Annotated in this window: 95 protein-coding genes and 13 pseudogenes (2 of these 108 running past the window's edge); 60 read left to right on the forward strand and 48 right to left on the reverse strand. The window is 63.3% G+C overall.

What is annotated here, in order from left to right:
- From KZO24_RS12825 to KZO24_RS12840, 4 genes are all read left to right on the forward strand, one after another.
- A protein-coding gene (locus tag KZO24_RS12825; RefSeq protein WP_271184175.1) for an outer membrane protein assembly factor BamB family protein crosses the window boundary here: on the forward strand, nt 1-2123 show its 3' portion. Its footprint begins 289 nt before the window's first position; only the last 2123 of its 2412 coding nucleotides appear in the window; its start codon lies off the left edge, out of view; its stop codon occupies nt 2121-2123.
- 112 nt (nt 2124-2235) lie between these two features.
- Entirely contained in the window at nt 2236-2538 is a 303-nt protein-coding gene (locus KZO24_RS12830) for a hypothetical protein (RefSeq protein ID WP_271184176.1), read from the forward strand.
- Nucleotides 2539-2589: 51 nt separating this feature from the next.
- A complete protein-coding gene (locus KZO24_RS12835) occupies nt 2590-3300 on the forward strand; it encodes a hypothetical protein (protein WP_486486313.1) in 711 nt (236 codons plus the stop codon).
- A 563-nt stretch (nt 3301-3863) separates the two neighbouring features.
- Nucleotides 3864-4595: a glycosyltransferase family 61 protein gene (locus tag KZO24_RS12840; RefSeq protein WP_486486314.1), complete on the forward strand. Its 732-nt coding sequence runs from the start codon at nt 3864-3866 to the stop codon at nt 4593-4595.
- Between the two features lie 72 nt (nt 4596-4667).
- Here KZO24_RS12840 and KZO24_RS12845 read toward each other — a convergent pair whose 3' ends face one another.
- Complete coding sequence (locus KZO24_RS12845; RefSeq protein WP_271184193.1) at nt 4668-6626, reverse strand: ribonucleoside-diphosphate reductase subunit alpha; 1959 nt, start codon at nt 6624-6626, stop codon at nt 4668-4670.
- 720 nt (nt 6627-7346) lie between these two features.
- Between KZO24_RS12845 and KZO24_RS12850 the strand changes: the two genes are divergently transcribed.
- Nucleotides 7347-7589, forward strand: coding sequence for a GlsB/YeaQ/YmgE family stress response membrane protein (locus KZO24_RS12850; RefSeq protein ID WP_036529465.1), 243 nt, complete (start codon nt 7347-7349; stop codon nt 7587-7589).
- A gap of 94 nt (nt 7590-7683) precedes the next feature.
- On the opposite strand, the gene nadB is transcribed toward KZO24_RS12850, so the two are convergent.
- Both nadB and KZO24_RS12860 read right to left on the reverse strand, forming a co-directional pair.
- Nucleotides 7684-9285, reverse strand: a complete 1602-nt coding sequence (gene nadB / locus KZO24_RS12855) for an L-aspartate oxidase (RefSeq protein WP_271184179.1) — start codon at nt 9283-9285, stop codon at nt 7684-7686.
- 593 nt (nt 9286-9878) lie between these two features.
- Nucleotides 9879-10829: an ABC transporter ATP-binding protein gene (locus tag KZO24_RS12860; RefSeq protein WP_271184180.1), complete on the reverse strand. Its 951-nt coding sequence runs from the start codon at nt 10827-10829 to the stop codon at nt 9879-9881.
- A 134-nt stretch (nt 10830-10963) separates the two neighbouring features.
- On the opposite strand from KZO24_RS12860, the gene KZO24_RS12865 reads away from it, so the two are divergent.
- Entirely contained in the window at nt 10964-12244 is a 1281-nt protein-coding gene (locus KZO24_RS12865; RefSeq protein WP_486486315.1) for a cytochrome P450, read from the forward strand.
- Nucleotides 12245-12328: 84 nt separating this feature from the next.
- Here the strand turns inward: KZO24_RS12865 and KZO24_RS12870 are convergent, their stop codons facing one another.
- Complete coding sequence (locus tag KZO24_RS12870) at nt 12329-12754, reverse strand: winged helix-turn-helix transcriptional regulator (RefSeq protein WP_486486316.1); 426 nt, start codon at nt 12752-12754, stop codon at nt 12329-12331.
- A gap of 91 nt (nt 12755-12845) precedes the next feature.
- Between KZO24_RS12870 and KZO24_RS12875 the strand changes: the two genes are divergently transcribed.
- The 4 genes and pseudogenes from KZO24_RS12875 to KZO24_RS12890 all read left to right on the forward strand — a co-directional run bounded on the left by KZO24_RS12875 (nt 12846) and on the right by KZO24_RS12890 (nt 15874).
- Entirely contained in the window at nt 12846-13415 is a 570-nt protein-coding gene (locus tag KZO24_RS12875; RefSeq protein ID WP_271184183.1) for an FMN-dependent NADH-azoreductase, read from the forward strand.
- 196 nt (nt 13416-13611) lie between these two features.
- Nucleotides 13612-13821, forward strand: a complete 210-nt coding sequence (locus KZO24_RS12880) for a zinc-finger domain-containing protein (RefSeq protein ID WP_008827765.1) — start codon at nt 13612-13614, stop codon at nt 13819-13821.
- A 54-nt stretch (nt 13822-13875) separates the two neighbouring features.
- Nucleotides 13876-15294, forward strand: a complete 1419-nt coding sequence (gene tldD, locus KZO24_RS12885) for a metalloprotease TldD (protein WP_008827764.1) — start codon at nt 13876-13878, stop codon at nt 15292-15294.
- Between the two features lie 173 nt (nt 15295-15467).
- Nucleotides 15468-15874, forward strand: a pseudogene (locus KZO24_RS12890) (hypothetical protein).
- Between the two features lie 128 nt (nt 15875-16002).
- On the opposite strand, the gene guaA reads toward KZO24_RS12890, so the two are convergent.
- Together guaA and KZO24_RS12900 are read right to left on the reverse strand one after the other, a co-directional pair.
- Nucleotides 16003-17562, reverse strand: coding sequence for a glutamine-hydrolyzing GMP synthase (guaA, locus tag KZO24_RS12895; RefSeq protein WP_486486317.1), 1560 nt, complete (start codon nt 17560-17562; stop codon nt 16003-16005).
- 655 nt (nt 17563-18217) lie between these two features.
- Nucleotides 18218-19216: an acyltransferase family protein gene (locus tag KZO24_RS12900; RefSeq protein WP_486486318.1), complete on the reverse strand. Its 999-nt coding sequence runs from the start codon at nt 19214-19216 to the stop codon at nt 18218-18220.
- 362 nt (nt 19217-19578) lie between these two features.
- Here KZO24_RS12900 and gyrB point away from each other — a divergent pair, with 362 nt between their 5' ends.
- Both gyrB and KZO24_RS12910 read left to right on the forward strand, forming a co-directional pair.
- Entirely contained in the window at nt 19579-22113 is a 2535-nt protein-coding gene (gene gyrB / locus KZO24_RS12905; RefSeq protein ID WP_486486319.1) for a DNA topoisomerase (ATP-hydrolyzing) subunit B, read from the forward strand.
- A 130-nt stretch (nt 22114-22243) separates the two neighbouring features.
- Nucleotides 22244-23425 (forward strand): pyridoxal phosphate-dependent aminotransferase, encoded by a 1182-nt coding sequence (locus KZO24_RS12910; RefSeq protein ID WP_486486320.1) that lies wholly within the window; start codon nt 22244-22246, stop codon nt 23423-23425.
- Between the two features lies 1 nt (nt 23426).
- Here the strand turns inward: KZO24_RS12910 and KZO24_RS12915 are convergent, their stop codons facing one another.
- From KZO24_RS12915 to KZO24_RS12930, 4 genes and pseudogenes are all read right to left on the reverse strand, one after another.
- Nucleotides 23427-23849, reverse strand: a complete 423-nt coding sequence (locus KZO24_RS12915; RefSeq protein ID WP_486487206.1) for a hypothetical protein — start codon at nt 23847-23849, stop codon at nt 23427-23429.
- A 56-nt stretch (nt 23850-23905) separates the two neighbouring features.
- Nucleotides 23906-24352, reverse strand: a pseudogene (locus KZO24_RS12920) (methyltransferase domain-containing protein); the annotation flags it as partial.
- 37 nt (nt 24353-24389) lie between these two features.
- Nucleotides 24390-25631: an FAD-dependent monooxygenase gene (locus KZO24_RS12925; RefSeq protein WP_271181301.1), complete on the reverse strand. Its 1242-nt coding sequence runs from the start codon at nt 25629-25631 to the stop codon at nt 24390-24392.
- Nucleotides 25628-27298: an alkaline phosphatase family protein gene (locus KZO24_RS12930; protein WP_271181300.1), complete on the reverse strand. Its 1671-nt coding sequence runs from the start codon at nt 27296-27298 to the stop codon at nt 25628-25630. The genes KZO24_RS12925 and KZO24_RS12930 overlap by 4 nt, the downstream gene beginning before the upstream one ends.
- Before the next feature lie 98 nt (nt 27299-27396).
- Between KZO24_RS12930 and KZO24_RS12935 the strand changes: the two are divergent.
- Nucleotides 27397-29432: pseudogene (locus tag KZO24_RS12935) on the forward strand (protein-disulfide reductase DsbD family protein).
- 135 nt (nt 29433-29567) lie between these two features.
- On the opposite strand, the gene KZO24_RS12940 reads toward KZO24_RS12935, so the two are convergent.
- From KZO24_RS12940 to lgt, 5 genes are all read right to left on the reverse strand, one after another.
- Nucleotides 29568-30953, reverse strand: coding sequence for a M16 family metallopeptidase (locus KZO24_RS12940; RefSeq protein WP_271181298.1), 1386 nt, complete (start codon nt 30951-30953; stop codon nt 29568-29570).
- A gap of 11 nt (nt 30954-30964) precedes the next feature.
- A complete protein-coding gene (locus KZO24_RS12945; RefSeq protein ID WP_271181297.1) occupies nt 30965-32389 on the reverse strand; it encodes a M16 family metallopeptidase in 1425 nt (474 codons plus the stop codon).
- A 311-nt stretch (nt 32390-32700) separates the two neighbouring features.
- On the reverse strand, nt 32701-33189 hold the full coding sequence (locus KZO24_RS12950; RefSeq protein ID WP_486486321.1) for a DUF2306 domain-containing protein: 489 nt from the start codon (nt 33187-33189) through the stop codon (nt 32701-32703).
- Entirely contained in the window at nt 33189-34250 is a 1062-nt protein-coding gene (locus tag KZO24_RS12955; protein WP_486486322.1) for a class I SAM-dependent methyltransferase, read from the reverse strand. Before KZO24_RS12955 ends, KZO24_RS12950 begins: the two co-directional genes overlap by 1 nt.
- The gene (gene lgt, locus KZO24_RS12960) at nt 34250-35143 is read right to left on the reverse strand and encodes a prolipoprotein diacylglyceryl transferase (protein WP_486486323.1); all 894 of its coding nucleotides are present in this window, start codon (nt 35141-35143) and stop codon (nt 34250-34252) included. The genes KZO24_RS12955 and lgt overlap by 1 nt, the downstream gene beginning before the upstream one ends.
- 265 nt (nt 35144-35408) lie before the next feature.
- On the opposite strand from lgt, the pseudogene KZO24_RS12965 reads away from it, so the two are divergent.
- The 4 genes and pseudogenes from KZO24_RS12965 (at nt 35409) to KZO24_RS12980 (ending at nt 40245) form a co-directional block, all read left to right on the forward strand.
- Nucleotides 35409-38161: pseudogene (locus tag KZO24_RS12965) on the forward strand ([protein-PII] uridylyltransferase).
- 139 nt (nt 38162-38300) lie between these two features.
- On the forward strand, nt 38301-38975 hold the full coding sequence (locus KZO24_RS12970) for a patatin-like phospholipase family protein (protein WP_486486324.1): 675 nt from the start codon (nt 38301-38303) through the stop codon (nt 38973-38975).
- Nucleotides 38882-39469, forward strand: coding sequence for a DUF3734 domain-containing protein (locus KZO24_RS12975; RefSeq protein ID WP_486486325.1), 588 nt, complete (start codon nt 38882-38884; stop codon nt 39467-39469). The genes KZO24_RS12970 and KZO24_RS12975 overlap by 94 nt, the downstream gene beginning before the upstream one ends.
- Complete coding sequence (locus tag KZO24_RS12980; RefSeq protein WP_036526924.1) at nt 39466-40245, forward strand: 3-hydroxybutyrate dehydrogenase; 780 nt, start codon at nt 39466-39468, stop codon at nt 40243-40245. The genes KZO24_RS12975 and KZO24_RS12980 overlap by 4 nt, the downstream gene beginning before the upstream one ends.
- A 144-nt stretch (nt 40246-40389) precedes the next feature.
- Here the strand turns inward: KZO24_RS12980 and KZO24_RS12985 are convergent, their stop codons facing one another.
- The 3 genes from KZO24_RS12985 to KZO24_RS12995 form a co-directional block, all read right to left on the reverse strand.
- Complete coding sequence (locus KZO24_RS12985) at nt 40390-41418, reverse strand: aspartate-semialdehyde dehydrogenase (protein WP_271181290.1); 1029 nt, start codon at nt 41416-41418, stop codon at nt 40390-40392.
- Nucleotides 41419-41749: 331 nt separating this feature from the next.
- Nucleotides 41750-43081 (reverse strand): glutamate--tRNA ligase, encoded by a 1332-nt coding sequence (gene gltX, locus KZO24_RS12990; RefSeq protein WP_486486326.1) that lies wholly within the window; start codon nt 43079-43081, stop codon nt 41750-41752.
- A gap of 33 nt (nt 43082-43114) precedes the next feature.
- Entirely contained in the window at nt 43115-44296 is a 1182-nt protein-coding gene (locus KZO24_RS12995) for a benzoate/H(+) symporter BenE family transporter (RefSeq protein WP_486486327.1), read from the reverse strand.
- 453 nt (nt 44297-44749) lie between these two features.
- Here KZO24_RS12995 and KZO24_RS13000 point away from each other — a divergent pair.
- The 3 genes and pseudogenes from KZO24_RS13000 to KZO24_RS13010 form a co-directional block, all read left to right on the forward strand.
- Nucleotides 44750-45508: pseudogene (locus KZO24_RS13000) on the forward strand (malate:quinone oxidoreductase); the annotation flags it as partial.
- A gap of 82 nt (nt 45509-45590) precedes the next feature.
- Nucleotides 45591-46277, forward strand: coding sequence for a malate:quinone oxidoreductase (locus KZO24_RS13005; protein ID WP_486486328.1), 687 nt, complete (start codon nt 45591-45593; stop codon nt 46275-46277).
- A 165-nt stretch (nt 46278-46442) separates the two neighbouring features.
- The gene (locus KZO24_RS13010; protein WP_486486329.1) at nt 46443-48596 is read left to right on the forward strand and encodes a TonB-dependent siderophore receptor; all 2154 of its coding nucleotides are present in this window, start codon (nt 46443-46445) and stop codon (nt 48594-48596) included.
- Between the two features lie 165 nt (nt 48597-48761).
- Here the strand turns inward: KZO24_RS13010 and KZO24_RS13015 are convergent.
- A pseudogene (locus KZO24_RS13015) lies at nt 48762-50416 on the reverse strand (NAD+ synthase).
- A gap of 278 nt (nt 50417-50694) precedes the next feature.
- Nucleotides 50695-50826, reverse strand: coding sequence for a hypothetical protein (locus KZO24_RS13020; protein ID WP_486486330.1), 132 nt, complete (start codon nt 50824-50826; stop codon nt 50695-50697).
- Nucleotides 50827-50994: 168 nt separating this feature from the next.
- Here KZO24_RS13020 and KZO24_RS13025 point away from each other — a divergent pair.
- From KZO24_RS13025 to recQ, 7 genes and pseudogenes are all read left to right on the forward strand, one after another.
- Nucleotides 50995-51979, forward strand: a pseudogene (locus tag KZO24_RS13025) (ArsR/SmtB family transcription factor).
- Nucleotides 51979-52887 carry a methylenetetrahydrofolate reductase [NAD(P)H] gene (gene metF / locus KZO24_RS13030; protein ID WP_486486331.1) on the forward strand — a complete coding sequence of 303 codons (909 nt, stop codon included), beginning with the start codon at nt 51979-51981 and terminating at the stop codon, nt 52885-52887. The pseudogene KZO24_RS13025 and the gene metF overlap by 1 nt, the downstream one beginning before the upstream one ends.
- Nucleotides 52884-53942 (forward strand): homocysteine S-methyltransferase family protein, encoded by a 1059-nt coding sequence (locus KZO24_RS13035; protein ID WP_271181282.1) that lies wholly within the window; start codon nt 52884-52886, stop codon nt 53940-53942. Before metF ends, KZO24_RS13035 begins: the two co-directional genes overlap by 4 nt.
- Nucleotides 53942-54460 (forward strand): GNAT family N-acetyltransferase, encoded by a 519-nt coding sequence (locus KZO24_RS13040; RefSeq protein ID WP_271181281.1) that lies wholly within the window; start codon nt 53942-53944, stop codon nt 54458-54460. The genes KZO24_RS13035 and KZO24_RS13040 overlap by 1 nt, the downstream gene beginning before the upstream one ends.
- 19 nt (nt 54461-54479) lie before the next feature.
- On the forward strand, nt 54480-57116 hold the full coding sequence (gene metH / locus KZO24_RS13045) for a methionine synthase (protein ID WP_486486332.1): 2637 nt from the start codon (nt 54480-54482) through the stop codon (nt 57114-57116).
- A 67-nt stretch (nt 57117-57183) separates the two neighbouring features.
- A complete protein-coding gene (locus KZO24_RS13050) occupies nt 57184-57759 on the forward strand; it encodes an NUDIX hydrolase (RefSeq protein WP_285021753.1) in 576 nt (191 codons plus the stop codon).
- A 61-nt stretch (nt 57760-57820) separates the two neighbouring features.
- On the forward strand, nt 57821-59701 hold the full coding sequence (gene recQ, locus KZO24_RS13055) for a DNA helicase RecQ (protein WP_486486333.1): 1881 nt from the start codon (nt 57821-57823) through the stop codon (nt 59699-59701).
- A 17-nt stretch (nt 59702-59718) separates the two neighbouring features.
- Here the strand turns inward: recQ and KZO24_RS13060 are convergent, their stop codons facing one another.
- Nucleotides 59719-60006: a hypothetical protein gene (locus KZO24_RS13060; protein ID WP_486486334.1), complete on the reverse strand. Its 288-nt coding sequence runs from the start codon at nt 60004-60006 to the stop codon at nt 59719-59721.
- A gap of 750 nt (nt 60007-60756) precedes the next feature.
- On the opposite strand from KZO24_RS13060, the gene KZO24_RS13065 reads away from it, so the two are divergent.
- Nucleotides 60757-61305 carry a hypothetical protein gene (locus tag KZO24_RS13065; protein WP_486486335.1) on the forward strand — a complete coding sequence of 183 codons (549 nt, stop codon included), beginning with the start codon at nt 60757-60759 and terminating at the stop codon, nt 61303-61305.
- A gap of 101 nt (nt 61306-61406) precedes the next feature.
- Here KZO24_RS13065 and KZO24_RS13070 read toward each other — a convergent pair whose 3' ends face one another.
- Nucleotides 61407-62765, reverse strand: a complete 1359-nt coding sequence (locus KZO24_RS13070) for a hypothetical protein (RefSeq protein WP_285021747.1) — start codon at nt 62763-62765, stop codon at nt 61407-61409.
- Between the two features lie 493 nt (nt 62766-63258).
- Here KZO24_RS13070 and KZO24_RS13075 point away from each other — a divergent pair, with 493 nt between their 5' ends.
- The 7 genes from KZO24_RS13075 to KZO24_RS13105 all read left to right on the forward strand — a co-directional run bounded on the left by KZO24_RS13075 (nt 63259) and on the right by KZO24_RS13105 (nt 70307).
- A complete protein-coding gene (locus KZO24_RS13075; protein ID WP_486486336.1) occupies nt 63259-64728 on the forward strand; it encodes a glycosyltransferase family 4 protein in 1470 nt (489 codons plus the stop codon).
- Nucleotides 64729-64744: 16 nt separating this feature from the next.
- Nucleotides 64745-66130 (forward strand): oligosaccharide flippase family protein, encoded by a 1386-nt coding sequence (locus KZO24_RS13080; protein WP_285021745.1) that lies wholly within the window; start codon nt 64745-64747, stop codon nt 66128-66130.
- Between the two features lie 188 nt (nt 66131-66318).
- Nucleotides 66319-67407 carry a glycosyltransferase gene (locus KZO24_RS13085; protein ID WP_285021743.1) on the forward strand — a complete coding sequence of 363 codons (1089 nt, stop codon included), beginning with the start codon at nt 66319-66321 and terminating at the stop codon, nt 67405-67407.
- Between the two features lie 2 nt (nt 67408-67409).
- Entirely contained in the window at nt 67410-67853 is a 444-nt protein-coding gene (locus KZO24_RS13090) for a hypothetical protein (RefSeq protein ID WP_486487207.1), read from the forward strand.
- Entirely contained in the window at nt 67832-68299 is a 468-nt protein-coding gene (locus tag KZO24_RS13095; RefSeq protein ID WP_486487174.1) for an NAD-dependent epimerase/dehydratase family protein, read from the forward strand. Before KZO24_RS13090 ends, KZO24_RS13095 begins: the two co-directional genes overlap by 22 nt.
- Nucleotides 68300-68310: 11 nt before the next feature.
- Nucleotides 68311-69885 carry a hypothetical protein gene (locus KZO24_RS13100; RefSeq protein ID WP_486486337.1) on the forward strand — a complete coding sequence of 525 codons (1575 nt, stop codon included), beginning with the start codon at nt 68311-68313 and terminating at the stop codon, nt 69883-69885.
- Nucleotides 69885-70307: a GtrA family protein gene (locus KZO24_RS13105; RefSeq protein ID WP_486486338.1), complete on the forward strand. Its 423-nt coding sequence runs from the start codon at nt 69885-69887 to the stop codon at nt 70305-70307. The genes KZO24_RS13100 and KZO24_RS13105 overlap by 1 nt, the downstream gene beginning before the upstream one ends.
- Here KZO24_RS13105 and KZO24_RS13110 read toward each other — a convergent pair.
- Together KZO24_RS13110 and KZO24_RS13115 are read right to left on the reverse strand one after the other, a co-directional pair.
- Nucleotides 70288-71469, reverse strand: coding sequence for a glycosyltransferase family 4 protein (locus tag KZO24_RS13110; RefSeq protein ID WP_486486339.1), 1182 nt, complete (start codon nt 71467-71469; stop codon nt 70288-70290). The genes KZO24_RS13105 and KZO24_RS13110 overlap by 20 nt on opposite strands.
- A 279-nt stretch (nt 71470-71748) precedes the next feature.
- Entirely contained in the window at nt 71749-73200 is a 1452-nt protein-coding gene (locus tag KZO24_RS13115; RefSeq protein ID WP_486486340.1) for a L,D-transpeptidase family protein, read from the reverse strand.
- Nucleotides 73201-73374: 174 nt separating this feature from the next.
- Between KZO24_RS13115 and KZO24_RS13120 the strand changes: the two genes are divergently transcribed.
- On the forward strand, nt 73375-74274 hold the full coding sequence (locus tag KZO24_RS13120; RefSeq protein WP_285021740.1) for a DMT family transporter: 900 nt from the start codon (nt 73375-73377) through the stop codon (nt 74272-74274).
- A 143-nt stretch (nt 74275-74417) separates the two neighbouring features.
- Nucleotides 74418-77093, forward strand: a complete 2676-nt coding sequence (gene acnA / locus KZO24_RS13125; RefSeq protein WP_285021738.1) for an aconitate hydratase AcnA — start codon at nt 74418-74420, stop codon at nt 77091-77093.
- An 82-nt stretch (nt 77094-77175) separates the two neighbouring features.
- On the opposite strand, the gene KZO24_RS13130 is transcribed toward acnA, so the two are convergent.
- From KZO24_RS13130 to KZO24_RS13150, 5 genes are all read right to left on the reverse strand, one after another.
- Nucleotides 77176-77628: a hypothetical protein gene (locus tag KZO24_RS13130; RefSeq protein WP_271181251.1), complete on the reverse strand. Its 453-nt coding sequence runs from the start codon at nt 77626-77628 to the stop codon at nt 77176-77178.
- Nucleotides 77629-77787: 159 nt separating this feature from the next.
- On the reverse strand, nt 77788-78741 hold the full coding sequence (locus KZO24_RS13135) for an FkbM family methyltransferase (protein ID WP_486486341.1): 954 nt from the start codon (nt 78739-78741) through the stop codon (nt 77788-77790).
- Between the two features lie 167 nt (nt 78742-78908).
- On the reverse strand, nt 78909-79379 hold the full coding sequence (locus tag KZO24_RS13140; RefSeq protein ID WP_271181249.1) for an NUDIX domain-containing protein: 471 nt from the start codon (nt 79377-79379) through the stop codon (nt 78909-78911).
- Nucleotides 79367-79984, reverse strand: coding sequence for a 6-phosphogluconolactonase (locus tag KZO24_RS13145; RefSeq protein ID WP_486486342.1), 618 nt, complete (start codon nt 79982-79984; stop codon nt 79367-79369). Before KZO24_RS13145 ends, KZO24_RS13140 begins: the two co-directional genes overlap by 13 nt.
- A gap of 10 nt (nt 79985-79994) precedes the next feature.
- A complete protein-coding gene (locus tag KZO24_RS13150; RefSeq protein WP_486486343.1) occupies nt 79995-80261 on the reverse strand; it encodes a hypothetical protein in 267 nt (88 codons plus the stop codon).
- A gap of 71 nt (nt 80262-80332) precedes the next feature.
- Between KZO24_RS13150 and KZO24_RS13155 the strand changes: the two genes are divergently transcribed.
- The 4 genes from KZO24_RS13155 (at nt 80333) to KZO24_RS13170 (ending at nt 84193) form a co-directional block, all read left to right on the forward strand.
- Nucleotides 80333-81223 (forward strand): M48 family metalloprotease, encoded by an 891-nt coding sequence (locus KZO24_RS13155; RefSeq protein WP_289357455.1) that lies wholly within the window; start codon nt 80333-80335, stop codon nt 81221-81223.
- Between the two features lie 370 nt (nt 81224-81593).
- Entirely contained in the window at nt 81594-81854 is a 261-nt protein-coding gene (locus tag KZO24_RS13160; RefSeq protein WP_211150513.1) for a DUF6429 family protein, read from the forward strand.
- Between the two features lie 17 nt (nt 81855-81871).
- Nucleotides 81872-82669: a hypothetical protein gene (locus KZO24_RS13165; RefSeq protein WP_211150514.1), complete on the forward strand. Its 798-nt coding sequence runs from the start codon at nt 81872-81874 to the stop codon at nt 82667-82669.
- A gap of 6 nt (nt 82670-82675) precedes the next feature.
- Nucleotides 82676-84193: a hypothetical protein gene (locus tag KZO24_RS13170; protein WP_486486344.1), complete on the forward strand. Its 1518-nt coding sequence runs from the start codon at nt 82676-82678 to the stop codon at nt 84191-84193.
- Nucleotides 84194-84564: 371 nt separating this feature from the next.
- On the opposite strand, the gene KZO24_RS13175 is transcribed toward KZO24_RS13170, so the two are convergent.
- Nucleotides 84565-85776, reverse strand: coding sequence for an IS256 family transposase (locus tag KZO24_RS13175; protein ID WP_059150834.1), 1212 nt, complete (start codon nt 85774-85776; stop codon nt 84565-84567).
- Nucleotides 85777-85970: 194 nt separating this feature from the next.
- Here KZO24_RS13175 and KZO24_RS13180 point away from each other — a divergent pair.
- The 8 genes and pseudogenes from KZO24_RS13180 to KZO24_RS13215 all read left to right on the forward strand — a co-directional run.
- A pseudogene (locus tag KZO24_RS13180) lies at nt 85971-86367 on the forward strand (IS110 family transposase); the annotation flags it as partial.
- A gap of 266 nt (nt 86368-86633) precedes the next feature.
- Nucleotides 86634-87875 carry a tyrosine-type recombinase/integrase gene (locus KZO24_RS13185; RefSeq protein ID WP_486486345.1) on the forward strand — a complete coding sequence of 414 codons (1242 nt, stop codon included), beginning with the start codon at nt 86634-86636 and terminating at the stop codon, nt 87873-87875.
- Nucleotides 87876-87910: 35 nt separating this feature from the next.
- Nucleotides 87911-88093 carry a hypothetical protein gene (locus tag KZO24_RS13190; RefSeq protein WP_486486346.1) on the forward strand — a complete coding sequence of 61 codons (183 nt, stop codon included), beginning with the start codon at nt 87911-87913 and terminating at the stop codon, nt 88091-88093.
- A 45-nt stretch (nt 88094-88138) separates the two neighbouring features.
- Nucleotides 88139-88569 (forward strand): annotated as a pseudogene (locus tag KZO24_RS13195) (transposase); the annotation flags it as partial.
- A gap of 641 nt (nt 88570-89210) precedes the next feature.
- Nucleotides 89211-90110: an ArdC family protein gene (locus KZO24_RS13200; protein ID WP_486486347.1), complete on the forward strand. Its 900-nt coding sequence runs from the start codon at nt 89211-89213 to the stop codon at nt 90108-90110.
- 805 nt (nt 90111-90915) lie between these two features.
- On the forward strand, nt 90916-91248 hold the full coding sequence (locus KZO24_RS13205; protein WP_486486348.1) for a CopG family transcriptional regulator: 333 nt from the start codon (nt 90916-90918) through the stop codon (nt 91246-91248).
- 76 nt (nt 91249-91324) lie between these two features.
- Nucleotides 91325-91519: a helix-turn-helix domain-containing protein gene (locus KZO24_RS13210; RefSeq protein ID WP_486486349.1), complete on the forward strand. Its 195-nt coding sequence runs from the start codon at nt 91325-91327 to the stop codon at nt 91517-91519.
- Nucleotides 91506-92402, forward strand: a complete 897-nt coding sequence (locus KZO24_RS13215) for a hypothetical protein (RefSeq protein WP_486487208.1) — start codon at nt 91506-91508, stop codon at nt 92400-92402. The genes KZO24_RS13210 and KZO24_RS13215 overlap by 14 nt, the downstream gene beginning before the upstream one ends.
- Before the next feature lie 187 nt (nt 92403-92589).
- Here KZO24_RS13215 and KZO24_RS13220 read toward each other — a convergent pair.
- Nucleotides 92590-92742 (reverse strand): annotated as a pseudogene (locus tag KZO24_RS13220) (sigma factor-like helix-turn-helix DNA-binding protein); the annotation flags it as partial.
- Nucleotides 92717-93643: a HEPN domain-containing protein gene (locus tag KZO24_RS13225; protein WP_486486350.1), complete on the reverse strand. Its 927-nt coding sequence runs from the start codon at nt 93641-93643 to the stop codon at nt 92717-92719. The gene KZO24_RS13225 and the pseudogene KZO24_RS13220, both read right to left, overlap by 26 nt.
- Before the next feature lie 912 nt (nt 93644-94555).
- On the opposite strand from KZO24_RS13225, the gene KZO24_RS13230 reads away from it, so the two are divergent.
- The 4 genes from KZO24_RS13230 to KZO24_RS13245 all read left to right on the forward strand — a co-directional run bounded on the left by KZO24_RS13230 (nt 94556) and on the right by KZO24_RS13245 (nt 97148).
- Nucleotides 94556-94864 (forward strand): hypothetical protein, encoded by a 309-nt coding sequence (locus KZO24_RS13230; RefSeq protein WP_486486351.1) that lies wholly within the window; start codon nt 94556-94558, stop codon nt 94862-94864.
- A gap of 90 nt (nt 94865-94954) precedes the next feature.
- Complete coding sequence (locus tag KZO24_RS13235; protein ID WP_486486352.1) at nt 94955-95194, forward strand: hypothetical protein; 240 nt, start codon at nt 94955-94957, stop codon at nt 95192-95194.
- A gap of 2 nt (nt 95195-95196) precedes the next feature.
- Entirely contained in the window at nt 95197-95490 is a 294-nt protein-coding gene (locus tag KZO24_RS13240; RefSeq protein ID WP_486486353.1) for a helix-turn-helix domain-containing protein, read from the forward strand.
- Nucleotides 95491-95813: 323 nt separating this feature from the next.
- Nucleotides 95814-97148 (forward strand): IS5 family transposase, encoded by a 1335-nt coding sequence (locus KZO24_RS13245; RefSeq protein ID WP_486486113.1) that lies wholly within the window; start codon nt 95814-95816, stop codon nt 97146-97148.
- Between the two features lie 273 nt (nt 97149-97421).
- On the opposite strand, the pseudogene KZO24_RS13250 reads toward KZO24_RS13245, so the two are convergent.
- The 7 genes and pseudogenes from KZO24_RS13250 to KZO24_RS13280 form a co-directional block, all read right to left on the reverse strand.
- Nucleotides 97422-97797 (reverse strand): annotated as a pseudogene (locus KZO24_RS13250) (transposase); the annotation flags it as partial.
- Between the two features lie 146 nt (nt 97798-97943).
- The gene (locus KZO24_RS13255; protein WP_036526832.1) at nt 97944-98204 is read right to left on the reverse strand and encodes a hypothetical protein; all 261 of its coding nucleotides are present in this window, start codon (nt 98202-98204) and stop codon (nt 97944-97946) included.
- Between the two features lie 363 nt (nt 98205-98567).
- On the reverse strand, nt 98568-98744 hold the full coding sequence (locus KZO24_RS13260) for a hypothetical protein (protein ID WP_486486354.1): 177 nt from the start codon (nt 98742-98744) through the stop codon (nt 98568-98570).
- Between the two features lie 55 nt (nt 98745-98799).
- The gene (locus KZO24_RS13265; RefSeq protein ID WP_008827646.1) at nt 98800-99258 is read right to left on the reverse strand and encodes a Dps family protein; all 459 of its coding nucleotides are present in this window, start codon (nt 99256-99258) and stop codon (nt 98800-98802) included.
- 88 nt (nt 99259-99346) lie between these two features.
- Complete coding sequence (locus KZO24_RS13270) at nt 99347-99904, reverse strand: hypothetical protein (protein WP_486486355.1); 558 nt, start codon at nt 99902-99904, stop codon at nt 99347-99349.
- Nucleotides 99905-99948: 44 nt separating this feature from the next.
- On the reverse strand, nt 99949-100701 hold the full coding sequence (locus KZO24_RS13275) for an HAD-IIB family hydrolase (protein ID WP_285021714.1): 753 nt from the start codon (nt 100699-100701) through the stop codon (nt 99949-99951).
- A 166-nt stretch (nt 100702-100867) separates the two neighbouring features.
- A pseudogene (locus KZO24_RS13280) lies at nt 100868-101913 on the reverse strand (mannose-1-phosphate guanylyltransferase).
- 227 nt (nt 101914-102140) lie between these two features.
- Here KZO24_RS13280 and otsB point away from each other — a divergent pair.
- The 3 genes and pseudogenes from otsB (at nt 102141) to otsA (ending at nt 106318) form a co-directional block, all read left to right on the forward strand.
- The gene (gene otsB, locus KZO24_RS13285; RefSeq protein WP_486486356.1) at nt 102141-102965 is read left to right on the forward strand and encodes a trehalose-phosphatase; all 825 of its coding nucleotides are present in this window, start codon (nt 102141-102143) and stop codon (nt 102963-102965) included.
- Nucleotides 102962-104775, forward strand: a pseudogene (locus KZO24_RS13290) (glycoside hydrolase family 15 protein). The gene otsB and the pseudogene KZO24_RS13290 overlap by 4 nt, the downstream one beginning before the upstream one ends.
- Before the next feature lie 103 nt (nt 104776-104878).
- Nucleotides 104879-106318, forward strand: a complete 1440-nt coding sequence (gene otsA / locus KZO24_RS13295; RefSeq protein WP_486486357.1) for an alpha,alpha-trehalose-phosphate synthase (UDP-forming) — start codon at nt 104879-104881, stop codon at nt 106316-106318.
- Nucleotides 106319-106445: 127 nt separating this feature from the next.
- On the opposite strand, the gene KZO24_RS13300 is transcribed toward otsA, so the two are convergent.
- The gene (locus tag KZO24_RS13300; RefSeq protein WP_486486358.1) at nt 106446-106586 is read right to left on the reverse strand and encodes a hypothetical protein; all 141 of its coding nucleotides are present in this window, start codon (nt 106584-106586) and stop codon (nt 106446-106448) included.
- The gene (locus KZO24_RS13305; protein WP_486486359.1) at nt 106586-107551 is read right to left on the reverse strand and encodes a hypothetical protein; all 966 of its coding nucleotides are present in this window, start codon (nt 107549-107551) and stop codon (nt 106586-106588) included. Before KZO24_RS13305 ends, KZO24_RS13300 begins: the two co-directional genes overlap by 1 nt.
- Nucleotides 107552-108081: 530 nt before the next feature.
- Between KZO24_RS13305 and KZO24_RS13310 the strand changes: the two genes are divergently transcribed.
- The 4 genes from KZO24_RS13310 (at nt 108082) to KZO24_RS13325 (ending at nt 110425) form a co-directional block, all read left to right on the forward strand.
- A complete protein-coding gene (locus tag KZO24_RS13310) occupies nt 108082-108570 on the forward strand; it encodes a hypothetical protein (protein WP_486486360.1) in 489 nt (162 codons plus the stop codon).
- A gap of 110 nt (nt 108571-108680) precedes the next feature.
- On the forward strand, nt 108681-109253 hold the full coding sequence (locus KZO24_RS13315) for a glycosyltransferase family 4 protein (protein WP_486486361.1): 573 nt from the start codon (nt 108681-108683) through the stop codon (nt 109251-109253).
- Nucleotides 109254-109256: 3 nt separating this feature from the next.
- Nucleotides 109257-109448 (forward strand): hypothetical protein, encoded by a 192-nt coding sequence (locus KZO24_RS13320; protein WP_486486362.1) that lies wholly within the window; start codon nt 109257-109259, stop codon nt 109446-109448.
- A complete protein-coding gene (locus KZO24_RS13325) occupies nt 109445-110425 on the forward strand; it encodes a polysaccharide pyruvyl transferase family protein (RefSeq protein ID WP_486486363.1) in 981 nt (326 codons plus the stop codon). Before KZO24_RS13320 ends, KZO24_RS13325 begins: the two co-directional genes overlap by 4 nt.
- Here the strand turns inward: KZO24_RS13325 and KZO24_RS13330 are convergent.
- The 7 genes from KZO24_RS13330 to KZO24_RS13360 form a co-directional block, all read right to left on the reverse strand.
- The gene (locus KZO24_RS13330; protein WP_486486364.1) at nt 110392-111417 is read right to left on the reverse strand and encodes an O-antigen ligase family protein; all 1026 of its coding nucleotides are present in this window, start codon (nt 111415-111417) and stop codon (nt 110392-110394) included. The two genes, KZO24_RS13325 and KZO24_RS13330, sit on opposite strands and share 34 nt — an antisense overlap.
- Nucleotides 111396-111761 (reverse strand): hypothetical protein, encoded by a 366-nt coding sequence (locus KZO24_RS13335; RefSeq protein WP_486486365.1) that lies wholly within the window; start codon nt 111759-111761, stop codon nt 111396-111398. Before KZO24_RS13335 ends, KZO24_RS13330 begins: the two co-directional genes overlap by 22 nt.
- Nucleotides 111762-111779: 18 nt before the next feature.
- Complete coding sequence (locus tag KZO24_RS13340; RefSeq protein WP_486486366.1) at nt 111780-112430, reverse strand: glycosyltransferase family protein; 651 nt, start codon at nt 112428-112430, stop codon at nt 111780-111782.
- Nucleotides 112431-112815: 385 nt separating this feature from the next.
- Entirely contained in the window at nt 112816-113469 is a 654-nt protein-coding gene (locus KZO24_RS13345) for a glycosyltransferase family protein (RefSeq protein ID WP_486486367.1), read from the reverse strand.
- Nucleotides 113463-113894 (reverse strand): hypothetical protein, encoded by a 432-nt coding sequence (locus KZO24_RS13350; protein WP_486486368.1) that lies wholly within the window; start codon nt 113892-113894, stop codon nt 113463-113465. Before KZO24_RS13350 ends, KZO24_RS13345 begins: the two co-directional genes overlap by 7 nt.
- Nucleotides 113891-115273 (reverse strand): Coenzyme F420 hydrogenase/dehydrogenase, beta subunit C-terminal domain, encoded by a 1383-nt coding sequence (locus KZO24_RS13355; RefSeq protein WP_486486369.1) that lies wholly within the window; start codon nt 115271-115273, stop codon nt 113891-113893. The genes KZO24_RS13350 and KZO24_RS13355 overlap by 4 nt, the downstream gene beginning before the upstream one ends.
- A 52-nt stretch (nt 115274-115325) precedes the next feature.
- On the reverse strand, nt 115326-115343 hold the 3' end of the coding sequence (locus tag KZO24_RS13360; RefSeq protein ID WP_486486370.1) for an LbetaH domain-containing protein. It continues 585 nt past the right edge of the window; 18 of the gene's 603 nt are visible here — the last part of the coding sequence; the start codon falls outside the window, past its right edge; it ends in the stop codon at nt 115326-115328.

The following is a 115343-nucleotide window of genomic DNA, read 5'->3' on the forward strand; positions in this document are numbered from 1 at the left end:
ACATCCGCGCGCTCGACGCGGCGACAGGCGGGCAGTTGTGGGAATACGATGCCGGCACCCGAGAACGGGCGAAGACAGCGCTGCAGATGTCATGGGGCAGCAAGGGCATCGCTTATGACGCCGGACATGTCTTCCTCGTCACCACGGATGGCTACGTAGTCTCTCTGGACGCCCGGACCGGCAAGGAAGCCTGGAAGACCCTGGAATTTCCGGACAATGCGCCGCGCAACGCGAACGGCCCACCTCGCGTCTTCGGAGGCAAAGTCATCACCGGCTTCGGTGGCGGCGACATCAGCCCGGCTCGGGGGTTCGTCAGCGCCTACGACGCCAGGACCGGCAAGCTGGCCTGGCGCTTCTACACCACGCCCGGCGACGAGGTAACGCCGGTAAACCGCAAGGCTGAAGAGGTCATGCGCAAGACGTGGCCAAGCGGCTGGAAGAACCCCGACGGCACCCGGCGTGGCGGCGGCGGTACGGCGTGGAATGCCTTCGCCTATGATGCCGAGCTGCGCCTCGTATACCTCGGCGTCGGCAACGGTTTTCCCTACAACCAAAAGCTGCGCAGCCCAGGCGGCGGCGACAACCTGTTCCTCGCCTCGGTAGTGGCGGTGAACGTCGATACCGGGGAATACAAATGGCACTACCAGTTGTGTCCCGGTGAGCAGTGGGACTGCACCGCCACCTCCGACATGACGCTGGCGACGCTCACGATCGATGGTAAGAACCGCAAGGTGCTGATGCAGGCACCCAAGAACGGGTTCTTCTATGTCCTCGACCGAGCGACGGGACAGTTCATCTCGGCTCAGAAGATCGCCAAGGTGACCTGGGCCGAGCGCATCGATCCGACGACCGGCCGCCCGGTCGAAAACCCTGGCATTCGCTACAATGGCAAGCCCGGCCTGTTCGAGATGTGGCCGGGTCCGACCGGCGCGCATTCCTGGCAGCCGCAGGCCTACAGCCCGCAGACCGGGCTGGTCTATGTGCCCGTGATGGACCTGCCCGCGCTCATCGGCGATGGCCAGAGGGGCGGCGGCGAGGTTGCGGCAGGCATGGGCGTCACGCTCATCCCCGAAGTCGAGTTGCCCGGCGGCCACAGGAGTTACCTCAAGGCATGGAACCCGGTCACCCAGACCGAGGCATGGCGCGTCGACCTTCCCGGCACCTGGCCCGGCGGTGTCATGGCGTCGGGCGGCGGGATCGTCTGGCAAGGTCAGATCGACGGCAAGTTCGTCGCGCGGGATGCCGGCACCGGCAAGGAACTTTGGGCTTTCAAGACCGAGAGCCCGATCGTCGGCGCTCCGATCTCCTACCGCGTGAACGGGCGACAGTACGTCACCGTGCTCACCGGGGCCGGCGGACAGGGAGCGGGCATGCAGACGCTGGGCAATGCCGCCTACCGCACCGATTACCGCCTGCCGCGCCGTGTGCTGACTTTCGCGCTCGACGGCAAGGACACTATCCCGCCGTTCGCGATGCCCGCTCTGGAACCGATCTCGGACCCCGGCTTCAAGCCCGACCTCGCCCGGGCGCAAGCCGGCGCGATGCTGTTCGGCACACGCTCCTGCATCGTGTGTCATGGCTGGAACGCGGTGGCCGGCGGCGCGGCACCGGACCTGCGCTATTCCCCGGCGATCACCGACGCAGCGACCTTCCGCACAATCGTCAAGGAGGGTGGGCTCAAGCTGAACGGCATGCCGCCCTTCCCGCAGTTCACCGATGCCGAGCTAGAAACCTTGCGCTTCTACCTCCGTGCCCGCGCCCAGGCAGCACCGGCCGAGCAAAAGGCGCTGCTCGACAAGGCAAAGGCCGCCAAGGCCAGCAATGCCAGGCCGCAGGACTTCGCGGGCCACTGGAACATTACCATCCAGTCCCCCGTCGGCCCCCAGAAGGCGGTCATGGACCTGACCGTCAAAGGCCATGTGGTGACCGGAAAAATCTCTGCGGAACAAGGCGCTGTGGAGGTCGCCGGGGGTATAAGGGACGGCCGCGCGAAGTTCGAGGGACGCGCCTCCATGCCTATGCCGATCACCGTGAAATACGACGTCACGGTGCGCGATGGAAAGCTGGTCGGCGAAAATTCCAACGGTCCTTTTGGAACTTTTCCTGTCTCGGGCGTTCGCTGAACTACGGATTTCCGCTCATCGGAGCGGAAGCACGACCGGCCAGAATCGCATTGTCGAACCCCGACCGCTGGGCTTGGACGATTCCGGTCTGTTGACCGTTAGGAGAAGAACAATGTCGCCCACCTTCAAGAAAATCGCTCCGGCCGTGGTCATTCTGGCCGGTTCCATGGGCCTCGGCGGCTGCGCCACCAAGGGTTTCGTGCGTGAGCAGGTCGCCGCCGTGAACCAGCGCGTCGATGCCCTCGACAGCCGTTTGCAGCAGACCGATGCGACCGCACAGGCCGCCCGTTCCGAAGCCCAAGCCGCATCCGGCCAGGCCCAGCAGAACAGCCAGCGCATCGACCAGCTCGGCGGCCGTGTCGACAGCGTCGAACAGCGAATGGCCGAAGCCCAGCGCAAGCGCGCCCGCAACTGATCCTTACGGCTACTCCGATAGTCCCGGCTTGATTCGAGTACTTTGACAGCGATGAACACGGTTTCCAGGGCGCTCGCCGGACTTCTGATGATCGGTGCGGCGTTGACAGGCTCCCCGCCTGCATGGGCGGCGAAAAACGCCCGGTCGGCAGGACCGAAGACATCGCAACCGCAAAGAATCGCGCCGGACAGCACGGCGATCCAGTCGCCAGACGCAACCCGCGTCGCCGACTGGATCGCCGCGTCGGGGGATAACAATGACCTGCCCTACGCCATCATCGACAAGAAGGCCGCAGCGCTGCTGTTGTTCGATGCAAAGGGCGAAAAACTGGGTCAGGTGCCGGTCCTCTTAGGCATAGCGCCGGGGGATGATGCGAGCCCGGGCATCGGCAGCAAGAATCTCTCCGAGATCGGCCCTGCCGAAAAGACCACGCCTGCCGGGCGCTTCCTTGCAAAGTTCGGCGTGGCTGCGGGCAACACCAGGGTGCTGTGGGTGGACTATGCGACCTCCGTGGCGCTGCACCCCATTCCTCGCCCGGGCAAGCCGAAGGAAAGGCGTCGAGAACGGATGCTTTCTCCTACCAGCGAAGACAACCGCATCACGTTCGGATGCATAAACGTGCCAATCGCGTTCTATACCAAGACCATCAGCCCGCTATTCCGGAAGAGGGGCGGCTACGTCTACGTAACTCCGGACATGAAGCCGCTTGAAGAGGTATTCCCGCGCATTCGCATGCAGTCTTTCGCGAATACCGGCAATTGACGCCTTGCCACGAGCATATCATCCGGTTGTTGAATTGAGGCGCAAACACTCTTCAGAAACATTGTGGAAATAATTCTTCCCTTTCCGTCGATCGTGTGCTAAAGACATTCTGGTCCCATTATTATGAATACTTATACCGTCTTCGGTGTGCTTGATTAGCATGCTCGAAGCCGGAGTACTTGTATGCAAGCATCGCCTGGTGCCGCCCGAGAAGGCGGGACATCCCCCAGCGCTTGACAGTCCCACCGCGAGCGCCACGTATTTCGTTTCGGCCTACCGCTTCCATCGTCAGCAAGCTCTTGCGGCGCCCTGTTGCCGAACTGATTTCGGCCGCAAGCGATTCCTGGCAGATCGCACCCGGGACCGAGGTCCGCGTGCGGCCGGCGATATGCCTGCCGGGCCAGCTCGACCGCATCCGTGGCTCTGAATTCGGGACCTTGGACGAAGTCGTCCGGGACTTCAGGGGAGACTTCGCATCGATGCAGGGGGCGACGATGGGCTATCGCCTCAAGGACGTGCTTCTCGCCGATGGCGCACTCTATGCAGGGGGCGCGATGCGACACTTGCGCGCCCACGCGATCTGGAAGCCTGCCGCGACACCTGCATGCGAGTTCGACACCGCCTCGATCTACGAAAGCTGGATGGGCAACAGGTGGTTCGGGCTCTGGCTGGCGAACGACTGCCCAACCTACAGACTGGCGCAAGAAACCGGGCATCCGTTCACGACCGGCATGCCGACAGGCCACAAGAAGGATTACGAGGATCGGCTGGGTATGGCGCCAGAGCGCGGGTTCAGCGCGTGGTTCCGGGAACTCCACGTCTTCGATGATGCCGCCAACAACCGACACAAGCGACAACGGGCGGATGCCATTCGGGATCGTCTGGCCCGTGATGCGATGCCACCGCATCCGGGCGTGTTCCTCCTGAGGGGCAGCACAGGCGATCCTCGGGTGTTGCGCAACGAATGGGCGATCGCCGAGCGGCTCGGACGGGCACGCGGCTTCCAAATTCTCGACCCCAGCCACGCCAGTGTCGATGAGATCGCTCACGTCTGCGCGAACGCCGGCGTCGTCGCAGGAGTCGAGGGCAGCCATCTCAATCACGGCTTCGCGGTGATGCCGCCGAATGCCTGCGCGCTGGCCATCTTCCCGCCGACGCGCGCGGTTTCCGTGATGAAGATGCTTACGGACAGGCAGGAGCAAGACTTCGCGGTCGTCATCGGCGAAGGGAATGACGAGATCTTTGCCGCCGACATCGACGATATTGAAAGGACGCTCGATCTCGTGAAGTCTTGATCTCACCCGCCGCTCAAACGAGAGCGGCCTCCCGTTTACCCGGAAGGCCGCTCTCGGTGAAACTTCAGCGCCTTACTGGCAGGCGAGACATTCATCGTAGTCGGTCGAGCCGCCGCTGGCCGCCAGTTCGAACTTGGGCAGTTCGCTGGTGTTGTCGGCTTCCACGCCGCCTGCAAAACCGGCACGCTGCACCGACTTGGAGCGCAGGTAGTAGAGCGACTTGATACCCTTTTCCCATGCCTGGAAGTGGAGCATCATCAGGTCCCACTTGTCGACGTCGGCGGGGATGAACAGGTTCAGCGACTGCGCTTGGTCAATGTAAGGCGTACGGTCAGCCGCGAATTCGAGCAGCCAGCGCTGGTCGATCTCGAAGCTGGTCTTGTAGACCGCCTTTTCCTCGGCCGAGAGGAAGTCGAGATGCTGGACCGACCCGTTCTGCTCGAGGATCGAATTCCACACGTTGTTGGAATCCTTGGACTTCGAGGCCAGCAGCTTCTGCAGGTAGGGGTTCTTCACCACGAAGCTGCCCGAGAGCGTCTTGTGGGTGTAGATGTTCGCCGGGATCGGCTCAATGCAGGCCGACGTGCCGCCGCAGATGATCGAGATCGACGCGGTCGGCGCGATCGCCATCTTGCAGCTGAAACGCTCCATCACGCCTTGGTCGGCGGCGTCGAGGCACGGTCCGCGCTCCTTGGCGAGCATCATCGAGGCCTCGTTGGCCTTGGCGTTGATGTGCTGGAACATCTGCAGGTTCAGCGCCTTGGCCATCGCGCTTTCGAAGCCGATGCCCTTCTTCTGCAGGTACGAGTGGAAGCCCATCACGCCCATGCCGACCGAACGCTCACGCTCCGCCGAGTAGCGGGCGCGGGCCATTTCGTCCGGCGCGCGGTCGATGTAGTCCTGCAGGACATTGTCGAGGAAGCGCAGCACGTCCTCGATGAAGGCACGATCGCCCTTCCACTCTTCCCAGGTTTCGATGTTGAGCGAGGAGAGGCAGCACACCGCCGTACGGTCGTTACCAAGGTGGTCGCGGCCGGTGGGGAGGGTGATTTCCGAGCACAGGTTCGAAGTCGAGACCTTGAGGCCGAGATCGCGGTGATGCTTGGGCATCATGCGGTTCACGGTGTCGGAGAAGACGAGGTAGGGCTCGCCGGTGGCGAGGCGCACTTCGACCAGCTTCTGGAACAGCGAGCGGGCATGGACCTTGCCGCGCACCGAGCCGTCCTTGGGGCTGCGCAGGGCGAAGTCGGTGCCGTCGCGCACGGCTTCCATGAACTCGTCGGTCAGCAGCACGCCGTGGTGCAGGTTGAGCGCCTTGCGGTTGAAGTCGCCCGAGGTCTTGCGGATTTCCAGGAACTCCTCGATCTCGGGGTGCGAGACGTCGAGGTAGCAGGCGGCCGAACCGCGGCGCAGCGAACCTTGGCTGATCGCGAGGGTAAGCGAATCCATCACGCGCACGAAGGGGATGATGCCGCTGGTCTTGCCGTTGAGGCCGACCGGCTCGCCGATGCCGCGCACGTTGCCCCAGTAAGTGCCGATGCCGCCGCCGCGCGAGGCGAGCCAAACGTTCTCGTTCCAGGTGGCGACGATGCCTTCGAGGCTGTCCTCGACCGAGTTGAGGTAGCAGGAGATCGGCAACCCGCGCCCGGTGCCGCCGTTCGACAGGACCGGGGTGGCAGGCATGAACCACAGCCGCGAGATGTAGTCGTACAGGCGCTGTGCGTGCTCTTGGTCGTCCGCATAGGCGTCGGCCACGCGGGCGAAGAGATCCTGGTACTTCTCGCCGGGGAGCAGGTAGCGGTCGTCGAGGGTTTCCTTGCCGAAGTCGGTCAGGAGCGCATCACGCGACGCATCGGTGACGATAGTGAAGCGGCGATCGTGGATCGTCTTGGAATCGACGACCTTCTTCTTCGTCTTCGGCGCCTCGACCACCAGATCGGCGGTCGAGGTATCGGTCTTGTCCATGGCCACGGCCGAGGCTTCCTTTTTCATCGCCGCTTCGGAGACATGCCCGGCAAGGAGCGACTCCATATCGACTTGCGCGGGATCCGCGTAGCTCACATCCGAATCAGACACGTGTCCGTCGCTTCCATTCCTGAAGTCCACTGGTGCGCCCCCAATGTATCGTCAAAACCTGTCATCGAACCGCCACGAGGGCGATCCAAACTGCTTTCGGCGGCCAAGCAGGCCGGCACCGAGTCGAAGGGCGCTCAAGAACGCCCCATCTATCAGAACCAGCACAAAAAGAGAACGACATTCCCTGCCAGACCACCGGCGCGCCTGTTCGAGAAGTCTGGTCCCAAGGTTCCTGACGGGTTCCGCACGGGCCTTTCGGCTTATGCGCTGTATCCCTAGGTATTGAGGCCCCTCGATCGGTGCGACACAACCTATAGTGCCCTTTCCAGCGAGAGGTTCAAGAGGGGGCCGGAATATGGCATTGGCCCATGCATTCGCCACAGGGCCGTCACCTGACTGCCGCGACGCGCCGAATTTCCGTTGTCTTGCAGAAGCGCAACCCTTTGAATCGGCCCTCGCCTTCTAAATTTTTCCACATAAATCACCGGTGAGACGAATCGGGCGTGCGACGAACGGAGGTGGTCAAGACCCGACGCAGCGACGTTCCCCAGCATTCCCATCGGCGTTCGTCGAGATGCATGCGTCCCTTGACGAGGACCTGCAACCCCCGGCCGCCTCGCCGCTTATCAGCGTGAATGCGACGGCGCTGCGGCGCGTAGGGGAGTTATTTTGCAAATGCTGAACATCATCGGTGCCATCATCAGCGGCCTCGTCATCGGCGCGCTGGCCCGGTTCTTCTATCCAGGTGCAGTGCCCATGGGCTGGATCGCGACGATCCTGCTGGGCGTCGGCGGCTCGCTGCTGGCGGGGCTGGTGACCAGCCGCGGGCGCGGCGATTTCAGCCGCGCCGGATGCCTCGCCTCGGTGATCGGCGCTATCGTGCTGATCTTCCTCGGTCGGGTGTTGCATATCGGGTGACCCCTCGATCCCGTCATTGCGAGCGAAGCGAAGCAACCCGGGAAGAGCAAAACTGCCCCGGGTTGCTTCGCTTCGCTCGCAATGACGCGGTGGCTCAGGGCACCAGCACCGTATCCAGCGGCTGCGCATCCGCCGCCGGATAATCCAGCGTATAATGCAGCCCCCGGCTCTCGTGCCGCTTCAACGCGGATTCGACGATCAGTTCCGCACTCTGCAGCAGGTTGCGCAATTCGATCAGGTCGGTCGAGACGCGGAAGTGGCGGTAGTATTCCTCAGTCTCGCCATTGAGCATCTGGATGCGGTGCATGGCGCGCTCCAGCCGCTTGGTGGTGCGCACGATGCCGACGTAGTTCCACATGAAGCGGCGGATTTCGGTCCAGTTCTGCTTGATGACGACTTCCTCGTCGGAATCGGTCACGCGGCTTTCGTCCCAGGCGCGCACTTGCGGCGGCGCCTCGAAACTGCCCCACTTCGCGAGAATATCCGCCGCTGCCGCCTCGCCGAAGACGAAGCATTCGAGCAAGGAGTTTGACGCCAGACGGTTCGCCCCGTGCAGCCCGCTCTCGGTGCACTCACCGGCGGCATAGAGCCCCGGCAGATCGGTGCGGCCGTCGAGGTCCACGAGGATGCCGCCGCAGGTGTAATGCTGCGCCGGCACGACCGGGATCGGCTCCTTCGTCATGTCGATGCCGAGGCCCATCAACTTCTCGTAGATGTTCGGGAAGTGCGCCTTCACGAAGTCTTCGGGCTGGTGGCTGACGTCGAGGTGGACGTAGTCCAGGCCGAAGCGCTTGATCTCGGAGTCGATGGCGCGCGCCACGACGTCGCGCGGGGCCAGTTCCAGCCGCTCGGGATCGTAGAAGGTCATGAAGCGCTTGCCGGTGCGCGGGTTAATCAGGTGCCCGCCCTCGCCGCGCACGGCCTCGGTGATAAGGAAGTTCTTGACGTCCAGATTGTAGAGGCAGGTCGGGTGGAACTGCATCATCTCCATGTTGGAGACGCGCGCGCCCGCACGCCAGGCCATGGCGATACCGTCGCCGGTGGCGCCGCGCGGGGCGGTGCTGAACTGGTAGACACGGCCCGCGCCGCCCGTCGCCAAAACCGTGGCGCGGGCGGTGAAGGCCTCGACCCGGCCGCTCTCCTCGTTCAGCGCATAGACGCCCCAGACGCGCCCCGAGCCCGAATAGCGCAGCTCATGCCGCCCGGTGATCAGGTCGATGCACGAATAGCCGGGAAGCAGGGTTATGTTGGGGTGCGCCTCGGCGGCCTGCAGCAGCGCCTGCTGTACCGCCCAGCCCGTGGCGTCGGCGACGTGGACGATGCGGCGGTGCGAATGGCCGCCCTCACGCGTGAGGTGAAGCGCCTCTCCGTCCGTGTTGAACGGCACGCCCAGTTCGACCAGCCGCTCGATGGCATGGGGTGCCCGCTCGATGACGAACTCGACCGTCTCGCGCCGATTGAGGCCAGCCCCTGCGACCATGGTGTCGCGGACATGCTCCTCGAAGGTATCCCCTGCGTCGAGCACGGCGGCGATGCCGCCTTGTGCCCATGCCGTCGAACCGCCGGTCAATGTGCCTTTGGCCAATACCGCGACCTTGACCTTGTCGGCTACCGCGAGCGCAGCCGTGAGCCCGGCCGCACCGGAACCGATCACAAGGACGTCGAATGCGCCGGCGGCGCTGGATGGCGTTTCCATGACGCCGCTCCTAGCGCCCGTTACGCATGGATCGCAATAGTTTGCTCACCGCTCCACTTCCATGTTGCGGTGCGATAGGGTTCTTATATAAGATAGACCAAGTCATTACAAAGACGGTTAACTTACGGCGATTTTGCTACTTGCCAACCCCGTTGATTAGTCTAGTCAGCTTCCGCTTCTCTTTGAGGAACCTATCTCGTGGCGATCTCGATTCCGCTTTGCTTTGCCAATAGGCATGAACCGGTTCGCAATGACGTGAAGTGGAATGGTCTCAATTATATCGGGACGTGTAAAAATTGCGGAAAGACTATTCGCAGACACAAACACAAGGTTTGGAAACTTGACGACAGTGAAGCAACCGACAAGTAAGTAAAAATCGTTAGCTTTAGGGCAAGCCTCTCATCCTCCCGAATATTCAGTGGGGAGAAGTGAGCACCAGCGCTTTTGCTTGACCCGGCCCGGCCTGTTGTAAAATTTTGTTAATCGCGCGCGATACCGCACCCCCGGGCACTACCCTGGAATTCCGAGACATCTGCACCGCAACATGAAACGGCGGCGAGCCGTTTTCCTCGTGCGCCGAGTCGTGACTGGGTTCAGGGGGCCAAATGTACCGCAGTGGTCAAGCGAACAAACACATCCTCAAGATCCGCTTCGCGAGTCGTCACGTCGACAATCGCGAATCCCTGCGCCTGCAACGCCGACATGATCTCACCCGCATTGGCACGATCCTTGTCGTAAGTGATCTCCAGAACCCGCTCGCCGGTCTTCACGCACTTCATAAAACCGGGGTGAGTGGGAAGTTCCGCCACATCGCGATCGAGGGTCAGGACGATGATCTTCTCGCGCGCCATGCCGACCAGTTCGCGGGTCGGCTTGTTGGCGATCAGTTCGCCGTGGTTGATGATGGCGATCCGGTCGCACAGTTCCTCGGCTTCCTCGAGGTAGTGCGTGGTCAGCACGATCGTCGCGCCTTCCTTGTTCAGTTCGGTGACCAGTTCCCAGAGCTGGCGGCGCAGTTCGACATCGACGCCGGCGGTCGGCTCGTCGAGCACCAACACTGGCGGGCGGTGCACCAGTGCCTTGGCGATCAGCAGGCGACGCTTCATGCCGCCCGATAGCGTGCGGGCATAGGCATCGCGCTTGTCGGCCAGGTGAACCGCGCGCAGCAGGTCTTCGGAACGACGCAGTGCCTTGGTGATGCCGTAGAGCCCGGCCTGGATTTCCAGCACCTCGAACGGGGTGAAGAACGGGTCGAACACGATCTCCTGCGGGACGATGCCGATCGCACGCTTGGCGTTGCGCTGGTCACGGTCGATGTCGAAGCCCCAGATGTCCACCGAGCCCGAGGTCTTCATGACCATGCCGGCCAGGATGTTGATGAGCGTCGACTTGCCCGCGCCGTTGGGGCCGAGCAGGCCGAAGATGCCGCCCTCCGGCACGTCGAACGAGACGCCCTTGAGCGCCAGCTTGCCCTCGCCGCTTCCGGCGGGAGCATAACGCTTGACGAGGTCACGGATGGCGATCGCGGGGGTAGAAGTGCTCATGGCCGTGCATGTGGGCCATGATCGCCACGGCGTAAAGACCGCAGGTGCTGCGTTGACGCTCTCGCGGCAGATGATATGATCCACACTATATCACTAAGCGTCGCCAATCAAGCGGCCGATATTGGAGAGCGCCCATGGCAACCGCAACGACGATCACCCCGACCCCCATCGAGAAGGATTACTTCACCGACCATTCGGTGCTGCTCGACCCTTACGACTATTTCGAGACGATCCGCGCCCACGGCCCGGTCTATCAGATGCAGAGCCGTGACGTGATCGTGGTGACCGGCTTTGCCGAGGCGCTCGAAGTGCTGCTGAACAAGCGCGACTTCTCGTCCTGGCTGAACCCCGATCCGCTGGCGCCGCTGCCCTTCGCGGTGGAGGGCGACGACATCTCCGCCCTGCTGGGGGCCACCCCGAACGGGCAGATGGAACTGATGGTCTCCTACGACGGCGACAAGCATCTTGCCGCCCGCTCGCTGCTCAACCCGCTGTTCGTGCCCTCGCGCCTCAAGGCCAACGAAGCGTTCATGCGCGCCTATGCCGACGACATGGTTCGCGAGGCCGTCGCGGCGGGCGGGTGCGAACTGGTGGGCTCCATCGCCACCCCTTCGTCACCATGGTCATCGCCGATCTGCTCGGCGTTCCCGCAGAGGATCGCGAGGCCTTCCGCAAGATCATCGACGATGCTCCCCGCCCGGCAACATGGACACGCCCGACGCGCAGAGCATCCACCCCTCATGGTCATGGCCGGCTACTTCGCGCGCTACATCGCCGAGCGCCGCGCCCGGCCGCAGGACGACGTCATGACCGAGATGGCGCTGGCCACGTATCCGGACGGCTCGACGCCCGACGCGATGGAGGTGGTGAAGTCGGCGATGTTCCTCTTCGCCGCCGGGCAGGACACCAGCGCCAAGCTGATCGGCAATGCCTTGCGCCGCCTGTGCGAGGATCAGGCGATGCAGCAGGCCCTGCGCGAGGACCGCACGCTGATCGGCCCGTTCCTGGAGGAAGTTCTGCGCGTCGAGGGCTCGACCAAGGCCACCTTCCGCATCGCCGCCCGGGCGACGAAGATCGGCGACATGGACATTCCCGCCGGCAAGCGCGTGGTCGTCTCGCTATCCGCCGCCAACCGCGACCCGCGCCGCTGGGACGAGCCGGGCGAATTCCGCATCGGGCGTCCGCGCATCAAAGAGCATCTGGCGTTCGGACGCGGCGCGCATACGTGCGCCGGGGCACCGCTGGCACGGGCGGAAGTGGCGGTCCTGCTCGACCGTCTGCTGGAACATACCGGTGCCATCACGCTCGACGAGGCGCATCACGGACCCGCGACCGCACGCGGGATCGACTACGAGCCGAGCTACATCATCCGGGGACTCGCGAACCTTCACTTGCGGTTCGAGAGTAAAAGCTGATCTGATATTATAAATAACCGTCATTGCTAGCGAAGCGAAGTAATGACGGAAGATGACTCAATCCGATCGCTTTATGCTCCAAGGTTACGACGCATCATGCTGTCGGTCGAACGCCGTCCGGCTGGCCTCGATCGCCGGACGCGCATCGACCGCCCAGGCGCCCAGCGCCTGCACCGGCCCTGCGAGCGAACGGCCGAGGTCGCTCAGTGCATATTCGACCCGCACCGGCACGCCGACGTGGACGGTACGTTCGACCAGCCCGTCCCGCTCCAGCGCGCGCAGGTTGCGCGAGAGCATCTGCTGCGACACGCCCCGGATCGCGCGCTTCAATTCGTTGAAGTGCAGCGGCGTCTCAAGCAGCGTCATGACCACCAGCATCGACCACTTGTCCCCGACCCGGGCGAGAATGTCGCCGACGAGGCGGCAGTCCTTGCCGTTGGGGTCGTGGACGATCGCTTCCTGCGGGGCGGCGGCAGGCCGGTCAGCTTCGTCGAACGTAGTCAGCTTCATGGTACCAGGTTCCGAAAATATGCGCTCTTGGCGCGATCATTCCAGCAACATAGCTAGACCTGGTCACATTTCCAGACTGAGGCACCCTCCCATGAAGCTCCTCCACCTCGATTCCAGCATTCTTGGCGACAATTCGGCCAGCCGCGCCATTTCCGCCGCCATCGTATCCTCGCTGACCACGGCCGATCCCTCGCTCGAAGTCACCTACCGCGACCTCGCTGCCGAGCCGCTGGCGCACCTGACCCTCGACGTCCTCGGCAACCCCGAGGGTACGCCCGAGCTGGCGCAGTTCCTCGACGCCGACGTGGTGGTGATCGGCGCGGGCTTCTACAACTTCTCGATCCCCAGCCAGCTCAAGGCCTGGATCGACCGCATCGCCATCGCCGGCAAGACCTTTCGCTACACCGCCGAAGGCCCCGTAGGCCTCGTCGGCGACAAGAAGATCTACGTCGCGCTCGCCCGCGGCGGCTACTACGGTGAGGGCCAGCCTGCCGCCGCCTTCGAGCACGCGGAGAGCTACCTGCGCGCGGTGCTCGGCTTCATCGGCGTGACCGAGCCGACTTTCGTGCTGGCCGAAGGCATCGCCATCGATGCCGACACCCGCGCGAAGTCCGTCGCTGCCGCGATCGAGGAAGCGGGTTCGCTAGCCGTCGCGGCCTGATCTGCACGCAATTCGACCATTCCCATTTACCCTCGTCATTCCCGCGAAGGCGGGGACCCAACTCCCGACCGTGCCTGTTGCATCGGCATCAGATGGGTCCCCGCCTTCGCGGGAATTACGGGTTTTGGTATCGACGTTGCGACTGTTGCCATTCCATCTGGAAATCGCCGCAAACCCTTGGTAATCCGGCGACACCATGACCAACGCGCCCGAAACCGTATTCACCGATTCCCACCGCGTCTCCTGCGACGGGGCCACCGATATTCCCGGCGGAGCCGCGCTCGGTCATCCCCGCGTCTGGCTCGAAATCGACGAGAAGGGCTATGTCGAATGCGGCTACTGCGACCGCCGCTTCGTGCTCAAGGGCGGGGTTGCCGACAACGGGGCAGACCAGCAGGCCGCCTGATCCCTTCGCGGTTCTTGTCTTTCGCGCGGGGATAATGCTGCCTATATCGGCGGCATGACCATGACCGACCCGCGCTCGCTGCTCTACACCCAGCTCTCGCCCGAAGAGGCACAGGCGCTCGCCGCCGAGACGCTCAAGTCCTGCGAGGATGGCGAACTGTTCATGCAGTTCGTCGCCAGCGAGGCGTTCGGCTTCGACGACGGCCGCCTCAAGACCGCCGACTATTCGCGCGACGCGGGCTTCGGCCTGCGCGGCGTCTCGGGCGAGATGACCGGCTTCGCCCATGCCAACGAGATTTCCGCCGCCGCCATCCGCCGCGCCGGCGAAACACTGCGCCTGCTAGATCCCGCCACCGGCATTCGTCCGGCCGCCCCGCAGCGCACCAACGCCAAGCTTTACACCGACGTCTCCCCGCTCGACCTCGTGCCCTTCGCCGAAAAGGTGCGCCTGCTGGAGATGATCGACGCCGCCGCCCGCGCCCGCGACCCGCGCGTGGCGCAAGTCAGCGCCAGCCTGTCCGGCTCGTGGTCGGTGGTCGAGATCGTCCGCCCGGACGGCTACATCGCCACCGACGTGCGCCCGCTGGTGCGCCTCAACGTCTCGATCGTGGCGGAAAGCAACGGGCGGCGCGAAACCGGCTCGTTCGGCATGGGCGGTCGCTTCCTCTACGACGACCTGTTCAAGCCCGAGAACTGGAATGAGGGCATCGATACCGCCCTCGCCACCGCGCTGGTGAACCTCGAAAGCATCGACGCCCCCGCCGGTGAGTTCCCCGTGCTGCTCGGCCCCGGCTGGCCGGGCGTGATCCTGCACGAGGCGATCGGCCACGGCCTCGAAGGCGACTTCAACCGCAAGGGCACTTCGGCCTTCTCCGGCCGCATCGGCGAGCGGGTGGCCGCACCCGGCGTGACCATCGTCGATGACGGCTCGATCCCGAACCGCCGCGGCTCGCTCACCATCGACGACGAGGGCACCCCCACGCGCGAGACGGTGCTGATCGAGGACGGCATCCTCAAGGGCTACATGCAGGACCGCCTCAACGCCCGCCTGATGGGCGTCGAGCCCACCGGCAACGGCCGCCGCGAGAACTACGCCCATGCCCCGCAGGTGCGCATGACCAACACCTTCATGAAGGCGGGGAACGACAACCCGGAAGAACTGCTCGCGGGCATGAAGAAGGGCATCTTCGCCAAGAACTTCGGCGGCGGGCAGGTCGATATCGTCTCCGGCAAGTTCGTGTTCTCGTGCACCGAGGCCTACATGGTCGAGAACGGGAAGCTGGGCGCTCCGATCAAGGGCGCGACGCTGATCGGCGACGGACCTTCGGTACTCACCAAGGTCAAGGGCATCGGCAACGACCTCGAACTCGATCGCGGCGTCGGCGTGTGCGGCAAGGGCGGCCAGAGCGTGCCCGCCGGTGTCGGCCAGCCCACCCTGCTTATCGAGGGGCTGACGGTGGGCGGCACCGCCTGAGCCGAAGTATGTCGCCGGGGCTTCGACAAGCTCAGCCTGAGCGGGTTTGAGAGGATTACCCTGCTCCCGCTCACCCTGAGCCTGTCGAAGGGCGCGAACAGTCAGCCCAAGTTCAGACGAGATCGTGCTACACACAAGATCAACGCGGGGTGCGTCAACTGAGGAAGAAGGCCATGAAGACGCTTGCGATCTGCGCGACACTCGCTGTCGCTTCGCTGCTCGCCATGCCTGCCGCAGAGGCCCGCACCAAGCTGACCGGTGAGCAACAGCTCGCCAAGATGCTGGACGGGCGCGAAGCCGGCAAGCCGGTGAGTTGCATCCCTATTCGCAGACCCAGAACACGACCGTGATCGACAAGACCGCGATCGTCTACCGGGTCGGCGGCACGCTCTACGTCAACCGTCCGACGAATGCCGACCGGCTGGACGATGATGATGTCATGGTGACCAAGCTGTATACGTCGCAGCTGTGTCGCCTCGACACCGTGCAACTGCATGACCGCAACGCCAATTTCATGTGGAACGGCTTCGTCGGCCTGCAGGATTTCGTCCCCTACAAGAAGGTCGCATCGGCCAACTGAGCCTGAGCGGTCGCACGAAGAAGGCGGTCGGGGACCTCCCCGGCCGCTTTCTTCGTTTCTGAACGCCTGAAACGAAAACGCCCGGACCGTGATGGCCCGGGCGTCGGATATTCAGTGCTGTAACGGGATCATTCCCACTCGATCGTGCCGGGCGGCTTCGAGGTGTAGTCGTAGACCACGCGGTTGATGCCCTTGACCTCGTTGATGATGCGGGTGGCGACGCGGCTGAGGAACGCGGCGTCGAAGGGGTAGATATCCGCAGTCATGCCGTCGGTCGACGTGACCGCACGCAGGCCGCAGACGCTGTCGTAAGTACGGCTGTCGCCCATGACGCCCACCGTCTTGACTGGCAGCAGCACCGCGAAGGCCTGCCAGATCGCGTCGTAGAGGCCCGCGTTGCGGATTTCCTCGAGATAGACCGCGTCCGCCTTGCGCAGGATGTCGCAGCGCTCGCGGCTGACTTCGCCGGGGATGCGGATGGCGAGGCCCGGTCCGGGGAACGGGTGACGGCCCACGAAGACATCAGGCAGGCCCAGTTCGCGGCCGAGTTCGCGCACTTCGTCCTTGAACAGTTCGCGCAGCGGCTCGACGAGCTTCATGTCCATGCGCTCGGGCAGGCCGCCGACGTTGTGGTGGCTCTTGATCGTCACCGAAGGACCGCCGGTGAACGACACCGACTCGATAACGTCAGGGTAAAGCGTGCCCTGCGCGAGGAATTCGGCGCCGCCGATCTTCTTCGCCTCGTCCTCAAACACGTCGATGAAGGTCTTGCCGATGAACTTGCGCTTGGCCTCGGGGTCGGTGACGCCTTCGAGGCCCTTGAGGAACAGCGTCGAGGCATCGACGTGGACCAGCGGGATGTTGTAGTGGCCGCGGAACAGGCTGACGACCTGGTCGGCCTCACCCATGCGCATCAGGCCGTGATCAACGAAGACGCAAGTGAGCTGGTCGCCGATCGCCTCGTGAATGAGGACGGCCGCCACAGCCGAATCGACGCCGCCTGAAAGACCACAGATTACGCGGCCCTCGCCGACCTGGGCGCGGATTTCCTCGATCTTGGTCTTGCGGAATTCCGCCATCGTCCAGTCGCCGGCGAGGCCGCAGACATGGCGCACGAAGTTCTTGAGCAGTTTGCCGCCGTCGGGCGTGTGCACGACCTCCGGATGGAACTGCATCGCGTAGATGCGCTTCTCGTCGTTGGCGATCACCGCGAAGGGCGCGCCTGCGCTCGATGCGACCGGGCGGAAGCCCGGAGCGAGGCTGGTCACCTTGTCGCCGTGGCTCATCCAGACCTGGTGCTTCTCGCCGACCTTCCACAGGCCGTTGAACAGCGCGCACTCGTCGCCGATCTCGATGAAGGCACGGCCGAACTCGCCGGCGTCGCCGCCGGTCACTTCGCCGCCCATCTGGTGCATCAACGACTGCTGGCCGTAGCAGATGCCGAGAATCGGGCGACCGCTTTCCAGGATCACGTCAGGAATGCGCGGGCCGTTCTCGTCCAGCACCGAGGCTGGCGAGCCGGACAGGATCACGCCCACCGGGTTCATGCGGTGGAAGGCTTCTTCGGCGGCGTTGAACGGGGCGATCTCGGAATAGACGCCGGCCTCGCGAACGCGCCGGGCAATCAGCTGCGTCACCTGGCTGCCGAAGTCGACGATCAGAACGGATTCGGTGGGCTGGATATTCATGGCGAGCCACTAGTCGCGCGCGCGTTTGCTGTCCAGCCCCGAAACGAGCCGGATGACGCATCATTACTGCGCCCGGCACGCCCTCGAGGCAGCTTTCCATTCGTGCGCCGAATGTCCCGCGATTTCGAGTTCGCATTGCAGCATTTACCGCGCCAGCGATAGCTGCCTAATTTTTAGGCAAATGCATTGTCGGAGCACGAATGCGATCGGCCGTCAGGGCGACCGGATCGGTAAAGCGATAATGCCATCAACGGAAAACCGGTCACTTTGGACGATGACTTGAGTATCACGCACGTCAAACCGAAGCTCGGTTGCAAGATGTGCAACATAACTTGCCCCTTTTGAATTTGCGCAAATTTTGTGCATCGCTATTTGCCGCATCGCAGCAAGAGGCGCCGGAACGCTTCATGCGGCACGCAAGGTGGAGCGCCGGAACGCTCCTCACATGCGATGAAACGATAAAAATGTTTGCAGGAGCTTTATTATGACCCTCGTCCACCGGACGTTCGGGTTCGCTGCCGCGCTGGGCACCAGCGCGCTGGCGTTTGCGCTCACCCTCGCCTGATTTCAGGCCTTGGTGGCGTTACCCTGAATTACCCATGAGAAGGGCGGCCCCAGGGCCGCCTTTTTCGTATGGGCGGCGTATTCTCTCCCGTCAGGCCGCCATCTTCAACGACACAGGGATACTGCGATCCTCGACCGCAAGCTGCCCCGGCATGCGCCATGTCGGAAGATCCAGCAGCCACTCGGCCGCGCGCGTGCGCACCAGCACGACATGCCCCGCGAGACACCCGGCCACGAGCAGCGGCACCGCTAGAAGCGGATAGGCCGCGCCGACCCAGATACTGCCGAGAAGCGGCGGCGCCCACCGTTCGATTGTGAAGGCAAGCGCCGGCATCAGCAGGAAGTGCATGAGATAGATCTGCAAAGTCCGCTTCGCCAGCCAGGACGCAGGGCGGATCAGCGCCGATCCGCGCCGCGCGATGAGCATGCAGAGCATCGCCCCGGCCGCGACCGCCAGGACATCCACCGGCAGGAGAAACGTATCAGACTTCAGCGCGACTGCCGCACCAACAAGGTATGCCGCCCCCAGCACGAGCACCCGCGATGCCGTCGCCCGTTCCACGAAGGCCAGCACCTCGCCTTTCATCCGCACGCCGGCGACGAAGAAGATCGCACACCGCAGCATCTTGGGCTCGTGCGCGGCAAGCTGCCCCTCGAACATAGTGCCCAGCACGGACAGAACCGCGCAGAGCAGCAATGTCGTCCAGACCGGCAGCGGCAGGGTGATCCGCGTCAGCAGGTAATACATGCCGAGCGCCACCAGATACCAAGACACCTGCGTCAACAGGAGCGCCGGCAGGAAGCGATTGGTCATGGCGACCTCGAACCACGAGCCCACGGGATCGATCGGCGCCAGGATCTGATAGATCATTGCCCAGACGAAATAGAGATAGAGCGGCTTCACCAACCGGCTGCGCTGCGTATCCGGCCGCGGCTCCATGATCGAATCCGATGCAAGTATCCCCGAGACGAGGAAGAACAACGGCATGCGCACCGGACGGATGAAACCGTTCACGACATGCCATGCCGCCGCCAGTTCAACCTGATCCGCCCACGGCATATGCGCGATCTGCTCGCCCAGATGCATCATAACCACCAGCAGGATGCACCCTGCCTTGGCAAGATTTGGCCAGACAAGTTCTCGCCGGGAAATTGCTGTCGTCACGTAATCTCACCCCTGGTTCGAGAGTGATGCTACGTCGTTTTACTTATGCGAGTGTTAACCTTCGTAAGTCGCACACGAACAGCAATCAATTGCATCGCCTTCGTTTTGAGAATTACAGATATTTAATTCTGATCAGGCACTTCATCACCCCAACCGGAGGCGCCCCAACCGACCACCCGCGTCGGTTCGCCGCAGCATGGTCGGATGGCTGTCGCACCCTTGTGGAAAACCACCGCGGCCAAGCCGGTTTCGCTTGGGTTTGCCCCCTCAGACCCTATATGCTCGCCATGGCCAGCAATCCCGAAAACAAGAACCAGAACTCCTACGGCGCCGATTCGATCAAGGTCCTCAAGGGCCTCGACGCGGTGCGCAAGCGCCCCGGCATGTACATCGGCGATACCGACGACGGCTCGGGCCTGCACCACATGGTGTTCGAGGTTTCGGACAATGCCATCGACGAGGCGCTCGCCGGGCACTGCGACCTGGTCCTGATCGAACTGAACCCCGACGGCTCCGTTTCGGTGGAAGACAACGGGCGCGGCATCCCCACCGGCATCCATGCCGAGGAAGGCGTGTCCGCCGCCGAAGTCATCATGACCCAGCTCCACGCGGGCGGTAAGTTCGAGAACACCTCGGACGACAACGCCTACAAGGTGTCGGGTGGTCTCCACGGCGTCGGCGTCTCGGTGGTGAACGCGCTGTCGGAATGGCTGGAACTCACCATCTGGCGCGACGGTCAGGAGCACTGGATGAAGTTCGCGCACGGCGATGCCGTGGCGCCGCTCATCGTCAAGGGCCCCGCCCCCAAGGCCGAGCAGAACCCGGACGACGACGGTTTCAAGAAGGGCACCCGCGTAACCTTCCTCGCCTCGACCGACACGTTCAAGAACGTCACCGAGTTCGACTTCGACAAGCTGGAGCACCGCTACCGTGAACTGGCGTTCCTCAATTCGGGCGTGCGCATCAAGCTGCGCGACAAGCGCCACGAGGAGATCAAGGAGCACGACCTGTTCTACGAAGGCGGCATCGCGGCCTTCGTGAAGTACCTCGACCGCAACAAGACCGCGCTGCTGGCAGAGCCCATCGCGATCTCGTCCGAGCGGGATGGCATCGGCATCGATGTCGCGCTGGAGTGGAACGATTCGTATTACGAGAACGTCCTGTGCTTCACCAACAACATCCCGCAGCGTGACGGCGGCACGCACCTCGCCGCGTTCCGCGCGGCGCTGACCCGCACGCTGAACAACTATTCCGAGAAGTCGGGCCTGCTCAAGAAAGAGAAGGTCTCGCTGACAGGCGACGACATGCGCGAGGGTCTGACCGCGATCGTCTCGGTCAAGCTGCCCGACCCCAAGTTCTCGTCGCAGACCAAGGACAAGCTGGTCTCTTCCGAAGTGCGCCAGCCCTTGGAAAGCCTGATGGCGGACCGCATGAACGATTGGCTGGAGGAGAACCCGGCTCACGCCAAGTCGATCGTCCAGAAGATCATCGACGCCGCCGCAGCCCGCGAAGCCGCCAAGCGCGCCCGCGAACTGACCCGCCGCAAGGGCGCGATGGACATCGCCAGCCTGCCCGGCAAGCTGGCCGACTGCCAGGAGCGCGATCCTTCGCTCTGCGAACTGTTCCTGGTCGAGGGCGATTCGGCAGGCGGCTCGGCCAAGCAGGGGCGTGACCGCAAGACGCAGGCGATCCTCCCGCTCAAGGGCAAGATCCTCAACGTCGAGCGCGCGCGGTTCGACCGCATCATCTCGTCCAAGGAAGTCGGCACGCTGATCCAAGCGATGGGCACCGGCATCCGCGACGACTTCACGCTCGACAAGCTGCGCTACCACAAGATCGTCATCATGACCGACGCAGACGTCGACGGTGCGCATATCCGTACCCTTCTGCTGACGTTCTTCCATCGCCAGATGCCCGACATCATCCGCGCCGGGCACCTCTTCATCGCCCAGCCGCCGCTCTACAAGGTGTCGAAGGGTCGCTCGGAGGTCTACCTCAAGGACGGTGCCCACCTCGACCGCTATCTGGTCGAGGCCGGCCTCAACGGCCGCGTGCTCGAAACCTCGGGCGGCGCGCGTCTTGGGCCTGACCTCGAAGCGCTGGTCGAGCACGCGATCCGCATGCGCAACCTGATGGCCTTCGTGCCCCGCCGCTACGACCCCGTCATTATCGAGGCACTGGGCCTCGCCGGCGTGTTCGAGCCCGACCTGTCGATCGAGGCCCGCAGCGCCGCCCTCACCCGCACCGCGGCATGGCTCGATCGCGGCGACACCGAGGCCCGCTGGTCGGCCCGCCTGTCCGAAGACGGCACCGTCGAGGTCGAACGCCTGTGGCGCGGCGTCACCGATCACCACAAGATCGAAGGCAGCTTCCTCTCCAGCGCCGAGGCCCGCAAGCTCGCCCGCCTCGCGGCCGAGAACGCCGAAGTCTACGCCGGCACTGCACGGCTGGTGCGCGCCAGCGCCGCAGAGGCGGAGCCGGAGGCGACCGTGGATGCAGACGGCGAGGAAGAACCCGTCGTCGCTGCCCGTCCGACCCAGGGCGCGGATATCATTACCCGCCCCAGCCAGCTCCTCGCACTCGTGCTGGCCGCCGGTCGCAAGGGCCTGTCGATCGCCCGCTACAAGGGTCTGGGCGAAATGAACGCGGAACAGCTCTGGGAAACCACGCTGGACCCGGAGAACCGCGTGCTGCTGCAGGTCAAGGTCGAGGACGCCGACGTGACGGACGAGATCTTCACCCGCCTGATGGGCGACATCGTCGAACCGCGCCGCGACTTCATCCAGGAAAACGCGCTCAACGTCGCCAACCTCGACGTCTGATCCGCGCGGCGGCTCTGATAATCTGCAAGGGCGGGAGCGCACTGGATGCACTCCCGCCCTTTTGCGTGGGCGCTCTTGTCTTGCGCGCTTGCTGAGGCATCATGCTGCAATCGCACAGCTGGAGCCGCCCATGCCCGACACGCCTCCTCTTTCCCTTGACGACGACCTGAAGCACGACCTCGTCACTCGCGGCTACGACCGGCGCAGCTTCGGACGGATCGCCGCGCTGCTGGGCGGCGGGATCGCGGCGGCACAGGCCATGCCAGGCTTTGGGCCTGCCTTCGCGCAAGTACCCAAGGCGGCTGCAGGAACCGTGCGCATCGGCGCCAACGAGTGCTGGACCGGCCCCTTCCCCGCCGGAGTTGAGGCGGCGATGAAGGCAGTCAGCCAAGGCAACCGCTACGAGCCCGACGGCGAGATCCAGAAACTGCGCGACACCGTCGCCATGGTCGAACGGGTGCCTGCAGATCGCGTCATCGCCTGGCCGGGATCGAGCGATCCGCTCGCCCGCATTGCCGTCACGTTTGCGTCCCCTACGCGCGGGATCGTCACCGCCGATCCGACTTTCGAGCCGATCTGGCAGGTCGGCGAATGGCTGGGGGCCAAGGTCTCGAAAGTGCCGCTGGCGCCGAGCAACGCCCACGACGTGCGCGCGATGCTGGCTGCCGATCCGAACGCCGGGCTCTATTACATCTGCACACCCAACAACCCCACCGGCACGCTGACGCCGCTTGCCGACATAGAGTGGCTGCTCGCGGCCAAGCCCAGGGACGCGGTGGTCCTGGTAGACGAAGCCTACCTCCACTTCGCCGGAGCGCCCAGCGCGATGCCGCTTGCCGCGACGCGCAGCGACGTGATCTTGATGCGCTCCTTCTCCAAGCTGTTTGGCATGGCGGGCATGCGCCTCGGCCTGACGGTGGCCGACCCCGCGCTGCACAGGCGGATGATGCGCTACGACGGCGATCTGGTGACGATGATGCTGCCGATCACGGCCGTCGCCTGCGGCACCGCCTCGCTGACGCAGACGGACGAGATCGCCGCACGGCGGAGCCAGATGGAAGCCGCGCGCGAGGAAACCCTGGCACATGTCGCGAAACGCGGCCTGAAAGTGCTGCCCGGCAGCCGCGCCAACATGTTCCTTCTCGGATGGAGCGACCGTTCGCCCAAACAGATGAGCGAGGCGTTTCTGGCGCAAGGCGTGCAGATCGGCCGCTCGTGGAGCGCCTATCCGCAGATGTCGCGGATCACCGTGGGTTCGGCCGAGGACATGGCGAAGTTCCGGCTGGCGCTCGACCGCATCCTGACGGCCTGACCTACCCCGGATTGCGGGCCGTGACGATCCACGCGGCGCCGTCGATCAGGACCGATCGCTCGCCCGGTCGCGCTGCGAAGGCGGCGCGCACGGCCTCGGCGCAGCGCGCCTTCACGCCCTCATCCTGATCAGCCAGCGCCCGGGACAACGGGCCGACCGCGAAGGCCATGTCCAGCGCATCGTCGTTCGCGGCCTCGCGGGTGACGCCCTCGCCGAAGGGTATCTGCGCATCGAACGGCGCAAGGGCGATGTCGGCGAAACCCGCCTCGACCAACAGGCGCTCCACCCGGAGCGGATCGCCGAACGAGAATGGCCCCGGCGCTTTTGGATCCGGGGCGCCCTGCGGCGGCAGGATACCCCGGATCGCCCCCATCGGCAGGCGCACCCAGTCGTTCTCGGCCGCCCCGCGCCAGCATACGAACACCAGCCGCCCACCGGGTTTGAGCGCCCCCGCATGTGCCCGAAGGCGGCGGCGGGATCGCCGAAGAACATTACCCCGAAGCGCGAAAACAGCAGGTCGTAGGCCTGCGCGGCAAGCTCGGCCGTGGCGGCGTCGGCCAGTGCGAAATCGACGGCGCCATGGCCCGGTTCGCGGGCGCGCTCGAGGAGCTGGGGCGATATGTCGAGACCGAGCACCCGGCCCTCGGCGCCCACCCGGTCGGCCAGCACGAAGCTGGACGCCCCGGCGCCGCAGCCGACGTCGAGTACATGCTCGCCCGGCTGCGGGTCGGCAGCGGCGATCGCGGCTTCACCGAAGGCCGCCAGCATCGCATCGAGGCGGCGCTGGTTGCTCACCCAGTTGTCGCCGCTTTTGCCGACCCAGTCGCTGACCTGATAGACCGCCGGTTTCGTCATGATCACTCCTAGTTGCGAATTATTATCAACTAGGAGCGCCCGGTGCGGAGTGCAACCCACCCGCCCCGTCATTGAGAGCGCAGCGAAGCAATGAGGAAATGGCAGGCGCTTACGCCTGCAGCAGTTCCGGCAGTTTGCCCGACATGCCCCGCGCCTCGTCCATGAAGAAGCGCTTGAGCAGCGGGGTGCGCTGCACCGCGCCCATGCCGAGGCGGCGCACGGCGCTGGCGGTACGGCCGGGAATGCCGAACAGGCGGGTGAGGCCATCCGTCGCCGCCATCACCATCAGGCTGTCGAGACTGCGCCACTTTTCATAGCGCGCCAGCAACTGCGCATCACCCGGCTCGAGGCCGAGGCGCATGCCCTCGACCAGCACTTCCACCAGCGCGCCGACATCGCGCAGGCCGAGGTTCAGGCCCTGCCCGGCGATCGGGTGCATGCCGTGAGCGGCATCGCCGATCACCGCAAGGCGTTCCTCGACCACGCGCCCGGCGTGGTGGAAGCGCAAGGGATAGCTCATGCGCGGGGCCGAGAGTTCGATCTTGCCGAAGATGCCGTGCATGCGCTCGAACACTTCGTTCACGAACATCGCATCGGGCATGGCGATGACGCCCGCCGCATCCTTTTCCGCCACGGTCCAGACCAGCGCGCTGCGGTGGCGGCCCTGTTCGTCGTCGAGCAGCGGCAGCAGCGCGAACGGCCCCGCCGGATAGAAGATTTCCCAGGCGGTGCCGTCATGCGGCTTTTCATGGAACAGCCCGGTCACGAAGGCGCGGTGGTGGTATTCCCACTTCGCCAGCGCGAAACCGGCCTCGTCGCGCGTCGGCGACTGGCGCCCTTCCGCCGCGACCAGCAGCGAGCCCCGGATCACCCGTCCGTCAGAGAGTTCCACCTCGACGCCGTGGGCGCCGCGATCCTTGCGCACGGCCTCGGTGCGTACGTGCCAGGCGATGTTCGGTTCGCCGCGCGCCGCATCGAACAGGGCGATGCGCAAGTCGCGGTTGGCGAACATGCGGCCCAGAGAACCTTCCTCGGCCTTGGGCGTGAAGTCGATGCGGCCGGGCTTCATGCCGTCGGTCACCGCGATCGAGGCGATCGGGCAGCCCAGCTTCTCCAGCGCCGGCGCGAGGCCGATGTTGGTGAACAGGTTCCAGCTCGCGGTCGAGATCGCCGAGGCGCGGCCGTCCGCGCCTTCGGCCACCAGATCCGCCGGGTCGGCGCGGTCCACCACATGGGCGGTGATGCCCGCCCGGGCGGCGGCAAGCGCCAGCGTCATGCCGACGAGACCGCCGCCCAGGATGATAAGATCGCGCCTTTCGGGCGCCGTGCCAGTCGTATTCGAGTCGCTCATCGCGAGCAGCTATCGGCCTCCCCGGCGTAGATGTCGAGGCACCTTCCGTCCCATGTGCCCGCCGGTTCGCTCAGGCCCACGAGCGCGGCGAGGGTCGGTGCGATGTCCACGGTCTCGACCGGCTGGGGCTGCTCCATCGAGGTCAGGCCCTTGCGCCAGAACAGCATCGGCACGCGGCGGTCGTAGTCCCACGGGCTGCCGTGCGTGGAGGCGCTGCCGGGACGCGGAGCCACGCCGGGAACGACCGCGCGCTTCGTCATCATCAGCACGTCGCCCGAGCGGCCCGGCACGAACGAGGCGGCGACGCGCTCGATCAGGGTCCAGTCCTGCGGGTGACCGGCGGGGACTTTCACCTTCGCCAGTTCGTCGGCGGTATAGGCGCCCGCGATCTGCGGATTGGCCTTGAGCTGCGTCATGAGCGTGGCGATGACCTTCTTGCGCTGCGCCGCCGTCAGGCCCGCATTCAGCCAGACGTCGCCCGAGCTGCCCGCGCCATAAAGCAGCGGCCCGTCCTTGGGGATGATGCCGGTCGCCTTGGAGACCGAGGCCGACAGGCCTTTCTCGGTCAGCGAGGGGTCGAGGCGGCTGGCCTCGGGCACGCCCTGCAACTTGAGGCGCTCGGGCGCGTCGATGCCCCCATGGTCGGCGCTGAGCACCACCGCATAGTCGATCTCGCGCGCGTCGAGCGCGGCGAGCAGGCGGCCGATGGTCGCGTCCAGAACGTTCTGCTGGATGCACATCTCGACGCCCTCGGTGCCGAAGGCGTGGCCGACCTTGTCGTTGGCCGAATAGCTGACCGAGAGCACGTCGGGCACGTCGTCCTTGCCCAGCGGCATCTCATCGAGCAGGCGGATCGCCATGTCGGTGGTCACGTCGTCTACGCGCGGGCCATTGAGGTAGGACTTGTAGTCGCCCGCCTTGTTGGCGAAGCGGAAGGTGCCGATCGAGAAGCTGCCGAGGTTGACCGCGTGGTCGTAAGGCGCGCACCAGCCCGGTACGGGAAGGTCGCCGTCGCCCGCCTCGACGGCTTTGGCGATGGCGGCGTTTTCGGCCACGGCGGCGGCGGAGGGCTTGCGGTCGTCATAGGTGACGAAGCCCTTGCCCTTGATCCAGTAGGCGGCGTCAGAGGTATGGCCGCTCATCATCACCACCGCACGGTCCTTGGCGGAGACGGCGACGTTGAGGGTGGCGGGGTTCTTCGCCTTGAGCAGGTCGCCCAGCGTCGGGGCCTTGAGGTGCATCGGGCTGATGACCGAATCCTGCGAATTGCTGGCGGGGTTGGTCTCGTCCTCCGAACAGTAGACCTCCTTGTCCTCGCGGCCGATGCCCGGGACGTACCAGCTGTTGGCAAGGATGCCGGTGCGATTGGGGTGCACGCCGGTCAGCAGGGTGGAGTGGCCGGGGCAGGTCTCGGTCGCGGCGTGCGACTGGAAGCCCGAGGGGAACACCGCGCCCTTAAGCAGTCTGTTGAGACCCTTGGAATAGCGCTCGCGATATTGCTGGAATAGGTCCGACGAATACTGGTCGACCGAGATCGCGACGATCAGCTTCGGGGGTGCCTGGGGAGCAGCCTTCGCCGCCGGGGCCGGAGCGGCCTCCTGCGCGAAGACGGGAGCGGAAGCGCCGAGCGCAAGAGCGACAACGAGCGAGGAGAGCGGGAGGCGCATCGGGGGAGGTTCCTTGAAAAGTCCGAGCGTTGGATGCAGATGCTGCGATGACGCGATCGTCGATCAGGCGCAAGACTCGCCTAACCTCACGGAGCACCATGCAAAAGCGCCGCTACCGACTGCCTGTGACAGTTCTGTGTCATCTCATGGTGCTGTTGAGTGCCGTTGTGTCCCTTTGTGTGCCCGCTCATGCAGCGTCCTCGCAAGCCCCCACGCATATCGCAGCGGAATTGCTCGCGGGGCCGGTGAAGGACGGCAAGACCACCCTCGCCATTCGCATGACGCCCGAAGCGGGATGGCATGGATACTGGCTCAATCCGGGCGATGCGGGTCTTGGGATGCAGTTGTCGTGGGACCTGCCTGAGGGCGTGAAAACGGGGCAGCCGCGCTATCCGGTGCCGCAGACGCTGGTGGTTCAGGGCCTGATGAACCACGTCTACGAAAGCGAGTACGCGGTGCTGGTGCCGGTCACCGTTCCTGCCGAAAAAGGGCGGATTCCGGTGCGCGTGAAGGCTCAGTGGCTGGCCTGCACCGAGCAGATCTGCGTCCCCGAACGCGCCGAACTCGCGGCCGAGATCGTGCCCGGTGCGCCGCATGATCCGCGCTTCGACACATGGACCCAGCGCCTGCCCGCGCCGCTCGATGCTCCGGCCACTTTTTCGTTGAATGACAAGACGTTGCGCCTTGCCATCCCGCTCCCGGCGTCGGTGCCGCTGCAGGCCCCACACCTCTTCGTCGGCCAGGACAAACTGATCGACTATGCTGCTCCGCAAGCTTTCGCACGCAAGGGCGACATGCTGCTGGTAACGATCCCCGCGCCCGCTTCGCCCCGCAGAATGCCGCAGGATTCGACGCCGTCCTGCGCCTCGACGCCGCAGGCAACGGCATCGCCCTCACCGCAAAACCCGGCCCGGTGCCGAGCGGCGGCACCATGCTGGTCGGAAGCGAAGCGCCCAAGCTCCCCGCCCTGCCTTGGTTGCTGCTGGCGGCTCTGGCGGGCGGACTGCTGCTCAACGTGATGCCCTGCGTCTTCCCGATCCTTTCGCTCAAAGCCCTCAGCCTCGCCCGCGCGGGCGAAAGCGAGGCCCATGCGCGGATCGAGGGACTGGCTTACGCGGCGGGCGTGATCCTCGCCTGCCTCGGCCTCGGCGCAGCGCTGCTGGCGCTGCGGGCTGGCGGCGAGCAGGTCGGCTGGGCCTTCCAGTTGCAGGAGCCGGTCGTCGTCGTCGCGCTCTTCGCGCTGGCGGTCGCGATCACCGCCAACCTGCTGGGTCTGTTCGAGTTTTCCGTTCCGGGCTTCGCCTCGGCAGGCTCTCCGCAGGGAGCCTTCGCGACCGGCCTGCTCGCCGCGTTCGTCGCGACGCCCTGCACCGGCCCGTTCATGGCGAGCGCCATGGGCGCGGCGCTGCTGCTGCCGGTCGTGCCCGCAATGGCGCTGTTCGCGACGCTCGGTCTCGGCATCGCGCTGCCGTTCCTCGCCGTCGCCTTCGTGCCCGCCCTGCGCGCACGCCTGCCCCGGCCGGGCCGATGGATGGTGACGTTCCGGCGGGTCATGGCCGTGCCGATGGGTTTGACTGCGCTGGCGCTGGCGTGGCTGATCTGGCGCCTCGGCGGCTCGGCCTCGCTCGCCTATGTCGCCGCGCTGGCCGCGCTGGTGCTGGCGCTGCTAGGCCTCGTCGGACGCGCGCAGCGAGGCGGAAAGCGCGCGCTCATGCCCGCTTTCGCGACGCTGGCGGTACTGGCGGTCGGCGTGCTGACGATGCCCGAGCCGCGCCCGCAGGCGCAAGAGGAAGCCTCGATCATCAAGGCCAGACCCTTCTCGCCCGAGGCGCTGGCGAGGGCACGCGCGAGCGGCAAGCCGGTCTTCGTGTGGATGACCGCCGACTGGTGCCTCACCTGCAAGGTCAACGAAGCCGCCGCGATCGAGCGCGAGGACACCCGCGCCGCCTTCGAAAAGGCCGGGGTCGTGGTGCTGCGCGGCGACTGGACCCGGCGCGATCCGGCGATCACCCGCTACCTCACCGAACAGGGCGCGGCGGGGGTTCCCCTTTACGTCTGGTATGGCCGCGACGGGCACGCCGAAACACTGCCTCAGGTGCTTACGCCCGCGCTGCTGGAGGAAAAGGCAAGATGACGTCGTCCCGGACTTGATCCGGGACCGCTGGCAGTGAACAGCCCACATAGCTTCAGGGCGCCCGGCGCGGCAGCGCCCACCTAAAGATAGCCACCGGTCCCGGATCAAGTCCGGGACGACGGTGTGCCATCACGCTTACTTCTTCGGCAGGTTCGCCGCGATCTCCGGCACTTTCTCAAGCTGTGTACGCACGCTCTCCAGCGGTCCGACAATCACAACGCTCAGCTTGTCCACCGGCAGCTCCCGCTTCGCGGCGGTCTGGAAATCCGCCGCCGTGAGCGCGCTCGCCCGGCCGACGTAGCCGTTGAGGTAGTCCACCCCCAGCCCCTGCACGTCGAGGTTCGCCAGCGATCCCGCCAGCCCATCGCGCGAGGACAGGCCCAGCACGAACGTCCCGTTCATGTAGTTGCGGATGCCCTGCACTTCGCCCGGCGTCGGCAGGGTGTCCTGCATGCGCCGGATCTCCTTGTAGATCTCGGTGATCGCAGGCCCGGTCGATTCGGCGGTGATGTCCGCATCCTCCACCCAGAACGCGCCCTGCACCCGCTGCGAGAGCGAGGCGCTTGGCGAATAGGTGTAACCCTTGTCCTCGCGGATGTTGCGGGTGATGCGCGAGGAGAAATAACCGCCCAGCAGCGTGTTGGTGGCGCGGAAATCCATGTCGTATCCGGGCTTGGCAACCCGCTTGCCGATCCACACGGTCGACTGCGGCGCGCCGGGGCGGTCGATCAGCACGACCCTGGGCGCGGGCTCGGCGGGCACGGGCAATGCAGTGGGCGCAGCGCCCGCCGCCCAGCCACCGAACGCCTTCTCGACCGCCGCGCGCACCGTCGCCGGATCGAAGCGGCCGACGATGTAGAGGTGCGTTCGCGCGGCGCCGAAGTTGGCGGCATGGAACGCCTTGATCTGCTCCAGCGTGTAGCCCGACAGCTGCTGCGGCGTCGGGAAGGTGCGGCCATAGGGATGCTCAGGGTACAGCGCCGCCGAAAAGGCCTCGGACGCGATCGAGCCGGGGGTGGACTTCGCGACCATCAGGTTGCGCAGCATGTCAGCGCGGACCTTCTCCAGCTCCTCGGCCTTGAAGTCGGGGCGCTGGAGCAGGTCGGCGACGAGGGCGACGGCTTCGGGAGTCGATTCGCCCAGCACGTCGATCATCGCCGAACTGGAATCGAGCCCGGTGGACAGCGCCAGCGAACCGCCCATCCCGGCAGCCGCTTCGGCCAGCTGCGAGGCGTCGCGGCCCCCTGCGCCCTTCTGCATCAGGGCGCCGGTGAGGTCGGCGAGCCAGACGTTCTGGCCGTCGTCGATGTTGCCGGTGCGTACGCTGGCGACGATCGTGACCTTGGGCACGTTGCCGTGCTGGGCCATCGTCACCTTCATGCCGTTGGCGAGCGTGAACTCGGTCAGCGGCGGCAGAGCGAAGGGTTTGGGCGCGGCCGGGGCGGGCGGCGCTTCCTTTGCCAAAGCAGGAGCGGCGGTCAGCGCCAGCGCGGCGGTGCAGAGGAGAAGATTCCGGATCATGATGCCCTCCCTCACTTCGCGGCCGCCGGAGCCGCGGCGACGGCGCCGGGCTTCAGGCTGATCACGGTACGGTTGGTCGAACGCAGGTATTCACGCGCGGTCTTGCGGATCAGTTCGGGCGTGACCTTCTCGATCTCCGCCTCCATCCGGTTGATCCGCCCCGGATCGTCGTCGAACAGCGCGAAGCTGGCGAGCAGGTTGACCAGCCCGAAGCGGTAGCCATCGCCCACGGTATCGTAGATTTCGGATCGCGCCTTGGTCTTGGCACGGGCAAGCTCGGCCGGAGTGACGAGGGTGTCCTGCAGGTCCTTCACCACCGCGTCGATGTCGGCGAGGATGGCGTCGTCGGTCACTTCCGGCCCGTGGATCAGGAATGCCGACCACAGCATCGGGCCATTGTAGTCGTAGGCGCTGCCGAGCGGCCAGTTGATCCCGCCCGAGACGTTGCCCGAATAGCCCTTCTGGTTGACCAGCACCCGCGTCAGCCGGCTGTCCGCGCCCTGGATCAGCATCAGGTCGATCAGCCGCATCGCTGCCCACTCGGGCGTGTTCTTGGGCGGGACGTGATAGGCCCATGCCAGCGCCGGTTGCGGCGCGAGCGGGTCGGTCTTTTCGGAGCGCTTCTCCGCCGTCTGGCGCGGCTCGGAGATGTCGGGGAACTTGAGCGCGCCCGAGGCCGGGATCGGCCCGAAATACTTCTCGGTCCAGGCCATGACCTGCTTCGGATCGACGTCGCCCGCAACGACCAGCACGGCGTTGTTGGGCGCGTAGTAGTCCTTGAAGAACTGCTGCACGTCGGTCAGCGTCGCTGCGTCGATCTCCTTGAGATCGCCGTAGAAATTATGCGCGTTGTACCAGTTCGTATTCGCCAGTTGCGGCAGGTCGAGCCACGGGAAGCCGCCATAGGGCTGGTTGATGACGTTGACCTTGACCTCGTTCTTCACCACGCCCTGCTGGTTGGTGAGATTGTCCTGCGTGATGTCGAGGCCCTTCATGCGGTCCGCCTCGGCCCACAGGAACGTCTCGGTCGTGTTACTGGGGATCGCCTCGTAGTAGTTCGTGAAATCGAACCGGGTGGAGCCGTTGAGCACGCCGCCGTTGGCGTTGACGAGACCGATGAATTCCGCTTTGCCGAGGTTCTTCGAGCCTTGGAACATCATGTGCTCGAACAGGTGCGCGAAGCCGGTGCGGTCCTTGGGCTCGATGCGGAAGCCGATGCCGTAATAGACGCCGACGGTGGCAGTGGGCACCGAATGGTCGGGTGAGATCACCACTTTCAGGCCGTTGGCGAGCTTGTGGTACTCGACCGGCACTTGTGTCTTTGCGGGCGCCGGGGCTGCGGCGACCTTGGGAGCCGCCAGCACGGGCGAGGCGGAAAGCGGCGCCAGCGAGGCGGCGGCTAGCAGAACGGCGCGACGAACGGTGCCGAATCTCATGGCGATGGTGCTCCCGGATGTGTCCCTGTTGATGCGGCCCGGCAGGCAAGCCCGTGGCGCAACCGCTTGAGCGTGCCAGACTATCCGCAGGCAGCCGGTTTGCAATCGACAAGCGACATTGCCCCATCGACGAACGGCTTGCGATTGCAGAGCGTTGATCGGAGCAATTCCGGTCGGGCGGCGCCTGAAACTTCATCGTCATCCCCGCGAAGGCGGGGACCCAACTGTTGTGCGCGCAACCGGCACTAACAGGAGATGGGTTCCCGCCTTCGCGGGAATGACGGAAAAAAGGGAACGGGCCGAACAAGACCCTACCCGAACAGCCAGTGCCCCAGCAGTCGGTCGAAGGGGAAGGTGAAGAAGCCCGCGATCAGCAGCGCGCCGATGATCAGTCCGCGCACCGTGCGACGATGGCGGGCGACGTTGCCCTTGCGCGCGGCGAGCACCAGAACCGGCACCATGACGATGGTGAAGACCGAGAGGATATGGATCAGGCTGAAGTGACCGGGCTTGGTCGTCACCAACAGGCTGTCGACGGCGGTGAGGAACATTGCCGCCGCCCAGGCATAGCCGAGCGCACGGTGGCCGGGCGTGCCCCGCCGCTTCCACAGCAGCACCGGCGTCAGCGCCAGCGCCACGACGATCGTGAACAAGTGCAGCCAGATTACGCCGGGGATGTTCGCCCACTCCGCCATGCCCTTGAGCACCGCGACCACAACGAACCCCAGCATGACGAGCGCCAGTGCCCCGAGCAGCTTCTCAAGCCGATCGGGGGCGATGGACTTGGCAACGCTGGCCATCAGAAGCCCGCGCCGTCCGGCCAACTCTGCGCGGCCAGCCCCATGACCTTGAACAATTGCCCCATCTGCCCCTCGTCGATCAGTCGATCCTTGTCGGAGTTTATGGCAGAAGATTGTTGCGGTGCAACAGCGCAAAGTTGCGCGGCGCGCGTTTCGATGCCGAGCGCGCGCAGGAATGCTCCTTGCGTCACCGTGCCGAGATGGCGCGCACCGCCCGCGACGGCGACTTCGGCCATCGTCGCGAAATCAACGAGGCAGGTAAGGTCCGCTTCGCCCGGATGCGCGAAGGGATCGACCTTCGTATGCGCACGGATCGCCTGCAAGGTCGAGCCGGTGCGCTTTTCGGCGTAGCCGTAGTCGATCAGCAGCGCCGCCCCGCCCTGCCCCTGAAGGCGGAGGGCGATTTCGTCGACCACGGCGGCCGCGCCGGGGCACGTCTCGATCAGGGTCTGCTCGGGCGCTTCGAGCCATGCCTCGGGGACGGCGGCGTCCATCGGGCGGTCGCCGGCGACCGGCACGAAGCGGTGGCCTTCGAGGCCGACCATGCGTTCGCGCCAGCCTGCCGCCGTCTTCACCATCTGGCGCACCGGGAGGGCGTCGAGGAACTCGTTGCCGACCAGCAGCAGCGGTGCGTCGGTGGGCAGGCTGTCCATGTCGTCGTGCCACTGCGCATCGGGCACTGCCTTGCGCTGCTTGGCGCGCAGGGCCCCGGAGCCTTCGACGAGATGGACCTCGGGGCTCAGTCCCTGCTTGCGCATGACCCGCAGCGCATCGCGCGCGAGAGTGCCACGACCGGGGCCCAGCTCGATGTAGTGCACCGTCGCCGGAGCGCCCGCGCGCATCCAGATATCGGTCAGCCACAGGCCGATCAGTTCGCCGAACATCTGGCTGATTTCGGGCGCGGTGACGAAATCGCCAGCGCCGCCGAGTGGGTCCTTGCCGGAGTAATAGCGGGCGTTCGATTCGCCCATGTACTGCTGGAGCGAAATCGGCCCGTAACTGGCGATCAGCCGCCGGAAGACGGCTGCCAGAGAGTCTTCGCCCCCGGCTTCGTCGCTCATCAGGTTATCTCGATAGGACGCCGGGTGGACAGTTCGGGCTTGGCCAGCGCGCGAGCGATCAGGAACAGGCCGAGCAGGATCAGCGGGATCGTCAGCCACTGGCCCATCGACAGGCCGGTGACTTGCGCGAAGCGCTGCAGCTGGGCGTCGGGTTCGCGGAAGAACTCGACGATGAAGCGGGCCGAGGCGATGCCGGTGGTGAAGACGCCGACCAGCAGGCCGGGCCGGAAGCGCGCGCGCGTCTTCCAATAGAGCGTGAGCATGACGATGATCATCAGCAGGCCCTCGAGCCCGGCTTCGTAAAGCTGGCTGGGGTGGCGCGGCAGCGGCCCGGCGTCGGGGAAGACCATCGCCCAGGGCAGCGGCCCGGAAACGACGCGGCCCCACAGTTCGCCGTTCACGAAGTTGGCGAGGCGGCCGAACAGCATGCCGAAGGGCACGCAGACCGACACGAAGTCCGCCACCCGGATCAGGCTCAGCTGGTTGCGCCACGAAACCCAGGCCATCGCCAGGATCACGCCGATGAGGCCCCCGTGGAAGCTCATGCCGCCGTGCCACAGCTTCACCAGTTCGGCGGGGTGCAGCCACAGGCTCGGGATATCGGAACTGCCGCCGGTGTAGAACGTGGCATAGCCGAGACGTCCGCCAAGGATGATGCCGACGGTGCAGTAGAAGAAAAGGTCGTCGGCATGGCGCTGCGCCAGCGGGGCGCCGGGCTCGCGGATCATCCTCGACAAGTGCCAGTAGCCCAGCACGATGCCTGCCAGATAGGCCAGCGAATACCAGCGCAACTCGAAACTGCCGATGCGGAACAGGTAGTTCTTGAGGCCGAGGTTGACCCAGTAGATGGGCTCTGGCGCCTGGGCGGCGGCGGCAAGCAGTGTCAGGGACAAGTGGCGGACCTCGTATACTTCATTTCGCGGCCTTCTGGCATAGGGCGATGCGCGATGGTAGCGGGCTTTTCACTTTCGCGCGGTATGGTCCGTATGCGGAGCCAACCTCGCCCGTCGTCATTGCGAGCGGAGCGAAGCAATCCAGGGCAGTTGAAGGCCGCCCTGGATTGCTTCGCTCCGCTCGCAATGACGAAGCAGGGTAACTCCATGCACTGTTCCGACGAATGCTTTCCCTCTTCCCCGCCAACCACTAGATCATCCAACCATGAGCAGCGTGATCCGAATCCCCTCCCCGCGTTCCGTGATCGACCGGCGCGAACTTGTGCAGACGATCGAGAAGCTGGTGGATGCCTACGGCGCCGCCAAGGGACGGCGTTATATCGTCGAAACGCTGCGCACCGCGCTGGCCGACGGACGCGAGGAAATCGCCCGCCGCCTCGACGCCAAGCCCTCGGCCGGGCACGAGGTCGCCGAGGCGCAGGCCTTCCTGACCGACCAGCTGATCCGCGTGATCCACGATCACATCGTCACCAACGTCTACCCAGCCGGAAACCGCTCCAAGGGCGAGCGGCTGACGATCATGGCGGTGGGCGGCTATGGCCGCGGCGAAATGGCCCCCATTCCGACGTGGACATCGCGTTCCTCACCCCGATCAAGCAGACGCCGTGGTGCGAGCAGGTGATCGAGGCGATGCTCTACTTCCTGTGGGATCTGTCGCTGAAGATCGGCCATTCCAGCCGCTCGCTCGACGACATGGTGCGCATGTCGAAGTCGGACCTGACGATCCGCACCGCGATGCTGGAGGGCCGCTACGTCTGGGGCGACCAGGACCTCTATGAGGAGGCCCGCGCTCGTTTCTTCAAGGACGTCGTCTCCGGCACCGAGCGCCAGTTCGTGGTGGAAAAGCTGGCCGAGCGCGAGGAACGCCACAAACGCATGGGCGACAGCCGCTACGTCGTCGAGCCCAACGTCAAGGAGGGCAAGGGTTCCTTGCGCGACCTTCACGCGCTCTACTGGATCGGCAAGTATATCCACAAGGTCCGCTCCCCCGCCGAACTGGTCGACGTGGGGCTGCTGACGGCCAAGGAATACCGCAGTTTCCGCCGCGCCGAGAACTTCTTCTGGGCGGTGCGCTGCCACCTTCACACCATCACCCGCCGCGCGGAAGACCGCCTGACCTTCGACCTCCAGCGCGAGGTGGCGGCGCGGATGAACTTCTCCGACCGCCCCGGCAAGAGCGCGGTGGAGCGCTTCATGCAGATGTTCTTCCTGCAGGCCAAGGTGGTCGGCAGCCTGACCGGCGTGTTCCTCGCGCAGCTCGACGAGCAGTTCGCCAAGCGCCAGCCGCGCGGGCTGCTGGCGGGTTTCCGCGCCCGCGAACGGCTGCTCAAGGGCTACAAGGTGTTCGGCGGCCGTCTGCGCGCGCCCTCGGACGACTGGTTCGAGAACGATCCGGTCCGAATGATCGAGATCTTCGTCCTCGCCGAGCGCGAGGGCCTGGAAATCCACCCCGAAACACTGCGCCTGATCTCCCGCGATGCCGCGCTGATCAAGGACGAGGTGCGGAGCGACAAGCGCGCCAACGAGCTGTTCATGGAACTGCTCACCAGCCGCCGGAACCCCGAAGTCGCGCTGCGAAGCTTCAACGAGGCGGGGGTGTTCGGCCGCTTCGTCACCGAATTCGGCCGCGTCAACGCGCAGATGCAGTTCGACATGTACCACCACTACACGGTGGACGAGCACACCATCCGCGCCATCGGCCTCGTCTCGCGCATCGAGAAGGGCGAGCTGAAGGACGATCATCCCCTCGCCCATGAAGTGATCCAGAAAGTCCGTTCGCGCCGGGCGCTCTACGTCTCGGTGCTGCTCCACGACATCGCCAAGGGCCGCAAGGGCGACCACTCGGTGCTGGGCGCAGAGATCGCGCTGAAGCTGTGTCCGCGCTTCGGGCTGGACGAGGAGGAGACCGAACTGGTCTCCTGGCTGGTGCGCCATCACCTGCTGCTCTCCGCCACCGCGATGAAGCGCGATCTGTCGGACGGCAAGACCATAGCCGACTTCGTCGAGGTCGTGCAGTCGGTCGATCGCCTGCGCCAGCTGACGGTGCTTACCATCGTCGACATCCGCGCGGTCGGGCCGGGCACCTGGAATTCGTGGAAGCGCCAGCTGATCGCCACGCTCTACGGCGCAGCCGAGGAACGCCTGCGTCTCGGGCACGCAGAGTTCGGTCGTCCCAAGCGGGTCGAGGCCAAGAAGGCGCAGGTCGAGGCGATGGGCGGCGCCTATGCCGCGCTGGTCGAGAAGGTCGGCGCGATCCTCGGCGACGCCTACTGGATCGCCGAACCCGAGGACGTCATCGCCCGCAACCTCATCCAGCTCGATGCTTCGGACGACGAGCCGCTGTCGATCTCGACCGAATACTACCCGGCCCGCGGGGCGACGCTGGTGACGGTGATCGCCTCGGACCACCCCGGCCTGTTCTACCGCATCGCCGGGGGCATCCATCTGGCGGGCGGCAACATCATCGACGCGCGCATCCACACCACCCGCACCGGCCGCGCGGTCGACAACTTCCTCGTGCAGGACCCGCTCGGCCGCCCGTTCATGGAGTACGGGCAACTGCGCCGCCTCGAACTCACCATCGAGAACGCGCTCGCCAACCGCATCAAGATCCTGCCGCAGCTGGTCGCCAAGCCCGACGCGCGCCCGCGCGCCGACGCCTTCGACGTGCGCCCGCGCGTCCTGTTCGACAACAAGGCGTCGAACCGCTTCACCGTGGTCGAGATCAATGCGCGCGACCGCCCGGCGCTGCTCAACCGGCTGGCGCATGCGCTGTTCGAATCCAAGCTGATGGTCCACTCGGCCCATATCGCGACGTATGGCGAACGGGCGGCGGACACCTTCTACGTGACGGACCTGCTGGGCGAGAAGATCACCGCCGCCCCGCGCATCAAGGCGATCGAGCGGCGTCTGCTGGAGGCCACCAGCGAGCCGAGCCTGGAGGAAGCAGTGGCTTGATCCTCCATCGTCATTGCGAGCGCAGCGAAGCAATGACGAAGTGTGGAGGAGACAACCTCTCGCAAATGCACATTGAAAGGAACCGCGCACTGCCCCACATGTTGCACCGCAACAGGTTCCTCTCAAACAGGACGGCGCCGTGAACGCACCTGATCCCGATCCCCAATCCGTACTCGTACTGCAGGGCGGCGGAGCCCTCGGCGCTTATCAGGCCGGCGTCTACGAAGCGCTGGCGACACGTGACATCGCTCCCGACTGGGTCGCGGGCATATCCATCGGCGCGATCAACGCCGCCCTGATCGCCGGAAACGCCCCTCAGGACCGCATCCCCGCACTCAAAAAGTTCTGGCACGGCATCTCGCGCGAACTGCAGTACCGCCTCGACGAACCGATCGGCTTCGCCCGCCGCGCCTTCAACGAGGCTTCGGCGCAATATGCCGCCACCATGGGCCTGCCCGGCTTCTTCACCCCGCGCTGGCCGATGCCCTTGCCCGAGTGGCCGAACCACCTCTCGCGCCTGAGCTATTACGACACCGCGCCGCTGCGCCAGACGCTCCTCGACCTCGTCGATTTCGAACGCCTCAACAGTGCGGAAACCCGCTTCAGCGTCGGCGCCGTCAACATGCTCAAGGGCAACTTCGCCTACTTCGACAATACCGAGCGCACCATCGGCCCCGAGCACATCATGGCCAGCGGCGCCCTGCCCCCGGCTTCCCGCCGGTGGAAATCGACGGCGAATGGTACTGGGACGGCGGCCTCGTCTCCAACACGCCGCTGCAATACGTGCTCGACAACCGCTCGATGCAGGAGATGAACGTCTACCAGGTTGACCTGTTCTCCTCGCGCGGGATCATCCCGACCTCGATGGCCGACATCGCCCAGCGCGAGAAGGACATCCGCTTTTCCAGCCGCACCCGGCTCAATACCGACACCTCGAAAGCCCTCCAGAAACTGCGCGCCGCCGCCAAGCGCCTCGCCCGCAGACTGCCCGAGGAATTCCAGGACGACCCCGATCTCGCCCGCCTGCTCGACTGCCGCCCGGCAGGCGCGGTCGCGGTGATGCACCTCATCAACCGCGCGCACGGTTACGAGACGAACTCCAAGGACTACGAATTCTCGCGCCTGACCATCGACGAGCACTGGCATTGCGGCCATGTCGACGCCGAGCATTCGCTGCGCCATCCGGACTGGGTGAACCGCGACATCGACCCCGATGAAATCGTGACTTTCGACCTGGCCGGAGACCGCGCGGGCGGCCGCCTGAAACATCCCCTCGCCTCGAATTCTTCAAATGGAGCAGCAGCATGAAGCTCAAGGACAAGGTCTGCATCGTCACCGGCGCCGCCAGCGGCATCGGCAAGGCTATCGCCGACATCTACGCCGGTGAAGGCGGCAAGGTGGTGATCGCCGACCTCAACCTCGAAGCCGCGCAGAAAGCCGCCGACGATATCGTCGCCAGCGGCGGGCAGGCCATGGCCGTGGCGATGGACGTCACCAGCGAGGAGCAGGTGAACGACGGCGTCGCCAAGGTGGTCGCCGCCTGGGGCACGGTGGACGTGCTGGTCTCCAACGCGGGCATCCAGATCGTCAACCCGGTCGAGAACTACGCCTATTCCGACTGGAAGAAGATGCTGGCGATCCACCTCGACGGCGCCTTCCTGACCTCGAAGGCGGTGCTGCCGCACATGTACGCAGCTGGGTCGGGCTCGGTGATCTTCATGGGCTCGGTGCACTCCAAGGAGGCGAGCCCGCTCAAGAGCGCCTATGTCACCGCCAAGCACGGCCTGCTGGGCCTCTCCCGCGTGATCGCCAAGGAAGGCGGCAAGAAGGGCGTGCGCACCAACGTGATCTGCCCCGGCTTCGTGCGCACCCCGCTGGTGGACAAGCAGATCCCGGAGCAGGCGAAGGAACTGGGCATTTCCGAGGACGAAGTCATCAGCCGCGTGATGCTGGGCGGCACCGTGGACAGCGAGTTCACCACCGTGGACGACATCGCGCAAGTGGCGCTGTTCTTCGCCGGCTTCCCGACCAACGCGCTGACCGGTCAGTCGCTGGTGGCAAGCCATGGCTGGTTCATGGAGTGAGGTGAAGGGAAGGCCCCACACCTTCGCCCCCAACCTTCGTCATTGCGAAGCGGCAAAGCCGCTGAAGCAATCCAGGGCGTTTCAGACCGCCCTGGATTGCTTCGCTACGCTCGCGGGTGACGAGCTTGGGGATAGGCCTGCTCTTTACCCGATCAGCGCTTCCGCGATCTGCACCGCGTTGAGCGCCGCGCCCTTGCGCAAGTTGTCGTTCGACAGGAACAGCGCGAGGCCGTTCTCCACGCCCGGGTCCTTGCGCACGCGGCCGACGAACACGGGGTCCTTGCCGGTGGCCTCCAGCGGGTTGGGCACTTCGGTCACCACCACGCCCGGCGCGCTGCCCAGCAGTTCGAGCGCACGCTCGACGCTGACGGGACGCTCGAACTCGGCATTGATCGACAGCGAATGGCCGGTGAACACCGGCACGCGCACGCACGTACCCGAAACCGGCAGGCCCGGGATTTCGAGGATCTTGCGGCTTTCGTCGCGCAGCTTGATCTCTTCCTCGGTGTAGCCGTCCTCGGCATAGACGTAGTTCAGCGGCACGACGTTGTGCGCCATCGGCACCGCCCACTTCTTCGCCTCGGGCAGCAGCGGCGCGGTATCGCCGGCGGCGAGTTCGCGGGTACGGTCGCCGACGTGCTCGATCTGGCTGGCCAGCACCTCGATGCCTTCGAGACCACCGCCCGACACCGCCTGATAGGTCGAGACGATCAGGCGCTTCAGCCCAGCCTCGTCATGCAGCGGACGCAGCACCGGCATCGCCGCCATGGTGGTGCAGTTGGGGTTGGCGACGATGCCCTTGGGCAGGTTCGCCAGCGCATGCGGGTTCACCTCGGCGACGACCAGCGGCACCTCCGGGTCCGAACGGAAGGCCGAGGAATTGTCGATCACGATCGCCCCAGCCGCAGCGGCCTTGGGCGCAAGTTCCCTGGCGGTCGAGCCACCGGCAGAGAACAGCACGACGTCGAGCCCCGAGAAATCGGCGGTCGCCGCATCCTCGACGACCACGCCGTCGATTGCCTTGCCCGCCGAACGGGCCGAAGCGAAGAGGCGAAGCTGGGCGACGGGGAAATTGCGCTCGGCGAGGATCTCGCGGATCATCGAACCGACGAGCCCGGTCGCACCGACGACGCCGACGTTGAGCTTCTGACCGGGGGTAAACTTAGCTGCCATGACCTATGCGTCTCCTACCTGGTAGTGGAGCAGCGCGAGGGTCTGGTGTCTTCGTTTGGAGAGCCCCGCGTGCCGTTAAGTGCGGGGTGAGTGTCGCTCCGTGCCGTTCAGTACCAGCACACCGACGCCCACCGCGCGGACGCGGTCGGTTTCGGGGTGGTAATAATGATCGGCTTCACGAACATGAGCGCGCCACTAGCGGCAAGCGCGGTCGGTGTAAATGGAATTTATGTTGCGCGTGCAGCGGGGGCTTCGACAGGCTCAGCCTGAGCGGCGTCGATAGACCAATTTGGAATTCCGCTCAGGCTGAGCTTGTCGAAGCCCCCGCGTTTTACGCGGCCGCCTGCAGCCGCTTCAACGCCGCATCGCGCCCGATCAACGGCAGCAGCGCGCCCATGTCGGGCCCATGCTCCATCCCCGTAAGTGCCTGCCGCAAAGGCAGAAACAGCGCCTTACCCTTGCGTCCGGTGGCGTCCTTGAGCGCCCCGGTCAGCGCCTTCCAGATCCCCTCGCCCCACTCCAGCCCGGCCAACGTATCGCACGCCTGCGCGCAATAGGCCCGGTCCTCATCGGACATATCCGCCGCAGCCACCGGCCCGGTCACGACCGCCCACCAGTCGGCCGCCTCGCCCACTTTGGCGAGGTTCGGGCGAATCGCTTCCCAAGCCGCCGCGTCCATCCCCTCGGGCAGCCGCGCGGCCACGGCATCGAAGCTGAGCGCATGGACCACGGCCGCGTTCACGCGCTCCAGTTCCACCTCGTCGAACCGCGCCGGTGCGCGGCCGAAGTGTGAAAGATCAAAGGCCCCCGCCAGCTCCTCCAGTCCCAGCAGCGGATCGACCGGATCGCTCGTCCCAAGCCGCCCGAGCAGCGCCACCAGCGCCTGCGGCTCGATCCCGACTTCCCGCAGATGCGCGACGCCCAGCGAGCCGAGACGCTTCGACAGCTTGCCCTCCGTGCCCACCAGCAGCGCCTCGTGCGCGAACGCAGGCACCGGAGCGCCGAGCGCCGTGAACATCTGGACCTGCGCGGCCGTGTTGGACACATGGTCCTCGCCGCGCAGGATGCCGGTGACTCCCATGGCGATGTCGTCGATCACCGAGGGCAGCATGTAGAGCCACGAGCCGTCGGCGCGGCGCACGACGGGATCGCTCATCTGCGCGGCGTCGAACTTCTGCGCTCCGCGCACGCCGTCCTCCCAGCCGATAGGCTCGTCATGGTCGAGCAGGAAGCGCCAGTGCGGCAGGTCCCCGGCAGCGATCTTCGCGGCCTTTTCCTCGGCCGAAAGCTTCAGCGCCGCGCGGTCGTAGATCGGCGGAAGACCGCGGCCCAGCAGCACCTTGCGGCGCAAATCCAGTTCCTGCGGCGTCTCCCAGCACGGATAGACCCGGCCCGCTGCTTCCAGCTTCGCGAAGGCTTCCTCGTAGACGGCAAAGCGCGCGGACTGGCGCTCCTCGCCTTCGGGATTGAGGCCCAACCAAGCGAGATCGTCACGGATCGCCTCGACATATTCCTCTTTCGAGCGCGCCGCATCGGTATCGTCAATGCGCAGCAGGAAACGCCCGCCTGCCTGTTTCGCGAGCAGGAAGTTGTGCAGCGCCGTACGGATGTTGCCGACGTGAAGGTGCCCGGTGGGCGAGGGAGCGAAGCGTGTGACGGTCATGGCGCCCGCGATTACGGGGCGCTGGCCGTCAGGTCAATTTCGGCGCGCAAATGCCCACTTCGCCGCCAGCGCCGCGAAGCCCGCCAGCAGCCCCCAGAACGCCGAGCCCACCCCCAGCAGCGAGGCACCCGATGCCGTGGCGGCGAACGTCAGGATCGCAGCATCACGTTCGCTCTTCTCGACCAGCATCTGCTCGACCGCGCCCGACAGCGGGGCGATCAGCGCGATTCCCGTCAGCGCGGCGATTGCAGAAGCCGGCATCGCCAGGAAAAACAGAACCAGCGGCGTCGAGAACAGCGCCAGTACCAAGTAGAAGCCCGCGTAGATAACGCCGACGATCCAGCGTCCTGCAGCATCGGGATGCGCGTCCGAGCCCGTACAGATCGCGGCAGTGATCGCCGCAAGATTCACGCCATGCGCACCGAAAGGAGCCAGCACCAGCGTCGCGAGGCCGGTCCCCAGCAAGAGCGGGCGAGGCGTCGGTGCATACCCCGCCGAACGCAGCACAACGAGACCGGGCAAGTTTTGCGACACCAGCGTCACGAGGAACAGCGGCACACCGATAGACGTCGCGGCACGCCAGTCGAATTGCGGGACGACGGGCTGCAGGCTGCCCAGCAAGGGGCCGCCGTGGTGTCCGGCCAGATCGCCGCGCAGCAGCAGCACGGCGATGCCCGCGCCCAGCACGAGCAGCAGCGCGTAGAGCGGCAAGCGCTGGCGGGCGATCACGAAGACCGCCAGCAACACGCAGACCAGCAGCACGTCGCTTTCGAGTGTGCGGAACAGTTGCAGACAGAACGGCAGCAGCACGCCCGCCAGCATGGCCGAAGCCACGGAGGCCGGAATTCGGCGTGCCGCCCGCTCCAGCACAGGCACCACGGCAAGAATGCACATCATCGCTGCGGCCGCCACGAAAGCGCCGATCGCGACCGGCCAATTGACCGACCCTGCACTGGCAACGAGCAGGGCCGCGCCCGGCGTCGACCATGCCAGTACCACCGGCACGCGCAGGCGCAGTGACAGCAGCGCGCCGCAAACGGCTATGCCCAGACACAGCGCCGTGACCGCCGAGCCCACTTGCCCCGCGTCCGCTCCGAGGCCCCGCATGGCCTGGACGATGAGGGCGACGGTCCCCCCGAACCCGACGAGAGCGGCGATGAAGGCGGACGTCCAGGCGGCGAGCGGCGGAAAGCCGGATAGCGTACGGGAAGACATCGCCGCCCTATGACAGATTTCCCTTTCGAAGAAACCCGCGTCGATGTGCGATTTTTGGCACATGCCTCAATCAAATAGGGCAATAATTGACACAATCACATGTCTCTATGAGGTTTAAGATACTGCATTATAATGATAATTATCCGTAATAGGACAATTTGACCCGCCTCTCCCTCGCGAAGATAGTCCCGCCCGTACGAGTCCGGCGACCGGCCGGGTGTCTCCCGGACACAATTCACGAATACGAGAAGCGAAACCCCATGCATTCAAGCTCCCCTTCGCGGTCGCAAGCGAGGCGGCGTCATGAAGAAGACGCTCAAGATCATCGGCTTTGCCGTTCTGGTGCTGGCCGTGGCAGGCCTTGCCTTCCTGTTCCGCCCGGTAAGCTGGGGCGGAAATCCCCAAGCCGAGAACGAGAAGCCGGTCGACGTCGTCCTCGTCGGCGGCGGCATCATGAGCGTTACGCTCGCCACTTACCTGCAGGAGCTGGAGCCGACCTGGAAAGTCCATCTCTACGAACGCATGGACAATGTGGCGGAGGAAAGCTCGAACGGCTGGAACAACGCCGGCACCGGCCACTCGGGTTATGCCGAGATGAACTATACGCCGGAAAAGAACGGCAGGATCGAGACCGAAAAGGCCGTCGACATCGTCGAGAGCTTCGAAGTCTCGCGCCAGTTCTGGGCGCACGAAGTGGCCCAGGGGCGCCTGCCCGAGCCGTCGGCCTTCATCAACCCGACGCCGCACATGAGCTTCGTGTGGGGTGACGACAACATCGCCTACCTGAAGAAGCGCCGCGACGCGCTTGTGAAGAACCCGATGTTCTACGGCATGCAGTACACTACCGACCACGCGCAGATCGCGCAGTGGGCACCGCTGGTGATGCAGGGCCGCGACCCGGCGCAGAAGGTCGCCGCGACCTACATGCCGCTGGGCACCGACGTGAACTTCGGCGTGATCACCCGCAGCCTGACCCAATCGCTGCAGCGCAACCCCAACTTCCACCTCGGCCTGTCGACCGAAGTGCGCGGGCTGCACCAGAACGCCGACAAGACCTGGAACGTCACGATCCACGACCTGAAGGCGAACAAGGATCATACGATCAAGTCGCGCTTCGTCTTCATCGGTGCGGGCGGCGCCTCGCTCAAGCTCCTCCAGCTTTCGGGCATTCCCGAGGCGAAGGACTACGCGGGTTTCCCGGTCGGCGGCCAGTTCCTGGCGTTCGAGACCCCGGCGGTCGCCGAAAGGCATCACGTGAAGGTCTATGGCCTCGCAGAGACTCGGCGCCCCGCCGATGTCGGTGCCGCATCTCGACGCGCGCAAGCTCGACGGCAAGGCGGTGACCCTGTTCGGTCCCTTCGCGCTGCAGAGCACCAAGTTCCTCAAGAACGGCTCGTGGACCGACCTGTTCAACTCGGTCTACGATACCAATGTGGTGCCGATGACCAAGGTGGGCGTCGAGAACCTCGATCTCGTGAAGTACCTCGCCCAGCAGGCGTCGCTGACCGACGCCGACCGTCAGGCGCAGTTGGTGAAGTATTTCCCGCAGGCCAAGCGCAGCGACTGGAAGCTGATCACTGCGGGCCAGCGCGTCCAGATCATCAAGCGTGATCCCAAGAAGGGCGCAGTCCTGCAGTTCGGGACCGAGATCGTATCGGACAAGGACGGCACCATCGCGGCTTTGCTCGGCGCCTCGCCGGGCGCCTCGACCTCGCCGGGCATCATGCTCAAGGTGCTGAACAAGGCTTTCCCGCAGCAGACCAAGGGTATCTGGGCAGACAAGATCCGCGCCATGGTCCCCTCGATCGGCAGGAAGATCAACGACAGCCCGGCGCTCACCAACGAGATTCGCCGCATGACCAGCCAGGCGCTGCACTTGCCTTATCTGGAAGTGCCAGCAGACCTCGTGCCTGCCGCAAAGGCTCCGGCGCCGAAGGCCAAAGCCGGGCACAATCTCAACGCCGAGGAACAGGCGCTCTAAGCATCTGACCCCGCGAAAGTTCGGGCGGTCGGAGCAATCCGGCCGCCCTTTTCGTATCTGAGCGCACAGCGGACGGAAACATAAGCGCTACATTATTGCGATTGACTCGCATTTACAGTCAATTTAGGTGCACGCAAAAGTCCAGCAACAATAATGAGGGTCTCTATGCGCCTGCCCGCCCGGCATTCCCTGCTCGCCAGCACGCTCCTGATCGCGCCTGCCCTTTGCGGCACGGCTCATGCCGAAGAGGCGGACACCGCGACGAATGCCGACACGATCATCGTCACCGCGGGCCTCGAACAGTCCAGTTCGGCCACGGCGCTGGCGCTGCCAGTCAAGGAAACGCCGCAGTCGGTCACCATCATCGACCGCAAGCGCATCGAGGATTTCGCGATCACCAACGTCAACGACCTGCTCGAACAGGCCGTGGGCGTGAATGTCGAGCGGGTCGAGACCGACCGTACCTATTTCTCCTCGCGCGGGTTCGACGTGTCGAACTTCCAGGTCGACGGCATCGGCCTGCCGCTGGCCTGGGGCATCCAATTCGGCGACCTGGACACCGCTTTGTTCGAGAACGTCGAAATCGTGCGCGGCGCCAACGCGATCATGACCGGAATCGGCAACCCCTCGGCCACCATCAACTACGTGCGCAAGCGGCCGACCGACGAGCTGAAGTTCACCGGATCGGTGCAAGTGGGCACGCGCGACTACTGGCGCGCCGAGGGCGATGCCAACATCCCTCTCACCGACACGCTGGCCGTGCGCGCGATCTACGCGCACGAGGACCGCGACGGCTACCTTTCGTACAACCACGTCAACCGCGACGTCTACGGCGCCATCCTGCGCTGGCAGGCCACCCCGTCCCTGCGCGCGACGGTGGGCTACACCCGGCAGGAAAACGACGCCGATGGCGTGCTGTGGGGCGCGATCCCGCTGGTCTACACCGACGGCACTCGCATCGACCTCAAGCGCTCGGCGACGACCTCGGCGGACTGGACCTACTGGAATACCAAGGACCAGAGCGTATTCGGCGAACTGGTCTACGATTTCGGCGGAGGCTGGTCGGCCACCGGCATCGCGACCTACCGCCGTTTCCAGGAGAACGCCAAGCTGCTCTATGCCTACGGCTACCCTGACCGTGAGACCGGCGAGGGCGTCTACGGCATGGCCGGTATCTATCCTTCGGACTACAAGCAGTACCTTGGCGACGTCTACGTCTCCGGCCCGTTCCAGCTTTTCGGACGCGAGCACAAGCTGGCCTTCGGCGTCTCGGTCTCGAAGTCCGACGCCAAGGAGTACGAGAACTTCTCCGAGGATACCATCATCTACCCAAGCCCTTCCGAATGGGGCGAGACCGGCATCCCCGAGCCCAGCTATCCCGGCAGCTACCTCGCCGCCGACTACAGTGACCGCCTGACCCGTGTGTATGGCGCCGCGCACCTCAGCCTGACCGACCGGCTCAAGGCCGTAGTCGGTGCCAGCGCGATGTGGATCAAGTCGACCGGCTTCTCCTACGGCGCGGATCAGGCGCGCAAGGACAGCAAGGTCAGCCCTTACGTCGGCGCGGTCTACGACCTTACCCCGAACGTCTCGTTCTATGCCAGCTACACCGACATCTATAACCCGCAGGTCGAAGTGGGCATCGACGGCACGCGCCTCGATCCCGCGAAGGGCACCAGTCTGGAAGGCGGCATCAAGAGCACCTGGCTGGACGGGAAGCTTTACGCGACGGCTGCCGTATTCAAGGCCAAGCAGAAGGGCCTCGCCGAGTATGCCGGCTACTTCGATGAGGACGGCTGCCCCGTCGGCGTCGACGGCGTCGCCTGCAACGGCAAGGCGGGCGGCAGCTACTACGACCCGCAGGACACCACCTCGACCGGCTTCGAGGTGGAGCTTTCAGGCCAGGTCACGGACAACTGGACTCTATCGGGCGGCTTCACGTACCTCGACATCGAGAACGCCGACGGCGACGATACCCGCACCTGGATCCCGACCAAGTCCCTCAAGCTGGCAAGCACCTATTCAGTGCCTGAACTGAACGACCTCAAGCTGGGCGCACAACTGCGCGTGCAGAATGCGACGACGGCCGTGGTCAGCGACTTGTCCGCCTATGGCGGCGTCGAGGGCGACGTGACGCTGAAGCAGAAGGGCTACGCGATCCTCGATCTCATGGCCGGGGTGCGCGTGGTCGAGCACGTGCGCGCCAGCGTCAACGTGCGCAACGTCACGAACGTGAAGTACCTCAACAGCCTCAAGTGGGGCCAGGCCTTCTACGGTGCCCCGCGCAGCGCTGTGGTGACGCTGAGCGTCGAGTACTGAGAGCGAGAGCGAAGCGGGCATCTCTATCTTGCCCGCCTCGCGCCCTCAGTTCGTCATTGCGAAGCGCAGCGACGCAATCCGGGGCGGCGTGGAACTGCCCTGGATTGCTTCGCTGCGCTTCGCAATGACGGATGGTTTCAAAAAGCCGGGAGGCTTCCCGCCCCCTTACCCGCTCCGAAACGCGTGCGTGATTGGATAGCGCCGGTCCCGCCCGAAGTTGCGGGCGGTCAGCTTGACGCCGGGCGGCGACTGGCGCCGCTTGTATTCGGCACGGTGGAGCAGGAACTCCACGTGGCGCACAACCCCGTGCTCGAAACCTTCGTTGACCAGTTGCGCCACGCTCTTGTCGTGCTCCACCAGACCCACGAGGATCGGATCAAGGACGTCGTAGGGCGGCAGGCTGTCGCAGTCGCGCTGCCCGTCGTACAGCTCGGCGGAGGGATCTCGGGTCAGCACGCCGTCAGGAACCAGCGGACCGCCCGGGCCGAGGCCGATGCGCGGAACCTGTCCGTTCCGCCAGCGCGCCAGTGCATAGACCGTGCTCTTGTACGCATCCTTGAGCGGCGCGTAGCCCCCGCCATTGCGCCATAAATCGCCGCATAGCCGACGCTCAGTTCGCTCTTGTTGGCGGTTGCGAGGAGCATAGGGCCGAACTTGTTGGACAGTGCCATCAAGCCCGCCCCGCGCACCCGCGACTGGAGGTTTTCTTCCGCCAGATCGCGCTGCGTGCCCTCGAATGCCTCGCCCAGCATGGCATCGAATCCATCGACGGCAGCGCCGATCGGCATCTCGGTATAGCGAATCCCCAGCGCCTTGGCGCAGGCCGCGGCATCGTCGAGGCTCTGCCCGCTGGTGAAACGCGAGGGCATCATCACGCCCCAGACCCGGTCGCCCCCCAGCGCATCGACAGCTATCGCCGCGCAAGTCGCGGAATCGATACCGCCCGACAGGCCCAGAACCACGCCCGGAAAGCCGTTGCGCTTCACGTAGTCGCGTAAAGCGAGGACCATCGCACTGTAGATGTCCTCCGGATGCTGCGCGAGCGGCTCCAAGGCGCCGCGATCGCAGCGCCAGCCCTTGGCGGTCTTGGTCCAGCGGGTCTCCACGACCTGCTCCTCCCAGTCGCGCAGCTGTACCGCCAGCGCACCGTCGCCGTTCACCGCGAAGCTGCCCCCGTCGAACACCAGTTCGTCCTGCCCGCCGACGCGGTTGAGATAGGCCAGCGGCAGCCCGGTATCGACCGCGCGGCGCTTGGCCACGCCTTCGATGCGCAGGGCCTCCTTGTTGATTTCGTAAGGGCTGCCGTTGATCGAGATGAGGATTTCCGCTCCGAAATCGGCGAGATGGCGGCAGACCTCGTAGCGCCATATATCCTCGCCCACAGGCACGCCTATCATCGTGCCGCGCAGGATTATCGGCTCTGGCAGCGGACCGGGCTGGAACAGGCGCATCTCGTCGAAAGTGCCGTAATTGGGCAGCTCGTGCTTCAGGCGAACTGCCGCGACTTTGCCCTGATCCAGCAAGGCCACCCCATTGTGCAGCGCACCATCGAGCACGAAGGCCGACCCGACCAGCATCGCTGGACCGTCGCCGGCAGTCGATTCGGCGAGCTGCTGAAGCTGGGCCGCCGCGCGCTCGATCAGTGCGGGCTTGAGGATCAGGTCTTCTGGCGGATAGCCTATAAGGTGAAGTTCCGGGAAGACGACAAGGTCGCTGCCCTTCGCCGCCTCGCGCGCTGCCACAATGCCGGCGGCATTGGCGGGAATGTCCCCGACCGACTGGTTGAGCTGCGCGAGCGTGATCTTCAGCGTATCGGGCATGGCCCGGTTGATGCCCCGCCCCCGGAGGCAGTGCAAACAAAAACCCGCCCTTCAGTGAAGAGCGGGTCTTGCTGCTCCACATCCGCGTAAACGCGTAATGCAGAAACAAAAAACCCTCCCATCGGGGAGGGCTTCTGTCCGTCGTGAGACGGACTTTCCACAAGCCGGTTGGACCCGGAAGCGGAAAGCGGCGGGGGTCAGTGCACCGAAAGGTAGCGCCGAACCCCCGAGCCGATTACATCGCCTCGGACGCAGCCTCGGTCGGAACGTCGGTGGCGTCACCGGTCATCAGCTCCTCGGGAGCGGTCTCGACCGAGATCCGTGGTAGCTTCGGCGGCGGGCTCACCACCGCAAGCAGCGAGCGACAGTGCGGCAACCGACGCGAACGCGGCGAAAGCAATCTTCTTCATGCGAATCCCCTTGCATTGTTTGGCGCATAGGCCAACGCTTGCAGGCAAGCCTGCAGTGGCATTCTTTAGACGAGACAATGGTGCAACGCAAATAGGAATACGACAGGCGGAAATCCGCAGAATTCCTAGGGCTTGCGCACATATAAAGATATCTTTATATGATCCGGCATGCGGATCGACCCTCTTCTGCGCGCTCTTTCGGAGCCGACGCGCCTGCGTATGCTGCGTCTGCTCGCGCATATGGAACTTGCCGTGGGGGAGCTTGCGCAAGTCCTCGGACAGAGCCAGCCGCGCGTTTCGCGCCATATAAAGATTCTGTGCGACGCCGGATTGGCGGAAAGGCGCAAGGAAGGAAGCTGGGTCTTCCTGAGAATTGCCGTGTCCGAACAGGGCGAGATCGTCGCTCGGCACGGCGGCCGCGAATCTGCTCAACGTCGCCGAGCGTGACGACAGCCAGTTCGCCGCCCGCTGCGCCGAGGACCGCCGCCACCTCGCTGCGATCCGCGCCGGGCGCGAGGCGAGCGCCGAGGCCTACTTCGCCCGCCACGCCGCCGAATGGGATACGCTGCGCCGCCTCCACGGCGCCGACGAGCCGGTCGAGGCCGCGTTGCTCCGCGCGCTCGGAGAAGAAACCATCGGCGGATTGCTCGACGTCGGCACCGGCACCGGGCGCATGGCACAGCTTCTGTCGGCGCGCGCAGGGCGCGTGACCGCGCTCGACAAGAGCCCCGAGATGCTGCGCATTGCCCGTGCCCGGTTGCAGGACCTGCCCGCCGACAAAGTCGATCTGGTGCAGGGCGACTTCACCGCCCTGCCCTTCGCGCCCGACGCCTTCGACACCGTGCTCTTCCATCAGGTGCTGCACTTCGCGCAGGACCCCGCCGTGGTGCTGACCGAAGCCGCGCGCGTGCTGCGGCCGGGCGGGCGCATCGCCGTCGTCGACCTTGCCGCGCACGAGCGCGAGGAAATGCGCGAGCGCCATGCGCACGCCCGTCTCGGCTTTTCGGACGAGCAGATGCTCGCCCATCTCGCTTCCGCGGGCCTTACCCCGGCCGAGCCCGTCGCTCTGCCGGGCGACCCGCTCACCGTTAAAATCTGGACTGCGCGGCGCGATGGTGTAACCGCGCGCCCTGAAAACCGAGAGACCGTTTGATGACCGCTTCCCCACGCGCCGCAGAAAACCCGATTTTCGCAGGGTTGCCCGGCGACATTTCCGTCTCCTTCGAATTCTTCCCGCCCAAGTCGGAGAAGATGGAGGAGCAGCTGTGGGACGCGATCACCCAGCTTGCCCCGCTCGACCCGGCCTTCGTGTCGGTAACCTATGGCGCGGGTGGCTCCACCCGTGAGCGCACCCACGCCACCGTCTCACGGATCGTGAAGGAGACCGCGCTGGTCCCCGCCGCGCACCTCACCTGCGTCGCCGCCAGCAAGGGCGAGATCGACGAAGTGGTCGATCAGTACTGGGAAGCGGGCGTGCGCCACATCGTCGCGCTGCGCGGCGATCCGCCGCCATCGGACGGCGGCCGCTTCGTGCCGCATCCCGAAGGCTATGCCAGCGCCGCGCAGCTGGTCGAAGGCATCCGCAGGCGCCACGATTTCGAAGTCTCGGTCGCGGCCTATCCCGAAGTCCACCCCGAAGCGGTGAGCGCCGAGGCCGACCTCGACAACCTGAAGCGCAAGATCGACGCCGGCGCCACCCGCGCGATCACGCAGTTCTTCTTCTCGACCGACGCCTACTTCCGCTTCATGGACAAGGCGCTGGCGGCAGGCATTACCGTACCGATCCTGCCGGGCATCATGCCGGTCACCAGCTTCGCCGCGATCCGGCGCATGTCCGGCAACACCGAGATCCCCGGCTGGCTGGAGACGATGTTCGACGGCCTCGACGATCGCCCCGGCCCGCGCGCGCTGGTCGCCGCCGTCGCGGCGGCGGACCTCTGCAAGCGCCTGTATGAAGGCGGGTCCCGCGATTTCCACTTCTACACCCTCAACCGCGCCGAGCAGGCTTACGCGATCTGCCAGCTTCTCGGCCTGCGTCCCGTCAAGGAACTTGTCGCATGAGCGTCCGTGAAACCTTCCTCGCCGAGGCAGCCAAGCGCATCCTCATCACCGACGGCGCGTTCGGCACCGAGATCCAGAACTGGAAGCTCTCGGAAGCCGACTACGCGGGCGACCTCGGCCTGTCCCACGACCAGAAGGGCAACAACGACATCCTCGCGCTGACCAAGCCCGAGGTGCCCGAATCCATCCACCGCGCCTACTTCGAAGCCGGGGCGGACATCGCCGAGACCAACACCTTCTCGGCCAACCGCATCAGCCAGGCCGACTACGGCGCCGAGCATCTGGTTCGCGAGATCAACGTCGAATCGGCCAAGCTGGCCCGCCGCCTCGCTGACGAATATCAGGCAAAGGATGGCCGACCGCGCTTCGTGGCGGGCGCGATCGGGCCGACCAACAAGACGCTCTCGCTCAGCCCCGACGTCAACGATCCAGGCTACCGCGAGATCGATTGGGACACGCTGGTCGACGTCTACAAGGAACAGGCCGCGGCCCTCGTCGAAGGCGGCGCGGACTTCATCTTGATCGAAACGGTGTTCGACACCCTCAACGCCAAGGCGGGCGTGATGGCCGTGCGCTATCTCGAACAGGACCTCGGCCGCGAAGTGCCGATCATGCTGTCGATGACGCTGACCGACCTGTCGGGCCGCAACCTCTCGGGCCACACGGTCGAGGCGTTCTGGCACGCGGTGCGCCATGCCAAGCCCGTCACCATCGGCCTCAACTGCTCGTTCGGCGCGACGCAGCTGCGCCCGCACGTGAAGACGCTGTCGGAAATCGCCGACACGCTGATCATGATCTACCCCAACGCGGGCCTGCCCAACGAACTGGGCGCCTACGACGAAATGCCGGACACCACGGCGGGCTTCGTCGGCGAGTGGGCGATCGCGGGTCAGGTCAACGTGCTGGGCGGCTGCTGCGGCTCGACCCCGGCGCACATCAAGGCAATCGCCGACAAGGTGACCGGCATGGCGCCGCGCCATCTGCCCGAGCTGCAGCCAGTGACGCGCCTGGCTGGCCTCGAACCCTTCACGATGCCCTCCTCTACGGCCGTCTGATGGATTCGCTACCGATTTGGCGCCTGCGTCCGGCGGGGCCGGACGACGCCGACGCGCTTGCCCTCGTGGGCGCGGCAACGTTCCTCGAAAGCTTCGCCGGGCTGATTGACGGGGCCGGCCTCGTCGCGCACTGCGCCAAGCAGCATTCGGCCGATGCCTACCGCGCTTATTTCGCCAAGGGCGCGAAGGCGTGGCTGGCAGAGATCGAGCCCGGCGGCGCGCCGGTGGGCTATGCGCTGCTGTGCGAGCCCGAGATCGAGCATGCGCAGCCCGGCGATATCGAGCTGAAACGCATCTACCTGCTTTCACGCTTCCAGGGTTCGCCCATTGCCAGTTCGCTGATGCAGGCGGTGATTGCCGAAGCGGCGGGGGCGACGCGCCTGCTGCTCGGCGTCAAGGACGACAACCACCGCGCCTTCTCCTTCTATGCCAAACACGGCTTCGAGACGATCGGCACCCGCCGTTTCGACGTGGGCGGCAAGACCTACGATGACTTCGTGCTCGCACGACCGCTCTGACCTGACGAGAACAACACCCATGACCGCCACCCCTTCCGGCTCCCGTTTCGTCAACATCGGCGAGCGCACCAACGTCACCGGCTCCGCGAAATTCAAGAAGCTGGTCATGGCCGGCGACTATCCCGCTGCCATCGAAGTCGCCCGCCAGCAGGTGGAGAACGGCGCGCAGGTCATCGACGTCAACATGGACGAGGGCCTGCTCGACGCCGTCGAGGCGATGACCACTTACCTCAAACTTATCGCCGCCGAGCCGGACATCGCCCGCGTGCCGGTGATGGTCGACAGCTCCAAGTGGGAGGTGATCGAGGCGGGCCTCAAATGCGTGTCGGGCAAGCCGATCGTCAATTCCATCTCAATGAAGGAAGGCGAAGCGCCGTTCCTGGAACATGCGCGCAAGTGCATGGCCTATGGCGCCGCCGTGGTTGTCATGGCCTTCGACGAGACCGGGCAGGCCGACACCAAGGAGCGCAAGATCGAAATCTGCGAGCGCGCCTACAAGCTGCTCGTCGGCATCGGCTTCCCGCCCGAAGACATCATCTTCGACCCCAACGTCTTCGCCGTCGCCACCGGCATCGAGGAGCATGACCGCTACGGGCTCGACTTCATCGAGGCCGTGGCGGAAATCCGCGCGCGCTGCCCGCACGTCCACTTCTCGGGCGGCCTGTCGAACCTCTCGTTCAGCTTCCGCGGCAACGAGACGGTGCGCCGCGCGATGCACTCGATATTCTTGTACCACGCCATCCCGGCCGGTCTGGACATGGCGATCGTCAACGCGGGGCAGCTCGACGTCTACGACCAGATCGACCCGGCGCTGCGCGAGGCCTGCGAAGACGTCATCATGATGCGCCGCCCCGGCGTGGGCGAGGACGGCAAGACCTCGACCGAGCGCCTCATCGAACTGGCCGAAAGCTACAAGGGCAAGGACACCGTCGCCGAGAAGGCCGCCGAGGAATGGCGCGGCTGGGACGTGACCAAGCGCATCGAACACGCGCTGGTGCGCGGCATCGACGCCTATGTGGTGGAAGACACCGAGGAGGCCCGCGCCGCCATCGCCGCTGCCGGTGGCCGCCCGATCGAAGTGATCGAAGGCCCGCTGATGGGCGGCATGAACGTGGTCGGCGACCTGTTCGGCAGCGGCAAGATGTTCCTCCCGCAAGTCGTGAAATCGGCGCGCGTGATGAAGAAGGCCGTCGCGCACCTCATCCCCTTCATCGAGGCGGAAAAGGACGCCAAATCCAAGGCGAAGGGCCGCATCATCATGGCCACCGTAAAGGGTGACGTCCACGATATCGGCAAGAACATCGTCGGCGTCGTGCTCCAGTGCAACGGCTACGAAGTGATCGACCTCGGCGTCATGGTGCCGTGGTCGAAGATCCTCGAATCGGCGAATGAGAACGAGGCCGACATCATCGGCCTGTCAGGCCTCATCACCCCCTCATTGGACGAGATGGTAACCGTCGCCGAGGAAATGCAGCGCGCCGAGATGAACATCCCGCTGCTGATCGGCGGCGCGACGACCTCCAAGGTCCACACCGCGCTGCGCATCGACCCGGCCTATACCGGCACCGTGGTCCATGTGCTGGACGCCAGCCGCGCGGTGGGCGTCGCTTCGCAGCTGCTGTCCGACACGCAGGCGGAGGGCTTCAAGGCCTCGGTCGCGATCGACTACGAGAAGGTGCGCGAGGCCCGCGCCAACAAGGGCCAGAGCGACCTGCTGCCGCTGGCCGAGGCGCGCGCCAACGCCTTCCCCACCGACTTCGCCCAGAAGCCCGCCGCACCGGCGCAGCCGGGCCTGCATGTGTTCGAGGAGTGGGACCTCAAGGATCTGGTCGAAACCTTCGACTGGACCCCGTTCTTCCGCGCCTGGGAGCTGGCGGGCAACTACCCCGCGATCCTGACCGACGAGGTCGTCGGCGAAAGCGCCACCAGCCTGTTCGCCGATGCGCAGGCGATGCTGGCAAGGATCATCGACGAGAAATGGCTGACTGCGCGCGGCGTCTGCGCCTTCTGGCCTGCCCGCTCGGACGGCGACGACGTTCTCCTCGATGCCGGCGCTTCCGGGGCAACCCGCCTGCCCATGCTGCGCCAGCAGTTCAAGAAGTCGCGCGGCCGCGCCAACTTCTGCCTGTCGGACTTCATCGACCCGGCAGGCGACTGGCTCGGCGGTTTCGCGGTGGGCATCCACGGCATCGAGCCGCACCTGGAGCGCTTCAAGGCCGCGCACGACGACTATTCGGACATCCTGCTGAAAGCCCTCGCCGACCGCTTCGCCGAAGCCTTCGCCGAGCGCCTGCACGCCCATGTCCGCACCACCTTGTGGGGCTATGCGCCGGACGAGCAGTTCACCAACGAAGCCCTGATCCGCGAGGAATATCGCGGCATCCGCCCAGCCCCCGGCTACCCGGCCTGCCCGGACCATTCGCTCAAGCCGATCCTGTTCGACCTGCTGAAGGCGCAGGACAACGCCGGCATCGTCCTGACCGAAAGCCAGGCGATGCTGCCGACGGCGGCGGTCTCGGGCTTCTACTTCGCGCACCCGGAGAGCCAGTACTTCGGCGTCGCCCGCATCGGCCGCGACCAGCTCGAAGCCTACGCGGTGCGCCGCGGCGTGGACCTGCCGACCGCCGAACGCTGGCTGCGTCCGAACCTCGACTGACAGGCTTCTTGCGTCACCGCATCATTTCGCACTTGCAACATATGCGGCGGACCATACCCTGCCGCCTATGACCGCAGCGCGCATCACCAGTCGAACCCTCGTCTACGACGGGTGGTACAAGTTCTATCGCCTGGAAGTGGAAATGCCGGACGGCGCCATCGTTGAACGGCATCTGCTCGACAACGGTTCGGCCGTCGCGGTGCTGCCCTATGACCCGGTCCGCCGCGTCTGCATGCTGATCGACCAGCCACGCGCGGGAGTGCTCGCCGCAGGTGAACCGCCCGTGTGGGAAGCCATCGCGGGCAGTCTCGATGGTGCGTCGCCTGAAGCGCGCATCATCGAGGAAGCCTTCGAGGAAGGCGGTTTGAGGATTGAAGCGCTGGAGCCGGTGACCAACATGTGGTCGCTCTGCCCGGCCTCGACCGAGCGCGTGCAACTCTACCTCGCGCGCTATTCCAGCGAAGACCGCATCGGCGAGGGCGGCGGCGCTCACGATGAGGACGAGAACATCACCGTCCACGAAATCGGGCTCGACACCTTGCGCGACATGGCGCTTGGCGGCGAATTGACCGATGCCAAGACGCTGATCCTCGCGCAGGCGCTGCTGCTTCGCCACCCCGGTTTGTGGGCTGACCCGAGTTAAGTTGGCGAAAACCCGGCTGCGAGGTTTCCCCTCTGCGTCAGCCTCTGCCATAAAGCGCCGCGTGAACGACGACGACTGGCCTTTCGAGACGACCTTCTACGGCGAACCCGACGCCGACATGATGGACATCCACGCGCCGGAAGTGGATTGGGGCCCCGCGCCACCGCCGACCGGAGAGGCGGTATCCAAGGCACTGCACGAGGTATTCGGCTTCTCCGGCTTTCGCGGCGTGCAGGATCAGGTCGTCGACCGTGTGATCCATGGCCGCTCGACACTGGCGATCATGCCGACCGGCGCGGGCAAGTCGCTGACCTACCAGCTTCCCGCCGTGCTGCTTCAGGGCACTTGCGTGGTTGTCTCGCCCCTGATCGCGCTGATGCACGACCAGTTGCGCTCGGCCCGGGCCAACGGCATCCGCGCCGCGACGCTGACCAGCGCCGACACCGATCGCGGGGCAACGATGGATGCCTTCCGCGCGGGCGAGCTCGACTTGCTCTACATCGCCCCGGAGAGGGCCAGCCAGCCCCATTTCCGCGAGCTGCTGCAGTCGGCCCGTGTCGGCCTCTTTGCTATCGACGAGGCGCACTGCGTCTCCGAATGGGGTCACGATTTCAGGCCCGACTATCGCCTGCTGCGACCGCTGCTCGACGCCTTCCCCAATGTCCCGCGCCTCGCGCTGACGGCGACGGCGGACCACCACACCCGCAGCGACATCCTGGCCCAGCTCGGCATTCCCGAGGAAGGCCTGATCGTCGCCGGGTTCGATCGGCCCAACATCCGCTACACCATCCGCCCGCGCGAGAGCGCCATGCGCCAGCTCAAGGCGGTGGTAGATGAAAACCCCGGCCCCGGAATCATCTACGCTCCCACCCGCGCTCGCGTCGAACAGCTGGCAGAAACGCTTACGCGCGAGACAGGACGGCGGGTCCTGCCTTATCACGCAGGCCTCGATCCCGAGATTCGCGCCCGCAATCAGGCCGCCTTCGTTGCCAGCGAGGACATGGTGATGGTCGCGACAGTCGCCTTCGGCATGGGCATCGACAAGCCGGATGTCCGCTTCGTCGCCCACGCCGGCATCCCCAAGTCGATCGAGGCCTACTATCAGGAAACCGGCCGCGCGGGGCGTGACGGCGACCCTTCCGTGGCGGTCATGTTCTGGGGCGCTGACGACTTCGCGCGCGCCCGTCAGCGGCTTGCCGAAATCGAGCCGCACCGCCAGCAGAGCGAACGCCAGCGTCTCGATCCGCTGGCCGGGCTAGTCGAGACGGCCGACTGCCGCCGCGCCGTGCTTCTGCGCCACTTCGGCGAAACGCCGGCGCAGACGTGCGGGAACTGCGACAACTGCCTGCAGCCGGTAGGGGTCGTCGATGTCACCGAAGTGGCGCGCAAATTGCTCTCGGCCGTTTTTCGCACCGGACAGTCGTATGGCCTGGGGCATCTGGAGAAAGTTCTTTCGGGCGTGGCCGATGACCGCGTGCTCCAGCGCGGCCATGACAAGCTCTCCGTCTTCGGCATCCTGACCGATGATGAGAAGCCGCTGCTCAAGGCCCTCGCCCGCGCTCTACAGGCCCGCGGCAGCCTGACCGCCACCGAGCACGGCGGCCTTGCGCTGGGCGGCGACGCCCGTGCCATTCTGAAGGGTGAGGCGGCCGTGGCAATCGTCGTGCCGCCCAAGCAGGATCGCAAACGTCGTTCGCGCAGCGGTGATACGGGCGCCAATCCCATCGGCGAGCCTTTGTTCGATGCCCTGCGAGAGTTGCGCCGTGACCTTGCCAAGGAAGCAGGGGTGCCGCCCTACGTCATCTTCCACGACTCGACCCTGCGCGAGATGGCCTCGGCACGACCTTCGTCACTGGACGAACTTGGCTCGATTGGTGGAGTGGGTACGCGCAAACTGGAAGCTTACGGCGATGCGTTCCTCGCCGTAGTCCGCCAGCACTGAAACTTGTCGAACCTCCTTCAGTCGCTTCCATCGCCGCCGAAGGTCACCGGGACAGCCAGAAGAAATGGCAATTCGGGTGAAGCGATTCGCGACTCCGAGCCGTTCCGGTGGATCAGGACGACGCGCCCGACCCCGGGGGTCGCCACGACCGCCGACACGCTATCAACCCATTCATGAAGAACCGCGCGCGCGCGTATCAGAGCTTCAGGCTCGCGGGTCGTGGTCCCCGAGGCTTCGAGTTCGGCTTCGAGATCGACAATGCGGCTGGTCACCTCGTCGATACGATCGGTGGTTTGATCAGTCATGGCTGCACTCCTCGGGCACGGACTTATGCGTCTGTCTGGACAATATCCGTCCGGGCAATTTCGTAAGACACCGGCCGCGAAATTCGCATTCTGCAAACTTCCAAACTGTCTTTTAGGAACGCGGCAGCGCTTTCGACAAGCCTGCACACCACCACATCGCCGCCGCGCTGCTCGCATCGCAGACTGGCGAATTCGTCAGGACTTCCGCTTCGGCAGCAGTAACTGAAAGAGGTTGTGCCGGCGGCCGAAACGGCCCGCCAGTCATGGCCTTATCGAAGCAAGGCAAGGACGAGGGGAGAGACGCCTTCGATATACCACTTCACGGCGATGATTGCACAAGTGACGGATACCGAATTGGCGGCAAACCTGAGCCAGCTTGGTTGCCCACCCCGATTGCTCGCTCCGAGCTCCAACAACGCCGCTACGACCACGAATACCGCGATCTGCCACCGCGTTTCGATCAATTGGAACGTTAAGCGGGAAAAGGCACCGCAAAATGCGAAGAGCGCTGCCGCGGCGACAATTCGAACAAGTGTAAGCGATCGCTGCATCGCAGCAGCCTAAAGGCCTCCATTTGCTGACACAAGCCTCGCTTGCCAGTTCCTCAAATTCCCCATTCGCGCATTCCGATCACGGCCTGGCAAAGGAATACCTTACGAAGAGGTACGCCTTGGTGAGTTCTCCCGATAGACAGTGATCGAACGTCTAGAATAGACAATCCGGCGATTGCTACCTGGAAGGAGACGATATGTGATCGCTGACTGGTCTCCAGAATTTGGTGCTCCAACTTCAGGAGGATCATTCACGATAGCGATCTACCTCGTCGCGTGCCTTGCATCGTTATATGCCGTCCTGCGCGATAAGCCGGAGAACGCTGCCGCGTGGCTTGGAATATTCATTCAGGTTGGGCTTCTCACTATCAACAAGTACTTTGACGTCCAAACCTGGTTCGCCGACATCATGCGCGAAAAAGCACATATCTCCGGATGGTACGATAGTAGGAGAGTATTTCAGCATATATTCTTCATATCATGCGTAATCATGTTTTTATTGATCACATTTTGGATAATACCTCTGATCAATCGTCGTGGTTATGCCTTATCAATTGCCATGCTCAGCACTTTTTTTCTGACCATCTTCGTTTGCGTGCGGGCCGTCTCTCTACATAGCATAGACAGCTTTCTGGGCTCACCCGTCATGGGCGTGTCGATGAATGACGTTTTTGAGCGCTGCGGCATCGCCGTCACCGCAATATCCGCGCTTGTAGTGCGACGATCCGCATTCCCCGGCAAACGATGAATTGCCCGCCCGGATTGCCCGCTTCCGCCTTGCGGCTGGTTCAGAGCCCATGTTCGGGGTATCGAGATCAATCTCCTAATGGCCCTACAGGCAAACTGCGGTCAGCATGCAAGTGGTGCCGGGGCAAGCGACGCGCTGGTCACCGGCTGAGCGGGTGATGCCCCTCGCCGCGCCAAGGCGAAGGCACCCGACAAGGCTCCCGATAGCAGCCAGGTCACCGGCGTGAGCGAGGAATTCGGGATCATGTCTATCAGGTTGAAAGACAGCATCAGGGCCAATGCACTCGTTTCGGGGGATATGCGCGCGCGATATCGAAACAACCCCAGCAGAGGAAAACAGATAAGCCCGAATTGAGTCAGATAGCCGAGCCAGCCCGAATAGCCGAAGGAAATAACCCACGCGCCGTCAGTGATCGAAGCGTCCCTGCCCGTCTCCGGATCGTAGACCCGCGACCTGCCCCAGCCACCCCATCCAAACCATGGCCGCTCGTTGGCTTTGGCCAGAAGGTTGTTTTCGTTGGTGATGCGTGTCTCGAACGAGCCCGAACGTTCCGAACTGTATTCGGCGACGGTACGGTTGAACCAGTCGACCGGGACCAGACCTGCCCCTCGCGTGATCGGATATGTCAGAAAGATTACCGCCACCATCGCGACCAGCACTAGCTGGCGACGAGGCCGCATCAGCATGGCCAGCATCATGATACTGCCAAGCAGCAATGCGCCAAGCGACTTCTGGAACAACAGAATAACCCACAGATACGCTGACAGGATTTGGGGCCGAAAGCCGAATATCCTGATCTGCGCGCCGCGAAGCGCCATGAGCGCCACTGAGCCCATTGCCAGGAACCAGGCGAGGACAAGGCCGTGGGAGAGGAACACCGTGGCCCGGAAACCGCCTCCGCGCACCTGCTGCCCGAACAAGGCCGGGTGCACGCCGTAGACCCACCGATGAAGCTGAGGGCTCATCTTGAATTCGAGCAAAGTCGGCAGCGAATACAAGAGCATCGCGCTTCCCATCAACAGCAGGATATTTCGCTGTGATGCCGAACTCGAAAGCGTCCTGACGCCGACGACAATCACTGCTGCAATGATCGCATTCTCGAACACCACGCCCAGCGCATCGTACATCGTAAGGGCCGGCAGGGGGTTGATCTTCTGGATGACGTCGGAATTCGTCAGCACAGTCAAAACCGGCGAAATCATGAACAGCGCCATGATCAGCATCAGCCCGCGGGGAAGAGGCAGCGTCGGCCCCCTGCGGTGGTGGTGGTTGAGATATGTGAGAACGATCCCGAGGGACACCACGGACTGCTTGGACAGATCCGGCAACCCCGGCAGATCGACGTTGATGTTCGAGGGCAGCAACAGGAATCCGGCAATGCAGCTGGATATGACGGCGCGGTCCAGCGGGAGCGCGCGGAAACCTAATGCGGCGAACCAGGGCCATAGCCACAGGACCACAGTTGAGAAGGCATTAGGAACGACACGTCTCCTGTAAATGCAGGGAATTCGGCACAAGATCAATTTGCGTACCTAGCCCGGGCAGCGCCATTCTAGTGACCAAGCGGCCTGAATTGAGGGGGAAAATCCCTAGCGCCGGCGCCGGGCATTTGCCGCTGAGGCAGAAAGCCGCGCATGGCAGCGAACGAACATGCCGCAGGATAGCCGAATTGGCATCCAGTCGGAAAATTATGCAAAAAACGTCAGTCCTTCCTGCTCTTCCCAATGGGCATATCATTAAATTCCATAATGATTTGGGGACATTTACTTGCAGCGATAATCGCCCGAAACAGAGGGAAGGGGCTTTTTCAGATCACGCCGCGCCAGGGGCGGATAGGATTGCCACGAGAATTATCGAGAAATCGCAATGATCGATCGCACGATCCTAGCGCGTCAGGTGGCAACTCCCGCCCGCAGCAAGAAACGCCGGGCCTCAAAGAGCAAGGTCTGAAATATGCGCTATCGTGTGCTGTTGATCGCAGAAGCGGCCAACCCGGAATGGGTCAGCGTTCCTCTCGTCGGCTGGTCGATAGCAAACGCCCTGCGTTCGGTGGCAGACGTCCATCTGGTCACTCAGGTTCGCAACCGCCCGGCAATCCTGCGCGCGGGGCTGGTCGAAGGCGTAGACTTCACCGCCATCGACAACGAAGCCCTGATGCGGCCGCTATGGGCCGTGGCTGAAAAGCTCAGGGGAGGCGCCGGAAAAGGCTGGACCACCCTCGCCGCGCTCGGCGCGCTGGCGTACCCGCAGTTCGAACGGATGGTGTGGGATCGGTTCGGAGACGCGATCACGGCAGGCAGCTTCGATGTGGTACATCGCGTCACGCCGCTCAGCCCGACGGCAGCCAGTTCGCTCGCCCGTCGATGCTCCCGCGTCGGCGTTCCTTTCGTGGTCGGTCCGATCAATGGCGGAATTCCATGGCCTAAAGGCTTCGACGGCGAGCGTCGCCGCGAAAAGGAATGGCTGTCTTACGTTCGCGGGGCATACCGGGTGCTGCCAGCCATCCGTCAGACCTGGCGCTATGCCTCGGCGGTAGTCGTGGGTTCGGAACATACCGCGACGGAGCTTCCCGCCAGTTCGGCCGGCAAGACCGTCTATGTGCCGGAGAATGCGATCGACCCGGCGCGCTTTTCCAACTGCGGCACTGCCGCACGGTATGATACGCTCAATCTTTGCTTCATCGGTCGCCTTGTCCCTTACAAGGGACCCGACATCGCAATCGAGGCCGCCGCCGATCTTCTTCGGTCCGGGAAAGCCCGCCTTACGATGATCGGCGACGGTCCGATGATGTCCTCCTTGCGCGAACTGGCCGAGCGGCTCGGCGTCGCAAATGCCGTTGATTTCGCCGGATGGGTCGAACACGGCGAGATTCCGCGCCGCGTGGCGGATCACTCGGTATTTCTTTTTCCCAGTGTCCGTGAATTCGGAGGAGGCGCGGTTGTCGAGGCAATGGCGCTCGGACTCGTGCCCATAGTGGTGGATTACGGTGGTCCGGGGAGATCGTCAGTGCCAACACGGGTTTTCGTCTGCAGCTCGGGACCCGTGCAGAACTGCTCTTCAGAGCCCGCTGCGTTCTGCTCGACATCGCCGCAGGAACCCACAACCTGCCCGAAATGGCCGCACGCGGACGCGCCAGGGTCGAAGCGCTCTACACATGGCCCCGCAAGGCCGCGCAACTGGTTGAAGTCTACCGCTGGCTTCGCGGGCAACGCCAGGGGCCCCCAGAGTTCGAATACTTCGATCGACCGGACGCCGCCTTCGCAGCCGTCCCGATTGAAAGCCAGATCAGGGCAGCGGGCTGAGTGTCAGCCGCCAACGACATGGCTCGCCCCGCAGCGCATCGCTCGCGAAGCGGCCGCGCGCACGAACGCATCGCAACGAACGCCTTCGGTCAACCCCGGCTTCAATGGCCGCATGCAATGATCAGGATCGCAGCTGCATGAACCATGCCCAGCTATCAGACGTGCCCGGCGGCTCCATTCCCGCCGGCCCTGTTCTCCTCGGTCGCATCAGGAACCTGCTGCTGCGGGACACCAACATCGTTGTCATCTCGGTCGTCCTGAACAATCTCATGAGGGCGGTCAGCAGCGTCCTCCTGACTCGCCTGCTGGTTCCGGAGGTGTTCGGCATCACCGGCATCATCAGTTCGATCGCATTCACCGTCGGCATGATGTCCGATCTCGGCTTTCAGGGCTTCGTGATACGCCATCCCGATGGCGACAAACCGCGCTTCCTCGACACCATCTGGACGATGCAGGTGTTGCGTTCGGTCATGGTGACCGTGGCAATCCTGGCGGCAGCGCCCGCCATCGCCGCCTTGCTGGGTAAGCACGATCTCGAGATCGTCATCATCGTCTCGACGCTGTCTTTCCTGATCGACGGCGTGGCTTCCATCACCATGCTCACGGCGCTGCGTCATCGCATGATCCTGCGGTTGTCCCTGCTGGAACTGGCGGTTCTGACGCTCCAGGTGCTGCTGTCGGTCGTGTTCGCATATTTCTGGCGCAGTTACTGGGCCATCCTTGCCGCCGGGATGATCAGCAGCGCTTTCAAGACATTGCTAAGCTATCTGGTGTTCTCGAATTCGCTGCGGAGACCTGCCCTCGACCGCGGGTACATCAAGGATCTCTGGGGTTTTGCCCGGTTCGTGACAGGATCCAGCATCATCACTCTGTTCCTGCTGCAGGGCGACAAGCTGGTTTTGGCGCGCCTGATGCCGCTCGATCAGTTCGGCATCTATATGCTGGCGGTAAATCTTGCGGGAGCGCCCTTGGCGTTCGCCTGGGGCTATGCGAGCCGCGTGCTCTCTCCCTATTATGCGCAGGCCTGGCGCGACGGGATGCCCGACCTGCGGACCCTGTTCTATGCCAAGCGCCGCCTTCCCTCGCTGCTCTACAGCTTCGCCGCAGGCGGACTGATCGGAAGCGCGCCGTTGATCATCGCCATACTCTATGACCCGCGTTACGCCGATGCGGCCATCTATCTCCAACTGCTGTCCATCTCGTCCCTGCTGGCCTTGCCTTCCAACAGCGCAAACGAAGCGCTTACGGCCACGGGCTACGTCTCCCTCATGTTCCAGTCCAACGTGACGAAGTTCATCGGCATCCTCATCGCGGGCCTCATCGGGTTCAATGTGTGGGGCGTACTGGGCCTTGTCACCGCCGTGGGCCTGATCGAGATTCCGCCGCTCATCTTCAAATGGTTCCGGTTGCGCCAAGTGGGCCTGCTGGACCTGCGCAAGGAACTGTTGTTCCTTGCTGCCAGCATCCCGGGCGTGGCCATCGGCGCTGCCGGCGACTGGCTGCTCCGGCCGATGTTTGCCTGAAAGCGGAATATCTCGCGTGTTCTTGCCGATCCTGTTCGAGCCGATGCGACATCGCGCTTCACGAACACTGCGGCAATATGGGGAAGGGAGCACACCCCTCCGATTATTGCTAATGACCCCTGCCAATTGTGTGCCGAGTTCATTCCCCGATACTGGAGCAGTCCGAAAAACTCCGGGTGGAGAAGGCGTTGAATACTCTTGCTCGCACCTCAAGTTACTGGGAAGCTGCCAGTCCATCACCGCTTGCAACGGTAAGCATCGTTGTGCCGGTCTATGCCGGAGCCGCCTATCTGCGCGCGCTTGTTTCCGCACTCGATGCGCTGCGGCTCGAATGGCAAGAACACGGCGCTCCGCTCATCCTCGCCGAGGCGATTTTCGTCGACGACGCTGCCATTGACGCATCCGGTCCCCTGCTCGACGAACTGGGCCGCTCGCATCCGTGGGTCGTGCCAATCCATCTCTCCCGCAATTTCGGGCAGCACCCCGCCACCATCGTCGGAATACTTCACAGCTCGGGCGACTGGGTCGTCACGATGGACGAGGATCTGCAGCACCGGTGCGAGGCCATACCGGCGCTTCTGCGCGAAGCCGTCACCGCCCAACTGGACATCGTCTATGCAAAGCCGGCCTCGGCGGTGCATGAAGCCGCCATCCGGGATGGCTCCTCCCGCAGCTTCAAACGCGCCATGCAGTGGCTTACCGACAACCCGAACCTGACAAGCTTCAACAGCTTTCGCCTGATGCGCGGATCGATTGCGCGCGCCGCAGCCAGCGTCTGCTCGCACGACACATACCTCGACATAACCTTGTGCTGGTTTACCCAGAGGATCGGCACTCTGGCCGTCGAGATGAAAGACGAACGGTTCATCCGCACCGGGCGATCGGGCTATAGCCTGAAGTCTCTCTTCGCGCACGCTTGGCGAATGATATTCTCGAGCCAGATCAAGATCCTGCGCCTTGGCGCCATCGCCGGTTTCGCCGTCGTTGGCATCTCGATCCTCGCCGCGGTCTATTTCATCTGCCTCAAGCTTCTCTATCCCGAACAGATCCAGGTCCATGGGTGGACGTCGCTGTTCCTCGCCGTAACGTTCTTCGGTGGCCTTTCCATCTTCATGCTCGGGATCTCGCTCCAGTATCTGTCTTCGCTGGTGCTCAAAGCTCATGGAAAACCAACGTATTTCACAATCGATAGGTCAGGTGACGCGGCGACTTGCGAGTGGTTTGCGGCCCGGCACGAGGGCGCGCAAAGCACGGCTCGCTCCATTGCCGCCGCATGAGAATGCTGCGCATCCGCGGTGAGGAACGCCTCACGGTTCTCCTCTTCGGCCTCGGCCTCATCGGAGAAACCCTGGACCGCGCCTTGCGGCTGCGCTTCTCGGCCTCCGTCCAGGAATACCCGTATGACTGGTACGACGGCGAAACGAGGCAAGACCAGCGGGCCGCGATCGTGGCGGCTCTGGGAGATGCGACACGTATCGCGGTGGTGTGGTCGGGCGGGATCAGCGGGTTCGGTTCTTCCCGCGAGGAGATGCTCGCGGAAGGCGAAATTCTTGGCGAACTGATCGACTGGGCGCAGAGATTGCAGACCCGATACCAGGTGGATTTTCACCTGATCAGTTCGGCAGGGGGCTGTTCGAAGGCCAGACCCACTGTACTGCCGCCAGCAGACCCCGTCCGCTGCGCCCTTACGGCGAGGGCAAACTGTATCAGGAAGAGCGGCTAATGTCCGCGCACTTCCGGCGGCGCCATATCTACCGCCCCAGTTCCGTTTACGGCGGTGGGCGCTCGAAACGGCTGGGACTGGCAACGGCGCTCGCCGCCAATGCTCTGACCGGCAAGACCACCCGGATCATGGGAAACCCCGCCACCTTGCGCGATTATGTGCTTTCGGACGACATCGGCAGGTTCATGGCACGGCGCGTCGTGAACCCCGGCCCTGCCGACGAGATCATGACGATGGCAAGCGGCCGCCCCTCCTCCGTTGGCGAAATGGTCGAACTGGTCAGGGCAAAACTCGCCCTGCCGATGCTGGTGCAATTCGACCCTCACCCATCAAATGCCCGGCACATGAGCTTCCTGCCTTCATCGCTGCCGTTCGACTGGCAACCGACCGCCCTGGAATGCGGCATCGCGGAGTTGGTGAACGCGGTGCGCAAGAGGCTTAGCTGAGAGAGGCGGACATGGCTGACCACGTCGAGAACCCCTTGCGCGCGCACCGGCCGCTGCTGGCGATCTGGCTGCTGTCGATCCCGATTCTGGGGCTGCTCTATATAAAGATCGCCCCGTCTCCGGATCAGGCTCAGTTCAACTACATGGCGTGGATGGCGACCAAAGGCTATCCCTTCTATGCGGGCAGCTTCGACATGAATTGGCCGGGCGGGATGATCCTGCACAAAATCGCCGTTCAACTGTTCGGGCCCAGCGCGGAAGCATGGCACCTGTTCGACTTCATCCTGATGCAACTGGTCACCGTGATGGCGGCCCTGTTCCTGCACCGGGCCAGATTTACGCTCGCCCCCTTCGTAACCCTCGCGCTCTACCCCGCAATCTATGTGACTGCGGGTGGCTGGATGGCGGGACAGCGCGACATCATTGCAGTGGGAGTACTGATTGCCGCCTGCAGCATGATGCTGGCCCCGCGCTCGCAGGAACTGCGATCGATGGCCCTGGCAGGTGCACTGGTCGCGATGGCGGTGCTGATCCGCCCGACCTATGTTTCGTTTCTGGCTGGCCTCGCCTTGCTGGAACTACTGCCGGCCCAGTGGACAAGGCTGACGCGTCGTACCGGCCCTATCGCGCGCGTCGGCACCCTCGTGCTGACGTTCTGCCTCGTGATCGCGGCGATAGCCACTGCCGGAGCATGGATCGGCAACCTTGACGATTTCTATCAGCAGACCGTCTCCTTCACGCTGTCTGCCTACATGGGAAGCCCGGCGCGGAACATGACCAAAACCGTGACGGACCTGCTGCTTGGCGCCTATCATTGGGTCTTCGCCCTCGGGCTGACCGGGCTGGGACTGTGGATATGGCGCAGCCGAAGGCTCGAGTACCCCCTGCTCCTCCTGCTGGGCCTTACCGCAGCCATAGCGCTATCCTATACGGTGCAGCACAAGGGCTTTGGCTATCATCTGGGCGGAGTACTGCCGATTCTGGTCATGCTGACCGCCATCGCCTTCGATGAGGTCCGGCGCTTCATCAGCGAGCCGAGCCGGACGGCTCCCGGAAGACGGCTTGGCAGCGCTGTTCTTGCAGGCATGGCGCTGCTCACGCTCACCGGAACGGGAGCGAAACTGATCCACCATCGCGAACAGTTCCTCGATCTGCGCAACGGCCTTGCGCCGCTAGGCACTTATAGCAACCTGACCGAAGCTGAGCAGTTACGGCTCGTCGAGATCATCCGCAGCCGCACGTCGCCGGACGAACGCGTCGTTCTTTACGGCACCGCCTATCAGATACCTTACCTCGCCCAGCGCCTGCCTCCGTATCGCTTCATCAATCCCGCAGTCGAGCAGATTTCGCCGGACTTTGCCTATTACGCAGCATGGACCAAGGAGGCCGAGGACGGCCTCCGGATCAGCAGGCCGAAGCTGATCCTGGTGATGGAGGATGCCCTAGGCGAGAACCCCGAAGCGGCTCGACGTACGAGGACAGACGGACGCCCCATCTTCAACGCCATTAAGAGCTACATGGGCGATGACTACCGGATCGCTTACGAGGGGCCGTTCGGGGTTCTTTATGAAAGGACCGTCACCTGATGCGTTCGGAACTGGGAAGGGCTCTGCGGTTCATCGCGGTAGGCCTTTCATCTACCGCCTTCTATCTGGCTGCCTTGTGGGCCCTTGGGCGGTGGATACATAGCCTGATCATCCTGACCGCGCTTTGTTACCTGCTCAGCATGGCCTGCAACTTTGTCCTGCAAAGTACTTTCACATTCCGCGCAGGGCCGCCGACCAGACGCGCCCTGCTACGCTTCGGCACGATGCATCTCCTGGCAATGGCGGGCAATTCGGGGCTGATGTATCTGCTGGTGTCGGACCTGCGGATCCCGCTGTTCGGGGCTCAGGTCGCGGTGACGGGCGTGATCTCGGTCTGCATTTTCATAGTCTCGAAAACATGGGTCTATCGCCCGGTTGGCCCATCCCTGAAAACGGCCGTTCTCAATTCCGGATACAAGTGACGAGGTCCGCCGCAGAAACGGAAGTCAGGAAATTGGCATGGGCATGCGCCTGCCCGGCGCCCCCCACCCGCTCGCGGATTTCCGGGCGCTCGGCAAGCTGTGCGAGAATGTCGGCCAGGGCCGCCTCATCGCCCTGAGTGAAGAGAAACCCTGTTTCCTCATGCCGGATCATTTCCTGGGTGCCGCCGATAATGGAACACACGACGGGAATACCGACACTCATCGCCTCCATGACCGCCACCGGCGCCGCCTCGCCGAACCCCACGCTCGGCAGGACGAAGGCATCGTAGACCGCCAGAGACTTGCCGATATTGTCGTTGGCGACAGGCCCGATCATCCTCACCTGATCTTCCAGGCCAGCCTGGCCGATTGCGATTTCTATGTCCCTCGCGAAATCGCCGTCGCCGATGATGTCGTATTGAACCAGGATGCCTCTTTCCCGGAGCGCGCGCACCGCTTCAATCGCATGTCTGTGCCCCTTCATCGGGTTGAGCCGCGCGACGGTGACGATCTTCAATACGCGCGGCGCGCTCCAGTCCGTTCCCTTGCGGCTGTCGGGATCCAGCTCGATGCCCATCCGGATCAGCTTGGGCTCCTCCGTAAGGCCCGGAACGTGTTCCCGGACCTGACCGCAAAGCGCATCGGTGACGCAGGCGACGAATTTCGCGTTTTCGAACTTGAAGCCATGGCCGCGGCCGTAAATGGCAAGATCGCCATGGAGCGAGAGGCTGAACGGCGGCCCGCCGGACAATCTGCAGAACGCCAGAATATAGCCGGCGTCAGCGCAGCTGTGACCATGAATATGATCGATCTTCTGGCGGCGGCAAAGGAACCTCAGTCGCGTGCCGATCACGGCGAGCATCGCCAGCTTGAGACAGGATTCCTGCTCGTTCCGCAGTTGCCGCACATCCTGGCGAACCAGAACTTTCACGGAGAGGATAACTGCGATGAACCAGTAAAGCGCGTCCCGGACCCGAAAGTCGGCCAGATAGAGCGTTCTATCCGCCGCCATCCTCGAGAAGGCATGGCTCACATTGCGTTTCGGACGCCGGGTCGAGAAGATCGTGACCGCTTCCCCTGACTTCTCGATGTGCAGGATTTCACGCCAGAAGAACCCGTGAGTCTGCCCAGGAAACTCCGGAACAAGATATCCAATGTTCACCAGGACCTCTCAGGATGACAACAAATCCACCGGTGCCGGCGCGCGGCCATGCCGACGCGACTTCCCCAGCTTGGGTGTCTATGTGTCATCGCATTCCCGCCGACGCCATTCCGGGGACCAAGCAACGGAAATCGTGGAGGGGCGATCCTTAATGAAAATGCCGTGGCAGATGACGGCTTGCAGGAAGCTGCGCGGCTCAACCTGAAGGGTGACCCCGGGCCTTCGCCCGAGGCAGTTGCTCACTCAGGTCTCTGCCTTCCTTCCGACGAGCCGACCCATTTACAGCGGGTTATCCAGCTGGATGATCGCCTCGTCGCTGGCGCGCTGGGTGGTCTTGAGCTGGCGCGGGGCCTTGAAGCTGGAGAGCACCGGCGCGTCGCGCTCGTAGATGTCGTTGAAGGCCTGGAGCGTGCCGTCGATCGAGCGAGCGAAAGTGAAGTAGGTGAGATAGACCGGGAAAGTCCGGGTCATCGCCACTTTCTTGTACTCGCCCGCGCGCGACAGTTCGGCGGCATCGGTGCTGGACATGCCGGCGCCGAGAATCGCCATCGTCATGCCCAGTTCCACCGCACGCTCGGTGCGGATGCAACCATGGCTGAAGGCGCGCACATCGGAGTTGAAGTAGGACTTGGCGGGCGTGTCATGCAGGTAGATCGCATGCGGGTTGGGCATGTCGATCTTCATCAGGCCCAGCGCGTTGCTGGGGCCGGGCTGCTGGACGACGGTGATCATCCCGTTCTCGGCCTTATAGCCCTTGTAGCCGTTGTTGGCGGCCCACTTCGGGTTGTTCATGACCTTGGCGCCCAGCCCCTCGCCCTTTACGATCGACTGCGGCACCGTCCAGGTCGGGTTGAAGACCACCGCGCTGACCGTCTCGGCCAGCTGCGGGGTGGCGGTACGACCAGGCTTGCCCACCACCGTCTTGTACGTGCGCAGGATCTTGTTCTTGACCACCAGGCGCAGCTGGAATTCCGGCACGTTGGTCATCAGGTAGACGGTCCCGAGATCGCGGGCGAGCCAGCGCCAGCGGTCCATGTTGGCCTGGATCAGCGCGCGGCGATCCTTCTGCGCCATCGGCGTGGCGTTGAGCGCATCCTTGAGCGCGGCATAATCCGGGTTGGTCGGCGCGAGCTTGGCGACGACGCCGGCAACGTCGTGATCGGACAGCGCCTGCGCCATGATCTGCTGGGTGGGCATGGAATCCTGATCGGGATCGACCGCGAACCACTGGACGCGCGCGGGCATCGGCGTGCGGCCATCGCGCAAGTCCTCGATCAGCCAGGCGAAGACGCGGCTGGCGAGCGCGTCGAGCGCATCGCCCTCACCCTTGGCGATGGCGGCCTTGAGCGCGGCGGGCTGGTAGTCGGCGGGGATCAGGCCTTCCTTGCCGATGTAGCCGATCGTGGAGAGCAGCGCCTGCGCATCAGACACCGTCCAGGGCATGACGGGCTCGGCCAGCGTCACTTCCTGCACGATAGGGGAGGAGACGGTCGGCGCCTGCACCGGCACGGCGCCCGGGGCAGACGAGGGCTGCGCGGTCGGGACCGCTGCGGGACGCACCGGCCTCGCGGTCGCAGGAGCCGTCGGTGTCGGCGTCGCGATCGTCGGCGGGAGCAGGTCCTCGGGCAACTTCTCGGTCTTGAGTTTCTGCGCCTGAACCGGCTGCACGCCGACAGCCAGAAGCGTCAGCGCCGAGACGACGCTGGAACCGAAGCGCTTGAAACTCACCATATTGCCTTGAAACCTGCCCGATGGAGACCTTGGGGGAAGACGCGCGGCGCTCTCCAAGGTTGCCGCCACGCCGCATAGATGTGCCCGTTTACGCGCCATTCTTCAAGGATGCGACATGTCCCGGCGATGAATTGCTTGCGCACAACCTTGCGCCGGGCGAGAGGCGCAGGCGTCATGCCTGCCGCTTCCACCCCCAACCCGCCTGGTTTGCCCGTGCTTGCCCCGGTCCTGGCCGTGGTCGCCGGGATCGCCGCATTCAGCATCATGGATGCCGCGATGAAGGCCGCTTCGCTGGTTCTCGGCGTCGGCACGGCGCTGCTCCTGCGCAACCTTTTCGGGACGCTGCTGACAGTCCCGCTGTGGTTGGTCAAAGGCCGTCCGACCCCGACCCGCAAAGTGGCACTGTTCCACTTCCAGCGCTCGTGCGTCACCTCGGTGATGGCGGCGCTGTTCTTCTACGGCCTCGTGCGCATCCCGATGGCCGAAGGCATGGCGATCTCGTTCTTTGCGCCGATCATCGCGCTCTATTTCGCGGCGCTGCTGCTGGGCGAAACGATCCGCCCGCGCGCCGTCTTCGCCGCCCTGCTCGGTCTTGTCGGCATGGTGGTGATCGGCGCCGACCGCTTCGGAGCCGGGCAGTATGGGGCCGAAGCGATCAAGGGCACCGCCGCGATCGTGCTCTCCGCCGTGTTCTATGCGCTCAACCTGGTGATGCAGCGCAAGCAGGCCCTGCTGGCCGGGCCGGTCGAGATCGCTCTGTTCCAGAACCTGGGCGTCACGGTGCTGTTTGCCCTGTTCGCCCCGTTCTACTGGACCATGCCCGATGCCGCGAGCCTTGCATGGACGCTGCTCGGCGCCGCGCTCGCCACCACCGCGCTGCTGTTCCTGTCCTGGGGCTATGCGCGGGCCGAGGCGCAGGTGCTGGTGCCGGTCGAGTACACCGGGTTTCTCTGGGCCGCGCTCATGGGCTGGATGGTGTTCGGCGAACGCCCCGGGCCCGGGATCGTCGCAGGTGCGGCATTGATCGTGACGGGTTGCTGGATCGGCACGCGGCCCGCCCAAAACAACACCTAAGTCTAGCCCCGCGCGCCCTTGACCTTAGGCCGCCGAGAGCCCACGTCCGGGACTAGAGATTTCCGCCTGTCGCACTGCAACACGACGCAGCAAATCGTGTTGTCCCCGAGGCAGGCTCTACACAAAAGGGGATAAAGCCCACCATGACACAGGTCGGACAGGACTCGCTCGGCACCCGCAGCACCATGACCGTCGGCGGCAAGACCGTCGCTTACTACTCGCTAGCCAAGGCATCCGAGAAACTGGGCGATGTTTCCCGCCTCCCCTTCTCGATGAAGGTGCTGCTCGAGAACCTGCTGCGCTTCGAGGACGGCGGCTTCACCGTCGGCACCGAGCATATTCAGGCCGTGGTGGACTGGCAGAAGAACCCCGTCACCGGCGAGGAAATCCAGTACCGCCCGGCCCGCGTTCTCCTCCAGGACTTCACCGGCGTCCCCTGCGTGGTCGATCTCGCCGCCATGCGCGATGCGATCGCCAAGCTCGGCGGCGACACCAGCAAGATCAACCCGCTGGTCCCGGTGAACCTCGTCATCGACCACTCGGTCATGGTCGATGAATTCGGCCACCCCAAGGCCTTCGAAGAGAACATGGAGATCGAGTACGCCCGCAACATGGAGCGCTACGACTTCCTCAAGTGGGGCTCCAAGTCGCTCTCCAACTTCTATGCGGTGCCGCCGGGCACCGGCATCTGCCACCAGGTCAATCTGGAGAACATCGCGAAGACCGTGTGGTCGAGCGAGGACCAGAACGGTGAACTGGTCGCCTATCCCGATACCTGCGTCGGCACCGACAGCCACACCACGATGGTCAACGGGCTCGGCGTCCTTGGCTGGGGCGTCGGCGGGATCGAGGCCGAGGCGGCGATGCTTGGGCAGCCGGTTTCGATGCTCATCCCCGAAGTCGTCGGCTTCAAGTTCGTGGGCGAGCTGAAGGAAGGCGTCACCGCCACCGACCTCGTGCTCACCTGCACCTCGATGCTGCGCAAGCACGGCGTCGTCGGCCGCTTCGTCGAGTACTTCGGCCCCGGCCTCGCCTCGCTCAGCCTCGCCGACCGCGCGACGCTCGCCAACATGGCCCCCGAATACGGCGCGACCTGCGGCTTCTTCGGGATCGACGACAAGACGCTCGACTACCTGCGCCTGACCGGCCGCGAGGAAGAGCAGATCGCCCTCGTCGAGGCTTATGCCAAGGAGCAGGGCTTCTGGATGGAGCCGGGCGCGCCCGACCCGATCTTCTCCTCGACGCTGGAGCTGGACCTGTCGACCGTCGTGCCCTCGCTGGCAGGGCCGAAGCGCCCGCAGGACTGGGTCGCCCTTCCCGAAGTGGACGACGTGTTCAACGCCGACATGGCCGCGACGTACAAGAAGACCCCGCAGCGCGTCCCCGTCGAAGGCAAGGACTTCGACATCGGTGACGGCGACGTCATGATCGCGGCGATCACCAGCTGCACCAACACCTCGAACCCGAGCGTGCTGGTGGCCGCCGGTCTCGTCGCCAAGAAGGCGGACGAGCTGGGCCTGAAGCCCAAGCCTTGGGTCAAGACCAGCCTCGCGCCGGGATCGCAGGTCGTCACCGACTATCTCAACAAGGCAGGGCTACAGGCGCACCTCGACAACATCGGCTTCAACCTCGTCGGTTACGGCTGCACCACCTGCATCGGCAACTCCGGCCCGCTGGCCGAGCCGATCAGCAAGGCGATCAACGACAACGGCCTCGTCGCCAGCGCGGTGATCTCGGGCAACCGCAACTTCGAGGGCCGCGTCTCGCCCGACGTGCGCGCCAACTTCCTCGCCTCGCCGCCGCTCGTCGTCGCCTATGCGCTCAAGGGCACCGTGGCGGAGGACTTCCTCACCACCCCCATCGGCAAGAGCAAGGACGGCGTGGACGTATTCCTCAAGGACATCTGGCCGACCAACCTCGAAGTCGCCGAGACGATGACCGCTGCCGTCGACCGCCAGATGTTCCAGGCCCGCTACGCCGACGTCTACAAGGGCGACAAGCACTGGCAGGCGATCAATGTGGTCGGCTCGGAAACCTACCAGTGGCGCGCCGGGTCCACCTACGTCGCCAACCCGCCCTACTTCGATGGGCTAGAGATGACCCCGGCGCCGGTGACCGATATCATCGAGGCGAAACCGCTGCTGATCCTGGGCGATTCGATCACCACCGACCATATCTCTCCGGCCGGCTCGATCAAGGCCGACAGCCCGGCGGGTAAGTGGCTGATGGAGCACCAGGTCGCCAAGGCGGACTTCAACTCCTACGGCTCGCGCCGCGGCCACCACGAAGTGATGATGCGCGGCACGTTTGCCAACATCCGCATCCGCAACGAGATGGTCCCCGGCATCGAAGGCGGCATGAGCCGCTTTGGCGAGGAGCCCGGCGCGGTCTACGACGTCGCGCAGAAGTACAAGGCGCAAGGCACCCCGCTGGTGGTGATCGCCGGCAAGGAGTACGGCACCGGCTCCTCGCGCGACTGGGCGGCCAAGGGCACCAACCTGCTGGGCGTGCGCGCGGTCATCGTCGAAAGCTTCGAGCGCATCCACCGCTCCAACCTCGTCGGCATGGGCGTGCTGCCGCTGCAGTTCAAGGAGGGCGACAGCCGCCACTCGCTGGCGCTGAATGGCGACTGCGCCTTCACCATCAAGGGCGTGGCCACCCTGAAGCCGGGTCAGGACGTGGACGTCGAGGTGACCCGTCCGGATGGCACGCAGTTCACCTTCACCGCCCTGTGCCGCATCGATACCGCCAACGAGGTCGAATACTTCAACAACGGCGGCATCCTGCAGTACGTGCTGCGCAACCTCGCCGCGAGCTGATCCGGCGCGGCGCGTCGGATGCCGAAACGAAAACCCCGCCTGGCGCGATCCAGGCGGGTTTTTTATGCTGCCTCGCGGCACCTCAAAAATAGATATCGATGTAATCCGTTAGGCTGTCACACCATTCGAATTCGCGCAGCCGGTAATACCTGCGATTCTGTGTTATCGCAAAATGCCAGATCTTCGTCTTATCGCACTGGCGTCCGGCATCGGGCGTATCGGTGATGGCGATGCGGCCCTCGAAAGTGAAATAGTCTGCGCCAATCTCGGAGATGGTGCCGTCGAGGAACAGACGCCCCGCCCCGCCCGCTTCGGCCTGTGCACCGCGCAGCTTCCAGACGCCATCGTCCTGCCGCACCACTGCCGTGCCGCGCGTGTTCCAGTCGATCCACTGCAGCGCCAGTCCCTTGTTCGCCGCTAACCGCTGCGCGCTCTTCGCGTCGAGGATGCGGGTGGGCTGCGGGGTACTTTGAGCGGAAATGGACGGACCGAGCGGGATCAGCAGGCCAGCGAGCAGAAGGGAGCGAATACGCATCGCCTGACATTACGGGGCTCGGCGCCGACATGGAAGACCTTGCGCTTGCACGCTTGGCCACGGGCGGTTCGTCGCAAGTCAATCCCGTCCGGCATTCGGGATCAGAGGTGCACGAAGCGGCCGCTCGCGCCGATCACAAGGCACGCATCCTCGCATCAGTTACACAGGATGGGCAACATAGTCGCTTCCGAGAAAAGCGCCCGGATTGTCGAGATCGAAAGCATCGATCGGCGATTCCTCGCCCGCAAGGTCGATCTGGTAAATCCGGTATCCTGAATCCCGAAAGAACTGGAAAATTGCTGCCGCCTTCGCGCGATTGGCCGCGGCAACATCCTTATCGATGGCTTCCCGATCGTCGCCCATGTAATTCGGCAATACCTCAAAGAAGCAGATCGGCCGGGCGCGTGCGATCGTTTCGGACAAGCCCCGGAATACGCTCAGTTCGGCACCTTCGACATCGACCTTGATAATGGCCGGCGCGAGCACGTTCAGATCCTGCAACGCGCCGTCCCCTTTGCGCGCCGGAACGAATTGGGGCGGCACAGTGTCAACATACCGAGCCCTCGATTGCACATCGAGCGTCCCCATTTCATCGTAAGACCCCTCCGCGTAGAACGGCAGGAGGCAATCACTGTCGCTGAGCGCAACGCCGACCACCGTCGCGTTACGAAGGGCGTTGTCCTTGATGAAAAGCTGAGCGAGCGCGCAACATGCAGACTGCGGCTCGAAGCCGACATACTCTCTGTCCGCGTCGATCGACAGGATGCGCAGCAACGTCTGCCCCTTGTTCACTCCGACATCAACGATCGGTCCAGCCCGCGAAGCCATCGCAGCGCCCAGTGGCTTGGCAAGGTACGGCTCGTGCCCCATGTCGACGGCAAACTGGCTTGGAAGGTAGCCCTTCACGCGGTAGCGACGGGTACCAATGGAAACCTGACTGCCGAGTTCCCGAGCAAGGCGCGCAAAGTGAAAACGCAAGCTTTGCAACTTCATCAGCTCTGGCCCCGGGCAATTGTTCATCCGGCTCGCTGGATACCAGCCCTGAAAATGACCGGGTATTGGGACAATCAACCACGCTGTTACTGCCGTTTTGCGACCGTAGCGCGGACTCATCGCATAATCACCAGTGCGTATAGTGGTGACATGATACTTGGCGATGATGACCGTTGTCGTAAATCGGATGTCATCCAGTCAGCGGATTCGCGCTGCGGCGCCCGCGAATTGCGAAGCTCCGGAACAGCAGCCTCCCTTGCGCAAGGACGCGTCGCCAGCACGCTTTGTCAAGCTGCCACCCAGCGCCTGATCTCCTCCGCCAGCCCACGCGGCATGTGCTGCGGCAAGTCATCCAGGGCAAAGAAGCGCGCCTCAACGATTTCACGCCCGTCGGCGCGCGGCTCGCCGCGGGCGGCCCCGCGCACCACCCGCACAACATTGCGGCTGCCGTGCAGTTCCTCGGTGCTCACGGTCAGCAAGCGCGCGCCAACGAGTACGCAGCCGGTCTCCTCCAGAGTTTCACGCACTGCAGCCGCGACCGGGTCCTCGCCGGATTTGAGGCCGCCTCCAGGCGGCATCCATTTGTCCGAGCCATAGGAATGGCGTACCAGCAGTATGCGCTCATCCGCATCGAGCGCCAGTATGCGCACCCCGTCGAGGCGCGGACGCCACAGGCGCCAGATCTTCACGCGTATCGCATGCGCCGCCCGGTAGAGCGCCCGGTGCAGCGGCGCGGGCAAACGGATCAGCAGAAGCACGTGACTTTCGCGCGAGTCGTACGCAGCAGGCGGGCGACGGGCAGGTCATGCTCCCCGGCAATCGCCGCGTCGAAAACCGCGCGCTTGTCGGCACCCCGGATGACGAACACGATCTCGTCGCTATCGATGAGCGAGGGAATGGTGAGGCTCACCCGATCAAACGGCGCCTCGGGAGGGAGCGGATCGGGGGTCAGCCGACGAACGGGCAGCAGATCATCGACCTGGGGGTCGGTATTGGGGAACAGCGAGGCGATATGACCATCGCCGCCCATCCCCATCCATGCGATGGCGAAATGCGGCGGCGTCGCATCCTCGGTCAGCGGGACAATCCTCGCGCCGGCGGGCTCGAGCCGGGCGCGGATCTTGCCAACGTTGCTGGCGGGATGGTCCTCGGCAACGATGCGGTCATCGCCGGGCCACACCGCAATGCGCGGCCACGGGAGATCCTCGGCCGCAAGCCGCTCGAAGATCGGGAAAGGCGTGGACCCGCCCGGCACGGTCACGGCGATCTCGATAGATACAGCCAGCGCACTGCGCAGGCGCGCGGCAAACCAGGTGGCGATGGCAGCGTCGTCGGCGCCTTCGATCATTTCGACGTTGAGCATAAGGAGCGCCCTAGCACTCCGCCGCTTGCTGCGGAATGGGCCAAGCGCAATTCTCGCGCAGGAACCGCGCGCGCTGCCCACCCTGGTCGGCCCTGTCGTCGATGATGCCGTCAGCGGCATTATCGCCGGCTTCTCCGGCCGGTTTCGTGGTCGCTTTCAGCATCGCGACATTGGCCTTGTGGTGCGACGGGAAATGATATTTCCTGGCTGGATGCAACGCAGCAGTGTTACATCCAACTGGACCGTAGCCGTAAGTCGCCTTGCCGGCGATCGGCATGAAGAATGAGGCCAGACCGCTTGCGGGTACGCAGAACGAATTGTTTCATACTCCGGCTCTGCGGCTGGGCCGTGCTGTCACTCGTCCTTGGGAGCGAAGCGCTGTCATCCCCGGCCGTGGCGGCAGCGCCCGATGAGCCGTGGCCGGTTACCTTGCGACAGCAGATGGCGCGGGTAACTTCGATTGGATACCGGCTGAACCGCGCTGCTGTCGGCATCTGCGAGAAGCAGGCTTCTACGATCGGTGTGGCAATCGATGATCTGGGCGCCTATGAACAAAGCGATCGCTCCGCGATTTCCCAGCTTCTGGACATGGGCGAGGATCCTCAGATCGCGGTCGTCGTCAAAGGCGGGCCTGCCGATATCGCGGGAGTCCATGCCGGCGATACACTGGTTTCCATCGATGGCCGTGCTGTCCGCGGCATTATCGCCTCATCACCTGACAAAGCGCTGATCGCCGACGAACTCGAGCAGCGGCTCGCGCAGTTTCCCGCCACTGCGCCTCTCACGCTCGGCCTGCGCCGCGACGGAAAGGACGTCCAAGCGCAAGTGCGGCCCGAGCGTACCTGCGCGGCTCGTTTCGTCATCAAGACCGGTCAGGGGATCACCGCTTTCTCGGACGGCAACAATGTCGCGATTTCGAGCAGGCTCATCGACTTTACCATCAACGACGACGAACTGGCGCTTGTTGCGGGACACGAGCTTGGACACGTGGCCTATCAGGACGGTACCGCGCCGAACATTGCCGAACGTCGCCGAATGGAAGATCGCGCGGATGCCCTGGGCTTGCAGCTTGCGACATGCGCCGGCTTCGATCCGGAAATCGGACTGCAGTTCTGGTTACGCCGGGACAAGCAGGACATGCTGCGACTGCTGCGCGACCCGACGCACCGCTCGCGCAAGGCGCGCGTCGAACTCATGAAGGCGGAGATACCGAAAGTTCACTGTCCGGTTCGCTTGTGAGTCGCTCACAGCCATTGATCCTGACGCCGCTACCCCGCCCTTTCTGATTCCCTTGCAAGCCGCGCGGCACCCTCGCGAAGCTCCTGACATCTGGTCGCAAGCGCGGCTTGATCGAATCCGGCCTGGCACAGTTCGTTGTATCGCTTACCGGTAGGGATCATGCATCGCATCGCATCGCCTCGCCGCCCCGGCCACGAGCTCCCGCGCCACGTGATGCTCCGGCAATCGTCAGGACCGAGGTTTCCCCTCCTGACCTCGTCATGCTATCGTCCCATTGCCAGACGACGGAGTTTTTGTGGCCGCCACGTTCGCGCGATCAGGCACGAGCGGCGATGCGGCCTCTAACCATACGCGCGCCAGGACGGGAAGCATGGAGATTGCCAAGGACAAGGTTGATGAAGCCATACTTGCATTGCTGTGGCTCAACCAGCAGGTAACCGGAGTGGCGTGGAAAGGCTTCGACTGGGCAGCGATGAACCGGCTTCACGAGCGCGGGCTCATTTCCGACCCCGCACGGCGACGCAAGTCGGTGTGGTTCACCGAGGAGGGTGATGCCGCTGCGGAAAAAGCGTTCAGATCGCTGTTCAGCTCTGGAAATTACGAAACTTCCGGGTCGGAAACGACGCCGTAGTCGAGGAAAGGCACCCAATGGCAGCTTTGGAGACCGAAAGCGAGGTCATCGCAGTGACCGGCTATGCGGCAGTGCGGCAGGCGTTCAACGACGTTCTTGACTTGTGTGTCGTCAAGCTGACGCAGGCTGATCGCAGGTTCGCGTGGGAGGTCCTCGATCTCGGCGGCCTCGATGAAGATGACACGGCGGCCATAGAAATGCTGAGCGACACCGCTTTGTTCTCGCGGCGCGACCCGCTGCGCGCGCGCCGCGCTATCGACCGGATCGCCGGCAAGCTGCCGGTCAAGCGCGATCCGCTCAAATCCGCGATCGCTGCGCGCCTGCCTGCAGCCATTTTCTCGATCTTTCGCGTGATCGGTGTCCACAAGGACGGGGGTGTACACGCACTGGATTTGCTGGATCGCCAGCGCCCCATCCATATCATGGATCATGCGCTAGCCCAGCAGGTACAGGTGATCGGCGAAGTGCTGATAGCGGGTCGCTTCGTGGACCTTGGCCCCTGGTATGTCGGCTTCGGGATCGTCGTTCCTTTGCGCAAAAGTGAAAGCCTTGCGATCATGCTCGCACTTTCCGCAAGTGATGGCGGTCCCGACGAGATCGAGGAGAAGCGTCACGATCTGCATGAACTGATTTACCAGTCGCACCTGATGGGTGAGGATCTGGTCATGCGCGCCGTTGAACCCATGATCTCCGGCATCGCGATGGGCATCGACATGGAAGAGGATTTCGACGCGGCGATGAAATCCCTGGCACCGGTCTTCCCTTTGCGGCGCGCCGGTGGGCAGGCCGACAACAAGAACGCCAACGACAGGTGAACCCGCTTGAGCAGCGATATCAGGGCCGAGCTCGAGAGGCTCAGCCACGCAGCGCTGATTGACCTCATTGACCGTCACGCCCGTGACGACGACCGCTTCAAGGCCTGGCTCGCGGCGCAGCTGGCTATCCAGACCTCGCTGAATGACGGTGCCGGGCTGGATCCAGCACCGTTCGAGGCCCGGATTGCCGCATTGCTCGCGCCACCGTTCGTGGGGTTCCGAGGAGGCTATCGGCACGATACCCTGTTCGAAGTCGACTACGCAGCACTCGATGAACTGGTTGCGCAGGCGAACACATTGCTTACCGCGAAAGACGGTGTCAGTGCGCTGGCGATCCTGATCCCTCTGGCGCGAGGGCTCGCCGAGGTCGCAGGCAATTGCGACGAGCGCGATAGCTGCTTCGAGGACCTGCTGGCGATTCTCAACGAGCGGATTGCGGTTGCCGTTCTTCTCGAGAGCGTCACCCGGGAGTCCTGCGACGATGCGTGCGACTCGCTCAGCCGCTGCCAGCACGAAATTGCCAAATACAGCGATAGCGGTGCATTCGAACTGGCCATCGCCGCCGCTTCGCGCCGATGGGATGACCCCGGCCTCGAGGATCTCCTGGCCGGTCGTGGCTCGACCTGGCCGCTGATCGGCAGCAGCGATGCCGATGAGGAGCGGCTTACCGCAGCCCGGCTGTCGGCGCTGGACGTGATGGATCGCCATCAGGAGTTCCTGCGTTTTTCATTCGCCGCGAAGCATTTCCCAGCGCATGCAGAAATGCTGGTACGCCTTGACCGGATCGAGGACGCCATAGACGTTGCCAGAACACATTTGCGCGCGCCCGAAGATGTTCTCGGACTTGCCAAGGCCGTGTGGGACACCGGGCGGTGTGACGCCGCGCTCGATCTTGGCGGCTGGGGCCTATCGATGCCGCCTGATCCCGATACGGCGGCCCACACAAGCGCTCACGCATGGCTGACGCTGTGTCGCTGGGTGCGAGATCGGGCGGCGCTCGCAGGTCAGCCCGCAAAGGCGCTGTCAGCCGCCATCGGCGCGTTTGAAACGAGCCTCGCCCGCGAGGATTTCAGGGCGGCTGCGAAAATCTGCGAGCCCCATCAGTGGAACACAGTGCGAGAAGAACTGCTCGGTCGCCTGATCGCCGCCGCTTACGCCGTCGACCGCATCGACATCCTGCTTGATGAAGGTAGGCTCGATGACGCGATCGCAAGCATCGAACACGCCAATCCACGATTGCATTATGCGCGCGACGAAGCGCTCGTCAGGCTAACCAATGCCGCGCTCAAGGCCCGCCCCGAATGGGCTGCCGGTTTTGCGGTGAAGATGGCATCCCCCATCATCGAGAGCGGGCGCTCGAGCCGATACGACCTTGCCGCTTTCTGGCTCGAGCGGGCTGCGTGCGGGTTCATCACGCTCGGCAGAACCGCCGAGTGGCATCACTATCTCGACGAGTTGATGAAGACGCATCAACGCAAGCACAGGCTAATGGGCTTTCTCAGATCCTTACGCTCGCGCTCGTGAAGCGCCGGGCGCCGAGCTACCCCCGTCGAGCGTGCGGATCAGACGTTGCTGCCCCGAAGTCAGGCATTGAAAAGTGCGCCGGCCATTGTCTGAAGACCAAGGTGTTTTGCGCCTCGCCCCAACCGATCTTGGCGTGCCCCATTCGGCGAATATTTCCTGCGCGACGATGTTTGTGTCCGGCGCCGGTACCATTGGCGGCGCGGGGGCCGTCAGGCAGAGGCGCATCACTGCCCTAGGGGCAATGGCGACAGGCGCATCGCGGGGTAGCGGGGCCTTACGCATTAGCGGGGCCTTACGCATTGAGGCGTGTCACCATCCGGTCGCGTCCGTCAATGTGGTGTAAAATCGGGTGTGGCCACTGGGCTGCATTTTCAGGCGGCCTTGGGTGTAATCTGTAGCGGCTGTGCCTCCTCGATCATTGGTGTGGCAAGGGCGGCCATGCCCTCGATCTGCATGTAGCGGTGCTGGAGCTGGTATTCGTCATTCTGCTCGAGCAGGACGGCGCCGACGAGGCGGATGATGCTGTCCTCGTTCGGGAAGATGCCGACCACATCGGCGCGGCGCTTCACTTCCTTGTTCAGGCGTTCCAGCGGATTGGTGCTGTGGAGCTTGACCCGGTGCTGCTCGGGGAAGGTCATGTAGGCGAGCACGTCGTGCTCGGCATCGTCCATGCAAGCGCCGAGCTTTGGCCAGCGGGCGCGCAACTGATCAGCGACCTGCCGCCAGACCTGCGTCGCAGCGGCATGGTCGGGCTGAAGGAAGACCTGACGGATTGCAGCGGCAACGACGGTATTCTGGCCCTTGGGCACATAGGCCAGGGCGTTGCGCATGAAGTGGACGCGGCAGCGCTGCCAGGTCGCGCCCATGACGCGGGTAATCGCCGCCTTGAGCCCCTCGTGGGCATCGGAGATGACCAGCTTCACGCCGGTCAGGCCGCGCCGGACGAGGTCCTTGAGGAAGCTCGACCAGAACGGCTCGGCTTCGGAAGGACCGATGTGCAGGCCGACGATCTCGCGCTTGCCCTCGGTGTTGACGGCCACAGCGATTATCGCGGCGACACTGACGATCCGCCCGCCCTCGCGCACCTTGAGATAGGTAGCATCGAGCCAGAGGTAGGGCCAGTCGCCGGCGAGCGGCCGCTTGAGGAAGGCGTGGACCCGCTCGTCGATGTCCTTGCACAGCTTGGATACCGAGGACTTGGAGATGCCAGTCATGCCCATCGCCTGCACCAGTTCATCGACGCGCCGGGTGCTGACGCCGGCGATCCATGCTTCCTGGATCACCGCGACCAGCGCCTTCTCGACGGTCTTCCTTGGCTCCAGAAAGCCGGGAAAGTAGGCGCCGGTCCGCAGTTTGGGGATCTTGAGATTGAGCGTGCCGAGCCGGGTGTCGAGACTGCGGTCGCGGTAGCCATTGCGCCAGGTCGTGCGATCGCCGGAACGCTCGTGCCGGCCGGCGCCGACCAAGCCATCGACGTCGGCCTCCATGATGATCTGTAATACGTTCTCGGCGATCGTGCGCAGGAAATCTCCATCTCCGGTCTTCGCCATCAGCTCGGCAAGCGGTAATCTATCGTCGGTCATCGGGATCAACTCCTCGGTGGGCGTGTGAAGTGTGGTAACTCCACCTTACCGATGAGCCCGGTGGCCACCGAGATCGAATTCGCATGGGTGGGGCATGCCCCACCCATGCGATCGCCTCAATCTACACCGGAAATTACACCACGAGCGCGGACGCTAACCACCATCCATCCCTCACCCTGCTCTTGCGGGCCCAGGTGGCATCAAATGGAGAAACCGTCGCGCAATATGTAGGTTTGGACGTTTCGCTGAAAGACACTTTCGCCTCCGTCCGCGAGGGCTGCCGACGGACCTGGCGCGGCAAATGCCCATCAGATCCTAAACTTTTGGCGGATGTGATCCGCAAACGCGCACCCGATGCCGCGAGGGTCGCATTTGAGACCGGCCCCCATCGACCTGGCACTATCACGAGCGCACAGCGGTCGGCATTCCGGCGATCGGTATCGATGTGCGTCAAGCCAAAAGGAGGCTGGATATGGCGCGCAACAAGACCGACGCGATCGATGCTGACGGTCTAGCTCATCTTGCCGAGGCCGCCTTTTGGTAAAGGCCTTTGACAGCATGCTCGTACGCACTCTGGCGGCCGGCCTCAGCCCGGAATGGTGGCCGGCTTCGCGTCGGAGTCCATGGCCGGCTTCAATTGGAATTCGCAGACGGTCGAGGGCGTGGAGGTTCGAGTGTTCTCCTGGGCACCAAGCTCTCATCCGCGGACGTCCACCGACGTCCGCGAAGAGGCTGAAATCCGCCACTTTTTGTGTTATGATCGTCCGCTCAAATCCGGGCGAATTCGGCACCAATCGGGAACAATGCGGGTATATCCGAGGGTATCGATCTTCGTCCTTTGCTAGGACGATACCCCCATGGCCACCCTTTTTGCTACGACCGTCGCCACAGCCAAACCGCGCGAGCGGGACTATAAGCTGTCTGACGGCGGCGGTCTCTATCTTCTTGTCCGACCCAATGGCACGAAACTCTGGCGCCTCAATTACCGCTATCTGGAAAAGCACCGTACGCTCGCGTTCGGGGCGTGGCCCGAGGTCAGCCTCGCTGATGCGCGCAATCGCCGCGAAGGTGCTCGGCGCCTGCTCGCTGCCGGGACCGACCCTTCGCATCAACAGAAAGTCGATGCCGCTCGTGCCCGCGTCGAGGAAAACGACACATTCAAGCTCGTGGCCGAGGAGTGGGTGGCGAAGAACGAGCGGGAAGGTTTGGCCGAGGTCACGCTCAGCAAACTGCGCTGGCTCCTGGACAAAGCCTACCCCCGGATCGGTAATCGTCCGGTGGCAAAGATCACTGCGCAAGAGGTTCTGGCCGTTCTGCGCGCCGTCGAGGCAACAGGTCGACATGAAAGCGCGCGGCGCATGCGCAGCGTGCTCAGCCGGGTCTTCCGTTACGCTATCGCGACGACGCGCGCCGAGCGCGACCCGGCAAGCGATCTCCGGGGCGCTTTGACGGTTCCAAAGGCCAAGCACCTTGCTGCGATCACCACCGAGGATCGAGCAGGAGACCTCATGCGCGCGATCGAGGGCTATTCCGGTCACAAGATCACGCTATTCGCCTTGAAGCTGTCAGCGCATCTATTCGTGCGTCCCGGTGAACTGCGACAGGCCGAGTGGGCGGAGTTCAACTTTGATCGCAGCGTCTGGAACATTCCCGCCGAGAAGATGAAGATGCGTCGGCCGCATCGCGTGCCCCTTTCGGCCCAGGTAGCAGGGCTGTTCGAGGAACTGTGGCAGCTCACAGGCCGCGGTCGCTACTGTTTTCCGTCTTTCCGGACCAGCCAGCGTCCGATGTCTGAGAACACCGTCAACGCGGCGCTCCGGGCTCTTGGCTTCGGCCAGGAGGAGATGACGGCGCATGGCTTCCGGGCGATGGCCGCGACCCTTCTCAATGAGACCGGGCAGTTCAATCCCGATGCGATCGAGCGTCAGCTGGCCCACATGGAAAACAATGGGGTGCGCCGCGCGTACACGCGCGGTGAATATTGGAACGAGCGGGTCGCGCTGATGCAGTTTTGGTCTGACGAGCTGGAACGTCTTCGCCTTGGAGCCAAGATCCTCGAGCCCCACTTTGCAGCGCGGAAGCGTCCAGGCGCGGACTGACATGACTAAGAGGTTTACCATAGATTATAACCTGAATGACTGACCGGCTGACGCCGGTAGGATCACGGGGCGGGGCTGAAGCCATCCTTGTGGGCATGTTCTTCGAGATACCGCATGATGATGTCATCGGTGATGATGTCATCGGTGATGTTGCCGGAGGTGGTCGAGAAATAGCCCCTTTGCCAGAGGCGCTGTCCCCAATACCGGAAGTGTCATGATTTCCGTGCGTGGGCGGGCATAATGGGTAAAAAGGGAGTCCCACTATGTCACGACGCAAAGAACCTGCCATACCGAATGAGCTTCTCGATCAGCTTTGGCGGCCGGCGCTGCCAGCGCTGCCTTCGAGCAGGGCGGTCTGCTCAATTCGCTGAAGAAGGCGCTGACAGAGCGTGCCCTGAATGCGGAGATGGATCACCACCTCGCTGGCGAAGAAGCCGCCGGCAAAGTGCGCAACGGCTATGGTCGGAAGACGGTGATAACCGACACTGGCAAGTTGGCGATCGACGTGCCGCGCGACCGCCAGTCGAGCTTCGACCCACAGTTGATCGCCAAGTATCAACGCCGCTTTCCTGGCTTCGACGACAAGATCGTGTCGATGTACGCGCGCGGCATGAGCACTTGCGAGATTACCAGGCATCTGCTGGCCGAAGTGGCAGGTGAACAGGTCGCTGCCGAGAACGCCAAGTCCGCCACCAAGGTCCAACGCGGCATCGTCCGGGATTCCTTTCTGGGACCAACGGGCGGGTCAATCGCGATAGCTGGGCGCAGCGCTGGATGGGTTTTCCGGCATCAACCTATACGGGCCGGGGCGGTGTCGGCAGCGCGGAACGCGCACAGCGGCTGGCGATGCGGCCTGCGAGCCTGAGGAGGTCGAGGATGACCCTGTCGATTCTGATGCGGAGGATACCCCCGTCGTCGAGGGTGAGGATGGGTTGCCGCAGGCGGCGTAACCCCGATTGATGGACCGGCGGCATGAGGAGTGTCGCCGGTTCTTCGTTGTGCTGCCGCACTTCGCTTCCGCTGCGCGTCGCGAGGTCGGGATGCGCCGCATCCCTCCGGCGGTCGCCGCGCTGGCTCGCGGCGGCGTTGAGCCTGATCGGCTCCAAGGTGACGGGGGCGTCGCTGCCCTGTAGCCCCGCCTCGGCGGGCCGCAACCCGTCCGCTTCGCTACCGGGTCTTCCACTTCGTTGCAGCCCTTCGCCACCCCATTGCGCAAGCGCAATGGGACCTCGTCGAGGGTGCCCCCGCCCCACCCGGCGGGGCTGTCGGTCCGCTCCTGCCGCTCCCCGCCACCCTGGCGCCGATCGATGGCGGTTGAGGAAAAGGAAGACGACAATGAGCAGGAGCGAACGCGGAAGCCTCTATGCGCAAGTCACCGCCAAGATCATCGCCGAACTGGAAGAGGGCCGGTTGCCATGGGTGCAGCCATGGGATGCCTCGCGGTGTCCCTGCGCCATGCCGCACAACGGGGTGACCGGAAGGCCGTATTCCGGAATAAACGTGCTGATCCTCTGGGCCGGAGGTGTGGGCGGGGGCTACAGTTCCCAGCACTGGCTTACCTACCGGCAGGCGGCCGCGGCGGGCGGCAACGTCCGTCGCGGTGAGAAGGGCACGGTCGTGTGTTATGCCGACCGCTTCATTCCCAAGGCCGAAGCCGAGCGAGCATCGAGCGAGGATCGAGTCGCAAGGACCGTCGCCTTCCTCAAGCGCTTTGTTGTGTTCAACGTCGATCAGTGCGAGGGGCTGGCGGATGACCTGACCGTAGCCGCGATCCTGCCCGATCCGGTCATGGCCATTGCCGAGGCCGACCGCGTCATTGCCGCATCGGGGGCGGATTTTCGGATCGGTGGGAGCGAGGCCTTCTATTCGCCGATGTACGACTATGTGCAGGTACCGCCGCAGGCCGCGTTCCATGATCCGGTGAACTGGTATCGCACTGCCCTGCACGAATTGGGGCATTTCGCCGGAGGCAAAGGGCGGCTGCAACGGGATCAAACCGGGCGGTTCGGTTCGACTTCCTACGCAAGGGAGGAACTGGTTGCCGAGATGACGGCGGCTTTTGCCTGCGCTGCGCTTGGTATCCAGCCCACGGTTCGCCACTCCGAGTACATCGGGGCATGGCTGGAGGTGCTGCGCGCCGACGACAAGGCGATCTTCCGCGCGGCAAGCGCCGCCAGCAAGGGCGCCGACTATCTCCTCAAGAGGACCGAGGGAGGCGCGCAAGGGCAACGCTGATCCCTCTGCGACAATCCGCGAGCGAGGCGTGGCGCGCTGATGTGGCCCCCCATGGAACGCCGGGCGCCCTAAGTACTCTCCACCCCGATAAACGCCGGAAGTGGCAAGGTTCGTCAAGCTCGGGGACGCCTGTGTCACCGCGCGCCACGCGAAGCATCATGGGGTCGGCGAGGACGAACTGACCTCGCTCGTTACCCGCCTCAAGGAACTGGGACAGGCATGCACATCGTCGGCGCCTCGCGCTTTGCAACGCTCGTGGCCGCTGCGGAACTTCCGGTCCAGTCCTGATGCTTCATCGATCCCGGTGCCCCGGACGGAAGCCATCTTCCCCTATCATCCAACATGAAGCCCCGCATCAACAGGAAGGGGGCCGGCGTACTCGCTGGCCCTTTTCGGGTTTCCCGCGCTCCAGATCGAACCGGCGTTCTCAGCGAACATCGATGGTGCCCGCCGAATCGAGAATTCGGCGGGCGCATTCGCAGGCTCACGCGAAGGCCGGACGCACGCCCGAGGGCGTTTTGTAATGCACCTCACGCACGGGTGCTGCTTCGCATAACAGGCTGATATTGCGAGGTTATGTCGCGGCACAGAGCGGCTGCCAATCTGGCACAGATCGTCTTCCGCGGCAGCCAGAGCAGCACGTCGATCACCTCAAGCCCCTGTCTTCGCTTGGCATTTTTCGACTGCCGGTGGCAGTTCGTGGCAGTCGGATGTCGGACATGTCAGCCAGCGATTTACGCAGGCTGGCGGACAACGTAGAACAGTGTCGCTTCACCACGCACTGGGGTCCGAACAAGGACTTTCCATGGCACGAATATCCCTGCGTCTCGAAGACAGCCTGCACGATCAGTTGCTCCGGCAGGCTCGCCGCTACAATATCACCCTCTCCGATCTCGTGCGCCCCACGCTCGAGCGTCTGGCGTATCCTGGCCGGGTTTCCGATGCCGCCAGCCAGCAGGCGCAGCTCGGCATCATGGCCTGCACGCTTTCGCTCCTCCTGCTCGACATAGAGGCACGCGCACCGCATCTCCTGGAACCGGGTACCCAAGCCGCCCGCGATCTCTTCCGCGGTTGGGGGCTTCCCGAGGAACTGCTCAGCCATATCCTTGCGGGATTGGAGCATCGTCATGGCGCATAGGCCGAGCCCGCCCAAGGACAACGCCGGCTCCCACACGCAGGCAGCAAACCCGGGGACCCCGGCGCACGAACTGCCGATGGAGCCGCTCACGGTCCGCATCCCCACCGCGGTGAAGCTTACCGGTATCGGACGCTCTCGTCTCTACGAGCTCATCGCTTCCGGAGACCTCGAGATCGTGAAGATCGGGTCCATGACCCTCATACCCGTCAGCAGCCTGCGCGCGCTCATCGGGAGAGCGCGGGGCGGCGAGACCCATCATGACCTGCGATGAAGATTGGTCGATGCCGGGCGTCCGGGAGCAAGCGTCGCCCGCCGAACGACAGCATGACCTGCTGACCGCCGACTTCATGGCATCCGGTATCGATACGCGCCGGTTCGGGTTCTATGATCAGTCGGCGTTCCTTGCTCGGGAGAGTGCCAACACTTCCTATGTCGACCACTACGGGGAATGGGTCATGACGCGCCCGATCTCCGCGGAGTACGAGGCCCATGTCAGGGTGACAGTCCCGAAGCTGACATGTCTGCTCGCGAAGGCGTTCGCCAGTTACGATGCGCGGGGCCGGTGTGTTGCCGCATCCTGCATGATGACCCGCATGCTCGATCGCCTCGGGGTCTGGAGTTTCGGTGTCTGTGGGTCGGTAATCCTTGAGGCCCCCGCGCTCGGATTGCGGCGGGAGATGCAGACGATTGCCCTGAAGCCCGGGCCACTCAAAATTGCAGGGCATGCCTGGACCTGTGCGCCGCCCTTCCTCGTCGTCGATCCATCCCTCGCGCTTCAGCACTGCGATCCGGCGTTCGCCCGCCTCCTACCTGAGACTGTTCTGGCCGAAGCCTCTGCTCGCCGATTTTATCCCTCTGTGGAGGACTGCGTGAGTGAACCGGTCAGGGCGCTTTTCGCATCGGCGGAGGGCTGGAGAGATCCCTGCCTTCATCATCGACTGGACCCGGGTCTGGCAGGCCTCTGGCGAACGTTCCCGGCACGGGAATTCGCGGCGTCCGGGTTGCGGATGCGCTTCGTTCCGGTCGCCATCCGGCAACCTGCTCAAAGTCTGGCCCATATCGAGCTGGATGCGGAAGGTCGCACCGGAATGACGGTCTGGAACAGCGTCGTCGCGCCCGCCTTCGGCATGGCGCCGCTGTCCTACGAATGGTGATAACCGCGCCATATGCAGCTTGCCCGACAGCACCGGTGGCGCTTGGGCAAGGTCGTGTCAGCCCCAATGATAAGTTCGTTTTCTGGGCAGCTGGGGGCATTGCGTCAAGCGCCGCGTCGATGACGAGCAAGGCGTCGCGCAGACAGTTCTGCACGGCCGAGACAGGGATCGCCAGCCTCCTGCCAATCTCTTCGTAGGCAAGCTCGTCCACGCGGTGGAGCAGGAACACGCTCCGCGTTAATGGCGGGAGCTTGTCCACCGCCTCCCTGTAAACAGCTCGGCACACGGCGCAGATTTGTGCGTCGGTGGTTCGCCTACGACGCACGGCATAGCTTCCCACTGGCGGGCATCGGAAGCTCCAGCTCCATGCTGCAGTGTGCGGCCACCAACTCGTGGAGGATTTTGGTGCGATCCATCGCCCACGCCAGTTCCTCCCAACTAATGCGGTAGCGGCGCCCATAGCGCACCTCGACATAGGCACGGCGGATGCAGCCGAAGGTGCGCCGCTCGAACGGCGTCTCGCGCGGCCATGCCTCCCGCAAACTGCCCACCAGCATTTCCGCGCTCTCGCGCAGTTCGTCCAGCGCGTGGGTGCGGGGTCCGTGCAGCGTGAGCGACCACAATAGGCACTGATAGGAATGCTCGCACGCTTGATGCAGGAGCAACGCAGCCATCGGCGTGTTGTCCTGCCGTTGATAGAAGGCAGCGCCGTTCAGGAAGTCGGTGGCACGCGCGTACCAATGGGCGTACTCCGCGCGTCCCGCGGCAATCCGATCCATAGCGGGCATTCTGCGCGGCGATTGAAGCCGCAAACCCTCGGCTTGGTACAGGGCGATCCCCAGAGTGGCGATGCTAATGAAATGCGGCACGCCCTCGGAAAGAGCAGCGTTGATCCGCTCCAGACTTTCGACATCGAGGCGCACCGGACGGGTGATCTCGCCGAGCTCCCATGCGCGTCGCAATCTGTCGCGCACGTGCCGCCAGTCGCGATCGCTGCGCGCCAGCCGAGGGTAATTGACGATCACCAGCAAGCGGAATGCTTCTCCCGGCGCGACCTCACCCCAATCCGTCCCCGCATGGGGGCCGTGGAGGACCAGCGCGAGGACGCGGCCGGCCCTGAAATGTTTGGAGCATCGGCCTTTAGTTGTTTCTTCGAATTCCTCAAACAGGATCGTGGCGACGCGAAGAAGCTCCTTGTGGACCGGAGCGGGTATGTGATCGGCGTCGCCGCGCAACATCATGCCAATTTCCCCTAACAGCTGCGCTGGGGCCACGTTAGGCACGAAGAACTAATCGCTTCATCCACGCGGTCCAGCGGGGCACGATCAGGTGGAGTGATCGCGGTAGGTACTAAGCTTACCCTATAGACGCCGTGCATTGGGACAGAGACCAATGCACAGCGCGATGTGCTGAACTGCGAATCATCGGAGACCAAGCGTGTCATCAGGCTGCCTTCCTTGAGCCACCCGGAAAGAGCCGCGGGCTGCGCCGCAGCATAACCGGCACCGCTTATAGCACTGCAGAAGGAAAAGCGCAATAAGCGGTGCCGGTTATTGCACTTCCAGTTGAACCGGCCTCATCCCGAGTTACGACGACTGCATGGGAAGACCGCCGCTCAACTTGAAATCAACCAATCTTCGTTTGCCTGTCGGATTGGGAGAACGGATCGACAAGCTAGTCGGTCGGCAGAGGCGTGCTGCCTTCATTCGGGATGTTCTTGAACGCGAGGTCGCGCGATTGGAATCGGCGCAAAGCAAGAACGGATAACACGAAAGGTCCCGGCGAAGAGCTACAAAACGTTAGTGTCGGACACGTTACACTTGGGTGCGTTCGGAAAATCCGCCGAGATACTATTCCTGATGGCAGTATTATGGTCTGTTTGAAATCAAACAGTGTTGCCGCAAATTGGCTCCCTTGCGGCAGTAAGACTGGAACAGTTGTGTACTTGGCGCCCAGCCTCTCAACCATATCCTGTTGGTGATCCTCGCTGACCAGGGGGTGAGCGTAGATCATCAGCGTCACGTCAAACGAACTGTGCTCTGATAGCGCTGCCATGTCCGGCATGGGTATGCCCCCGTGCACGCAGCGAGGGCCCATCCCGACTCGCCCCGGCCGCTCAATTACGGTCGCCGGTCTTAAACAGGGGTGTTTCAATGAAATATATCGTTATCGCGGCGCTCGCGCTGCTGTCGGGCTGTACATCAACGCAAACGGTGCTGAGCCAGCCGCCGCGCGAATTAGTGAATTCGACCAAGTCGCAGGCCGAAGTGGCTTTCTGTATCGCGAACAAGAACAAAGTGCCCGCCCTCGACGCGCCGGACGGCGCCAAGGTCATCCAGATCAAGAACGGCTACGGGGCGGTGGGCATGATTTTTAGCGTCTACGCTGACGGCGCCGGGGGCCGCATCGAGGTGCGCAAGCCGATCGGTGTCAGCCTGACTGCCCACCGTCTGTGCTACTGACGATACCGGGAGGGCAAAAAATCAGTGTCGCGTTTGAAATTAGGTCAACCTACTGTTGAAATAGGTACGGGCATCCCGTACATAATCCCCATGCATACGGTCGTCGAAACTCCTACCTATCTGGCGGCGGCCAAGAAGGCGGGCGTCTCAGATGCCGAGCGAGATATCATCATCGCCCACGTGGCCGCCAATCCAGAAGATGGCGACATGACCGACGATCAGCCGGTGTTCCTGATCACTATGCTGTCGAAGGGAAACGCGGAAAACTTGACGGCGGAACAGAAGAAGGCGGCAAAATCTGCGGCCAAAGATATTAAGAAAGGCGAATGAAGATGGACGACGAAGACTTCCAGGGCATCATCTCTGGCCTGAATGACGTGAAGGATTACGTCCAGGGCAAGCGGGAGGGTTTCGTGGTCCATCAGGGCGTGGACGTTAAGGCGATCTGCAAGGCCGCCCACAAGACGCAGCGCCAGTTCGCGGAAACCTACCACCTTCCTGTCGGCACCGTGCGCGATTGGGAACAGAACCGCAGCCAGCCCGACGCCCCGGCGCGCGTCCTCCTCTCTCTCATCGAGCGCGAGCCGAAAACGATCGAACGGATTATCGCGAAGGTGCAGGCATGATCGTTACCAAGCAGGGCGAGATGAGGAAAAGCCACACAAGCGTTCTGGAAAGCATTGAGAAAGAGCTAAGGCGTGTGGACATTTAGCGAATTGCGATTTTGAGAGCAGCGATATTGATCATGGCCCTATAGCTCGTCGTCTGTGAAAAGCGCTGAAGCCCGCAGGGAGGCGTGGGTTTTGGTGGATATGAAGTAATCGAATTTGCAAGGTTTTGGGGAAATCGGGCGAAAAGCTTGCGATTACGTGCGCCTGTGCACGTAGGGGCTTTCCTCGCAAGTCGGGTCGTGATTCACTGAGTTGGACGACACGAAGAGGTTTTGCCGATGCCTCCGAAGAAGCCCGCGCCGCGCAGTGACGAGTTGTTCCGCAGTCAGCTCGACAACATGGTCGACATGGAACACGCGCTGGTGAAATTGGCGGGGCTGATCGACTGGTCACGGTTCGATGCGGCCTATGGACGGTTCTACCATGAGAAAGGCCGCCCTGGGCTGTCGACGCGGCTAATGGCAGGCCTGCACCTGCTCAAGCACATGGAGGGCCTGTCGGACGAAGCCGTCTGCGCCCACTGGGTCGAGAACCCGTACCACCAATTCTTTTGCGGCGAGCAGTACTTCCGCCACAAGCTGCCACTGGATCGTTCGTCGATGACGCGCTGGCGGAACCGGATCGGGGCCGACAAGCTGGAACTTCTGCTCGCCGAGACGCTGCGCGTGGCGATGGAAACCAGGGCAATGCCGCCGCAGGCCTGCGAGCGGGTGACGGTGGACACGACTGTACAGACCAAGGCGATTGCCCATCCCACCGACAGCCACCTGCTGCTACGCGGCATCGAGTGGCTGAACCGGATTGCCCGCAAGCACGGTATCAAGCTGCGCCAGTCATTCCTGCGGGTGGGCCGCCAGGCTCGGCGCGATGTCTCCCGGCTGATCCACGGGCGCGGTCACAAGCAGGCGATGCGTTGGGTGCGCAAACTTCGCACCTGGCTGGGCCGGCTCGACCGCGACATCGGCCGCAAGATCGCCGGAAATGAGGAACTCGAGGCCGCCTTTGCCGTCGTCCGCGAGCGGGTGGCGAAGATCCTCACCCAGAAGGCTGGCAGCACAGACAAGCTTTATGCCCTGCACGCGCCCGAGGTGGAATGCATCGCCAAGGGCAAGGCGCGGACCCGCTACGAGTTCGGGGTAAAGACCTCGATCGCGGTGACAAACGCCCGCACCGCCGGCGGCCAGTTCATCGTCGGCATGCAGGCGTTGCCCGGCAACCCCTATGATGGCCACACCCTGTCCGGGCAGATCGAGCAAGTCGAGCGCCTGACCGGCGTCACCGTTGAGCGGGCTTATGTCGATCGCGGCTACAAGGGGCACAAGCATGGCGGGCAGGCCAGGGTCTATATCGCCCACACCCGCGGGATCACCTCACCCACGATCAAGCGCGAGCTCAGGCGACGAAATGCCATCGAACCGATCATCGGTCACACCAAGTCCGATGGCCTGCTCGAGCGCAATCACCTCGCCGGTGCCACCGGCGATGCCATCAACGCCATCCTGGTCGCCGCGGGGCACAATCTCAGGTTGCTCGTCGCATGGCTGACTGCGCTTTTGCGCGCCCTCATCGCCGCCTGGCTATCCCCAGTCCTGCCCGAAATGGGCGCTGCCTGAAAGCAGCGTACCAGTTCGATAAACCCCTCACGGCACATCGGACGCAATCTACCCGTCGCCGAAACGAACATCGCATTGTTCACGGCCGACTAGCTCTGATCGGTTTTCTCGTAGCGAGTGGCGACGCGCCGGAACGTTTTGAGGCTGCAGAGAAGTTTTCGACGAGGTGTCTCCAACGGTAGGCGTGAAAGTCGCAGTCGATCTTTTGCTTCTGGTTTGATTTGGGTGGGATGGGACTGTCAGGAATTCCGTGTGGGGGCGGGCGGTTGAACATTACGCTGCCATGGCCTTGATGAAGCGTTCTGCGAACAGCACGGCGAACTGGGCCTTGGCCATGGACCATTCACGTGGCGGTATTTTCCACTCTTTCTCGGATCGGTTCAAGATCAGATAGAGCGGCTTGGTCGCTGAATCGTCGCTGGGAAAGTGCCCCCTGGCCCTGACCGCCCGTCGAAGCTGGGCATTCAACGCCTCGATGGCGTTTTTCGTATAAACGATGCGGCGGACCTCGTCGGGGAAGGCAAAGAACGGGATAACCTCGGCCCATGCACGGCCGCCAGCTCTGGCCGATCGCAGGATAGCGCCGACCCCATTCGCCGGCCTCGAAGGCTGTCAGGGCCTCCTCGGCAGCGATGGCATCGGTGGCGCGGATTCCCTCACAATTTCGGCCAATGCCCAGGCCGGTGACCTACGTGGCGACTTGTTTTCTCCGTACGAAAGCCTGCCCAAAACGAAATGGCCGGGGCGGTATGCCGCCCCGGCCATCCCACTCTTAGTCTGCGTTCCCGAAAAAGATCAGGAGCCGTTCGACTTGTTATCATCGTCAGCGATGACGTAGATGCCAGCGCCTACCGCAGCCACGCCAACAGCGGCGAGAATGATGGTGCCGGATTCAGCGTTGTTCTTCTTCTTAACAACGGACGACTGACGAGCGCCAACGCCGCTGAGGTTGGAAATCTTACCAACCGAAGCCGAAGCGGTGGTGCCAGCCTGGGCCGCCACAGGAGCGGCGACCATCGCCGCGACGCTCAGAGAGAGCAGAGTTTTCTTGATCATAGATATCCTTTCGACGTCGAGAAAGGGATCCTCACTGCCGCCCTGATTTCACCGAAGTGACCTGCAGCATACATTCAAGTTGGCCGGGAGGATCGGACACAATTCGCTGCAGTGCACAATGGGTGCGGAAAGGTCCATCGCAACTCAAGCGCGCATGGATGAAGCGTGCTCTGCCAGCGATGAATCGCTGCGCATATCTTGAATTAGCTAAATATCACGGCAAAATTAGCGTATGAAATGCAAATCCCTGATCAGAGGAAAAACTGGGTTTCTACTTAATTTGGCATAATCCGCTGCGCTTTTTCGCCGAAGACGGATATGTGTCAAAGTCTTGCAGGCGGTAGATCCTTAAAATTTGTAAAGTCAATATTTTTGCCGGACGTGTGCGTCGTTGGTGTTCCAGCAAATGGCCACACCCATTTCGCCCCGCAGGAAATGCTCACAGGCGGGGCCGACGATTTCTTCTGGGACGCCCAGCGCCGCGTTCATGCCCTCGGCAAGCCGCATGGCAATAGCGACGCCGCCTGCGCCTTCGATCATATCACTCTGGGGGCACGGGAGCGCCCCGGCGCTCCCGTGCCCACTGCGGAATGAGTCAGGCGAGAATCTCGCGCAGGAACCAGGCGCGCTGCTCGGCCTGGTCAGTCCAGTCGTCGATGATTCCGTCGGTGGCGTTGTCGCCGGCTTCACCGGCCAGTTCCTTGGTCGCCTTCAGGGTCGCGACATAGGCGGTGTTGTCCTCGAACAACGCCTTGACCATCGCCATAGCGTCGAGGCTGGTGTCGTCCTCGTCCTTGATGGTGGCCTTGGCGCCGATCGCCCCGATCGAGGTCAAGGTCTTGCCACCGAGCTTGCGCACCCGCTCGGCGATGAGGTCGGTCAGGCCGAAGATCTCGGTCGCATGGGCATCGAACAGCAGATGCAGGTCATGGAACTGCGGGCCCCGGACATGCCAGTGAAAATTCTTGGTCTTCACGTAGAGCGCGAAAGTGTCCGCCAGCAGCCCGTTGAGGCTGTCAATGAGCGCGGCCTGGGAGTTGTCCTTGGACGTCATTTTCGGATTCCCTCGATTTGTCGTGTTGTGAACAGAACTAAGCCCAAGAAACGCGATTGGAAAGCATAGGTTCGATTGCAAAAATCGATCAGAGAATGCCGATTTGCCGGAGGAACACGGTGATCGCCGTGACCAGCAGTAGGGCGCCGACTACCCGGCGCATCCCGTGCGCCACCGGCGTCGCCAGAAGGTCGGGCCTCGCCCACGCAAAAGCGACAAGCATCATGCCTCCTATAGCTCCAGCGGCTCCTGCCGGCCACGGACCGGCAAGTCCCACACCCATGCCAAAAACGAGAAAGCGCGGCGCATCTGTGACCTGATGCGCCAGCAATACCAGTGCGAGCGCACCAAGCGAGTTGGTCGGCTCGCGCGGATCGCGGCGGGGCGCCAGCACCATGGATTCAATCCCGGCCATGCCGAGGGCGATGGCCGCGAAAATGGTGCGCGCGGGCGGCGGTAACTGGACGAGCATGAGCGCAGCCGCATAGGCCGCCAGCGTAGCGGTCGCGATGCTGGTGAGGATTGCCACGACCAGAACGGCCGGACGCCGTCCCTGACCGAGCGCGAGCCCGGCGATCGTGACTTGGTCACGCGCGCCGAGCCCCGCCAGGAGGACGGCCAGGAAGGTAAGGTAGAAAGCGGGCATCAGGCCTGTACCATGCCCGCGTCCGGCACTCCGGGCGAGCCCTCTCAGCCCGCCTTCTGGCAGGCGACGATCGCGGTGATCACATTGGCGGTATCGGCCGGATCACGCACGCAGACGGTGTCGAGGCCCATCGCCTTGGCCGGATAGTCGTTGCCGCCCGGGAAGATCGCATCGCCGATGAACAGCATGTCCGCTTCCGCCACCCCGCTGCGCTCGGCAAGGCGGCGCAGACCCCACGCCTTGTCAACGCCGGGCTGAGTGACATCCACCGAAGTCGCACCGCCGAGGTTGATCGACACGCCCGGAAGGCGCTTGATGAGATCAGCCTGGATCACCTTGCGCTTGGCGAAGTCCGGATCCCAGTATTCCTTCGCCTCCAACGGGGCCTGCTGGCCCAGTGCCGAGAAGGTAATCTGGCTGCCGCGGTCCTCGATACGCTCACCCCAGGTCTCCTCGGGCGTGAAACCGGTCGCGGCCAGCGAGGCGTCGAAGGCATCGAGGATTTCCCGCTTCTGCTCCTCGGTGAAAAGTTCCGCATAGACCGGCGACCACGCGCCGTCGCTGTGCAGGTAGAGCTTGGCGCCGCTGGTCGGCATCATCCACAAGCGCGAGAGATCGGCATGCGCGGGTAGACGACTGGCGACCTGCTTGTCGAACTGCGGCCAGTCACCGCCCGAAATGACGGCCACCTGCGCAACGGTGAGCAACTGTGCGAGAAGCTCCGCCATCTCCTCCGTCAGCGGCTGCTTGCTCAGCGCCAGGGTACCGTCGAGATCGAACGCAACGATTTTCTTCATTCCACATCCTTTAAGAACCGGCGAGAAACCCGATGATCAGAAGGTTCATGGTTCGGCCTCCGTGGTATCGCAGAAACCGACCTTGTGATGGCCAATCGGCCGTACACTGCCATGCCTGGCCATTGGGAAAGATTGAGATCAGGCACAAGCGCCTTTCGCTCACCGCCTACTGGTTGACCGCACCGGCGAGCTTGCCCACTTTCTGCACGCCCGCAACCGTGGTGATCATAATGTCGTCGCCATCGACAACGACGATCACGTTTTCCAGACCGATTACCGATACGCGCGGGCCGTCGCTGTCGACCAGCACGCCTCGGCAGTCGACCATCTCGACCGTTCCGGAGCCGCGCACCGAATTGCCGTCCGCATCGGTCTCAAGCGCCTCGTGCAGCGCCTGCCAGTTGCCGATGTCCGACCAGTCCATGTCGGCGGGCACCATCGCCGCACAGGTCGTGTTCTCCATCACCGCGTAGTCGACCGAGACACTGGGCACCTCGGCGAAGGTTGCCGCGTCGGGATGGAAGCGCTGGCCATCCTCGGCGCCCTTCGCCACCGCCTCGGCGACGCTGGCGGCGACGTCGGGCCGGTGCGTCGCGAGTTCGGCGAGGAAGTCCTTGACCCGGAACGCGAAGATGCCGCCGTTCCAGGCGTAGATCCCTCGGCAAGAAACGCCTTGGCGCGTTCCAGATCCGGCTTCTCGACGAACTGCGCGGTGCGAAAACCGCCGTGCTCGGGGATCGCATCGCCGCGCTTGAGGTAGCCGAAGCCGGTCTCGGGCCGCGTCGCCTCGATGCCGAACGACACCAGCCAGCCCTGCTGCGCCAGCCCCGCCGCAGCGGCTGCGGCGACGGCGAAGGCTTCGGTATTGCCGATGTGGTGGTCGCTCGGGCAGACCAGCATCACCGCGTCCTCGGGAAGGCGGCAGGCGGCAAGCGCAATGGCAGCGGCGGTATTGCGCGCCGAGGGCTCGACGATCACCTGCGCCCCCTCGACCGCGCCGAGTTGCGCCTCGACGTGGGCCAGGTGCTTGTGACCGGTCACCACGACCGGGGCCGCGAAACCCTCGGAACCGGGACACCGTGCCAGCGCCGCTTCGAACAGGGTGCTTTCGCCGACCAGCGGGAGGAACGGCTTGGGCATTGCGGCCCGGCTGCGCGGCCACAGCCGCGTGCCGCTGCCTCCGCAGAGAATGACAGGGACGAGTATAGACATGGCCGAAAGGTCACTCACGGAGACACGGTTCTCTAGGAACACCGGTAATAGCTAGGGGGTGCTGCGATGCAACAGGGCAGAGCCAAATAACTCTGATTCGTCAGATTGGAATGGAACAGAAAGGCGGCTCGTCCGTTGACCAGTGACCAATTGCGGCGCAGCATGTGATTGAACCATCTGGCAGCCCTTCAAGAAGGGCATGAACTTGGTGCAAGGCTGAAATATAGATGATCAAATCGAGCGACGGCCCGTCACAGGCGGCGCATCGAGCCCCCATTTTTACCAATGATACTGTCCTCGGCCCGCCTCCTCGCCTCCGGCTTTCCCAATCGACGGCCCTTTTCCTCGATTTCGACGGGACCTTGGTCGAGATCGCCGATCACCCGGACGACGTCGTCGTTTCGGAACTATTGCCTGCGCTTCTCGTGCGTCTTTCCCGTAAGCTCGACGGCCGTTTGGCGATCGTCACCGGCCGGTCTATCGCTGCTCTCGAGGCTTTGCTGGGGCCGATCAGCCTGGCTATCGCAGGATCGCACGGCGGCGAATTCCGGCCCGCGGCAAATGCCGAGATCGAGCCCCTCGCCGCCCCGCTGCCCGGCGCAGTTGTTGACGAGCTCAACCGCTTCGCCCGGGCAAGCGGCGGACTTCTTGTTGAACCCAAGCCATTCAGCGCGGCAATCCATTACCGCCATCATCCTGAAGTGCTGCCTGATCTTCGTGCCTGCACAGAAAACCTGGCTGCCAAATTCGGCCTGGCCATCAAGCACGGCAAAAAGGTGATCGAAGTGACGATGCCCGGGTCGGACAAAGGTTCGGCCGTAGAGCGCTTCATGGCCCTTCCGGCGTTCGACGGCGCCATTCCGATCTTCATAGGAGACGACGTGACCGACGAGGACGCATTTGCGGCCGTGCGTCGGTACGATGGCGAGGGCGTGCTGGTTGGCGCCCCTCGAACCACCGCAGCCACTTCTCGCCTCGACGGCGTCGCCGAAGTGCACAGATGGCTGCAAGCCGGCCTCGAGGCCGTTCATAAAGGAGATTTCCGCCCATGACGTCGCCCGTACCGACTTCGCTGGAACTCTGGCCGATCGGCAACTGCCAGGTCAGCGCTCTCATCAACGAGTCCGGCGCCATCGTCTGGGGCTGCGTTCCGCGCGTCGACGGAGATCCCACTTTCTGTGCCCTGCTTCGCGGAGACGGGGGCAGGATGCTGGCACCTGGCGCTTTGAACTGGAGAACCAAGTCTCCGTCCAGCAACACTATCTGCGCAATACACCCATCCTCGTGACCCGGCTTGAAGACGCGAGCGGAGGAGCGGTGGAAATCTACGATTTCGCGCCCCGCTTCGAACGATCTGGCCGCATGTACCGCCCGGTTGCCTTCGCGCGCATCGTCCGGCCCGTATCCGGAGCCCCGCGCATTCGCACTATCCTCACCCCGATGAGCGGATATGGCGCGAAACTCGCCCCGATCACACAGGGTTCGAACCACATTCGTTATCTGGTGGAGCGCAATTCCCTGCGCCTGACTACCGATGCGCCGGTCGGCTACGTGCTCGACGAGCGCTCGTTTCGCTTGGAAAAGCCGCTGCACTTCTTCCTTGGCCCGGATGAGCCGTTTGCCGGAAACGTCGAGCATGATCTTGAGACGATGCTCCAGCGGACCGGCAATTACTGGCGCCTGTGGGTGCGCGGCCTTGCCACTCCGCTCGACTGGCAGGATGCGGTAATCCGGGCAGCCATCACGCTCAAGCTGTGCCAGCACGAGGAAACCGGCGCGATCGTCGCGGCCTTGACGACCTCCATCCCCGAAGCGCCGGGCAGCCAGCGGAACTGGGACTACCGGTACTGCTGGATACGCGATGCCTACTACACCGTTCAGGCCCTCAACCATCTTGGTGCCCTGGACGTCCTTGAGAAGTACCTTGCCTATCTGCGCAACATCGTTGCCGATGCACCTGACGGGGTCATCCAGCCCCTCTATGCGGTCAGCGGCGCCAAGGAGATCATCGAGTGGGAGGCCGCCGACCTACCGGGCTACCGCAACACCGGGCCCGTCCGCGTCGGCAACGCGGCCTATTACCAGGTGCAGAACGACTGCTACGGCCAGATCGTGCTGCCTTCGATCCAAAGCTTCCTCGACCAGCGCCTGCTGCGCATCGCCAACGAGGACGATTTTCGCAGCCTCGAGCAGGTCGGCGAAATGGCATGGAAGACCCACGATATGCCCGATGCCGGCCTGTGGGAATTGCGCACCCGAACTGCGGTCCACACCTATTCCAGCGTCATGAGCTGGGCCGCGTGCGACCGCCTGTCCAACGCCGCGCAGTATCTCGGTCTGGACGAGCGCGCTGCCTTCTGGCGCGACCGGGCGGACACCATACGTGCCAACATTGACGCGGGCGCTTGGCACGAAGTGGAAGGTCATGACGCAGGCGGGCATTATGCGGCCAGCTTCGGCGGGTCGCAACTCGACGCAAGCCTGCTACAGATGGTGGAACTGCGCTATCTGCCGCCGGAAGATCCCCGGTTTCGCGCAACGCTGAAAGCCGTTCAGAAGGCGCTGCGCCGAGGCGAGCACATGCTTCGCTATGACAGCGAAGACGATTTCGGGCTTCCCGAGACAGCTTTCAACATCTGCACCTTCTGGTTGATCGAGGCGCTTCACCGCAGCGGAGAGGATGAGGAGGCCCGGCGACTCTTCGAAGCGATGCTGGCTCACCGCACGCGCTCCGGCCTCCTGTCCGAGGATATGGATTTCGAAACCTCAGAGCTTTGGGGGAACTTTCCCCAGACCTATTCGCTAGTGGGTATCATCAATTGTGCCGGGCAGCTCTCCCGGTCATGGCGGGACTGGCGCTAAAACACGCCGGTAAATCCGCCCTTTCGCGCATGATGCACAGCGTTTTCGAGCATTCGAAACCTAGTCATCAAGCGCTCGCGACAGCGCAACTAAGGATACAAGAATGGGCCGATTGATCGTCATCTCCAACAGGGTAAGCGTGCCCAGCGCAGCCGGAGCGGCCGGCGCACAAGGCGGGCTGGCGGTGGCGCTCAACTCTGCATTGCGCGAACATGGCGGTATCTGGTTTGGCTGGTCAGGGCAGGAGATCTCGGAGTTCACCGGTCATCTCGACATGCAACGCACCGGGGGAGTCACGACAGCCACAATCGACCTCGAACCACAGGATATCGAGGAATATTACAACGGCTACGCAAATCGCACCCTGTGGCCCCTGTTTCACTATCGCATCGACCTGACCGAGTACGATCGCAACTTTGGGGAAGGGTATGAACGGGTAAACGAGCGCTTCGCCCAATCGGTATTTCCGCTGATCGAACAAGAAGATCTCGTATGGGTGCACGATTATCACCTGCTGCCGCTGGGATCGATCCTGAGAGGCAAGGGAACGAAAAATCGGATGGGCATCTTTCTTCACACTCCGTGGCCGCCGACACGCCTGCTGACTTCCCTGCCTTTTCACGAGAAGCTCGTCGCCTCGATGCTGGAATACGACGTCATCGGGTTCCAGACGACGGAATGGCTCGAAAGCTTTCTACACTACGTGCAAAAAGAGATGGGACTGACAGTCAATCTCGACAATTCCGTAGATTACAAAGGACGTCGCGTCGTTGCGCGGGCATTCCCGATCGGAATCGATTTCACCGAGTTTACTCAGGCGGCACTTGGCGCCGATGCACAAGCCGCACACAAGCGCCTCAAAGCCAGCGTGCGCGGCCGCAAGATTCTGATAGGAGTTGACCGCCTCGATTACTCGAAGGGGCTGGGCGAACGCTTTGAAAGCTTCAGCCGCTTTCTTGCCGACCATCCGGACATGGCGGGTAATGCAGTACTTCTTCAGATCGCACCGCCGAGCCGGGGCGACGTCGCCAGTTACCAGCAGATTCGCGAAGATCTGGAACGAAAAACCGGCCACATCAATGGCGCTCATGCCAATGTGGACTTCGTACCGATCCGGTACGTGAACCGCGGATATCCTCGTTCCGAACTGGCCGGCTTTTACCGTGCCGCCGAAATCGGGCTAGTCACGCCGTTGCGGGACGGAATGAACCTAGTCGCCAAGGAATATGTGGCAGCGCAGGATCCCGAAGATCCCGGAGTTTTGATCTTGTCGCAATTTGCAGGTGCCGCAACCCAGCTCAAGGATGCGCTGCTGGTCAATCCCCACTCGATCGAACACGTCGCGGAAACAATAAAACGCGCCTTGGACATGCCGTTGACAGAACGGAAGCATCGCCACGCCAAGCTTCTTGATTCTGTGCGCGAGGAAGACGTTCTACATTGGCTCAAGCAGTTCATGGAAGCACTCGGCGGAGTGGAACTAGAAAATAACCCATTTCCACCGCAGATAGCCACGAAATTAAGCCGTTTGGAATGTGATTGAACTTTCCATCAAAAAATATGCCTCATTATAATTCATATCGTGCTCAACATTCGAAAAATATTACCTGCCGCTAGATATTGCGCCTCGCAAACAAAAAAGATCAATCCAATAACTATAACACCGCTCACTACTTGTTGGCCGCGACAATCGCATCAAGCTGATAACCACGCGCACCGCCAGGAATGATGTCCAAATCTTTTTGAAACGGCAGCAAACACACATTCCACACCGCAGCGTAATTTACGCCGCTATTTTTTACATCTTTCATCAGATTATTGAACTGATATTCTTCAATTTTCCTATTTCCTTTATATTTGACGCCAAATTCGCCCAAAAATGAAATTCTTTTATCCATATCTGCCGCAGCCACAAACGCATCCAAAATGCCGGCCAGTGTTCGCGGCGCCTTCGGCCAGGGCCAGAGGGCGTCATACAGATGTATGGACAATACCGACATATCGGGGGAGTAATGGCTCGCAACTGCTCAATGAACTGCGCGCGAGTGTCCGGTTCCCGCGTGCCCCGCGCCATGTGCCAAGCATAGCCTCGTGGCACGTTTGACCCCATGCCAACCGGTTTGTTGCTTACCTTTCGCATGGTTTGCGCAAAGCGCTGAGACATTCCCCGAAGGTCTGAACTCGTCAAAATATCGCCTGACTGCGGCTTGCGGTCGGCAAGCGTCGGATCTTCCTTTGGCCATGTTTTCAACCGGCTCACGTCATCCACATAGTCATTGATCTCGTTGCCGAACTCGAACATCAAAACAGCGTTCGACCCGCCATATCGCTCAACGAACCTCTGAGCGTAACTTTGCGCGAACCGGCTTGTTCTAGACTGCGGGTTGGCCCACGCCCCAACGGGCTCTCTCATATGGAATGCAAGTGCAACGGGGTGCCAGAAAATGGACGGAACCAATTTGACTCCGTTGTGCTCCGCCGCCGAAAAGAGACTGTCCATGCCGGCCCAGTAATGCGCAGGATCGGCATCATAAATTGCCCAATCGCCAGCCCATTGCGCCGATGCGGCAAACCGAGTGAAGGGAACCCCCAACCTTCCCAACACCTGCAGCATGTCCGTACCGAAGCCCCCGCCAGGGTGCAGTCCGTTCAGGAAAATGCCATAAGTGTTGACTCCGAATACTGTCCGCCGCGCTCGTGCTGCCGACTTTTCCGAACAGCCGAGCAGCGCGCTGCTCGCGATGACGGACAGCATTTCTCGACGATTGAACTTCATTTCCTGTGCGTCTCCAACTTCAATCCAAGATCCGCAGGTGTGGACAGCACATCGCGTCCCATAAACAATTTAGGCGCATGGTAAATGAACAAGCGCTTACCAGCCGCACCAGGGGCTATCGGTCAAACCGACATTTGACCCTGGATCATTTTCGTCCGACATTGCCCGATCCCCTCATCGGCTCGCAAGCCTAACCATCAGCAACCTCTCGGAATACTTTGGGTGGGGGCAGCGGTTAATTTGAAGGCACCGCCAGCAATCGCATAAATCAAACCACATCAGTTTGCCGCATCGCAAAAAAATGCTTGCCTTCCCGTCAACCACCCATCCCTTCTAAATGTCTTATCCCTTCGCTTTTAGAAGCGTGGAAATATGTGACTTCGGACCGCTTATGGCGGAAAGCGCTTACGCTGCGGAATTTTCTCTGCAATCTTTCATTGTAGACCATCAAAATTCGAAGCAACGGAAACGCTTCTCATATGCGTTCGGTTGTGACAGAAGCCTCACGTTGCAATGCACAAGGAAATGCCGTGACCCGCGTCGCCATAATAGATGTACTGGGTGAGCACGGAGGTATGAACTATTACTCGCATGGCATGGCGGCAGCTATAGCTGAGGCCGGCTTGACAGTAACAGTGCATGGCCCGTCTGGACCAACTTCGAATGACATAACCTATCGCTGGAGACGCGCGTTTGTCGGCGCCTACGGTAAGGGCAACAAGGTTCTTCGGGCAATTAGGCTTATCACTGAGTCTGTAGGCGCCGCCATTTCGAATGTCATAAGCCAGAACGAATGGGTTATTTTTCACATCTTTCGCGCTGATGAATTAGAACTATTCGATATTTTTCTCGCCAAATGCACAGGACGCAAGATCGCTTGCATCGTCCACGACGTTTCCCGGACCGATCGAGATGCCTCGAAAAATTTTATGGACAAGGTTGTCGACCTCTCCAACCTCATCGTCGTGCACAATGCCTATAGCCGCGAAACTCTTTGTAGAGCGGCACCGGGGGGATAGGAAAGACCAGCATAATTCCCCATGGGAACTATATCGGTCAGTTCGAACAACCGTCCAGTAGCGCGGCTCGTGCAGCACTGGGCCTGCCCGCAGAACGCAAAGTCCTGCTGTTGTTTGGCAGCCAGCGACGGGAAAAGGGCCTTGCCGTCCTTATCGAAGCCCTGCGCCCCCTCCGGCAAAGGGATGATCTTATTCTGGTTGTTGCAGGCAAAGCGAAACCAAATGATGAGGAATTCTACCGTACGCTCGCCCGGCAGAATGAGGTCGAGCACCTGATCCGCTTTGATTTCGGACATATTTCGGACACGCAGTTGCCCAATTATTATCGCGCGGCATCGGTAATAATGCTGCCGTATCTGCGAATTTACGAAAGTGGCGTAGCACTTATGGCGATGAGTTTCGCTCGCCCGGTAATCGCGAGCGATATCCCCGCTCTCGCTGCACTCGCCGCAGAGTGCAAAGGCGTGGAGACGTTTGCTTCCGAGGATGTCGCAGATTTGTCCCGCCGGATCGGCGAACTCGTTTCCGGCGAGATAGACCTCGAGACAATGGGGAAACAGGCGTTCGATTTCGCTGAACAAGAGCGCAGTTGGTTAGGTTCCGGTCGGGAATGGGCCAGACTGCTCACCAAACAACGACATTTGATCGGCGCCAACGCCGATACAAATGGCATTTCGAGGTAAAGCATGCAAGGGAAGCCACTCCAGATCGCCATGCTCTGGCATACGATCGGCCAAGGAAATCTGGGCGTCGACGCACTGGCTCGCGCCAATATTGCGATCGTTCGCGCAGCAGCGGCACGCGCCTCGCGTGACGTTCATTTCACGACATTGGGATTTGGTCAGCCCAATGAACTTGCCGACCTTCCCCCGACGTGACCGTCGGGCATGGCCCAAAACTCAAGCAGATGTTGAGCGGAAAATCAGATTTTCTGCCTGCATTACGACGTTCGGATCTTGTCATTGATATCGGTGAGGGAGATAGCTGGGCCGACATATACGGCACTCGCCGCTTCATTCTGCAGGCTGGCAGCAAGGCCGCTGCCATCGCTCTCGGGAAGCCCCTGATACTGGCACCACAGACGATCGGGCCGTTCGACGATCCAGGCAAGCGACGCATCGCCAACTGGATCATGAACCGCACCGCTGCGGTATTCACCCGCGACTCGCTATCCAGTGATTATGTGGCGAAGCAGAAGATTTGTTGCGAAACGCGCGAGTTCATCGACGTCGCTTTTCGTCTGCCATTTGAGCAACAAGCGAAATCCGTGGGCGCGCCTCGCGTGGGAATCAACGTATCCGGGCTGCTGTATCAAGGCGGCTACACCGGCAAAAACGAACTCGGCCTCACGATTGATTATCGCGCATTCACCCATGAAATTATTGATTCCCTGATCAAACGCGGGGCGGAAGTTCACCTTGTCCCCCATGTCGCGACGAGGGGCGGCGGGCGAGACGACGATCTCTCCGTCGTGCCGGCATTGCTCAAGCAATTTCCTGAAGTTCGCGTCCCCGAGCCTTTCAAGAACGCGTCCGCTGCCAAGAGTTTTATCTCTGGTCTCGATTTCTTGGTAGGCGGGCGCATGCATGCATGTATCGGCGCATTTTCAGCGGGTGTTCCCGTGCTGCCGATCGCTTACAGCCGGAAGTTCAACGGGCTATTCGGGACGCTCGGCTATTCCCATTATGTCGATGGGAAAAAGGCAGATACGCGCGAAGCGATAACCAAGACTTTGGCCTCCTTCGACAATCGAGGCCAGATCGGCGAAGATCTCAAGCCTGGCCTCAAGCTGGCGGCAGCACGCCTCGACAACTACGAGGATCACCTCACTGGGATGATCACCCGCCTAAACTGATTTCTGCCTTGCGCCGTGCCCCTGCGCGGGGGCACGGAACGGCGTGCCTTGCCAAATTGATTGGCGACCAGAAGGCCGCTGAAAAACATTGCATATGCGACCGCTTCCATGATCGAGAGTGCTCGCTGGCAAATAACGATGACGCAGATTGCCGCAAGATAGCCGCTGTGAAACGTTCGTTCGCCTGCGGTGCGCCGGGCACTTATGCTGCCCAGGATGACCATGAGGAACATACCACCAATGGTGATCAACCCTAGAACACCATAGTCGAGCAACATCGTCAGATAGGAATCGTCGATCGTCAGCTGGCCCGTCCGCCCTTTGACTCCGGCAAGCTGCAACGAACTGCCGGCGCCGTGCCCGATCAGAGGAGCATCGCTGAATGCAACCCAACCTCGTTCCCACATCGACTGCCGGACCTGACTGCTAAGCCTTTCCGCAGTCGTCCGCCCTTCCGACAGATTGACCACGTAGTTGTAGCCAACCGCCAGAAGCGTCAACGTTATCGGTAGCGTCGCAAACGCGGTCACCCATAGCTTAGGATTTCGCTTTATCAGCAGCTCGAAGCCCAGGTAGCCGATCACAGCGACAACCAGACCTGCTTGCGCGGCACGTGATCCGCTGACCAAGGCGACAATAATGCAAGCCCCACAGGCGAGAATGGGAAGCCAGAAGCGTTTCCTGGCGAAAAAGAGCGAAAGCGCGATCGGAAAGCTCGCCGCAGCAACCTCCCCAAGAACGATCGGGTGAAGAAAGACTCCCTGCGCGCGCATGGAACCGTCGCGCGTCTTGTCAAACAGCAGGCTTCTCTTAAAATCATCGTCGATGCTGATCGGTAACGATGTAATGAGCGTGGCAGAGAAAAGATTTCCTGTAACGAACTCGAACAGGCTGATTACCAACACCACAAGCATGCAGACGCATACGATTGTCGACACCTTCCCTAGAGAGCCCGGCCAGTGCCCAAGCATCAGCCCGATCGGATAGAGCATTCCAAGGAGAAGGAGTTCGCGCACATCGAGATAGACAGAGCCCCCGGATTGAAACCGTAGGCGTCGGAGATAAATCTCACCCCAAAGTGGAGAGCGAAGAAGAATGTAACCATCCAGCCCATGACCACCGGGTGCGGCCTGGTATTTTTGCTCAGAAGACCAAAAGCACCGACGGCAAGAGCCCCCATCAGGACAAGGTTGTAAGGATTTACGCGAAGACCTCCGCCGCCAAGAGCGGCATATTTGGGCCACAGGTACAGAAGCACCGTCACCAGAGGCAAGCATGCAACCGTCACGGATCTGACGGTGATGCCTTGACTATTGCTTTGGGCGCTCAACGCCATCTCAATCTCCGAACAAACCTATGGCCGGTGGGCAGGCCCGGCGTTAACGCGACCGGAGCTGAAATCAACGATTGCGCGTCCTATTACAAGGGCAGCCTTGCGATCCCCGGCAATGAGATACTGCAACGCTTTCCCCGCAAGCCTGCCCATGCCCAGCGGAAGCATGATTGGCTGATGCCTCCTCAGAAAGCGGAGCGAACTTGCAGACATGTAATAGAGCGAAAGGTCGCTGGGACGCGCTCGCGATGACGTACCGATAGCCCCACCTTCCTTGTGATAGACGATGGAATCCGGTGCCCAGCCAAGCTTGAAGCGGTCTTTGCCCCGCCTTGCCCAGTCAATTTCCTCGAAATAGAGGAAATATCCTTCGTCCATCGGACCTACGGCTTCCAAATAAGCTCGACTGACCAGCATCGATGCGCCGATGACATATTTTAGCCGGGCTTCGATTTCCTCACGCGGGGGCAATGCAGCCAGAGGGCTGACCGGCGCGAGTTGCTCTGCACGCGCGCGCCAGTTATTGAAGGTGCCTCCCAAGGCCTGCACCGTAGCCCGATTGTCATGATAGACCAGTGTCGAACCGCAAATACCGATACGAACATCCTGGGCCATCCGGTCAACGAGAGCCGCCAGCGCGTCCGGTTCGACTTCCGTATCGTTATTCAGCACCCATACGTGAGTGCACGCCGGGTCGAGCAGTGCCAGCTTGATGCCGACGTTGTTACCCCCGCAAAGCCGTAATTTTTGTCGAGGCCCACCAGAGTGACCGGCAGGAGGCCAAACCTCCCCGTCAGCCAGTCACAGATTTCATATTGGTCCGAGATGGATGCCGGCGCCGTTGCCTGCTCGAGACCTTCTGACCGCCCCCAGGCAAAAGAGCCTCCCTCTCTGCCGATCGGGATGCGTTGTCGATCGCAGTGACGGTGACAGGTTGCCCCGTCGTCGCCGCGAGCGAGCGGATACAGGCAATCGTATCGCCGGTACCATTATAGTTAACGAGAACAACGTGGATCATCGCGGTTCCTTGATGGACGTCAGACAGGCAAGCCATGCATCAGTCGACGTTTGCTCTGAGACGGTCGGTCGCGGCCACATAATACCGCACCATCGCCCCCGAACTGTAATCCTCATCAAGAAACGTCTTCTGCGCGTGTTGCGCAGTAGCCAGGCGGCTCTCGGCGGTTGTCGCGAGCACCGCGTCGCGCATGGCTTCCGAATCGCCGACCGGTACGTACACGATGTCCTGCTCTCCGAAATAAGTCGGGACCCCTCCCGTGCGTGTACACAAAACGGGACAACCCAGAGCCGCAGAATTCAAAGCGAAGGTGATGCCGGAAAAGGCGTTCTCGACCATCGACACGGCCGAGAGGTCCGCATCGAAGAACTCTTGGATGAACTGGTCGGTGGACAGGTCCCTAAGGCGGACCACGTTCTCCATTCCGGCGAGCAATGTCTGGTCCATCCAGTCACACCATATCCTCAGCCGGAACCTTTCGTCGCCCCCGAAAGCATGGATCAGTGTGGGCCAATCCCGTGTCCTGTCATTGCCCGCAGCGAAGATGGTGATGGCCTCCTGCGGCGCCCGCAGTTGCGGAGGCGTAATACGAAATACCTCCGTATTGACTCCGAAGTGCATCAAACGCACGTCGGAACCAGGAAATGCTTCGCGCGCGGTCTCAAGGCAGCGATCTGACTGCACCGTCAGCACATCGATGTATCGCGACAAACGCTTGATGAGCCGCTTGCGCCAGGAAGGTATCCCTCCCATTCGTTGATAACCCAAACTGAACTGGAAACGATAGGTTTGCGGGCCACCAGACCAAGCATCATCAACGCCGCGATCGCCATCGACTCGTTCTCGGTCATCGCCCAGACGACATCGGCGCGCGCTATCTTCTGTCGATTGTGCAAGGCATGAAACAGGTCCAGGCCGCAAAGCCGGCGCAGGATTTTGGCTGACAGACGATCATGGCCATCGGACGAAAAATCCACGCGCACGCCATCTTCGTCCGCGAGGTGGAAGGCGTACGGGGTCTTGTTTACCTCCAGACCTGCCGCGTATCGCTTCCGGTAATCCTCGATGCCCTTGCCCCGAAAGATATGTACATAAACATTGTATCGTTCCGATTTCATCGCCCACTCCCGTCGAGCAGGTTTGAGATGGCAACCTGCAGGTCAATCACGGTTACCGACATCGCCAATCTCCTTTCAGGCATTATAGGCCGTAAACTCATAAACGGCACCACCGATACTCCGTGCAGATGAGCCGCCATATCGTTCCGTGCCGTATCGCTCGCCTTATGCCAGTCGCTTCTTTCGGGATCGCCTGAACGTGCCAATCGCGCTGCGCAGAAGTTCCGCCTTGCGCTCCCTAGCGTGAGCGAGAGCAGGGCCATGTCCCGGAAATGCGGCCGATGCCCTCTCGCCGCGAAGAGCCCCGCGACGCGGGCGACGACGTTGCGCTTCCGGTGCGCCTGATAAGGCTGCATATGCTCGATCTCGTTCACATCGAGAGGCTCGCTGGCAATCCATCCCCCAGCTACAGCCCGGTCGTAAAGGCGTTGGCCGGCTTCGGTCCGCGCGACGATCAGACTTCGTCCGTCGCGTTCGGTGAAGTCGGGATAGCCATCCTTGCCGTACCAGGCATCGGCACAGACGAGGTCGGCGAATTCGCCGGTCCCATCAGGACAAACCTTGCAGCGGAACTGCAGGTGCCTGTTCAGTATGGTGCCCCAACTGGAGTTGTAGTCCATGCTCTCTGCCGAGCCATCACGGCGGGTCGCACGGGCAAGCCCCGGCCACCCGTCGCCGCGGTACTGAAAGCGTTCGCAATCGTCGTGTGACACGCCGAGCTTGTCGAGTACCGCCAGCGTTCCCCTGCGGCTGGGAACACCCGCGCAGAAGAAAGCGAGCCTGTAGGGAATCTGTTCGTCGATCCGGGGGTCGACTTTCGCCATCCGTGCTAGACCCGCAACATCGCAAGGCTTGCCTATGAACGCAAAGCGCTTGCCCGTCGCAAGATGCATCTCGATGTTCTCAAGCGGACTGGACGGCGCATAACGCGATCCCGCCGCCTGAAGAAGCGCATCTCTGTCGCCCTTGGTCCCGGTCACATTATTGATAGGGTCGTCTTCAGCAGCCCCGTTCGTAACGACGAAGTCCGCTTCGCCGGCTTCGACCAGTCCAATCGCAACAGCCGTCAGCACTCCGCCCGACGATCCGCGAAAGCGAACCTCGGGGTCCAACGCGTAGCCAGTCGCCAGCGTCCTGATCGGCCCCCAGAGAGGATGATACTCTGGGTCCTTGCTTTTACCGTCGAGCGCATGACCCGGGCATATCTTTGCAAGAACCTGTCTTTCGTCGGTGTTCAGAGGGCGTGCTGAAACCGGACGCAGATAGCCATCGTCGCTTATCTGCATTTTCATGCCCGCATCGGCCAGCGAAGACACGCAACCGCCGCAACCCAGGCAAAGGCCATTGTCAACAAGTGCGTTGAGCGAAGCTAACGTCACGACACTTTCCAATCATGCAAAATCTATAACCACCGAACAATCGAACGAAATTTTACAAATTTTCATCTGA

This window comes from Novosphingobium sp. NFX11 (assembly GCF_057376415.1).

Excerpts from the sequence above, each read along its gene's own strand:
- KZO24_RS12850 (WP_036529465.1), top strand. The coding sequence starts at position 7,347 with ATGCTGAACATCATCGGTGCCATCATCAGCGGCCTCGTCATCGGCGCG.
- KZO24_RS12940 (WP_271181298.1), bottom strand. The coding sequence starts at position 30,953 with ATGATCCGGAATCTTCTCCTCTGCACCGCCGCGCTGGCGCTGACCGCC.
- KZO24_RS12835 (WP_486486313.1), top strand. The coding sequence starts at position 2,590 with ATGAACACGGTTTCCAGGGCGCTCGCCGGACTTCTGATGATCGGTGCG.
- KZO24_RS12950 (WP_486486321.1), bottom strand. The coding sequence starts at position 33,189 with ATGGCCAGCGTTGCCAAGTCCATCGCCCCCGATCGGCTTGAGAAGCTG.
- KZO24_RS12910 (WP_486486320.1), top strand. The coding sequence starts at position 22,244 with ATGCCCGACACGCCTCCTCTTTCCCTTGACGACGACCTGAAGCACGAC.
- KZO24_RS13265 (WP_008827646.1), bottom strand. The coding sequence starts at position 99,258 with ATGACGTCCAAGGACAACTCCCAGGCCGCGCTCATTGACAGCCTCAAC.
- guaA (WP_486486317.1), bottom strand. The coding sequence starts at position 17,562 with ATGAATATCCAGCCCACCGAATCCGTTCTGATCGTCGACTTCGGCAGC.
- KZO24_RS13135 (WP_486486341.1), bottom strand. The coding sequence starts at position 78,741 with ATGAGTCCGCGCTACGGTCGCAAAACGGCAGTAACAGCGTGGTTGATT.
- KZO24_RS12875 (WP_271184183.1), top strand. The coding sequence starts at position 12,846 with ATGAAGCTCCTCCACCTCGATTCCAGCATTCTTGGCGACAATTCGGCC.
- KZO24_RS13305 (WP_486486359.1), bottom strand. The coding sequence starts at position 107,551 with ATGAAGTTCAATCGTCGAGAAATGCTGTCCGTCATCGCGAGCAGCGCG.
- KZO24_RS13260 (WP_486486354.1), bottom strand. The coding sequence starts at position 98,744 with ATGATCGAAGGCGCAGGCGGCGTCGCTATTGCCATGCGGCTTGCCGAG.
- KZO24_RS13090 (WP_486487207.1), top strand. The coding sequence starts at position 67,410 with ATGCTGCGCATCCGCGGTGAGGAACGCCTCACGGTTCTCCTCTTCGGC.
- KZO24_RS13160 (WP_211150513.1), top strand. The coding sequence starts at position 81,594 with ATGGAGATTGCCAAGGACAAGGTTGATGAAGCCATACTTGCATTGCTG.
- metF (WP_486486331.1), top strand. The coding sequence starts at position 51,979 with ATGACCGCTTCCCCACGCGCCGCAGAAAACCCGATTTTCGCAGGGTTG.
- KZO24_RS13335 (WP_486486365.1), bottom strand. The coding sequence starts at position 111,761 with ATGGCGTTGAGCGCCCAAAGCAATAGTCAAGGCATCACCGTCAGATCC.
- KZO24_RS12830 (WP_271184176.1), top strand. The coding sequence starts at position 2,236 with ATGTCGCCCACCTTCAAGAAAATCGCTCCGGCCGTGGTCATTCTGGCC.
- KZO24_RS12995 (WP_486486327.1), bottom strand. The coding sequence starts at position 44,296 with ATGTCTTCCCGTACGCTATCCGGCTTTCCGCCGCTCGCCGCCTGGACG.
- KZO24_RS12980 (WP_036526924.1), top strand. The coding sequence starts at position 39,466 with ATGAAGCTCAAGGACAAGGTCTGCATCGTCACCGGCGCCGCCAGCGGC.
- KZO24_RS13215 (WP_486487208.1), top strand. The coding sequence starts at position 91,506 with ATGACCTGCGATGAAGATTGGTCGATGCCGGGCGTCCGGGAGCAAGCG.
- KZO24_RS13300 (WP_486486358.1), bottom strand. The coding sequence starts at position 106,586 with ATGAAAGATGTAAAAAATAGCGGCGTAAATTACGCTGCGGTGTGGAAT.
- KZO24_RS13210 (WP_486486349.1), top strand. The coding sequence starts at position 91,325 with ATGGAGCCGCTCACGGTCCGCATCCCCACCGCGGTGAAGCTTACCGGT.
- KZO24_RS13165 (WP_211150514.1), top strand. The coding sequence starts at position 81,872 with ATGGCAGCTTTGGAGACCGAAAGCGAGGTCATCGCAGTGACCGGCTAT.
- KZO24_RS13080 (WP_285021745.1), top strand. The coding sequence starts at position 64,745 with ATGAACCATGCCCAGCTATCAGACGTGCCCGGCGGCTCCATTCCCGCC.
- KZO24_RS13275 (WP_285021714.1), bottom strand. The coding sequence starts at position 100,701 with ATGAAGAAAATCGTTGCGTTCGATCTCGACGGTACCCTGGCGCTGAGC.
- nadB (WP_271184179.1), bottom strand. The coding sequence starts at position 9,285 with ATGGAAACGCCATCCAGCGCCGCCGGCGCATTCGACGTCCTTGTGATC.
- KZO24_RS12845 (WP_271184193.1), bottom strand. The coding sequence starts at position 6,626 with ATGGAGTCGCTCCTTGCCGGGCATGTCTCCGAAGCGGCGATGAAAAAG.
- KZO24_RS13185 (WP_486486345.1), top strand. The coding sequence starts at position 86,634 with ATGGCCACCCTTTTTGCTACGACCGTCGCCACAGCCAAACCGCGCGAG.
- KZO24_RS13145 (WP_486486342.1), bottom strand. The coding sequence starts at position 79,984 with ATGCTCAACGTCGAAATGATCGAAGGCGCCGACGACGCTGCCATCGCC.
- KZO24_RS13190 (WP_486486346.1), top strand. The coding sequence starts at position 87,911 with ATGACTGACCGGCTGACGCCGGTAGGATCACGGGGCGGGGCTGAAGCC.
- KZO24_RS13235 (WP_486486352.1), top strand. The coding sequence starts at position 94,955 with ATGCATACGGTCGTCGAAACTCCTACCTATCTGGCGGCGGCCAAGAAG.
- KZO24_RS13100 (WP_486486337.1), top strand. The coding sequence starts at position 68,311 with ATGGCTGACCACGTCGAGAACCCCTTGCGCGCGCACCGGCCGCTGCTG.
- KZO24_RS12900 (WP_486486318.1), bottom strand. The coding sequence starts at position 19,216 with ATGATGCATCTGGGCGAGCAGATCGCGCATATGCCGTGGGCGGATCAG.
- KZO24_RS13130 (WP_271181251.1), bottom strand. The coding sequence starts at position 77,628 with ATGCGTATTCGCTCCCTTCTGCTCGCTGGCCTGCTGATCCCGCTCGGT.
- KZO24_RS12955 (WP_486486322.1), bottom strand. The coding sequence starts at position 34,250 with ATGAGCGACGAAGCCGGGGGCGAAGACTCTCTGGCAGCCGTCTTCCGG.
- KZO24_RS13200 (WP_486486347.1), top strand. The coding sequence starts at position 89,211 with ATGAGCAGGAGCGAACGCGGAAGCCTCTATGCGCAAGTCACCGCCAAG.
- KZO24_RS13050 (WP_285021753.1), top strand. The coding sequence starts at position 57,184 with ATGACCGCAGCGCGCATCACCAGTCGAACCCTCGTCTACGACGGGTGG.
- metH (WP_486486332.1), top strand. The coding sequence starts at position 54,480 with ATGACCGCCACCCCTTCCGGCTCCCGTTTCGTCAACATCGGCGAGCGC.
- KZO24_RS13225 (WP_486486350.1), bottom strand. The coding sequence starts at position 93,643 with ATGATGTTGCGCGGCGACGCCGATCACATACCCGCTCCGGTCCACAAG.
- KZO24_RS13330 (WP_486486364.1), bottom strand. The coding sequence starts at position 111,417 with ATGCTCTATCCGATCGGGCTGATGCTTGGGCACTGGCCGGGCTCTCTA.
- KZO24_RS13150 (WP_486486343.1), bottom strand. The coding sequence starts at position 80,261 with ATGCCGATCGCCGGCAAGGCGACTTACGGCTACGGTCCAGTTGGATGT.
- KZO24_RS13105 (WP_486486338.1), top strand. The coding sequence starts at position 69,885 with ATGCGTTCGGAACTGGGAAGGGCTCTGCGGTTCATCGCGGTAGGCCTT.
- KZO24_RS13320 (WP_486486362.1), top strand. The coding sequence starts at position 109,257 with ATGCAAGGGAAGCCACTCCAGATCGCCATGCTCTGGCATACGATCGGC.
- KZO24_RS13010 (WP_486486329.1), top strand. The coding sequence starts at position 46,443 with ATGCGCCTGCCCGCCCGGCATTCCCTGCTCGCCAGCACGCTCCTGATC.
- KZO24_RS13255 (WP_036526832.1), bottom strand. The coding sequence starts at position 98,204 with ATGATCAAGAAAACTCTGCTCTCTCTGAGCGTCGCGGCGATGGTCGCC.
- KZO24_RS12925 (WP_271181301.1), bottom strand. The coding sequence starts at position 25,631 with ATGAGCGACTCGAATACGACTGGCACGGCGCCCGAAAGGCGCGATCTT.
- KZO24_RS12930 (WP_271181300.1), bottom strand. The coding sequence starts at position 27,298 with ATGCGCCTCCCGCTCTCCTCGCTCGTTGTCGCTCTTGCGCTCGGCGCT.
- KZO24_RS12870 (WP_486486316.1), bottom strand. The coding sequence starts at position 12,754 with ATGAAGCTGACTACGTTCGACGAAGCTGACCGGCCTGCCGCCGCCCCG.
- KZO24_RS13075 (WP_486486336.1), top strand. The coding sequence starts at position 63,259 with ATGCGCTATCGTGTGCTGTTGATCGCAGAAGCGGCCAACCCGGAATGG.
- KZO24_RS13230 (WP_486486351.1), top strand. The coding sequence starts at position 94,556 with ATGAAATATATCGTTATCGCGGCGCTCGCGCTGCTGTCGGGCTGTACA.
- gyrB (WP_486486319.1), top strand. The coding sequence starts at position 19,579 with ATGGCCAGCAATCCCGAAAACAAGAACCAGAACTCCTACGGCGCCGAT.
- KZO24_RS13245 (WP_486486113.1), top strand. The coding sequence starts at position 95,814 with ATGCCTCCGAAGAAGCCCGCGCCGCGCAGTGACGAGTTGTTCCGCAGT.
- KZO24_RS13350 (WP_486486368.1), bottom strand. The coding sequence starts at position 113,894 with ATGAAATCGGAACGATACAATGTTTATGTACATATCTTTCGGGGCAAG.
- KZO24_RS13120 (WP_285021740.1), top strand. The coding sequence starts at position 73,375 with ATGCCTGCCGCTTCCACCCCCAACCCGCCTGGTTTGCCCGTGCTTGCC.
- KZO24_RS12860 (WP_271184180.1), bottom strand. The coding sequence starts at position 10,829 with ATGAGCACTTCTACCCCCGCGATCGCCATCCGTGACCTCGTCAAGCGT.
- KZO24_RS13005 (WP_486486328.1), top strand. The coding sequence starts at position 45,591 with ATGTCGGTGCCGCATCTCGACGCGCGCAAGCTCGACGGCAAGGCGGTG.
- KZO24_RS13035 (WP_271181282.1), top strand. The coding sequence starts at position 52,884 with ATGAGCGTCCGTGAAACCTTCCTCGCCGAGGCAGCCAAGCGCATCCTC.
- otsA (WP_486486357.1), top strand. The coding sequence starts at position 104,879 with ATGGGCCGATTGATCGTCATCTCCAACAGGGTAAGCGTGCCCAGCGCA.
- otsB (WP_486486356.1), top strand. The coding sequence starts at position 102,141 with ATGATCAAATCGAGCGACGGCCCGTCACAGGCGGCGCATCGAGCCCCC.
- KZO24_RS13270 (WP_486486355.1), bottom strand. The coding sequence starts at position 99,904 with ATGCCCGCTTTCTACCTTACCTTCCTGGCCGTCCTCCTGGCGGGGCTC.
- KZO24_RS13240 (WP_486486353.1), top strand. The coding sequence starts at position 95,197 with ATGGACGACGAAGACTTCCAGGGCATCATCTCTGGCCTGAATGACGTG.
- gltX (WP_486486326.1), bottom strand. The coding sequence starts at position 43,081 with ATGACCGTCACACGCTTCGCTCCCTCGCCCACCGGGCACCTTCACGTC.
- KZO24_RS13020 (WP_486486330.1), bottom strand. The coding sequence starts at position 50,826 with ATGAAGAAGATTGCTTTCGCCGCGTTCGCGTCGGTTGCCGCACTGTCG.
- KZO24_RS12865 (WP_486486315.1), top strand. The coding sequence starts at position 10,964 with ATGGCAACCGCAACGACGATCACCCCGACCCCCATCGAGAAGGATTAC.
- KZO24_RS12945 (WP_271181297.1), bottom strand. The coding sequence starts at position 32,389 with ATGAGATTCGGCACCGTTCGTCGCGCCGTTCTGCTAGCCGCCGCCTCG.
- KZO24_RS13115 (WP_486486340.1), bottom strand. The coding sequence starts at position 73,200 with ATGGTGAGTTTCAAGCGCTTCGGTTCCAGCGTCGTCTCGGCGCTGACG.
- KZO24_RS12880 (WP_008827765.1), top strand. The coding sequence starts at position 13,612 with ATGACCAACGCGCCCGAAACCGTATTCACCGATTCCCACCGCGTCTCC.
- acnA (WP_285021738.1), top strand. The coding sequence starts at position 74,418 with ATGACACAGGTCGGACAGGACTCGCTCGGCACCCGCAGCACCATGACC.
- tldD (WP_008827764.1), top strand. The coding sequence starts at position 13,876 with ATGACCATGACCGACCCGCGCTCGCTGCTCTACACCCAGCTCTCGCCC.
- KZO24_RS13040 (WP_271181281.1), top strand. The coding sequence starts at position 53,942 with ATGGATTCGCTACCGATTTGGCGCCTGCGTCCGGCGGGGCCGGACGAC.
- KZO24_RS12985 (WP_271181290.1), bottom strand. The coding sequence starts at position 41,418 with ATGGCAGCTAAGTTTACCCCCGGTCAGAAGCTCAACGTCGGCGTCGTC.
- KZO24_RS13060 (WP_486486334.1), bottom strand. The coding sequence starts at position 60,006 with ATGACTGATCAAACCACCGATCGTATCGACGAGGTGACCAGCCGCATT.
- KZO24_RS13205 (WP_486486348.1), top strand. The coding sequence starts at position 90,916 with ATGGCACGAATATCCCTGCGTCTCGAAGACAGCCTGCACGATCAGTTG.
- KZO24_RS13175 (WP_059150834.1), bottom strand. The coding sequence starts at position 85,776 with ATGACCGACGATAGATTACCGCTTGCCGAGCTGATGGCGAAGACCGGA.